The 113,457-nt window shown below is 71.0% G+C and carries 105 protein-coding genes and 1 pseudogene (2 of these 106 running past the window's edge); 47 read left to right on the top strand and 59 right to left on the bottom strand.

The genetic code is table 11. From position 1 onward, the window contains the following. Positions 1–43 carry the 3' end of a DMT family transporter gene (locus AB0C28_RS23235; protein WP_358077183.1) on the top strand. 809 nt of this gene lie to the left of the window's left edge, so 43 of the gene's 852 nt are visible here — the last part of the coding sequence; its start codon lies beyond the left edge, outside the window; its stop codon occupies positions 41–43. 83 nt (positions 44–126) lie between these two features. Here AB0C28_RS23235 and AB0C28_RS23240 read toward each other — a convergent pair whose 3' ends face one another. Next, positions 127–1,047 (bottom strand): LysR family transcriptional regulator, encoded by a 921-nt coding sequence (locus AB0C28_RS23240; protein WP_346100964.1) that lies wholly within the window; start codon positions 1,045–1,047, stop codon positions 127–129. 193 nt (positions 1,048–1,240) lie between these two features. On the opposite strand from AB0C28_RS23240, the gene AB0C28_RS23245 reads away from it, so the two are divergent. Next, a complete protein-coding gene (locus tag AB0C28_RS23245; RefSeq protein WP_358077186.1) occupies positions 1,241–2,116 on the top strand; it encodes an EamA family transporter in 876 nt (291 codons plus the stop codon). A gap of 159 nt (positions 2,117–2,275) precedes the next feature. Here AB0C28_RS23245 and hemL read toward each other — a convergent pair whose 3' ends face one another. From hemL to AB0C28_RS23280, 7 genes are all read right to left on the bottom strand, one after another. Then, the gene (gene hemL, locus AB0C28_RS23250) at positions 2,276–3,565 is read right to left on the bottom strand and encodes a glutamate-1-semialdehyde 2,1-aminomutase (protein WP_357846344.1); all 1,290 of its coding nucleotides are present in this window, start codon (positions 3,563–3,565) and stop codon (positions 2,276–2,278) included. 137 nt (positions 3,566–3,702) lie between these two features. Further along, positions 3,703–4,332, bottom strand: a complete 630-nt coding sequence (locus tag AB0C28_RS23255; protein ID WP_357846346.1) for a bifunctional DNA primase/polymerase — start codon at positions 4,330–4,332, stop codon at positions 3,703–3,705. Between the two features lie 130 nt (positions 4,333–4,462). Continuing rightward, positions 4,463–5,449 carry a porphobilinogen synthase gene (gene hemB / locus AB0C28_RS23260; protein ID WP_357846347.1) on the bottom strand — a complete coding sequence of 329 codons (987 nt, stop codon included), beginning with the start codon at positions 5,447–5,449 and terminating at the stop codon, positions 4,463–4,465. Further along, complete coding sequence (locus AB0C28_RS23265) at positions 5,446–6,990, bottom strand: bifunctional uroporphyrinogen-III C-methyltransferase/uroporphyrinogen-III synthase (protein ID WP_357846349.1); 1,545 nt, start codon at positions 6,988–6,990, stop codon at positions 5,446–5,448. The genes hemB and AB0C28_RS23265 overlap by 4 nt, the downstream gene beginning before the upstream one ends. Continuing rightward, positions 6,987–7,907, bottom strand: a complete 921-nt coding sequence (hemC, locus tag AB0C28_RS23270; RefSeq protein WP_357846351.1) for a hydroxymethylbilane synthase — start codon at positions 7,905–7,907, stop codon at positions 6,987–6,989. The genes AB0C28_RS23265 and hemC overlap by 4 nt, the downstream gene beginning before the upstream one ends. Next, positions 7,904–9,160 carry a glutamyl-tRNA reductase gene (locus tag AB0C28_RS23275; protein ID WP_357846353.1) on the bottom strand — a complete coding sequence of 419 codons (1,257 nt, stop codon included), beginning with the start codon at positions 9,158–9,160 and terminating at the stop codon, positions 7,904–7,906. The genes hemC and AB0C28_RS23275 overlap by 4 nt, the downstream gene beginning before the upstream one ends. Next, positions 9,157–9,834, bottom strand: coding sequence for a redox-sensing transcriptional repressor Rex (locus AB0C28_RS23280; protein ID WP_357846355.1), 678 nt, complete (start codon positions 9,832–9,834; stop codon positions 9,157–9,159). The genes AB0C28_RS23275 and AB0C28_RS23280 overlap by 4 nt, the downstream gene beginning before the upstream one ends. 116 nt (positions 9,835–9,950) lie before the next feature. Between AB0C28_RS23280 and AB0C28_RS23285 the strand changes: the two genes are divergently transcribed. Further along, positions 9,951–10,187 carry a glutaredoxin family protein gene (locus AB0C28_RS23285; protein WP_357846357.1) on the top strand — a complete coding sequence of 79 codons (237 nt, stop codon included), beginning with the start codon at positions 9,951–9,953 and terminating at the stop codon, positions 10,185–10,187. Positions 10,188–10,246: 59 nt separating this feature from the next. Here the strand turns inward: AB0C28_RS23285 and AB0C28_RS23290 are convergent, their stop codons facing one another. After that, positions 10,247–11,794: an antibiotic biosynthesis monooxygenase gene (locus AB0C28_RS23290; protein ID WP_358077189.1), complete on the bottom strand. Its 1,548-nt coding sequence runs from the start codon at positions 11,792–11,794 to the stop codon at positions 10,247–10,249. Between the two features lie 179 nt (positions 11,795–11,973). On the opposite strand from AB0C28_RS23290, the gene AB0C28_RS23295 reads away from it, so the two are divergent. The 3 genes from AB0C28_RS23295 to AB0C28_RS23305 are packed head-to-tail and all read left to right on the top strand — an operon-like array spanning position 11,974 to position 14,204. Then, positions 11,974–12,612 carry a sigma-70 family RNA polymerase sigma factor gene (locus AB0C28_RS23295; RefSeq protein WP_346100953.1) on the top strand — a complete coding sequence of 213 codons (639 nt, stop codon included), beginning with the start codon at positions 11,974–11,976 and terminating at the stop codon, positions 12,610–12,612. Between the two features lie 59 nt (positions 12,613–12,671). Beyond that, the gene (locus AB0C28_RS23300) at positions 12,672–13,301 is read left to right on the top strand and encodes a DUF5667 domain-containing protein (protein ID WP_357846361.1); all 630 of its coding nucleotides are present in this window, start codon (positions 12,672–12,674) and stop codon (positions 13,299–13,301) included. A 30-nt stretch (positions 13,302–13,331) separates the two neighbouring features. Next, complete coding sequence (locus tag AB0C28_RS23305) at positions 13,332–14,204, top strand: HAD-IB family hydrolase (RefSeq protein WP_358077191.1); 873 nt, start codon at positions 13,332–13,334, stop codon at positions 14,202–14,204. Between the two features lie 97 nt (positions 14,205–14,301). On the opposite strand, the gene AB0C28_RS23310 is transcribed toward AB0C28_RS23305, so the two are convergent. From AB0C28_RS23310 to AB0C28_RS23350, 9 genes are all read right to left on the bottom strand, one after another. Beyond that, positions 14,302–15,315, bottom strand: a complete 1,014-nt coding sequence (locus tag AB0C28_RS23310) for an LCP family protein (protein WP_358077194.1) — start codon at positions 15,313–15,315, stop codon at positions 14,302–14,304. A 2-nt stretch (positions 15,316–15,317) separates the two neighbouring features. Further along, on the bottom strand, positions 15,318–15,896 hold the full coding sequence (locus tag AB0C28_RS23315; RefSeq protein ID WP_346100949.1) for an RNA polymerase sigma factor: 579 nt from the start codon (positions 15,894–15,896) through the stop codon (positions 15,318–15,320). 58 nt (positions 15,897–15,954) lie between these two features. Further along, a complete protein-coding gene (locus tag AB0C28_RS23320) occupies positions 15,955–16,740 on the bottom strand; it encodes an SDR family oxidoreductase (protein ID WP_358077197.1) in 786 nt (261 codons plus the stop codon). A gap of 87 nt (positions 16,741–16,827) precedes the next feature. Beyond that, a complete protein-coding gene (locus AB0C28_RS23325) occupies positions 16,828–17,652 on the bottom strand; it encodes a lysophospholipid acyltransferase family protein (RefSeq protein ID WP_346101066.1) in 825 nt (274 codons plus the stop codon). 68 nt (positions 17,653–17,720) lie between these two features. Then, positions 17,721–18,716, bottom strand: coding sequence for an NAD-dependent epimerase/dehydratase family protein (locus AB0C28_RS23330; protein ID WP_358077200.1), 996 nt, complete (start codon positions 18,714–18,716; stop codon positions 17,721–17,723). A gap of 22 nt (positions 18,717–18,738) precedes the next feature. Next, a complete protein-coding gene (locus tag AB0C28_RS23335; RefSeq protein WP_018654693.1) occupies positions 18,739–18,837 on the bottom strand; it encodes an AURKAIP1/COX24 domain-containing protein in 99 nt (32 codons plus the stop codon). A 174-nt stretch (positions 18,838–19,011) separates the two neighbouring features. Beyond that, the gene (locus AB0C28_RS23340) at positions 19,012–19,215 is read right to left on the bottom strand and encodes a helix-turn-helix domain-containing protein (protein ID WP_043629748.1); all 204 of its coding nucleotides are present in this window, start codon (positions 19,213–19,215) and stop codon (positions 19,012–19,014) included. Between the two features lie 306 nt (positions 19,216–19,521). Continuing rightward, positions 19,522–20,310, bottom strand: a complete 789-nt coding sequence (locus AB0C28_RS23345) for a phosphatase (RefSeq protein ID WP_357846372.1) — start codon at positions 20,308–20,310, stop codon at positions 19,522–19,524. A 13-nt stretch (positions 20,311–20,323) separates the two neighbouring features. After that, on the bottom strand, positions 20,324–21,487 hold the full coding sequence (locus tag AB0C28_RS23350) for an acetoin utilization protein AcuC (RefSeq protein ID WP_358077203.1): 1,164 nt from the start codon (positions 21,485–21,487) through the stop codon (positions 20,324–20,326). Between the two features lie 144 nt (positions 21,488–21,631). On the opposite strand from AB0C28_RS23350, the gene AB0C28_RS23355 reads away from it, so the two are divergent. The 4 genes from AB0C28_RS23355 (at position 21,632) to AB0C28_RS23370 (ending at position 25,156) form a co-directional block, all read left to right on the top strand. Beyond that, positions 21,632–22,768 (top strand): histidine kinase, encoded by a 1,137-nt coding sequence (locus AB0C28_RS23355; RefSeq protein WP_357846376.1) that lies wholly within the window; start codon positions 21,632–21,634, stop codon positions 22,766–22,768. Beyond that, complete coding sequence (locus tag AB0C28_RS23360; RefSeq protein WP_357846378.1) at positions 22,765–23,445, top strand: response regulator transcription factor; 681 nt, start codon at positions 22,765–22,767, stop codon at positions 23,443–23,445. The genes AB0C28_RS23355 and AB0C28_RS23360 overlap by 4 nt, the downstream gene beginning before the upstream one ends. 80 nt (positions 23,446–23,525) lie before the next feature. Then, the gene (locus tag AB0C28_RS23365; RefSeq protein WP_357846380.1) at positions 23,526–24,416 is read left to right on the top strand and encodes an ABC transporter ATP-binding protein; all 891 of its coding nucleotides are present in this window, start codon (positions 23,526–23,528) and stop codon (positions 24,414–24,416) included. After that, positions 24,413–25,156, top strand: coding sequence for an ABC transporter permease subunit (locus AB0C28_RS23370; protein ID WP_357846382.1), 744 nt, complete (start codon positions 24,413–24,415; stop codon positions 25,154–25,156). The genes AB0C28_RS23365 and AB0C28_RS23370 overlap by 4 nt, the downstream gene beginning before the upstream one ends. 93 nt (positions 25,157–25,249) lie before the next feature. Here AB0C28_RS23370 and AB0C28_RS23375 read toward each other — a convergent pair whose 3' ends face one another. From AB0C28_RS23375 to AB0C28_RS23395, 5 genes are all read right to left on the bottom strand, one after another. Further along, positions 25,250–26,434 (bottom strand): ABC transporter permease, encoded by a 1,185-nt coding sequence (locus tag AB0C28_RS23375; RefSeq protein ID WP_357846384.1) that lies wholly within the window; start codon positions 26,432–26,434, stop codon positions 25,250–25,252. Beyond that, positions 26,431–27,189, bottom strand: coding sequence for an ABC transporter ATP-binding protein (locus AB0C28_RS23380; RefSeq protein WP_357846386.1), 759 nt, complete (start codon positions 27,187–27,189; stop codon positions 26,431–26,433). The genes AB0C28_RS23375 and AB0C28_RS23380 overlap by 4 nt, the downstream gene beginning before the upstream one ends. After that, a complete protein-coding gene (locus tag AB0C28_RS23385) occupies positions 27,186–28,520 on the bottom strand; it encodes an efflux RND transporter periplasmic adaptor subunit (protein ID WP_358077206.1) in 1,335 nt (444 codons plus the stop codon). Before AB0C28_RS23385 ends, AB0C28_RS23380 begins: the two co-directional genes overlap by 4 nt. A 134-nt stretch (positions 28,521–28,654) precedes the next feature. Next, positions 28,655–29,449, bottom strand: coding sequence for a pyrroline-5-carboxylate reductase (proC, locus tag AB0C28_RS23390; RefSeq protein ID WP_357846390.1), 795 nt, complete (start codon positions 29,447–29,449; stop codon positions 28,655–28,657). A gap of 44 nt (positions 29,450–29,493) precedes the next feature. Further along, entirely contained in the window at positions 29,494–30,375 is an 882-nt protein-coding gene (locus tag AB0C28_RS23395) for a proline dehydrogenase family protein (protein WP_357846392.1), read from the bottom strand. A 126-nt stretch (positions 30,376–30,501) separates the two neighbouring features. On the opposite strand from AB0C28_RS23395, the gene AB0C28_RS23400 reads away from it, so the two are divergent. Then, on the top strand, positions 30,502–30,945 hold the full coding sequence (locus AB0C28_RS23400) for a hypothetical protein (RefSeq protein WP_358077209.1): 444 nt from the start codon (positions 30,502–30,504) through the stop codon (positions 30,943–30,945). A gap of 291 nt (positions 30,946–31,236) precedes the next feature. On the opposite strand, the gene AB0C28_RS23405 is transcribed toward AB0C28_RS23400, so the two are convergent. Then, the gene (locus tag AB0C28_RS23405; RefSeq protein ID WP_358077212.1) at positions 31,237–32,364 is read right to left on the bottom strand and encodes a hypothetical protein; all 1,128 of its coding nucleotides are present in this window, start codon (positions 32,362–32,364) and stop codon (positions 31,237–31,239) included. Then, entirely contained in the window at positions 32,357–32,908 is a 552-nt protein-coding gene (locus AB0C28_RS23410) for an RNA polymerase sigma factor (RefSeq protein WP_357846398.1), read from the bottom strand. The genes AB0C28_RS23405 and AB0C28_RS23410 overlap by 8 nt, the downstream gene beginning before the upstream one ends. Before the next feature lie 138 nt (positions 32,909–33,046). Between AB0C28_RS23410 and dnaK the strand changes: the two genes are divergently transcribed. The 6 genes and pseudogenes from dnaK to AB0C28_RS23440 all read left to right on the top strand — a co-directional run bounded on the left by dnaK (position 33,047) and on the right by AB0C28_RS23440 (position 40,558). Next, positions 33,047–34,921 (top strand): molecular chaperone DnaK, encoded by a 1,875-nt coding sequence (dnaK, locus tag AB0C28_RS23415; RefSeq protein WP_346100934.1) that lies wholly within the window; start codon positions 33,047–33,049, stop codon positions 34,919–34,921. Then, positions 34,921–35,511: a nucleotide exchange factor GrpE gene (gene grpE / locus AB0C28_RS23420; RefSeq protein ID WP_357846400.1), complete on the top strand. Its 591-nt coding sequence runs from the start codon at positions 34,921–34,923 to the stop codon at positions 35,509–35,511. The genes dnaK and grpE overlap by 1 nt, the downstream gene beginning before the upstream one ends. Before the next feature lie 22 nt (positions 35,512–35,533). Beyond that, positions 35,534–36,715, top strand: a complete 1,182-nt coding sequence (dnaJ, locus tag AB0C28_RS23425; RefSeq protein ID WP_357846402.1) for a molecular chaperone DnaJ — start codon at positions 35,534–35,536, stop codon at positions 36,713–36,715. 4 nt (positions 36,716–36,719) lie between these two features. Then, positions 36,720–37,001 (top strand): annotated as a pseudogene (locus tag AB0C28_RS23430) (helix-turn-helix transcriptional regulator); the annotation flags it as partial. 73 nt (positions 37,002–37,074) lie between these two features. Continuing rightward, positions 37,075–39,648 (top strand): ATP-dependent chaperone ClpB, encoded by a 2,574-nt coding sequence (clpB, locus tag AB0C28_RS23435; RefSeq protein ID WP_358077215.1) that lies wholly within the window; start codon positions 37,075–37,077, stop codon positions 39,646–39,648. A gap of 199 nt (positions 39,649–39,847) precedes the next feature. Continuing rightward, positions 39,848–40,558, top strand: a complete 711-nt coding sequence (locus tag AB0C28_RS23440; RefSeq protein ID WP_357846406.1) for a hypothetical protein — start codon at positions 39,848–39,850, stop codon at positions 40,556–40,558. A 219-nt stretch (positions 40,559–40,777) separates the two neighbouring features. Here the strand turns inward: AB0C28_RS23440 and AB0C28_RS23445 are convergent, their stop codons facing one another. Then, entirely contained in the window at positions 40,778–41,308 is a 531-nt protein-coding gene (locus tag AB0C28_RS23445; protein WP_346100929.1) for a tetratricopeptide repeat protein, read from the bottom strand. A gap of 172 nt (positions 41,309–41,480) precedes the next feature. Here AB0C28_RS23445 and AB0C28_RS23450 point away from each other — a divergent pair, with 172 nt between their 5' ends. Beyond that, positions 41,481–41,801, top strand: coding sequence for a hypothetical protein (locus AB0C28_RS23450; protein WP_357846408.1), 321 nt, complete (start codon positions 41,481–41,483; stop codon positions 41,799–41,801). Between the two features lie 128 nt (positions 41,802–41,929). On the opposite strand, the gene AB0C28_RS23455 is transcribed toward AB0C28_RS23450, so the two are convergent. The 4 genes from AB0C28_RS23455 to AB0C28_RS23470 form a co-directional block, all read right to left on the bottom strand. Beyond that, entirely contained in the window at positions 41,930–42,493 is a 564-nt protein-coding gene (locus AB0C28_RS23455; protein WP_357846410.1) for a TetR family transcriptional regulator, read from the bottom strand. A 97-nt stretch (positions 42,494–42,590) separates the two neighbouring features. Further along, positions 42,591–44,348 carry an SDR family oxidoreductase gene (locus AB0C28_RS23460; protein WP_358077218.1) on the bottom strand — a complete coding sequence of 586 codons (1,758 nt, stop codon included), beginning with the start codon at positions 44,346–44,348 and terminating at the stop codon, positions 42,591–42,593. A gap of 123 nt (positions 44,349–44,471) precedes the next feature. Further along, a complete protein-coding gene (locus AB0C28_RS23465; protein WP_358077221.1) occupies positions 44,472–45,560 on the bottom strand; it encodes a CapA family protein in 1,089 nt (362 codons plus the stop codon). Between the two features lie 59 nt (positions 45,561–45,619). Further along, the gene (locus AB0C28_RS23470; protein ID WP_358077224.1) at positions 45,620–46,447 is read right to left on the bottom strand and encodes a helix-turn-helix transcriptional regulator; all 828 of its coding nucleotides are present in this window, start codon (positions 46,445–46,447) and stop codon (positions 45,620–45,622) included. A gap of 103 nt (positions 46,448–46,550) precedes the next feature. Here AB0C28_RS23470 and AB0C28_RS23475 point away from each other — a divergent pair, with 103 nt between their 5' ends. Then, positions 46,551–47,960 (top strand): MFS transporter, encoded by a 1,410-nt coding sequence (locus tag AB0C28_RS23475; protein WP_358077227.1) that lies wholly within the window; start codon positions 46,551–46,553, stop codon positions 47,958–47,960. Positions 47,961–48,105: 145 nt separating this feature from the next. Beyond that, the gene (locus AB0C28_RS23480) at positions 48,106–49,551 is read left to right on the top strand and encodes a catalase (RefSeq protein ID WP_357846420.1); all 1,446 of its coding nucleotides are present in this window, start codon (positions 48,106–48,108) and stop codon (positions 49,549–49,551) included. 369 nt (positions 49,552–49,920) lie between these two features. On the opposite strand, the gene AB0C28_RS23485 is transcribed toward AB0C28_RS23480, so the two are convergent. Then, positions 49,921–50,145: a DUF397 domain-containing protein gene (locus AB0C28_RS23485; protein WP_106246091.1), complete on the bottom strand. Its 225-nt coding sequence runs from the start codon at positions 50,143–50,145 to the stop codon at positions 49,921–49,923. Between the two features lie 52 nt (positions 50,146–50,197). Next, positions 50,198–51,061: a helix-turn-helix transcriptional regulator gene (locus AB0C28_RS23490; protein WP_346100921.1), complete on the bottom strand. Its 864-nt coding sequence runs from the start codon at positions 51,059–51,061 to the stop codon at positions 50,198–50,200. Between the two features lie 649 nt (positions 51,062–51,710). Here AB0C28_RS23490 and AB0C28_RS23495 point away from each other — a divergent pair. The 6 genes from AB0C28_RS23495 to AB0C28_RS23520 all read left to right on the top strand — a co-directional run bounded on the left by AB0C28_RS23495 (position 51,711) and on the right by AB0C28_RS23520 (position 57,296). After that, entirely contained in the window at positions 51,711–51,926 is a 216-nt protein-coding gene (locus tag AB0C28_RS23495; RefSeq protein WP_357846423.1) for a hypothetical protein, read from the top strand. 2 nt (positions 51,927–51,928) lie between these two features. Further along, positions 51,929–52,579, top strand: coding sequence for a hypothetical protein (locus AB0C28_RS23500; protein ID WP_358077230.1), 651 nt, complete (start codon positions 51,929–51,931; stop codon positions 52,577–52,579). Positions 52,580–52,712: 133 nt separating this feature from the next. Then, positions 52,713–54,893, top strand: a complete 2,181-nt coding sequence (locus tag AB0C28_RS23505; protein ID WP_357846427.1) for a molybdopterin-dependent oxidoreductase — start codon at positions 52,713–52,715, stop codon at positions 54,891–54,893. A gap of 1 nt (position 54,894) precedes the next feature. Continuing rightward, positions 54,895–55,506 (top strand): HD domain-containing protein, encoded by a 612-nt coding sequence (locus AB0C28_RS23510; protein WP_358077233.1) that lies wholly within the window; start codon positions 54,895–54,897, stop codon positions 55,504–55,506. A gap of 30 nt (positions 55,507–55,536) precedes the next feature. After that, positions 55,537–56,448, top strand: coding sequence for a Rieske 2Fe-2S domain-containing protein (locus tag AB0C28_RS23515; RefSeq protein ID WP_357846431.1), 912 nt, complete (start codon positions 55,537–55,539; stop codon positions 56,446–56,448). Positions 56,449–56,477: 29 nt separating this feature from the next. Then, on the top strand, positions 56,478–57,296 hold the full coding sequence (locus tag AB0C28_RS23520; protein ID WP_358077236.1) for an NAD(P)H-binding protein: 819 nt from the start codon (positions 56,478–56,480) through the stop codon (positions 57,294–57,296). Positions 57,297–57,309: 13 nt separating this feature from the next. Here AB0C28_RS23520 and AB0C28_RS23525 read toward each other — a convergent pair whose 3' ends face one another. The 4 genes from AB0C28_RS23525 to AB0C28_RS23540 form a co-directional block, all read right to left on the bottom strand. Next, positions 57,310–57,534: a hypothetical protein gene (locus AB0C28_RS23525; RefSeq protein ID WP_357846435.1), complete on the bottom strand. Its 225-nt coding sequence runs from the start codon at positions 57,532–57,534 to the stop codon at positions 57,310–57,312. A 23-nt stretch (positions 57,535–57,557) separates the two neighbouring features. After that, complete coding sequence (locus AB0C28_RS23530; RefSeq protein ID WP_357846437.1) at positions 57,558–58,313, bottom strand: sulfite exporter TauE/SafE family protein; 756 nt, start codon at positions 58,311–58,313, stop codon at positions 57,558–57,560. A gap of 77 nt (positions 58,314–58,390) precedes the next feature. Continuing rightward, a complete protein-coding gene (locus tag AB0C28_RS23535) occupies positions 58,391–59,314 on the bottom strand; it encodes an SPFH domain-containing protein (RefSeq protein ID WP_357846439.1) in 924 nt (307 codons plus the stop codon). Positions 59,315–59,400: 86 nt separating this feature from the next. Continuing rightward, positions 59,401–60,189, bottom strand: a complete 789-nt coding sequence (locus tag AB0C28_RS23540; protein WP_357846441.1) for an ABC transporter ATP-binding protein — start codon at positions 60,187–60,189, stop codon at positions 59,401–59,403. Between the two features lie 68 nt (positions 60,190–60,257). Here AB0C28_RS23540 and AB0C28_RS23545 point away from each other — a divergent pair, with 68 nt between their 5' ends. Then, on the top strand, positions 60,258–60,974 hold the full coding sequence (locus AB0C28_RS23545; RefSeq protein ID WP_357846443.1) for a hypothetical protein: 717 nt from the start codon (positions 60,258–60,260) through the stop codon (positions 60,972–60,974). A 120-nt stretch (positions 60,975–61,094) separates the two neighbouring features. Here the strand turns inward: AB0C28_RS23545 and AB0C28_RS23550 are convergent, their stop codons facing one another. Both AB0C28_RS23550 and AB0C28_RS23555 read right to left on the bottom strand, forming a co-directional pair. Further along, positions 61,095–61,712 carry a response regulator transcription factor gene (locus tag AB0C28_RS23550; RefSeq protein WP_357846445.1) on the bottom strand — a complete coding sequence of 206 codons (618 nt, stop codon included), beginning with the start codon at positions 61,710–61,712 and terminating at the stop codon, positions 61,095–61,097. Positions 61,713–61,839: 127 nt separating this feature from the next. Further along, positions 61,840–62,967: a GAF domain-containing sensor histidine kinase gene (locus AB0C28_RS23555; RefSeq protein ID WP_357846447.1), complete on the bottom strand. Its 1,128-nt coding sequence runs from the start codon at positions 62,965–62,967 to the stop codon at positions 61,840–61,842. Between the two features lie 123 nt (positions 62,968–63,090). Between AB0C28_RS23555 and AB0C28_RS23560 the strand changes: the two genes are divergently transcribed. From AB0C28_RS23560 to serB, 4 genes are all read left to right on the top strand, one after another. After that, positions 63,091–63,756, top strand: coding sequence for an SDR family oxidoreductase (locus AB0C28_RS23560; RefSeq protein WP_357846449.1), 666 nt, complete (start codon positions 63,091–63,093; stop codon positions 63,754–63,756). Between the two features lie 37 nt (positions 63,757–63,793). Next, entirely contained in the window at positions 63,794–64,801 is a 1,008-nt protein-coding gene (locus tag AB0C28_RS23565) for an S-adenosylmethionine:tRNA ribosyltransferase-isomerase (protein ID WP_357846451.1), read from the top strand. Positions 64,802–64,901: 100 nt separating this feature from the next. After that, positions 64,902–65,468: a hypothetical protein gene (locus AB0C28_RS23570; protein ID WP_358077239.1), complete on the top strand. Its 567-nt coding sequence runs from the start codon at positions 64,902–64,904 to the stop codon at positions 65,466–65,468. Positions 65,469–65,546: 78 nt separating this feature from the next. Next, positions 65,547–66,767 (top strand): phosphoserine phosphatase SerB, encoded by a 1,221-nt coding sequence (gene serB, locus AB0C28_RS23575; protein WP_358077241.1) that lies wholly within the window; start codon positions 65,547–65,549, stop codon positions 66,765–66,767. On the opposite strand, the gene AB0C28_RS23580 is transcribed toward serB, so the two are convergent. The 7 genes from AB0C28_RS23580 to AB0C28_RS23610 form a co-directional block, all read right to left on the bottom strand. Then, positions 66,764–67,243, bottom strand: coding sequence for a histidine phosphatase family protein (locus AB0C28_RS23580; protein WP_357846457.1), 480 nt, complete (start codon positions 67,241–67,243; stop codon positions 66,764–66,766). The two genes, serB and AB0C28_RS23580, sit on opposite strands and share 4 nt — an antisense overlap. 264 nt (positions 67,244–67,507) lie before the next feature. Then, a complete protein-coding gene (locus AB0C28_RS23585; RefSeq protein WP_358077243.1) occupies positions 67,508–69,829 on the bottom strand; it encodes a sodium-translocating pyrophosphatase in 2,322 nt (773 codons plus the stop codon). Positions 69,830–70,335: 506 nt separating this feature from the next. Then, a complete protein-coding gene (locus AB0C28_RS23590) occupies positions 70,336–71,097 on the bottom strand; it encodes an SDR family oxidoreductase (protein ID WP_358077245.1) in 762 nt (253 codons plus the stop codon). A 19-nt stretch (positions 71,098–71,116) separates the two neighbouring features. Beyond that, positions 71,117–71,695: a TetR family transcriptional regulator gene (locus AB0C28_RS23595; protein ID WP_357846463.1), complete on the bottom strand. Its 579-nt coding sequence runs from the start codon at positions 71,693–71,695 to the stop codon at positions 71,117–71,119. 89 nt (positions 71,696–71,784) lie between these two features. Beyond that, positions 71,785–72,996: a hypothetical protein gene (locus AB0C28_RS23600; protein WP_358077248.1), complete on the bottom strand. Its 1,212-nt coding sequence runs from the start codon at positions 72,994–72,996 to the stop codon at positions 71,785–71,787. Further along, positions 72,993–73,502, bottom strand: coding sequence for a SigE family RNA polymerase sigma factor (locus tag AB0C28_RS23605; protein ID WP_358077252.1), 510 nt, complete (start codon positions 73,500–73,502; stop codon positions 72,993–72,995). Before AB0C28_RS23605 ends, AB0C28_RS23600 begins: the two co-directional genes overlap by 4 nt. Before the next feature lie 148 nt (positions 73,503–73,650). Beyond that, positions 73,651–74,754, bottom strand: coding sequence for a glycosyltransferase family 9 protein (locus tag AB0C28_RS23610; protein ID WP_357846469.1), 1,104 nt, complete (start codon positions 74,752–74,754; stop codon positions 73,651–73,653). Positions 74,755–74,838: 84 nt separating this feature from the next. Between AB0C28_RS23610 and rfaE2 the strand changes: the two genes are divergently transcribed. Both rfaE2 and AB0C28_RS23620 read left to right on the top strand, forming a co-directional pair. Beyond that, a complete protein-coding gene (gene rfaE2 / locus AB0C28_RS23615) occupies positions 74,839–76,254 on the top strand; it encodes a D-glycero-beta-D-manno-heptose 1-phosphate adenylyltransferase (protein ID WP_358077255.1) in 1,416 nt (471 codons plus the stop codon). A 112-nt stretch (positions 76,255–76,366) separates the two neighbouring features. After that, positions 76,367–76,858: a hypothetical protein gene (locus tag AB0C28_RS23620; protein ID WP_358077257.1), complete on the top strand. Its 492-nt coding sequence runs from the start codon at positions 76,367–76,369 to the stop codon at positions 76,856–76,858. Between the two features lie 55 nt (positions 76,859–76,913). Here the strand turns inward: AB0C28_RS23620 and AB0C28_RS23625 are convergent, their stop codons facing one another. Together AB0C28_RS23625 and AB0C28_RS23630 are read right to left on the bottom strand one after the other, a co-directional pair. Continuing rightward, positions 76,914–77,759: an alpha/beta hydrolase gene (locus AB0C28_RS23625; protein WP_357846474.1), complete on the bottom strand. Its 846-nt coding sequence runs from the start codon at positions 77,757–77,759 to the stop codon at positions 76,914–76,916. A 52-nt stretch (positions 77,760–77,811) separates the two neighbouring features. Next, entirely contained in the window at positions 77,812–79,380 is a 1,569-nt protein-coding gene (locus AB0C28_RS23630; RefSeq protein ID WP_358077260.1) for an IucA/IucC family C-terminal-domain containing protein, read from the bottom strand. 79 nt (positions 79,381–79,459) lie between these two features. Between AB0C28_RS23630 and AB0C28_RS23635 the strand changes: the two genes are divergently transcribed. The 3 genes from AB0C28_RS23635 (at position 79,460) to AB0C28_RS23645 (ending at position 83,887) form a co-directional block, all read left to right on the top strand. After that, positions 79,460–81,016 carry an IucA/IucC family protein gene (locus AB0C28_RS23635; RefSeq protein WP_357846478.1) on the top strand — a complete coding sequence of 519 codons (1,557 nt, stop codon included), beginning with the start codon at positions 79,460–79,462 and terminating at the stop codon, positions 81,014–81,016. A 96-nt stretch (positions 81,017–81,112) separates the two neighbouring features. Further along, entirely contained in the window at positions 81,113–81,976 is an 864-nt protein-coding gene (locus AB0C28_RS23640; protein WP_358077263.1) for an STAS domain-containing protein, read from the top strand. 45 nt (positions 81,977–82,021) lie between these two features. Next, complete coding sequence (locus tag AB0C28_RS23645; RefSeq protein WP_358077266.1) at positions 82,022–83,887, top strand: CheR family methyltransferase; 1,866 nt, start codon at positions 82,022–82,024, stop codon at positions 83,885–83,887. Positions 83,888–83,914: 27 nt separating this feature from the next. On the opposite strand, the gene AB0C28_RS23650 is transcribed toward AB0C28_RS23645, so the two are convergent. Beyond that, the gene (locus AB0C28_RS23650) at positions 83,915–85,018 is read right to left on the bottom strand and encodes a sialidase family protein (RefSeq protein ID WP_358077269.1); all 1,104 of its coding nucleotides are present in this window, start codon (positions 85,016–85,018) and stop codon (positions 83,915–83,917) included. 161 nt (positions 85,019–85,179) lie between these two features. Here AB0C28_RS23650 and AB0C28_RS23655 point away from each other — a divergent pair, with 161 nt between their 5' ends. Next, positions 85,180–86,586 (top strand): NAD(P)/FAD-dependent oxidoreductase, encoded by a 1,407-nt coding sequence (locus AB0C28_RS23655; protein WP_358077272.1) that lies wholly within the window; start codon positions 85,180–85,182, stop codon positions 86,584–86,586. 60 nt (positions 86,587–86,646) lie between these two features. On the opposite strand, the gene AB0C28_RS23660 is transcribed toward AB0C28_RS23655, so the two are convergent. The 4 genes from AB0C28_RS23660 to AB0C28_RS23675 are packed head-to-tail and all read right to left on the bottom strand — an operon-like array spanning position 86,647 to position 89,851. After that, positions 86,647–87,024, bottom strand: coding sequence for an STAS domain-containing protein (locus tag AB0C28_RS23660; RefSeq protein WP_357846488.1), 378 nt, complete (start codon positions 87,022–87,024; stop codon positions 86,647–86,649). A 60-nt stretch (positions 87,025–87,084) separates the two neighbouring features. Next, positions 87,085–87,570, bottom strand: a complete 486-nt coding sequence (locus AB0C28_RS23665) for a MarR family transcriptional regulator (RefSeq protein WP_358077275.1) — start codon at positions 87,568–87,570, stop codon at positions 87,085–87,087. A gap of 35 nt (positions 87,571–87,605) precedes the next feature. Beyond that, on the bottom strand, positions 87,606–88,604 hold the full coding sequence (locus AB0C28_RS23670) for a hypothetical protein (protein WP_357846492.1): 999 nt from the start codon (positions 88,602–88,604) through the stop codon (positions 87,606–87,608). Continuing rightward, entirely contained in the window at positions 88,601–89,851 is a 1,251-nt protein-coding gene (locus AB0C28_RS23675) for a hypothetical protein (protein WP_358077278.1), read from the bottom strand. Before AB0C28_RS23675 ends, AB0C28_RS23670 begins: the two co-directional genes overlap by 4 nt. Before the next feature lie 405 nt (positions 89,852–90,256). Here AB0C28_RS23675 and AB0C28_RS23680 point away from each other — a divergent pair, with 405 nt between their 5' ends. From AB0C28_RS23680 to AB0C28_RS23700, 5 genes are all read left to right on the top strand, one after another. Further along, complete coding sequence (locus AB0C28_RS23680; RefSeq protein ID WP_357846496.1) at positions 90,257–92,413, top strand: transglycosylase domain-containing protein; 2,157 nt, start codon at positions 90,257–90,259, stop codon at positions 92,411–92,413. 224 nt (positions 92,414–92,637) lie between these two features. Then, positions 92,638–93,609, top strand: a complete 972-nt coding sequence (locus tag AB0C28_RS23685) for a LacI family DNA-binding transcriptional regulator (RefSeq protein WP_357846498.1) — start codon at positions 92,638–92,640, stop codon at positions 93,607–93,609. Then, positions 93,596–94,855 (top strand): serine/threonine-protein kinase, encoded by a 1,260-nt coding sequence (locus AB0C28_RS23690; protein ID WP_357846500.1) that lies wholly within the window; start codon positions 93,596–93,598, stop codon positions 94,853–94,855. The genes AB0C28_RS23685 and AB0C28_RS23690 overlap by 14 nt, the downstream gene beginning before the upstream one ends. A 360-nt stretch (positions 94,856–95,215) precedes the next feature. After that, positions 95,216–96,277 (top strand): lytic polysaccharide monooxygenase, encoded by a 1,062-nt coding sequence (locus AB0C28_RS23695; protein ID WP_357846502.1) that lies wholly within the window; start codon positions 95,216–95,218, stop codon positions 96,275–96,277. Then, positions 96,274–96,795, top strand: coding sequence for a hypothetical protein (locus tag AB0C28_RS23700; protein WP_357846504.1), 522 nt, complete (start codon positions 96,274–96,276; stop codon positions 96,793–96,795). Before AB0C28_RS23695 ends, AB0C28_RS23700 begins: the two co-directional genes overlap by 4 nt. A gap of 302 nt (positions 96,796–97,097) precedes the next feature. On the opposite strand, the gene AB0C28_RS23705 is transcribed toward AB0C28_RS23700, so the two are convergent. Continuing rightward, on the bottom strand, positions 97,098–99,584 hold the full coding sequence (locus AB0C28_RS23705) for a glycoside hydrolase family 9 protein (protein ID WP_358077397.1): 2,487 nt from the start codon (positions 99,582–99,584) through the stop codon (positions 97,098–97,100). 11 nt (positions 99,585–99,595) lie between these two features. Continuing rightward, entirely contained in the window at positions 99,596–102,508 is a 2,913-nt protein-coding gene (locus AB0C28_RS23710; protein ID WP_358077281.1) for a glycoside hydrolase family 48 protein, read from the bottom strand. A gap of 340 nt (positions 102,509–102,848) precedes the next feature. On the opposite strand from AB0C28_RS23710, the gene AB0C28_RS23715 reads away from it, so the two are divergent. Beyond that, complete coding sequence (locus tag AB0C28_RS23715) at positions 102,849–105,161, top strand: glycoside hydrolase family 6 protein (protein ID WP_358077284.1); 2,313 nt, start codon at positions 102,849–102,851, stop codon at positions 105,159–105,161. 47 nt (positions 105,162–105,208) lie between these two features. Here AB0C28_RS23715 and AB0C28_RS23720 read toward each other — a convergent pair whose 3' ends face one another. The 5 genes from AB0C28_RS23720 to AB0C28_RS23740 all read right to left on the bottom strand — a co-directional run bounded on the left by AB0C28_RS23720 (position 105,209) and on the right by AB0C28_RS23740 (position 109,485). Further along, positions 105,209–105,616 (bottom strand): DUF1992 domain-containing protein, encoded by a 408-nt coding sequence (locus AB0C28_RS23720; RefSeq protein ID WP_358077287.1) that lies wholly within the window; start codon positions 105,614–105,616, stop codon positions 105,209–105,211. Positions 105,617–105,629: 13 nt separating this feature from the next. Next, complete coding sequence (folP, locus tag AB0C28_RS23725; RefSeq protein ID WP_358077290.1) at positions 105,630–106,529, bottom strand: dihydropteroate synthase; 900 nt, start codon at positions 106,527–106,529, stop codon at positions 105,630–105,632. Positions 106,530–106,618: 89 nt separating this feature from the next. Next, a complete protein-coding gene (locus AB0C28_RS23730) occupies positions 106,619–107,092 on the bottom strand; it encodes an ATP-binding protein (protein WP_358077293.1) in 474 nt (157 codons plus the stop codon). A 98-nt stretch (positions 107,093–107,190) separates the two neighbouring features. Then, positions 107,191–108,240, bottom strand: a complete 1,050-nt coding sequence (locus tag AB0C28_RS23735; protein WP_358077295.1) for an NAD-dependent epimerase/dehydratase family protein — start codon at positions 108,238–108,240, stop codon at positions 107,191–107,193. Positions 108,241–108,303: 63 nt separating this feature from the next. Next, positions 108,304–109,485: a zinc-dependent alcohol dehydrogenase gene (locus AB0C28_RS23740; protein ID WP_357846519.1), complete on the bottom strand. Its 1,182-nt coding sequence runs from the start codon at positions 109,483–109,485 to the stop codon at positions 108,304–108,306. Between the two features lie 95 nt (positions 109,486–109,580). Here AB0C28_RS23740 and AB0C28_RS23745 point away from each other — a divergent pair, with 95 nt between their 5' ends. The 4 genes from AB0C28_RS23745 to AB0C28_RS23760 form a co-directional block, all read left to right on the top strand. After that, positions 109,581–109,850 (top strand): hypothetical protein, encoded by a 270-nt coding sequence (locus AB0C28_RS23745; protein WP_357846521.1) that lies wholly within the window; start codon positions 109,581–109,583, stop codon positions 109,848–109,850. 202 nt (positions 109,851–110,052) lie between these two features. Continuing rightward, complete coding sequence (locus AB0C28_RS23750; protein WP_357846659.1) at positions 110,053–111,102, top strand: polyprenyl synthetase family protein; 1,050 nt, start codon at positions 110,053–110,055, stop codon at positions 111,100–111,102. Positions 111,103–111,114: 12 nt separating this feature from the next. Next, positions 111,115–112,056, top strand: coding sequence for a 4-hydroxy-3-methylbut-2-enyl diphosphate reductase (locus AB0C28_RS23755; protein ID WP_358077298.1), 942 nt, complete (start codon positions 111,115–111,117; stop codon positions 112,054–112,056). A gap of 30 nt (positions 112,057–112,086) precedes the next feature. Next, a protein-coding gene (locus AB0C28_RS23760) for a family 2B encapsulin nanocompartment shell protein (protein ID WP_357846525.1) crosses the window boundary here: on the top strand, positions 112,087–113,457 show its 5' portion. It continues 39 nt past the right edge of the window; the window shows 1,371 of its 1,410 coding nt (coding positions 1–1,371); the start codon lies at positions 112,087–112,089; its stop codon lies off the right edge, out of view.

Here is a 113,457-nt window from a genome sequence, read left to right on the forward strand (position 1 = left end):
GGCCGTCATCCTCGGCGGCGTCGTGGCGATCGCCCTGAGCTGATCCGCGCTGCGCTTATCTGCCCCGAGCTGATCCGCCGTGACCTGGTCTGCTCGCCGCGCCCTGGGCCGACTCGCGGGTGGTCGTCAGGTGACGGCCCAGGCGTTCTCCTGCTGTTTGCTGGCCTCGACCAGGGCGTCGACCATGGCGCGGATCGCGGGGCGGCGGGCCGCGTCCTGGCGCCAGATCGCGTAGATGCGCCGGGACTGGCGCGGCAGGAGCGGGACGAGCCGGGCGCCGTCGGGCACGCAGTCACGGCCGAGCCGCGGCACGATCGCGCAGCCCAGGCCCGCCGCCACCAGCGCGAGCTGGGTCGGGTACTCGTCGGCCATGCACGAGATCTCCGGCTCCAGCGAGGCGCTGCGCAGCGTGTAGACCAGCCAGTCGTGACAGACCGTGCCGGGGGCGCCGCTGATCCACTGCTCGCCGCTCAGCGCGGCCAGCTCGACCTCGCGCCGGTCGGCCAGCGGGTGCGCGGCCGGGATGGCCACGTCGGCCACGTCGTCCAGCAGCGTCGCCTTGGACAGGCCCTCGGGGATGGCCATGGGCCGGTTGAGCCAGTCCTGGATCACGCCCAGGTCCAGCTCGCCCCTGGCCACCTCGCGCACCACCCGCTCGGGATCGCGCTCGCTGAGCTGCACCTGCAGATCGGGATGGCGGCCTCTGAGCGAGACGAGCGCGCCCGGCATGAGCCCGCGCGCGGCGGTGGGGAAGGCGGCGATGTTGAGCCGGCCGACGACCTCGCCACGCAGCGCCTCGAAGTCGGCCTCCGCGGTCTCGACCAGGGCGAGGATACGTTCGGCGTGCTCGGCGAGCAGCCCGGCCGCGTCGGTCAGGCGCACGCCGCGCCCGTTGCGCTCCATCAGCCTGGCGCCGGTCTCGCGCTCCAGCTTGGCGATCTGCTGCGACACCGCCGACGGCGTGACCATGAGCGCGTCCGCGGCGGCCCCGACAGAACCGTAGACGTGGACTGCGTGAAGTGCCTTCAACCGGTTCAAGTCCAACATGTAAGCCAGCCTAAACGGTTTAGCGTAGAAAGTCTCGCTTGTCGTTGAATGTGTAGCAGATGAAAATAGATGCATGAGAATCCTGAAGACGAAGAAGCAGCAGACCGGTTCCGTGTCCTACCTCAAGGTGCTCGCCGAGCAGGCCCGCGACCAGCGGATCCGGTACCAGAAGCCCGCTCGCTGAGCTTGCTGAGTGAGCCCCCGCCACCTCGCCCTCGCCGTCGGCCTCGCGGCCGTCTGGGGCTTCAACTTCGTGGTCATGCAGGTCGGCCTGCGGTACTTCCCGCCCCTGCTGTACGCCGGCGTCCGCTTCGCCATGGCCGCGTTCCCCGCCCTGCTCTTCGTGGGCCGGCCGGGAGTCCCGTGGCGCTGGGTCGCCGGGGTGGCGGCCACCCTGGGAGCCGGCCAGTTCGGGCTCCTGCTCGTGGGAATGCGAGCGGGCATGCCGGCCGGCTTGACCTCCCTCGTCCTGCAGATGCAGGCGCTGTTCACCGTGCTGTTCGCGGTGACGCTGCTCGGTGAGCGGCTCACCGCCCGCCGCGTGCTCGGGCTGGCCGTCGCGTTCTGCGGGCTGGCCCTGGTCGCGTTCGACTTCGGCGTCGCCGGCCCGCTGGGCGCCTTCGCCCTGTGCGTGGCCGCCGCCGCGGCTTGGGGGCTGGGGAACGTCGTCCAGCGCCGCGCCGCGCCGCCCGACTCCCTGCGTTTCATGGTCTGGGTGAGCGCCTTCTCCGCGCCGCCTCTCCTGCTCCTGTCGGTGCTGGTGGAAGGGGCGCCGGTGCTGAGCACCGCCATGGAGGGCTGGCTTTCCCTCGTCTACGTGGCCTTCGTCTCGACCCTGGGCGGCTTCGGCGTCTGGGGCTGGCTGCTGCGGCGTTACGACGCCTCGACCGTGGCGCCGTACACGCTGCTCGTGCCCGTCTTCGGCATGTCGTCGGCCGCCCTGGTGACCGGCGAGGCGCTGTCCTGGCCCGAACTGCTGGCCGCCGCGCTCATCGTCTCCGGCGTCCTCTACACCGGCACCAGACCCCGCCGCCCAGCATCCGTCGAACCCGCAGCCACGCCCTCGTAGGCCCGCCACCGCCGAACCGGCGACCACGCCCTCATAGCCCCCGCACCCACTGAGCCGACCACGCGCTCGCAGGCCCCTGCGCCCACCGGACCGGTCCCGGGCCCCACTGTCCTACCGGCCGCGACTCCCCTGGTCGCGGCCTTCCCTGTCTCGACGGGGTCAGAGGACGGCGGCGGCCGCCTTGGCGGCGGCGGGCAGGGCTTCGGCGACGCGGCCGAGCGCCTCGTCGTCGTGGGAGGCCGACAGGAACCACGCCTCGTAGGCCGACGGCGGCAGGTAGACGCCCTGGTCGAGCATCGCGTGGAAGAAGGCCGTGAACGCCGCCGTGTTCTGTGTCTTGGCCTCGGCGAAGTTCGTCACCTCCGCGTCCGTGAAGAAGATCGAGAACAGGCTGCCCGCCCGCTGCAGCCGGTGCGGCACCCCGGCGGCCGACAGCGCCTCGGAGGCGGCCTGCCCGACCTTCAGCGCCGCGTCGTCCACCCGCGCGTACGCCTCCGCGTCGAGGGCGCGCAGCGTCGCCAGGCCCGCCGCGCAGGCCAGCGGGTTGCCCGACAGCGTGCCCGCCTGGTAGACGGGGCCCTCGGGCGCGAGGTGGCCCATGACGTCGGCCCGGCCGCCGAACGCCGCCGCCGGCAGCCCGCCGCCCATGACCTTGCCGAACGTCATCAGGTCGGCGTCGACGGGGTCGAGGCCGTACCAGCCGGCCGCCGAGACGCGGAAGCCCGTCAGCACCTCGTCCACGATGAGCAGCGCGCCGCCCGCGGTGCACAGCTCGCGCAGGCGCGCGTTGAACCCGTCGCGCGGCGGGACGACGCCCATGTTGGCCGGGCACGCCTCGGTGATGACGCAGGCGATCTCGGCCGACGCGAACGCCGCCTCGACGGCCTCGATGTCGTTGTACGGCAGCACGATCGTGTCGGCCGCCGACGCCCCCGTCACGCCGGGGGTGTCGGGCAGCCCGAACGTGGCGACGCCGGAGCCGGCCGCGGCCAGCAGCGCGTCGACGTGGCCGTGGTAGCAGCCGGCGAACTTGATCACCTTGGACCGCCCGGTGAAGCCCCTGGCCAGCCGTACGGCGCTCATCGTCGCCTCGGTGCCGGAGCTGACCAGCCGCACCTTCTCGACCGGCGCGACCCGCTCGGCGATCGCCTCGGCCAGCTCGACCTCGCCCTGCGTCGCGGTGCCGTAGGAGAACCCGCCGGCCACCGCGCCGGAGACCGCCTCGACGACGGCGGGATGGCGGTGGCCGAGGATCATCGGGCCCCACGAGCAGACCAGGTCGACGTAGCGGTTGCCGTCGACGTCGGTGATGTAGGGGCCCTGCCCCGAGGCCATGAAGCGGGGCGTGCCGCCCACCGCGCCGAACGCGCGCACCGGGGAGTTGACGCCACCGGGGACGATCTGGCGGGCGCGGGCGAACAGGTCGTCGGACTTCTGTGTACGGCTCACCGATCCAGGTTAGCCGCGCCACCCCGCGCCCCCCGCACCGCAGGCAGGCGCTTCCGCTCAGCGCCGAAAGCAGCCCAGAAATCCGCCCAGAAATCAGCGCCGGATCTGCCCCGAATCGGCGCCCGGCCAGGGCCTGCTCAGTCGGCCAGCCACTCCAGCAGGAGCAGCGGGTCGGGCAGGGGCCGCCCGTCGGGGGCGCGCAGCCAGGTGACGCTCTGGCCGCCGGGCAGCGTCGATGGCGGGGCCACGACGTAGCTGTCGCGGCAGTGCCAGCGCAGCCCAGGCGTGTCGTCGATGGTCGCGGGGTCGCAGTCGAGGTGGCACGACCACCACTCGTCCTCGTCCTCCGGATTGCCCCTCGTGGCCACGTAGAACAAGACCCGGTCGCCGTTGGCGGCGACCGGGCCTGGGTGGGCGTCGGCGGCGTCGATCCGGGTGAGGGCCGACAGGCCGGCGGCGAGCGGTACGTCGAAGACGTCGAACACGCGCCCCGTGGGCAGAATCACACCGGCCTCGGGCTCGGCCTGCCACCAGCGCGTGAGCAGGGCCGGGTCGGTCGTGGCCTGCAGATGCCAGGCGGGCGACAGCGGATGGGCGCCCGGGTCGGGACAGCCGACCCGGTCACAGGAGCAGGCACGCGGCCCGGTGCGCAGCGCGTAGGCGCCGGGCACCACGGGCCAGCCCAGGGCGGCGTATTCGAGCACGGCGTCGATGCGTGTCGGCCGCGCGCGTTTTTTGGTACGCCGAGCCAGTGGTACCCCCACCATGGTGTCTCCCGTCGCCTCACAGTGCCTGAAGAGGTCCCGGATCCCGGGCTGTACGCACACGCGGGACACACCAGCACTAGTCCTTCAACTCTAACCCACGGGCCCCAGGAGTTGACGGGAAACCCCTTGGTTAGAGCCCTCGTGCCACTTCCACGGCCCAGTAGGTGAGGATCAGGTCGGCCCCGGCGCGCTTGATCGCGACCAGCGACTCGTGGATCATCCGGTCCCGGTCGACCCAGCCGTTGGCCGCCGCGGCCTCGATCATCGCGTACTCGCCGCTCACCTGGTAGGCGGCCACGGGCACGTCGACCTCGGCGCGGACGTGGGCGATGACGTCGAGGTAGGCCCCCGCCGGCTTGACCATGACGGCGTCGGCGCCTTCCGCCAGGTCGAGGCGGACCTCGCGCAGCGCCTCGTCCTGCGGGCCCGCGGGGTCCTGCTGGTGGGTGCTGCGGTCGCCGAACTGCGGCGCGCACTCGGCTGCCTCGCGGAACGGCCCGTACAAGGCGGAGGAGTATTTGATGGAATAGGCCAGGATCGGGACGCCGGCGTGACCGGCCGCGTCGAGCGCCGTGCGGATCGCGCCGACCTGCCCGTCCATCATCCCGCTCGGCGCCACCATGTGGGCCCCGGCCTCGGCCTGGGCGACCGCGACGGAGGCGTACCGCTCAAGGGTGGCGTCGTTGTCGACGTCGCCCGACGGGGTGAGGATGCCGCAGTGGCCGTGGTCGGTGAACTCGTCGAGGCAGGTGTCGGCCATCACCACGAGAGCGTCGCCGACCTCGGCGTGCACGTCGCGCAGCGCCTGCTGCAGGATCCCGTCGGGGTCGTCGCCCGCCGAGCCGCGGGCGTCCTTCACGGCGGGGATGCCGAACAGGATCAGCCCGCCCACGCCGGCCTCGGCGGCCTCGTGGGCGGCCTTGCGCAGCGAGTCGCGCGTGTGCTGGAACACGCCCGGCATCGAGGTCACGGGCTGCGGCTCGGTGAGCCCTTCCTTGACGAACATGGGCAGGATCAGGTCGGCGGCGTGCAGCCGGGTGCCCTGGACCAGGCGGCGCATGGCCGGGCCACGACGCAGCCTGCGGGGACGGGCGACGGGGAACTGCGCGGCACTCATTTGGCTCTCCTCCTGGCGCCACGGCGGTTTTGCGAGGGCCGGCGCGGGGTGTCGCCCGCGGCCAGTGCCGCCTGACGCTGCTTGGCCCCGAACTCGGCCACGGCGGCGGCCAAGGCGGAGGCGGACGGTGTGTCGGCCATGACGTCGACGCGGAGCCCGAACTCCTCGGCGGTCTTGGCCGTCTGCGGCCCGATGACCGCGATCACGGTGACGTTGTGCGGCTTGCCGGCGATGCCGACGAGGTTGCGCACGGTGGACGAGGACGTGAAGAGCACGGCGTCGAAGCCGCCGCCCTTGATGGCCTCGCGGATCGGCGCGGGCGGCGGCGCGGCCCGCACGGTGCGGTACGCGGTGACGTCGTCGCACTCCCAGCCCAGCTCGGTGAGCCCGGCCACGAGCGTGTCGGTGGAGATGTCGGCGCGCGGGAGCAGCACCCGGTTGATCGGGTCGAGCATCGAGTCGTAGGGCGGCCACTCGGCCACGAGCCCTTCCGACGACTGCTCGCCGGAGGGCAGCAGGTCGGGCTTGACCCCGAACTCGACCAGGGCGCGCGCGGTCGCGTCGCCCACGGCCGCCACCTTGAGCCCGGCGAAGGCGCGGGCGTCGAGGCCGTATTCCTCGAACTTCTCGCGTACGGCCTTGACCGCGTTGGCGCTGGTGAAGGCCACCCACTCGTAGCGGCCCGTGACCAGGCCCTTGATCGCGCGGTCCATCTGCTGCGGCGTGCGCGGCGGCTCGACCGAGATGGTCGGCACCTCCTCGGGCACCGCGCCGTAGGCGACGAGCTGCTCGGAGAGGCTGCGCGACTGCTCCTTCGTACGGGGCACCAGCACCCGCCAGCCGAACAGCGGCTTGGTCTCGAACCACGAGAGCTTGTCACGCAGCCCGACGGCCTCGCCGACCACGATCAGCGCGGGCTCGGTGAAGCCGGCGTGCTTGAGGTCGGCCTGGAGCCGGCCGAGCGTGGACACGACGGTGTACTGCTCGGTGGTGGTGCCGCCGCTGCTGACCGCGACGGGCGTGGTGTCGGGCTTGCCGCCCGCGATCAGCGCCTTGCCGATGGGCACGGCGTCGCCGATGCCGTTGTAGATGACCAGCGTGCCGCGGCAGGCGGCGTGGACGGCCCAGTCCTGGTCCTGGGCGGCGTCGACGATCCTGAACTCGGGCACGGCGCTGGCCGCCGGGATGCCGGCGTAGGTGAGCACGGCGGTCGCGGGCGGCACGCCGGGCACGATCTCGAAGTCGACCTCCGCCGCGGCGCAGGCCGCGACCTCCTCGGTGATCGAGGAGAACAGCATCGGGTCGCCCGCGCACAGGCGCACCACGAGCTGCCCGCGGGCGGCACGCTTGACGAAGTCGCGCTCGGCGATCTCGACGCCTTCACGGCAGTGGCGCAGCAGCGGGCTTTGCGTTTCGTCGTCGAGCACCACCGCGTCGGCCTTGCCGAGCAGTTCGGCGGCGCGGAGCGTGAGCAGGTTGGGATCGCCGGGACCCGCGCCCACGAACGCGACGAAACCGGAGGTCGGACTATCGGAGCTCAATGGGATTGCTCCCCCATCAATCTGTCGGCCCCTTCGGCGATCATCTCGGCCGCTAGGAGGCGGCCCAGTTTCGCAGCCTCCGAAGGAGAGCCGGCGGCGGACTTGCGGACCGCTTCGCGGCCGTCGATGGAGACGACCACAGCGGTCAGGTTCAGAGTGTGCCCGTCATCGGCCGCGAAAGCACCCACCGGGGCGGAACACCCGGCCTCCAGCGCGTTCAGCACGGCACGCTCGGCGATCACCGCGGAGCGGGTTGACGGGTCGTCGAGCACCCGCAGGAACTCGATCAGGTCGGAGCGGTCGGCGCGGCACTCGACGGCCAGCGCCCCCTGGCCGGGGGCGGGCAGCAGCTCCTCGTTCTCGAAGATCTGCGCGATCTCGTGGCTGCGGCCGATCCGCTCCAGGCCGGCCGAGGCGAGCACGACGGCGTCGAGCTCGCCCGAGGTGACCTTGCCGATGCGGGTGTCGGCGTTGCCGCGGATCGGGACGTATTCCAGGTCGGGGCGGAGCGCGCTGAGCATGGCCACCCGGCGCGGCGAGCCGGTGCCGACCCTGGCGCCCGGCGCGAGGTCGGCGAACTTGTGCGTGCCGACCAGCGCGTCGCGGTGGTCGTGGCGGGCGGGGATGGCGGCCAGCACGAAGCGCGGGTCCTGCGTGGTCGGCAGGTCCTTCAGCGAGTGGACGGCGAAGTCGATCTCGTCCTCGGCGAGCTTGTCGCGCAGCGCGTTGACGAACACACCCGTACCGCCGAGCTGGGCCAGGTGGGCCTTGGTGACGTCGCCGAACGTCGTGACGCCGACCAGCTCGATCGCGCGCCCGGTGCGCTGGACGTAGGCGTCGGCCACCATGCCGGACTGCGTGGTCGCCATGAGGCTGCGGCGGGTGCCGAGCCGCAGCGCGCGCGTTCGGGTCGTCACAGCTCCACCTCCCTCACGGCCTCGGGCATCTTCGGATCCAGGTCGAACAACTCGCGCAGGGCTTCGGCATAATGATCGCCCCCTGGGCAGGTGGCGAGCTGCTTGACACGCACAGTCGGCTCGTGGAGCAGCTTGTCCACCACCCGCTGCACGGTCATGGCGACCTCGTCGCGCGCCCGCTCGTCGAGCTCGGGCACGCGCATGAGGAGCCGGCCCAGCTCGGACTCGACCACGCCCGCGGCCTTGCTGCGCAGCGCCACCACGGTCGGGGTGACCTTGGCCGCCCGCTCGGCGTCGAGGTAGGCGCGCAGCTCGCCGGCCACGAGGTCGCGTACGGTGCGTACGGCGTCGCCCTCGGCGGAGCCGATGCCGGACTCCTGGATCGTCTCCAGGTCCACCAGCGTGACGCCGGGCACCTCGCGTACGGCGGGGTCGATGTCGTGCGGCAGCGCCAGGTCGAGCAGGAACGCGGGCCCGCTCAGCATGGCGGGGGTGACGACGTGGCGACCGGCGCCGGTGCAGGTGATGACGATGTCGGCGTCGGCCAGCTCGCCGGCCACGGCGCCGAACCCGACCGCCCGCCCGCCGACGGACTCGGCCAGCCTGGCCCCGCGCTCGAAGGTGCGGTTGGCCACGGTGATGTCGGTGACGCCCGCGCGGGCGAGCGTGACGGCGGCCAGGGAGCTCATGGAGCCGGCCCCCACCACCAGGGCGCGCCGCCCGGTCAGGTCGCCTGCCAGGGCGAGCCCGGCGGAGACGAGCGAGGCGCCGTGCTTGTCGATGCCTGTCTCGTGGTGGGCCCGCTTGCCGACCCGCAGTGCCTGCTGGACCAGCTCGTTGAGGGTGGCGCCGACGGTGCCCTGCCGCTGGGCCAGCTTGAGCGCCTGGCGGACCTGGCCGAGGATCTGGCCCTCGCCGACGACCATGGAGTCGAGCCCGCACACGACGGAGAACAGGTGCTCGACGGCCCGCTCCTCGTAGTGCACGAAGAAGTGCGGCCGCAGCTCCTCGACGGGCACGCCGGAGTGGACGCTCAGCAGGTCGGTGACGGCGGTGACGGCTGCGTGGAAGCGGTCGGCGGTGACCAGCACCTCGACCCGGTTGCAGGTCGAGATCACCATGGCCTCGGCGACGCAGGAGTCCTGTCGTACGTCGTGCAGGAGCTTGACCAGCGCCTCACCGGTCATCGAGACACGCTCCAGCAGTGCCACCGGCGCGGTCCGGTGACTGAGTCCTACAGCCAGAACACTCATTGACCGTCCATCGCCATGAGTGGCCCCCCAGCCTTGCGTTGCTCGTGGAACGCGAGAATCTGCAGTTCGATTGATAGGTCGACTTTACGGACATCGACGCTGTCCGGCACGGAAAGTACAACAGGGGCGAAGTTCAGGATGCTGGTGACGCCCGCGGCGATCACACGGTCGCAGACCGCCTGCGCCGCTGCCGCCGGTGTCGCCAGAACCACGATCGAGACTCCGCGCCGCCCGATCACGGCTTCCAGTTCGTCGATGTGCTCCACATTCAACCCCGCGATGGTGTCGCCCACCACTTCGGGGTCGGCGTCCACGAGCGCCGCGACCCGGAAGCCCCTGGAGACGAAACCGCCGTAGTTGGCCAGCGCGCGGCCGAGGTTACCGACTCCGACGATCGCTACCGCCCAGTCCTGGGTCAGTCCGAGCTCGCGGGAGATCTGATAGACGAGGTATTCGACGTCATATCCTACGCCCCGCGTGCCGTAGGAGCCCAGGTGTGACAGATCCTTGCGCAATTTGGCCGAGTTGACCCCTGCGGCGACGGCCAGGTCTTCCGAGCTGACGGTCGCGATCCCCCGCTCCGCCATCCCGTGCAGCGCCCGAAGGTACAACGGGAGCCGGGCCACCGTGGCTTCGGGGATGCCGCGGTCGCGGGGCTGGGACGGGCTCTTCACGTGCCGGTGCTCCAGGGAACGGGCGGCTTGGGGACCGCGTGATAGGAATCGAACCGTCTTTCAGGTTAATCCCTTTGTGAACCGATGCACAAAGTCGGCGGCGGTACGGTTGCTCCATGCATCGCATCACCTTGCTCGGCAAGCCCGGGTGTCACTTGTGTGACGACGCGCGCGAGGTCATCGCCAGGGTCGCGGGCGAGCTGGGCGTGCCGTGGGAGGAGGTCAGCATCGAGTCGTCGGCGGAGCTGACCGAGAAATACTGGGAGATGATCCCGGTGACGCTGATCGACGGGGTCCAGCACGACTTCTGGCGGGTAGACGAGGCCAGGCTGAGGGCCGCGCTCGAAACGTGACGGCCGGGGAGACGGGAGCCACGTTCGCAACGTGACGGCAGGCGGAACGGGAGCCGCGGTCAGTACGGGACGGTGGGCAGCGGCACCACCTTGGCGGCGTTGACGTCGAGCTCGATGACGTTGGTGGCCAGCACCATCGTCTGCCGCTCGTTGACGAACCGCTCCACGTGCGGCTGGCGCTGGTGGTCGCGGTAGGCGACCTCGTCGCGGTAGAGCTCGTAGACGATGCGCTGGAGCGGCGCCGACTTCACCGAGTGGCAGGCGTACACGAGCGTGTCGGGCTCGCCCCTGCGCACGGCCTCGACGGTCGCCTCGGCCAGCCGGTCGAACGCGTCGCCCGCGCCGTCCATGATGGTGAAGACGGTGAGCAGGCCGTAGATCGTGGGCGAGAGCCGCCCGGAGCCCGGCTGCTGCTGGGCGGGGGTGAAGACGTCGGCGCCGGGGAAGACCGCGCCGGTGCCGGGCGCCGACGGTGACAGAGTGTAGTCGGGCCGCGGGGGCGGCGCGCCGTTCATGATGTAGCCGGTCGAAGGCCCGGCGTCGGGCGGCGGCGCCATCCGGGCCGCGTAGTCGATCTCCTGGTCGCCCGCGCGGTATTCGGCCACCAGGTCCCCCAGACCCGACGCCCTGCGCGGTGGCGGGGGCGACATCTCGGCCGCCTGCATCGGCTCGGGCATGCCCCTGCGCCCGCCGCCGCCCGGCATCTCGTCGCGGAACATCGGGCGGTCGCCCGGCGGCTCGTCGCGGAACATGGGACGGTCGCCAGGTGTCATCTGGCGCTCGTCCAGCGGCATGGGGCGCTCGTCGCGCGGGGCGCGGTCGCCGCGCGGCATCCGTTCGTCACGCGGCACCCGTTCCTCGCGGCGCTGAGAGCGCTCCTCGCGGCGCGAGAGGCGCTCGTCGCCGTCGGGACCGAAGTCGTCCTCGTCGTCGTCCTCGTACGGCGCCAGCGGCCTCAGCACGGTGTACCAGACCGCCGCTCCCGCCACCGCCAGCAACGCGGTCGTGAACAGCGGCGGCACCGCGAACCGCATCGCCCCCACGAGCGCCAGCCCCGACGGCACGATGACCACGGTCGCGTGCAGGTTGTCGGTGTCGTATTCGTCGCCGTTGCGCCACTTGATCCCGGCCACCACCAGCATCGCCAGCATGAGGAGCACGGCCACGGCGTGCACGGCGATCAGCAGGTAGCCGGGAAAGAGGTTCCAGTGGTTGGACGCGGCCGGCAGCGACCTGCCCATCTCCTCGTTCTTCAGCGGGTCCCACACCATGATGACCACGCTCACGAAGCTCAGCGCGATGCCCGCCAGCCACGCCAGGAACCTCGGCGGAGCCTTCTCCGACAGCAGCTGCACCAGCCCGACCGCCAGCCACAGCGGCGCCAGCAACGATCCCGTCACCTGATAGATGCGGAAAGTGACGCCGCCGAAGCCGATGAGGTAGCCGAGGCCGATCACGCCCAACGCGAGACAGAGCGCCACGACTGCAACGGTCCAGGCGACAAGCCATCCCTCAGGGTCGTCGCGCAGCCGTTGGATCAGGGCACCGGCCGCGACGGCGGCCAGGAGCGCGCCGGCGAAAGCTATGACAGCAACGAGGATCTCCATGGTGACTCCAATGCTGCCGGACGATGCCTCCCAGCCGGTAGCCGAAGAGGGAACGGGTCGGTCCAACACGGTATCTGCCGATTACGCCTAGTCATGCCATCACGCTGTGGATTGTGGAATTTCCGGTTGATTTCTAGAGTGTTCGAGCACGCCGCACCCCTTACCCCTAGGGATACCGGATGCCTGACTCGTCGCCGTTCGCCGGGCTGCTCGCTCCAGCCGTCGCTGGACCTGCCCGGACGGGCGAGCTCGTCGTGCACGAAGATGTGCCCGACGACCTCCGCACGCTGGTGATGCACGCCAAGAACGGATGCACGCAATCCTTTGGCACGCTCTACGACCGCTACGTCGACCTCGTCTACCGCTACATCTACTTCCGGGTGGGCTCCCACCCGCTGGCGGAGGACCTCACCAGTGAGACCTTCCTGCGCGCGCTGCGCCGGATCGGCGACTTCACCTGGCAGGGCCGCGACTTCGGCGCCTGGCTCGTGACCATCGCGAGAAACCTGGTGACCGACCACTTCAAGTCGGGTCGCTACCGGCTGGAGGTCACCACGGGAGAGGTGATCGACGTCCCGCTCGACGGCTCCCACATCCCCGAGAACGCCGTGGTCACGGCCATCATCAACGACCGGGTGCTGCGTGCCGTACGCGATCTCAATCCCGAACAACAGGAGTGCGTCGTCCTGCGCTTCCTGCACGGCCTCTCGCTCGCGGAAACCGCGCTGATCATGGGGAAGAAGAGTGGAGCGATCAAAGCGCTGCAGTTCCGGGCCGTACGGTCGCTGGCCAGGGCTCTCAAGCACGACCTGGCGTAACCTACGCCGACCGCGCGTCGTTAGGCCATTGTCACGAGCGGGAAGGTCCGGGAGCCGGCATGAGTAGTGCGCGCAGGCGGCGGGAGCGCGTGCTCGATCACCTCACCGAACTCCAGGAGCTGCCGTTCGGCGCTCCCGAGCCGGCCTTCAAGGAACGCCTGCGGGCGGAGCTGCTGTCGCTCGCCCAGGAGGCGGACGAGCCCGTCACCGAGCGCCCGCGCCGCCGCCCCGCGCGGCGCAGGCCGCTGCTGTCCCAGCTCGCCGCCGTGGGGCTGGTGGCGGCGATGATGGTCTCCTCCTTCGCCACCTACCAGTCGGTGCCGGGCGACTCGCTCTACCCGCTCAAGCGCGCCGCCGAGACCACGCTCGTCCGGCTCAGCTCGGGCGCGGAACGTGGCGAGCGCGAGCTCGACTCGGCCAAGACCCGCGCCAAGGAGGTCGCCACCCTGCTCGGCTCCACCACCGCCGACGCCCCGCTGATCAACAAGACGCTGAAGGACATGGAGGACTCGACGCGCGCGGGCATCGAACGCCTCGAACGGACCGAGCCGCGCTCCCCGAAGATCAAGAAGTTCGCGCGGGATCAGCAGGAGGTCGTCGAACCCATGTTGGACCAGCTCGGAGAGGCCGACCTGGCCCGCGCGGAGGACTATCTCGACTACATCGAAGGTCTGGTCGCGCCCGAGTAGGTAAGTAAGCTGAAGCCCATGTGGCGGCTTATGCGACGACGACAGGAAGTGCAGCCCGAGGTCGCAGGCGAGGCCGCGGCGCAGGCGGCGGTCACGGTCGCGCCGATCACGCCGGTCGAGCCCAATCTGGAGGCCGCGGCCTTCTTCGACGTGGACAACACGATGATGCGCGGCGCCTCGATCTACCACTTCGCCAGAGGGCTGGCCACACGCGGGCTGTTCACGACGTCCGACCTGTTCAAGTTCGCCGTGGGGCAGGCGGTGTTCCGGCTGCGCGGCAACGAGAATCCCGAGCACATCGCGGTGGCCAGGGAGACCGCGCTGGCCTTCGTGGCCGGGGCCAAGGTGGACGACGTCGTACGCCTCGGCGAGGAGATCTACGACGAGGTGATGGCCGACCGCATCTGGGGCGGCACCCGGCTGCTCGCCCAGAGCCACCTCGACGCCGGCCAGCGGGTCTGGCTCGTCACCGCCACCCCTGTCGAGCTGGCCAGGGTCATCGCGCAGCGGCTCGGCCTGACGGGCGCGCTCGGCACCGTCGCCGAGACCAGCAACGGCGTCTACACCGGGCGGCTGGTCGGCGACCTGCTCCACGGCCCCGCCAAGGCGGAGGCGGTGCGCGCGCTGGCCCGCAGGGAGGGGCTCGACCTGACGCGCTGCACCGCCTACAGCGACTCGGCCAACGACCTGCCGATGTTGTCCCTGGTCGGCGAGGCCGTGGCGATCAACCCCGACAGCGAGCTGCGCGAGCACGCCAGGAAGCACGACTGGCCGATCAGGGACTTCCGCACCGGGCGCAAGGCCACGATGACGGCGCTGCCCATCGCGGCCGGCGTGGGGGCGCTCGCGGGCGGGGTGGCGGCGGGCATCGCCCTGCGCCGCCACTACCGCGGCCGCGCCTGAGACCGCGCCCGGGACTGGGACTGAGGCGCCCCTCCCCTGGGGGCGCCCCATGGACCTCCCCGCCCGGGGAGGCTCCGCTCCTACTTCAGCGGCGCTCCTACTTCAGCGACGCGAACAGCCTGCCCGCCTCCGGCTGCTTCCACTGCAGCCGGTTGCGGTCCTCAGGATGCTCGGCCGTGGGCACCACCGTGAGGCTGACCTTGGTCTCCGCGAGCTGGATGGCCAGCGCGTACATCTCCTCCACGGTGAGGTCCGTCTTCACCGTCCTGCGCATCACCCCGAGGAATTCCTGGAGCTTGCCCGGGTCCGCGACGGCCGCCTGCGCCTTCTTCAGCAGCGCCATGACGACCGTGCGCTGCCGTTTGATCCTGGACAGGTCGGAGCCGTCGTCCCCGTAGTAACGCAGCCGTACGTACCCGAGGGCCTTCTCGCCGTCGAGCACTTGCTCGCCCGCGGGCAGGCGCAGCTTGGCCTTCGGCTCGTTCACAGGCTTCGGCACCTTGACGGTGACGCCGCCGAGCGCGTCCACCATGTCCTCGAACCCGGCGAAGTCCACCGCCATCGTGTGGTGCAGCGGCAGGCCGGTCAGCTTCTCCAGCGTCTTCTTGAGGCACGCGGCGCCGCCCTCGTCGTACAGCGAGTTGATCATGACGGTCCTGGCCGGGCCGGACGTGCACGGCGCGGCCCGCACCAGCGAGTCGCGCGGGACGCTGACCGCGGTGGCCCGGCTCCTGTCGGCCGGCATGTGGACGACGATGATGGTGTCGGCGCGCTGGCCCCCGTCCTGGCTCCGCGGGCCGTACTTCGCGTTGCCCTCGCCCTTGCGGGTGTCCGAGCCGATCAGCAGCACATTCATGGCGCCGCTCACGTCCACCGCCTCGCCCCCGGCCGGCGGTCCCGCCAGGTTCGCCAGGTGGCGCGGCGAGACGAGCACCGTGGGCACCGCGACCGCGCAGACCGTCGCGACCGCGACGAGGCCGGCCGTCCACCACGCGTTCCAGCGGCGGCGGGGCCGGTCCTGCAGGTAGCGCGTGCGCTGGCGGACGAGCGTGGGCGGCGGCCCGTGCTCCAGCTCGGCCCCGAGGTCGCGGAGCAGCTTCAGGTCGTCCATCGTCACTCCTCCTCCATGGGGTTGGTGTCGCCGAGCGCGGCGCGTACTTTCCGCCTGCCCCGGTTGAGGCGGGAACGTACGGTCCCGACGGGGATGCCGAGCGCCCGCGCGACCTCCTCGTACGTGAGATCGCCCCAGGCGATCAGCAGCAGCACGTCGCGGTCCTTGGCGGGCAGCGCGGCCAGAGCGCCGGCCAGCTCACCGCGGACGGCCTGGGCGCTCACCCCGGCCGCCACCCGGTCCGCGGGCGACTCCACCTCGGACTCGACGGGGGCGCGCAGGAGGGCCCGGTAACGCGTCGCCTCGGAGCGATGGTGCCGGGCGATCAGCTTGGTCAGGATGCCGAACAGCCACGGCCTGGCGTCCGGGTAGGCCAGGTCGTAGCTCCTCCTCCTGGAGAAGGCGATCAGGAACGTCTCACCGACGAGGTCCTCGGCCGGCCCGGGGCCGAGGCGTTTGGAGACGTACCTGTAGAGCATGGCGGAGTAGCGGTCGAAGAGCTCGGCGAACGCCTCGGGGTCGGTCCACGAGGCGCTCACCAGCTCGGAGTCCACTCCCCTGACGGCGGGTTGCGTGATCATCTCCGCCCTTCTGTGGGGGATCGGTCACGGATGTCTCTCCACAACCCGCCCAGCGGGTTCAGATCTCCTTGAGCTGGCCCCCGTCGATGACGAACTCGGCGCCGGCCGTGCCGCCGGAGCGGGGCGAGGCCAGCAGCGCGACCGCGTCGGCGATCTCCTGCGGGTGCACGAGCCGGCCGGTGGTCAGGTTCATCATCGCAGGGGCCACATCCTTGATCACGCTGTCCCTGTCGGAGCCGACGAAGCCGGCGAACACCTCGGCGGCGCCGCCGTCCTTGGTCCACCAGTCCGTCAGCACGGGACCCGGCGAGACGGTGTTGACCCGGATCCCGCGCGGCCCGAACTCCTCGGACAGGGACTTGCCGATCGCCAGCACGGCCGCCTTGGCGGCGCCGTAGTCGACGTTCATGGCGCTCGGCTGCCTGGCCATGGTGGAGGACAGGTTGACGATCGAGCCCTCGCCCCGCTCCAGCATCACCGGGAGCGCGGCGCGGATCATCCGGACGACCGCGAACAGGTTGAACTCGAACATCTCCCGCCAATCGGCGTCGTCGGGCGTCAGGAACCCGGCGCGCGGCAGCGTCACGCCTGGCGGCGGGCCGCCGGCGTTGTTGACCAGGATGTCCACCCCGCCGAACTCCTCGACCGCGTGCGCGACGACCTGAGCGGGCGCCTGCGGGTCCATCAGGTCCACCGCGACGTGGCTCACCTTCGCGTCGGGGACGGTACGGGAGGCGGCGACCACGTGGGCACCCTCCTCAGCCAGGGTGCGGGCGACGGCCAGGCCGATGCCCTTGGACGCGCCGGTGACGACGGCGACGCGGCCGGAAAGCTGCAGATCCATGAGGGTTGTCCCTTTCGGTGTTCAGTCGATCGATCCGCAGAACACCGCCAGGGGCTGTCCGGTTGCACCCGGTCTTCGGCCGGCCTGTCAGAGGAAGGGCGGGAAGGCGTGGCCCCTGCGCAGCCGCAGCTCGTTGAGCAGCTGCTGGATGACCTCGCGTACGTGGTCGGTGAGGTTGAAGACCAGCATGGGGTCGTCGGCGGCCGACGGGTCGTACTCGTCGGTCCTGATCGGCTCGCCGAACTCGATCATCCACTTCGACGGCAGCGGCACCAGGCCGAGCGGCCCGAGCAGCGGGAAGAACGGGGTGATCGGCAGGTAGGGCAGGCCCAGCAGCCTGGCCACCGTCTTCAGATCGCCGATCTTGGGATAGATCTCCTCGGCCCCCACGATCGCGGTGGGCACGATGGGCACCCCGGCCCTGATGGCGGAGGCCACGAAGCCGCCGCGGCCGAAGCGCTGGAGCTTGTAGCGCTCGGAGAAGGGCTTGCCGACGCCCTTGAAGCCCTCGGGGAACACCCCGACCAGCTCACCCTTGCGCAGCAGCCGGTCGGCGTCCTCGGGGCAGGCCAGCGTGTGGCCGGTCTTGCGGGCCAGGTGGCTGAGGAAGGGAAGCTGGTAGACCAGGTCGGCGCCGAGCAGCCGCAGCGCCCGGCCGGCCTCGTCGTGCAGGGCGACCTGAAGCATCAGCGCGTCCATCGGCAGCGTCCCCGAGTGGTTGGCCACGATCAGGGCGCCGCTGTCGTCGGGGATGTTCTTCAGCTCGACGGGCTCGACCCTGAACCAGTGGTTGTAGAGCGGCCTGATGAGCTCCAGGACGACCTTGTCGGTCAGCTCGGGGTCGTAGCCGAACTCGTCGACCTCGTAGTCGCCGGTCACGCGCCGGCGCAGGAAGGCCAGCAGCCTGGCCATGGGGTCGGGCTCCTCGAACGAGGGCGCCGCGCTGATGGGGATCACCCGGCCCTCCTCCTGGGGAACGCTCAAGGCCGGGCACCTCCCAGCGGCCGCAGCTCGTGGGAGCGCAGGAAGTCGTCGAAGGCCGCGCCGGTGGTGTACTTGGGCTTCCAGCCCAGCTCGGCCTCCAGCCTGGCGGTGTCGACCGCGCGGCCGTGGCACAGCAGCCTGACCTGCTCGGGCGAGTATTCGACCAGCCCGATCCGGCGCACGGCTCCGCCGAGCACCTTGAAGGCGGACGAGGGCAGCGGCAGTGTCGGCCGCCCCGCCCTGCGCGCGCACTGCGACAGCAGCAGCACGCCGGCCCCGGCCACGTTGAACGTGCCGGGGTGATGCTCGGTGGCCATCCGGCGCAACACCTCGACCGCGTCATCCTCGTGGATGAACTGCAGCCGCGGGTCGAAGCCGAACACGCTCGGCAGCACCGGCTGGGTGAAGTAACGCGTCAGCGGCGAGTCGACGCCTGGGCCCATGAAGTTGGCGAAGCGCAGCAACGACACCGTCACGTCGGGACGGCGCCGCGCGAAACCCCGCACGTAGCCCTCGACCTCGGCCGCGTCCTTGGCGTAACCGTGGACGGGGCCGTCGTGGGGCTCCAGATCCTCGGTGAACACCGCCGGATCGCGGGGCGACGAGCCGTAGACGGCGGTGGTGGAACGCACCACCACACGTCGCACGGTCGCCGACCGCTGGCACGCACCGAGCAACTGCATGGTGCCGATGACGTTGTGCTCTTTCATCGCGGCCCTGCCACCACTCCGCGAGGGAGCGCTGACGAGGCTCATGTGCACAACGGTGTCGATGTCCGCGGCCGCGATCACCTGAGCGATGTCGGGGCTGCGCAGATCCACCCGGACGAACTCCGTCCGGCCGAGGGAGCTGTCACCGTCCCGCGTCAGCGAGGGGGGCGGTACGGTGTCCACTCCGATGACACGGCTGATGTCCGGGTCTGCCGCCAGGGCACTCGCCACCCGGGCGCCTATGTGGCGCGAGACCCCGGTGACAAGCACGGTGTGGGTCATCAGCGCCTCGCAGCTGCGTCGGTTACTTCTTGTTGCGCCGCTGGATGCGCGTCTTCTTGAGCAGCTTGCGGTGCTTCTTCTTAGCCATCCGCTTGCGGCGCTTTTTGATCACAGAGCCCACGGGACCCCCAGGTACTGATAGCAAGTCTGAATCGATGTGCGAGCGCACACCGGCTCACAGACTACCGGCGATCCACGGTAGATCGCCCATCGGGGGGCGAGAGCCCGGTCGCATCAGCGGCAACCGGGCCTCTCCCGCGACAGCATTCACGACACGACCGGGCGTGTCGCTACATCAACCTGCCTCGATGTAGGCCTCCCGCAGATAGTCGTGTACCGCCTGCTCAGGCACCCTGAACGAGCGGCCGACTCTGATGGCCGGCAGCTCGCCGGAGTGGACGAGCCGGTACACCGTCATCTTGGACACCCTCATGACCGTCGCCACTTCTGCGACGGTCAGGAACTTCACCTCGCTGAGAGGTCTTTCGCCTGCAGCCATCGGACGCCTCTTCCGCACGTGTTTCCGGGTTATCCCCACTGGTGCCATTGCTCACGCACGTGTACTGCCGTCAGCGTAAGTCGGGACTCCGAGTGCGCAAACCCCCTATTTTCTCAGTCGCCGGAGCCGCCTGTCAGCCGAACCAGCAAAAACGCTGGCCAGCAGCCCGGCCGAGCACCTCACTCGGACGTTGGAACTGTCCAAGTTGCCACACATAAGAGTCGCCGGAGCCCTGTCAAAAGTTGGCAAAGGGACAGCGAGCCTCTTGGAATGCAGGCGCGAAAAGACGGTATGGGGATGACCGAATTAGACGGGAAGGGCTTGTGAGACTCTTGTGACCAACCGCTCGGTCAACGGAGCGTAGTAGCGGGGTAGCACGTTGTCGTCGAGTGGTACGACCACGTCAATCTTGCCCTCCGCCTCACCGACGAAGAGCCCGGGGTCGTTGCAGTCGGCGAAGGCCACAGTCGGCACACCCGCCTCTCCGGCCGCTCCCGCCCAGCCGTGGTCGGCGATCACGAGGTCGGGAAGGTCGCCGCCGAGCTCGTCGAGCATGTGCCGCATCGGGTCGGCGTCGTGGGTGTGCACCAGCGCGCCCTTGTCGTCGAGCATGGCGACGTCCTGGAGGTAGCGGATCCGCCGCGGCCGACCGAAACCCGATCCCGCGTACGTCCATCCCTCGCCGGGCGTCAGCAGCCGCGCGCCCTTCGCCACGCAGAGGGCCGCCAGCGGCAGGTGCACGGCCAGCAGGCCGGTGGGGTGGCCGGTGGCGAACAGGATCCGCGCGCCCGGCCGGGCCAGCACCGCGGCGATGCGCTCGGCCATCGCGTCGATCGCGTCGATCGTCAGCTCGGGGTCGATGGTGTCCTGGCCCCAGCGGTGGCTCGGGTCGGCGACCACGCCGGCGGACTTCGCCATCAGCGCCAGGATGTCGCGGTAGGACCACGGCTGCTCGAACGTCAGGCCCAGCGCGTAGTAGGCGTCGCCGTTGGCCAGACTGCTGTAGTGGTCGAGGTTGTTCTCGCGGGAGGTCGCGACGTCACCCGCGATGCGGGTCTGGACAAGCTGTTCACGGAGTTCGTCGCGACTGAGCACTGCATCTTCCTCGTCAGGGCATCGGATCGAGGCCGTGCAGGGGGAACACCGCGTGCCGGGTCGCCATGACCGCACGGTCAATGGGGTCCGCAGGATCATAACCATCAGAGAAGTGATGAAATTCCGGTTTGCGCCCATCCGTCATGGTGAGCGGTGGCGTCTCCCCCGTCCGCTCGCGGACGAACCGGCGCCATTCCTCGCTCGTCGGCGTGGCCGGATCGATCGGATGACCTGCCGCCTCGGCGATGAGATGGGTCCAGATCCTCGGCACCACCTGGACCAGCTCGTAGCCGCCTCCGCCGGTCGCCAGCCACCGGCCGCCGGCCGTCTCGTGGGCCAGGCGGTGCAGGGCGGCGTACGCGGCCCGCTGGCCGTCCACGCTGAGCATCAGGTTGGCCAGGGGGTCGAGCGCGTGGCTGTCGCAGCCGTGCTGGGTCACCAGGATCTCCGGCCCGAACTCGCGCAGCAGCGGCGGCACGACCGCGTCGAAGGCACGCAGCCAGCCGGAGTCGCCACAGCCCGCCGGCAGCGCGACGTTGACGGCCGTGCCCTCGGCGCCGGTCTCCTGGGGGAAGCCCGTGCCGGGGAACAGCGTGCGCGGGCTCTCATGAAGGCTGATCGTCAGGACTCTGGGGTCGTCGTAGAACGCCGCCTGCACGCCGTCGCCGTGGTGGACGTCGACGTCCACGTACGCGATCCGGCCCACGCCCCGCTCCAGCAGCCAGGCGATGGCCAGCGCCGGATCGTTGTAGACGCAGAACCCGCTGGCCGAGGCGGCCATCGCGTGGTGCAGCCCGCCCGCGATGTTGAGCGCGTGCTCGGCCGAGCCCTCCCAGACGGCGCGGGCGGCGGCCAGCGTGGCGCCGGCGATCAGCGCGGAGGCCTCGTGGACGCCCTTGAACGCGGGGTTGTCGGTCGTGCCCAGGCCGACGCTCAAATCGGCCCGGCCCGAGGCGGACACGCGCTTGACGGCCTCGATGTAGGGGCGCTCGTGGACCAGGGCCAGCTCGTCGTCACTCGCGGGCTCACAGCCGGCCAGGTCGACCTTGTCGAGCACACCGAGCTCGCGGGCCAGGGCCATGGTCAGCTCGACGCGCACGGGGGCGAGCGGATGGCTCGGGCCGAAGTCGTAGGAGATGAGAGCGTCGTCCCAGATCACCCGCGCCGACCGGCTCATGCCCACCCCTCCACACGCTGCCCTCGCCTTGGCGCCGACGTTACCGCAGCCACGGACCTCCTGTTGTGGCACGGGTCCGGCGCCGCCGCCGACGGTGGGAAACGTCCGAGCTCCACCCAGAAGTCGTGACTTATGGTGTTTATCGTGCGCATCGCGCGGATCTTTCGGAAGATCGGGCGGATCCCCAGATTCTTCAGACGTCCGGTCGTCTTCGACCGGACGCTGGTGATCGTGCTGGCCCTGCCCGCACTCATCGGACCTCTGCTGATGATCGCCCAGGGCCAGTGGTGGTTCCAGGCCGCCACCCTGCACTACCTGCTCGGAACGGCGCTGCTGCTCATGCGCCGCCGCCGCCCGATGCCGACCGTCGCACTGGTCATCGCCGTGGACGCGGTGTTCATCCTGAGCGGGGCCGTGGACAACACCAACATCCCCACGCTCGTCGCCCTGTACAGCCTGGGCCGCTACACCAGCGGCCGGACCACCGCGATCGCCTCGGCGGCGGCGTGCCTCGCCGGCGCCACCGTCATGACGTTCGGCGTGGACGGGCAGGGGCTCTGGCTGGTGTCCCTGTTCACCGTCGGCGCCACCGTGGGCCTCGGCCAGCTCGTCCGGCTGCGGGCCGAGCTCAAGGACCGGGGCATGCGCGAGGCCGCCGACGCCGCTGTCAGGGCCGAGCGGCGGCGCATCGCCAGGGAGCTGCACGACGTGGTGGCGCACCACATCACGGTGATCAACGCCCTGGTCGGCGGCGCGCGGGCGACGCTGCCGCCGGAGCAGGAGGTCACCAGGAACGCCCTGGAGAGCGCCGAGCAGACCGCCAGGCAGGCCATGTCGGAGATGCGCCGCCTGCTCGACGTGCTGAGGGCCGACGGCCACGAGGGCCCCGACGCGGCGACCGGGGTCGGCGCGGAACGGCTGCCCGCGCTGATCAAGGAGGCGAGGTCGGCGGGGTTACCGGCCAGCCTGACCGTGACGGGCGAGCCGGTCGCGCTGCCCGCCACCGTGGACCACGCGGTCTACCGGATCGTGCAGGAGGCGCTGACGAACACGCGCAAGCACGCCGTCAGCGCCAGAGCCAGCGTCCTGCTCGCCTACCAGCCCGCCGCCGTGGAGGTCGAGGTGCTCGACGACGGCCTGACGAAGGGCCAGGGCACGCCGGGGTTCGGGCTCGGCGGCATGGCCGAGCGGGTGGCCCTGTGCGGGGGCCAGCTGTCCACCGGCCCGCGCCAGGAGGGCGGATTCCGCGTGCACGCCCGCATCCCGCTGGAGACGACATGACCGCCGCGAATCCCGCCGCGGACCCCATCGAAGTGCTCCTGGTCGACGATCACGAGCTGGTGCGCAAGGGCTTCAGGCTCATGCTCGACGCCCAGCCCGACCTGAGCGTGGTCGGCGAGGCGGGCGACGGCGAGCGGGCGGTGCACCTGAGCCGGCGGCTGCGGCCCGACGTGGTGCTGATGGACCTGCACATGCCGGGCATGGACGGCGTGCGCGCGACCGAGCTGATCACCGCGGAACTGCCCGGCGTGCGGGTGCTCGCGCTGAGCACGTTCGACCTGGACGAGAACGTGGTCGCGGCGCTGCGCGCGGGCGCGGACGGTTTCCTGCCCAAGGACGTCTCCCCCGAGGAACTGATCGAGGGCGTACGCGTGGTGCACCGGGGCGAGTCGGCCGTCGCACCGCGCCTGCTGACCCGGCTCATCGGCACCTTCGTCCGCACCTCGCCCCCGCGCCAGGCGCCCGCCGCGCTGACCGGGCTCACGGAGCGCGAGCGGGAGATCCTCGTGCTGATCGCCCGGGGCAGGTCGAACGCGGAGATCGCGGCCGGCCTGTCCGTCTCCCCCTCGACCGTGAAGAACCACGTGACGAGCCTGTTCGCCAAGATCGGCGTGCGGGACCGGGCCCAGGCCGTGATCGTCGCGTACGAGGCGGGCTTGATCCACCCAGGAGAGTAGGACCAGGGTCCTAGATCGCGGCTCCGCGAACGGTCCCGGGGCAGGAAGAAACCGGCGCCGTACGACGGCACGCTGTGACCATGACCGCTATCCGGGCAACGAACCTGAGCAAGCGCTACGGCGGCACCGTCGCCGTGGCGGATCTGTCGTTCGACGTCGAGCCGGGTCAGGTGACCGGCTTCCTCGGACCCAACGGCGCAGGGAAATCGACCACGATGCGCATGATCCTCGGCCTCGACCGGCCCTCGGGCGGTTCGGTGCTCGTAGGCGGGCGGCCGTACGCGGAACTGAGGCATCCCCTGCGCAAGGTCGGCGCGCTGCTGGACGCCAAAGCCGTGCACGGCGGGCGCAGCGCCCGCAACCACCTGCTCGCCATCGCGCAGAGCAACGGCATCCCCTCCTCCCGCGTGGGCGAGGTGCTGGAGGCCGTGGGCCTGGGCGAGGTCGCCGGGCGGCGGGTCGGCGGGTTCTCGCTGGGCATGTCGCAGCGGCTGGGCATCGCCGCGGCGCTGCTCGGCGACCCGGAGATCCTGCTGTTCGACGAGCCCGTCAACGGGCTCGACCCCGACGGCATCCTGTGGATCCGCACGTTCATGCGCAAGCTCGCGGCCGAGGGGCGGACGGTGTTCGTCTCCAGTCACCTCATGAGCGAGATGGCGCAGACCGCCGACCACCTGATCGTGATCGGCAAGGGGCGGCTCATCGCCGACACGAGCGTGGCCGAGTTCATCGGGCGCAGCTCCCAGGGCTACGTACGGGTCCGCTCGCCCCGGCTGGCCGAGGTCGCCGACCTGGTGAAAGTGGGCGAGCTGCATCCCGACCACCTGCGGGTCACCGCGATGAGCACGCTGGAGATCGGCACGCTCACCGCGCGGGCCGGCATTCCGCTGGAGGAGCTGACGTTCGTGCGTCCCTCGCTCGAAGCGGCGTACATGGAGCTGACCAAGGACAGCCTGGAGTTCTCCTCATGACCGACATCCTCAGGTCCGAATGGACCAAGATCCGCTCTGTACGCTCGACGGTCTGGACGCTGGTCGCCACCGCGATCCTGCTGATCGGCCTCGGCGCGCTCATCGTCGCCGCGCAGAAGGGCAGCACCGACGGGCCGATCACCGGCCAGGACGCGATCCAGCTGAGCCTGGTGGGCAACATGTTCGCCTCACTGGCCATGGCCACGCTGGGCGTGCTGGTGATCTCCAGCGAATATCGCACGGGAGGCATCCGCACCTCGCTCATGGCCGTGCCCAGGCGGCTGCGGCTGCTCACCGGCAAGATCGTCGTCTTCACCGCGTTGGGGCTGGTCGTCTCGGCGGCCGCGTCGGCCGTCGCGATCCTGGTGGGCGTGCTCATCGCTCAGCCGCCGTCGGTCGATCCTGGCGCGGTCGCGGGGGCGGCGCTCGGGTCAGCGCTCTACCTGACCGCCTGCGGCCTGTTCGGGCTGGGGCTCGGCGTCCTGATCCGGCACACGCCCGGGGCCATCGTGTCGGCCATCGCGCTGATGCTGGTGCTGCCGCAGCTGATGTACCAGTTGCCGGGGCAGTGGGGCAGGACCGTGGCCGACTACTTCACCACCAACGCCGGCATGCTGATCGTGATGCCCGTCCGGGGCGAGGGCGCGCTGGGGCCGTGGAGCGGGTTCGGCGTCTACCTGGTGTGGATCGCCGTCACCGTCGCCGCGGGCGCCGTGCTGCTGCAGCGCCGCGACGCCTGAGCCGTCCCCTGCCTCGGACTGCTGTGGCGCCGCGACGCCTGAGCCGCTCTCCCGCCTGAGGCTGCCGCGGCGTCTGGAAGGCGCTCCTCCGTCTCACTCGGCGCGCAGGGCGATCACCGGATCCAACCGGCCCGCCCTGCGCGCCGGCGCCACGCCGAAGAACATCCCGACCGCCGCCGACACCCCGAAGGCCAGCGCGATCGACCACCAGGTGATCGAGGCCGGTACCTCGGTGAACGCCTCGATGGCCAGCGCGCCGCCCACCCCGAGCAGGATCCCGATGAGCCCGCCGATCGTGGTCAGCAGCACCGCCTCGATGAGGAACTGGGCCAGGATGTCGCGCTGCCTGGCCCCCAGCGCCTTGCGCAGCCCGATCTCGCGGGTGCGCTCGCGCACGCTGACCAGCATGATGTTCGACACCCCGACGCCTCCGACCAGCAGCGAGATGCCGGCGATGGCCGCGAGCACGCCGGTGAGCATGCCCAGCACGCTGCCGATCGTGCCGAGCAGCGCGGTCTGCGTGACGGCGGAGAACTGCTCGCCCGGATACCGGTCGCGCAGCGCCGCCGTCACCCGGTCCGACAGCGGGTCGATCTCGTCCGGGCCCGAGGCGCCGACCGCGAGCCCGTTGATCCGCTCGATCCCGAGCAGCCGCTGCGCCGTCGTCACCGGGATGTGGATCTCCTGGTCGCGCGACAGCCCGAACGTCTGCCCCACGGTCGCGTACACGCCGACCACCCTGAACCTGGCCCCCGCCACCGTCACCTGCCGCCCGATCGGGTCCAGGTCGCCGAACAGCCGGTCGGCCACCTCCGAGCCGAGCACGGCGACCCGGCGGCGGGTGTCCACGTCCGTCTCGCTCAGCGGGCGGCCCTTGCCGACCGGCCGCTCGAAGATGTTGACCAGGTTCTGATCGGTGCCGATCACCGTGACGAACACCTCGGTCCTGCCCACGCGCACGGTCTCGCCCGACTGCAGCGAGACCGTCACCTTCGCCGGGTCGCCCACCACCCGCCGCACGTAGGCCACGTCGGCCAGGCCGAGCTTGCTCTGCGTCGGCGCCGCTCCCAGGCTGATCCGGCCGGGGACGACGAGGATGATGTTCGTGCCGAGGCCGGAGATCTGCTGCTCGATCTCGTCCTTGGCGCCCGTGCCGATCGCCACCAGGATCACCACGGCCAGCACGCCGATGATGACGCCGAGCATGGTCAGCACGCTGCGCAGCCGGTTGACCCGCAGCGCCTCCATCGCCATGACCAGCGCCTCGGTCGCGTTCATCGCCCGTCCTGTCCGTCGGCTCGCCCGGTCGATCCGTCCCGCACGCCGGTCCGCTCGATCGGCCCGTCCCGTACGTCGATCCGCTCGATCACGCCGTCCCTTACGTGGATCTGGCGCCTGGCGTGGGCCGCGACCTCGGCCTCGTGCGTGACGAGCACCACGGCGACGCCGCCGCCCGCGTTGAGCCGGTCGAGTATGGCCATCACCTCGGCCCCGTTCGCGGTGTCGAGGTTGCCGGTGGGCTCGTCGGCCAGCAGCACCTTCGGCTCGCCGACCAGCGCCCTGGCGATGGCCACCCGCTGCTGCTCCCCGCCGGACATCTGCGAGGGCCGGTGGTCCATCCGGTGCCCCAGCCCCACCGACTCCAGTGCCGCGCGGGCCCTGGCCCGCCGCTCGGCCCGTCCCAGCCCCCGGTAGACCAGCGGCAGCGCCACGTTGTCCAGCGCCGTGGTCCTGGCCAGCAGGTGGAAGGACTGGAAGACGAAGCCGATCGTCCGGTTGCGCAGCTCGGCCAGCGCGCCGTCGGACAGCTGGGAGATGTCCACCCCGTTGATCCGCAGCACGCCGGAGGAGGGCCGGTCGAGACAGCCCAGCAGGTGCATGAGCGTGGACTTGCCCGACCCCGACGGGCCCACGACGGCGGCGAACTCGCCCTGGTCGATCCGGAGCGAGACACCTCTCAGCGCCTCGACGGCCACGCCGTCGAGCTGGTAGCGGCGGGTGAGGTCCACCGCCTCGATGGCGGGAGCGCTCATGGCAGCCGCTGCCCCTCCCGTACGGAGTCCGCGCCCTTGACCACGACCCGGTCGCCCACGGACACCCCGTTCAGCACCTCCACCACGGCGTCGCCCTGGGCGCCGAGCTTGACCACGCGCCGCCGCGCCACGCCGTCCGCCACCGCCCAGACCACGCTCTCGCGCCCGCTGGAGACGATGGCCGAGGCCGGCACCGAGACGGCCGACGGCGACTCGCGCACGGTCAGCCTGGTGACGGCGCTCATGCCCGGCTTGGGGGCGGGCGCCTTGGCGCCGTCGTCGAAGGCGCCGGGGCCGAGCCTGAGGCGTACGGGGTAGCTGACGCCGCCCGTGGTGCCCTCCATGGGGTTGACGCCGATGCCGGTGACCACGGCGGTGTACGTGGCGCCGGGCACCGCGTCCAGCTCGACGGCGGCCTCGACGCCCTCGCGTACCAGCAGGACGTCCGTCTCGTCCACGTCGGCGTCCAGGGTGAGCCTGGACACGTCGGTCACGGTGACGATGGAGTCTCCGGGCGAGACCGGGACGCCGATCGCGACGGGAGCGCCGGAGGGGGATCCGCCCGAGGGCACGGACGGGAGCTGCTGCCCGCCGCCGGGCAGCCGTCCGAGCAGGCTCTCGACCCCGCCCGCCGCGCCGCCGCCCGACGCCCGGCCCAGGCTGACGACGCCGGAGAACGGCGCCTTGATCGTCAGCGACTTCACCGTGCTCTCGGCCGCCTTCACCGCGGCCTTCGCCTGGGTGCGCGAGGCGGCCTGGAGCGAGGCCATGGAGCTGGACAGGTCGCTGGTCACGCCGGTGATCGAGCGGTTGAGCTGGGCGGTGATCGAGGCCAGCGCCTTCGTCTGGGCCCGGTGCTGGGTCTGGGCCAGCTCGATCGCGGTGAGGAGTTGCCTGCGGGCCTGCCGGTCCTCGACCTTCTTCGCCTCTTTCCTGGCCTTGGCGAAGTGGGCGGCCACCTTGCGGTCGAACGCGCCGGTGTCGAGGGACGGGAGGCGGACGTTCGCGCCGAAGCTCGCCGGGGCCGGCATCCTGGACGCGCGGCGGGCCTGGCTGAGCTGGTCCTCCGCCTGGGGCGAGCGGATCCTGGCCAGGACCTGGCCCTTGCGGACGCGGTCGCCCTCACTGACGTACAGCTTGGCGATCGTGCCCTGGGCGGGAGAGCGCAGTGTCGCGGAGGCGCGCGCGCCGATGGTGGCGGGCGCCTCGACGACCTCGGTGACCGGGGCGCGCCGGACCTCGGCGAGCTGGACGGCCGGGGGTTCCTCGGACGTGCAGCCGGTCAGAGCTAACAGGACGAGCAGCGGGGCCAGCCCGCGTCGGACCGTCACCGCCCCATCGTAGGAGCCGGGCCCGCCGCCCTCACAAGCGCCCGCTCGGCCGCCGCTGCCGGGTGCTCAGCCGCAGGCCGGCCTCCGGCCGGACGCGGATGCCGGCCGGAGGCCGGGGTGGAGGCCGGGGGGGGTCAGCCGGACGCGAGCTCGCGGCCGCGGTCGCGGGCGGCCTCGATGGCGGCCAGGAAGGCGGCGCGCACGCTGTGGCGTTCGAGCTCGGCGATGGCCGCGATCGTCGTGCCGCCGGGCGACGTGACGGCCTCGCGCAGGATCACCGGATGCTCGCCGGAGTCACGCAGCATCACCGCGGCCCCCACGATGGACTGGGTGACCATGTCGAGCGCGGCGGCGCGCGGCATGCCGAGCAGGATGCCCGCGTCGACCATGGCCTCGACCAGGTAGAAGAAGTAGGCGGGGCCGCTGCCGGACAGCGCCGTCGCGGCGTCCTGCTGCGACTCGGGGATGCGCAGCACCTTGCCGACCGGCTCAAGCAGCCCCTCGGTCAGCTTGAGGTGCTCCTCGGTGGCGTGCGCCCCCGCCGAGATCACGCTCATCGCCTCGTCGAACCTGATCGGCGTGTTGGACATCACCCGCACCACCGGCACCTGGACGCCGAGCCGCTGCTCGACGAAGGAGGTGGTGATGCCGGCCGCGGCGCTGATCACCAGCCGCCCAGCGGGCACATAAGGGGCGATCTCGGCCAGCAGCGTCGCCATGTCCTGCGGTTTGACCGCGAGGACGAGGGTGTCGGCGGACTTGGCCGCCTCCGCGTTGGAGACGATGCGCACGCCGTACGCGTCACGCAGCGCCTGCGCGCGCTCGGCCCTGCGGGTGGTCGCCATGATGTCGCCCGGCTTGAGCCCGGCGCGCAGCAACCCGGACAGCAGGGCCTCGCCCATCTTGCCCGTGCCCAGAATCGCGATCATTTCGGCCCCTCGATGAATGGAACGCTGGTCTGGCAGCCTATCCGCTACCGCCGGGAGACCAGGGAACGCAGGAAGAAGGCCAGGTTGCGGGGGCGCTCCGCCAGGCGGCGCATGAGGTAGGCGTACCAGTCGGCGCCGTAGGGGACGTAGACGCGCACCCGGGAGCCGAGCCCGGCCAGGCGGGTCTGCTCCTCGGGGCGCACGCCGTACAACATCTGGTATTCGTAGCCCGTCGTGTCGCGGCCGTCGAGGACGGCCAGCGTGGAGGCGATGCGCAGCAGCCTGGGGTCGTGCGTGGCGACCATGGGGTAGCCGGGGCCGGCCATGAGGACCTTCAGGCATCGTACGAACGAGCGGTCGATGTCGGCGGCCCTGCGGTAGCCGCCGGGGGCGGTGTAGGCCCCCTTGCACAGCCGTACGCGGGCGGACCCGGCCTTCTCGCAGCGGTCGAGCGAGTCGGGCAGGTAGGCCTGCACCACCACGCCCACCTCGGGATGCTCTCTGCGCAGCATCGCGTGCACGGCGTGCAGCCCGGCGATCGTGTCGTGCTCCTCGGCGTCGAGCGTGACGGTGACGCCCTTCGCCTCGGCAGCCGCGCAGATGGCGGTGGCGTTGGCGGTCGCGAGCCGCTGGGACAGCCGCAGCCCGAGCGCGGTGAGCTTGACCGACACGTCGGCGCCGGCGGGCAGCAGGTCGAGCAGCGACACGTAGGTGGCCACGGTGGCCTCGGCCTGGGCCTCGTCCGTCACCTCCTCGCCGAGGTGGTCGACGCTGACGAGCAGCCCCTGGCGGGTCAGCCGGTCGACGACGGCGCCGATGTCGCTCGCGACGTAGCGCCTGATCACGTCCGCGGTCAACGGCGAGGTGGTGACGAGCCGCTCGGCTCGGGGGCTCTTGGAGAGGGCGAGCATGGCCTGACGGAGCACACGATCCACACTAATCAGTCGGCCTGCCGATCGTGCGCCCCCACCTCGCAACTCGTGCCCTGACCAGGATCCGGCCGGGGAGTTGAACCGGCGGCGGGCGCGGTCCGTCGTAGGGGTATGCGGACAATGACAGCGACTCTCCTGACCGGATGTCTGGTGCTCGCCGCGGGCTGCGGCACGACCCCGCCGGTCGAGCGGGCCTCGTCCTCGACCCCGGAGAAGCCTCCCGTCGTGTCGGAGCCGGTCACCACCTCTCCCACGAAGCCGCCCGAGACGGTCAAGCCGACGGGTGACGCCATCAACGTCCACAAGGTCCGCTGGACCAAGGCCAAGCCGGTCTCGAAGGGCCGCAAGATCCAGCTCACCTGGTGGTCTGGGGTGGAGCCGTGCACGGTGCTCGACCGGGTCAAGGTGAAGGAGACGTCCAAGCGGGTCACCGTCACCCTGTACGAGGGCACCGGCAGCAAGGCGAAGAACGTGTCCTGCATCATGATCGCGATCGAGAAGACCACGACGGTCACCCTGAAGAAGGCCCTCGGCAAGCGGAAGCTCGTGGACGGCGCGAAGTGACGGCGTGACAGGGGCGGCGCGAAGTGACGGCGTGACAGGGCGGCGTGACAGGGCGGTGCCCGTTGGCGGCGTCAAGTCCTGATATCCCCACTTCCTCATTTGTCCACTTACGGACAACCGTAGTGACAAATGATCGATTTGTTGCGATACATCGATCAGAACACCCCCGCCGCCGAACCCTCCGCCGGTGAGATCCCGCTCCGATGGAGGGCACGAACGCCCGGGTCACGTGAGCCATCTCCTACGCGGACCCCGGTGCGCGCCCACCGCGCCGGGGTCCGCCCACGTCGCTCAGCCCACCAGCTTCAACGCCTTGCACCCCTTCGGCGGGACGGGCGGCCCCTCGGCCCAGCCGGTGCTCACGTGGCGGGCGGCGAACATCAGCGGCGCCCCCTTGGCCACGCCGCCGATCGCGCGGCCCTGGTAGGTGACGTCGGCGAGCCACCGGCCCGTGGACAGGTCGACGATCCGCCGCTGGTAGGGGAACTTCGCCGGGGTCAGCCGGCTGTCGAAGACGTGGTCGAGCTCCCCGAAGTCCAGCGCCAGCCCCTTTCCTCCCAGGGGTCCCGTCACCTCTCCCACGACCTTGACGTGGGGCGAGGCGGCCAGCAGGCGGATGAGCGCGGCCCGCTGGGCCGGGCCGATCGGCGCCGCCAGCAGGTTGGAGGCCACGGGCAGGAACTCATCGAACGCCGGCTTGGAGCCGCGGCCGGCCCACGCCTTGTGGAAGTCGCGCAGCCAGGCCATGAGCGCGTCCCGCCCGGTGGGCAGGGCCGCCAGGTCGGCCACGGTCAGGCGGGCGAACCCGTGGCCGCTCAGCAGACCGTTGGCGCCGGTCCGGTCATAGGCGCAGTTGTGCCCCTTCTTGGTGCTCACCTGGCCGCAGGGCCCGCCGTCGCCGCACGCGACCGTGATCTTGGCCGGTGACCCCGCCGCCCGCCAGGCCCGCGCGTCCGCCGCCGTGGCCGGTTCCATGGTGTAGACCGGCTGGGACACGTTGAGCTTCTTCCCGCCGGGCTCACGCGGCAGCCAGCGATCCACGCGCATGGTCATCAGGAACGTGTAGCCGTCCGTGCGCACGTACGAGCCCCACAGCTCCTCGCCGCGCCAGTAGGCGCCCTTCTTCTCCGTCAGCCGCTCGATCCGGTCCGCCAGGTCGTAGAGCGCCTGGTTCGGCCGGGTGAGCACAGGGGTGGAGGGCGGGGCGAGGGTGGTCACGAGGGCGAAGACGAGCCCCACGACCGCCACGGTGACCGGCGCGGCCCACCACGCCCGCACCCGCCGTCTCGGCACCCTCTCACGGGCCCTTTCACGGGCCCGCACGCGGGCCCGGGCGCGGGCCCGGGCGCGGGCCACGACCTCCGGGGACGGCGGGCGCGCGCCGGGGAGGGCGCGGTTCAGCAGGTCGAGTTCATCCATCGACGTCCTCCTTCAGCGAATCCAGGTCACCCAGTGCCGCGCGCAGTTGCCTGCGGGCCCGGTTCAGCCGGGAGGCAACGGTCCCGTACGGGATGTCCAGGGCGGCCGCCACCTCGGCGTGGCTCAGCCCGGCCAGCGCGACCAGCAGCACCACGTCGCGGTCGCGCCGCTTCAGCCCGGCCAGCGCCCCCGCCAGCGGCCGGGCGAAGCGGGCGGCGGCGACCCGGTCGAGCACCTCGTCCTCGTGGCCGGCGGTGTCGCGCTCCGCCGTCCGGCTGATGGCCTTCCACCGCCTGATCTCGGTACGCCGGTGCCGTGCCACCAGGTTGGTCGCGATCCCGTACAACCATGGTCTGACCGCGCCCATCGCGGCGTCGTAACCCCCGCCCATGGCCACCAGGAAGACCTCGGCGGCGAGGTCGTCGGCGACGTCCGCGGAGAGCCTGCGCGCGATGTAGCGGTGGATCTCCGCGAAGTGGGCGTCGAAGAGATCGGGTGGAACCCCTAATCGCGCGGGTCCGTTACGTGAGTTGTGCACTGTCACGCCCGTTCTTGCCCGGAATTCGGGAATGCTTTCACGCTCACGAGGGTTGAGTCGGGTAGGCTCAAGTCGTTTGACAAAGACGACACGCATCCATAGGTTGAGTCCAACAGACTCAACTTTGACTACAAGGACGTACTCATGGCACGTGCGGTAGGTATCGACCTTGGGACGACCAACTCCGTCGTCTCGATCCTCGAGGGCGGTGAGCCCACTGTCATCGCCAACGCGCAGGGCTCGCGGACCACGCCGTCCGTGGTCGCCTTCGCGAAGAACGGCGAGGTCCTGGTCGGTGAGGTCGCCAAGCGGCAGGCCGTCACCAACGTGGACCGGACGATCCGCTCCGTCAAGCGGGAGATGGGCACCAACTGGTCCCAGGAGATCGACGGCAAGAAGTTCTCCCCGCAGCAGATCAGCGCGTTCGTGCTGCAGAAGCTGAAGCAGGACGCGGAGGCCTACCTCGGTGAGAAGATCACCGACGCGGTGGTCACCGTCCCCGCCTACTTCAACGACGCCCAGCGCCAGGCCACCAAGGAGGCCGGCACGGTCGCGGGGCTCAACGTGCTGCGCATCATCAACGAGCCGACCGCGGCGGCGCTCGCCTACGGGCTCGACAAGGAGCAGGACCAGACGATCCTGGTCTTCGACCTCGGCGGCGGCACCTTCGACGTGTCCCTGCTCGACGTCGGCCAGGAGGACGGCCACGGCTTCGTCGAGGTCAAGGCCACCTCCGGTGACAACCACCTGGGCGGCGACGACTGGGACCAGCGCGTCGTCGACGAGCTCGTCAAGCGCTTCCAGAACGCCCACGGCGTCGACCTGGCCAAGGACAAGATGGCGCTCCAGCGCCTGCGCGAGGCGGCCGAGAAGGCCAAGATCGAGCTGTCCAGCCAGTCCGAGACCAACATCAACCTGCCCTACATCACGGCCTCGTCCGAGGGCCCGCTGCACCTCGACGAGAAGCTGACCCGCTCCGAGTTCCAGCGGCTCACCGCCGACCTGCTCGAGCGCACCAAGGGCCCGTTCCACCAGGTCATCAAGGACGCCGGCATCAAGGTCTCCGACATCGCCCACGTGGTGCTCGTCGGCGGCTCGACCCGCATGCCCGCCGTCTCCGAGCTCGTCAAGGAGCTGACCGGCGGCAAGGAGCCCAACAAGGGCGTCAACCCCGACGAGGTCGTGGCCATCGGCGCCGCGCTCCAGGCCGGTGTGCTCAAGGGTGAGGTCAAGGACGTCCTGCTGCTCGACGTGACCCCGCTGTCGCTGGGCATCGAGACCAAGGGCGGCATCTTCACCAAGATCATCGAGCGCAACACGACGATCCCGACCAAGCGCTCCGAGGTCTTCACCACGGCCGAGGACAACCAGCCGTCGGTGCAGATCCAGGTCTACCAGGGCGAGCGCGAGATCGCGTCCTACAACAAGAAGCTGGCCACGTTCGAGCTGACCGGCATCGCGCCGGCGCCGCGCGGCATCCCGCAGATCGAGGTCACCTTCGACATCGACGCCAACGGCATCGTCAACGTCTCCGCCAAGGACCTGGGCACGGGCAAGGAGCAGACGATGACGATCACCGGCGGCTCCGCGCTGCCGAAGGACGACATCGAGCGGATGATGCGCGAGGCCGAGTCGTACGCCGAGGAGGACAAGAAGCGCCGCGAGGAGGCCGAGGTCCGCAACAACGCGGACGGTCTGGCCTACCAGACGGAGAAGTTCCTCCGCGAAAACGACGACAAGGTCCCCGGCGAGATCAAGACCGAGGTCAACGACGCCCTGGCTGAGCTGAAGAAGGCTCTGGAGGGCACCGACACCGACGTCATCCGCACCTCGGCCGAGAAGCTCGCCACCGTCAGCCAGAAGATGGGTTCGGCGATCTACGCTCAGAGTCAGGGTCAGCAGGCCGGTCCCGAGGGCGCTCCGCAGGACGCCACCGCCGGCCAGGGTGACCAGAAGGCCGACGACGACGTGGTCGAGGCCGAGATCGTCGACGACGACCAGCCGAAGAAGGACCAGTGATGCCAGCGCGTGAAAACGGGCACGAGGAGCCGGTGATCCGCGACAACCGCAAGATCGACCCGGAGACGGGCCAGGTTCGACAGGCGCCCGCGGCGCCACAGGAGGTGCCGGGCGACGTGCTGGAGCCGCAGGATGGCGAGCTGGCGGCCCAGCTCGCCGAGCGGACCGCCGACCTGCAGCGACTTCAGGCGGAATACACCAACTACCGCCGCAGGGTCGAGCGCGACCGGGTCGCGGTCCGCGAGCAGGCCGTCGCGGGGGCCCTGTCGGAGCTCCTTCCCGTCCTCGACGACATCGGCCGGGCCCGCGACCACGGCGAGCTGACCGGCGGCTTCGCGAAGGTGGCGGAGTCGCTGGAGTCGGCGCTCACCAAGCTGGGCCTCAGCTCCTTCGGGCAGAAGGGCGACCCGTTCGACCCGACGATCCACGAGGCGCTGATGCACAGCTACTCGACCGAGGTGAGCGAGCCGACCGCCGTCGAGGTGCTGCAGCTCGGATACCGCATCGGCGACAGGGTGCTGCGCCCGGCGCGGGTGGCCGTCGCCGAACCCGAGGACGCTCCAGCCGCGTCCAATGACGACGACAACTGATCACAAAGACGAAGGGCCGTAGATGAGCACCAAGGACTACCTGGAAAAGGACTACTACGCCGTCCTTGGTGTGCCCAAGACCGCCACCGCCGACGAGATCAAGAAGGCGTACCGCAAGCTGGCCAGGCAGTATCACCCCGACACCAACCAGGGCGACGCGACCAAGGAGACCAAGTTCAAGGAGGTCTCCGAGGCTTACGACGTCCTGTCCGACACCAAGCGGCGCAAGGAGTACGACGAGGCGCGCACGCTGTTCGGGTCAGGGGTGGGCGGCCAGCGGCCTGGCGGTGGCGGTTTCCCGTTCGACTTCGGCGACCTGTTCGGCGGCACCGCCCAGCAGGGCGGCGCCCAGGGCGGGGGTGCGGGCGAGCGGCTCGGCGACCTGTTCGGCGGGCTGTTCAACCGGGGCGGGGCGACCCGCACCACGACCACGTCCAGGCCGCGGCGTGGCCAGGACGTCGAGTCCGAGGTCACGCTGACCTTCACGGAAGCGGTCGACGGCACCACCGTGTCCCTCAGGCTGACCAGCTCCGCCGCCTGCACCTCGTGCAGCGGCACCGGCGCCAAGGCGGGCACGACCCCCAGGGTCTGCCCCACCTGTGAGGGCACCGGCGCGGCCAGCCGCAACCTGGGCAACTTCGCCTTCTCCGAGCCCTGCCGCGACTGCAAGGGGCGCGGGCTGATCGTGGACGTCCCCTGCCCCGTGTGCGAGGGCAGCGGCCGAGCCAAGAGCACCCGCACCATCCAGGCGCGCATTCCCGCAGGGGTGGCCGACGGCCAGCGGGTCAGGCTCAAGGGGAAGGGGGCGCCGGGCGAGAACGGCGGCCCGGCGGGCGACCTCTACATCCTGACGCACGTCAAGCCGCACGCCGTGTTCGGCAGGTCGGGCGACAACCTGACGATCACCGTGCCGGTGACGTTCTCGGAGGCCGCCCTGGGCGCCGAGATCAAGGTCCCGACACTCAAGGGGATGCCGGTCACGCTGCGCATTCCCGCGGGCACACCCAACGGGCGCACGTTCCGCGTGCGCGGCAGGGGCGTCACCCGCAAGGACGGAACGAAGGGCGACCTGCTCGCCAGCGTCGAGGTGGTCGTGCCGAAGACGCTCGACGACAAGTCGCGCGAGCTGCTCAACGAGTTCAACACCGCGGTCGCGAGTGAGGACCCGCGCGCTGAGCTCATTCAGCGAGCCAGAAGCGAGTAAGCCGATGGACGCCAACTACTTCGACCTTTCCGATGACACCCCTGTCTATGTGATCTCGGTGGCCGCGCAGCTCTCCGGACTGCACCCGCAGACCCTGCGCCAGTACGACCGCCTCGGGCTGGTCAGTCCCGGGCGCACCGCCGGGCGCGGCCGCCTCTACTCGACACGCGACATCATCCAGCTCCGCGAGGTGCAGCGGCTCTCCCAGGAGGAGGGCATCAACCTCGCGGGCATCAAGCGGATTCTCGAGCTCGAGAACGAAGCTCTGCGGCTGCGTGAGGAGGTCGTCCGCCTGCGCGCCGAGATGCGCATGGTCAGAGCGCTGATCCGCTACGAGCTGCCACCGGGGGCCTAGAAAGATGGACTACAAGCTCACCCAGAAGAGCCAGGAAGCTCTCTCGGGTGCCATGCGGCGCGCCGCCGCGGAGGGCAACCCGGAGATCTCCCCCGCTCACTTGCTGACCACGCTGCTCTCCCAGACGGGCGGCACCGCCGTGCCGCTGCTCGAAGCCGTGGGCGCCGACTGGCGCACGCTGCGGGCCCGCACGGAGGAGCAGCTCGCGACGCTGCCGAAGGCGCAGGGCTCGACGGTGGGGGCGCCGTCCAGCTCGCGCCAGCTGCTGACCGTGCTCAACACCGCGGCCCAGCACGCCAACCGCCTCGAAGACCTCTACGTCTCGACCGAGCACCTGCTGGTCGGCCTGGCCGCCGACGGGGGCCAGTCGGCCGAGCTGCTCAGGTCGCAGGGCGCGACGCCGCAGGCGCTGCTCGACGCGTTCGAGAAAGTACGCGGCAACGCGCGGGTCACCAGCGAGACCCCTGAGGACACCTACCAGGCGCTGGAGAAGTACGGCGTCGACCTCACCGAGCGGGCCCGCGGCGGCAAGCTCGACCCGGTCATCGGCCGCGACTCCGAGATCCGCCGCGTGGTCCAGGTCCTCAGCCGCCGCACCAAGAACAACCCGGTGCTCATCGGAGAGCCGGGCGTCGGCAAGACCGCCGTCGTCGAGGGCCTGGCCCAGCGCATCGTGGCCGGCGACGTGCCCGAGTCGCTGCGCAACAAGCGGCTGATCTCGCTCGACCTCGGCGCGATGGTCGCGGGCGCGAAATACCGCGGCGAGTTCGAAGAGCGGCTCAAGGCCGTGCTCTCGGAGATCAAGGAGAGCGACGGGCAGGTCGTCACGTTCATCGACGAGCTGCACACCGTCGTCGGAGCCGGGGCCGCCGAGGGCGCGATGGACGCCGGCAACATGCTCAAGCCCATGCTGGCCCGCGGCGAGCTGCGCATGATCGGCGCGACCACGCTCGACGAATACCGCGAGCGCATCGAGAAGGACCCCGCGCTGGAGCGCCGCTTCCAGCAGGTCTACGTCGGCGAGCCCACGGTCGAGGACACGATCGCGATCCTGCGCGGGCTCAAGGGCCGCTACGAGGCCCACCATCAGGTGCAGATCGCCGACAGCGCGCTCGTCGCCGCGGCGGCGCTGTCCGACCGCTACATCACCAGCAGGTTCCTCCCCGACAAGGCCATCGACCTGGTCGACGAGGCCGCCTCGCGGCTGCGCATGGAGATCGACTCCCGCCCGGTGGAGATCGACCAGCTCCAGCGCAACGTCGACCGGATGAAGATGGAGGAGCTGGCCCTGTCGAAGGAGACCGACGAGGCCTCCGTCCAGCGGCTTGAGCGGCTGCGCCAGGAGCTGGCCGACCGGCAGGAGGAGCTCAACGCCCTCGTCGGCCGCTGGGAACACGAGAAGGCCGGACTCAACAAGGTCGGCGAGCTGAAGAAGCAGCTCGACGAGGCGCGCGGCGAGGCCGAGCGGGCGCAGCGCGACGGCGACTTCGAGGCGGCCTCCCGGCTGATGTACGCCGAGGTGCCCCGGCTCGAACAGGCGCTCAAGGCGGCCTCCGAGGCCGCGCCGCCCGACAACGCCATGGTCAAGGAGGAGGTCGGGGCCGACGACATCGCCGAGGTGATCTCGTCGTGGACCGGCATCCCCGCAGGGCGGCTGCTTGAGGCTGAGACGAGCAAACTGCTGCGGATGGAGGAGGAGCTGGGCAAGCGCCTGATCGGGCAGCAGCGGGCCGTACAGGCCGTCTCCGACGCCGTACGCCGCAGCCGGGCCGGCATCGCCGACCCCGACCGCCCGACCGGGTCCTTCCTGTTCCTCGGCCCGACGGGCGTGGGCAAGACCGAGCTGGCCAAGGCGCTGGCGGAGTTCCTGTTCGACGACGAGCGGGCGATGACCCGCATCGACATGAGCGAATACTCCGAGAAGCACAGCGTGGCCAGGCTCGTCGGCGCGCCTCCCGGCTACGTCGGCTACGAGGAGGGCGGCCAGCTCACCGAGGCCGTCAGGCGGCGCCCGTACACCGTGGTGCTGCTCGACGAGGTCGAGAAGGCCCATCCCGAGGTGTTCGACATCCTGCTGCAGGTGCTCGACGACGGGCGGCTGACCGACGGCCAGGGGCGCACGGTCGACTTCCGCAACACGATCCTGATCCTGACCTCCAACATCGGCTCGCAGTTCCTCGTCGATCCCAAGCTGGAGAACGGCGCGAAGCGCGACGCGGTCATGGGGGCGGTGCGCGGCTCGTTCAAGCCGGAGTTCCTCAACCGGCTCGACGACGTGATCCTCTTCGACGCGCTCGGCACCGAGGAGCTGGCGCAGATCGTCGACCTGCAGGTCGAGCGGCTGGCGCAGCGCCTGGCCGACCGGAGGCTGACGCTGGAGGTCACGCCGGCGGCCCGCGAGTGGCTGGCACTGACGGGCTACGACCCGATGTACGGCGCCCGCCCGCTGCGCCGCCTCGTCCAGTCCGCCATCGGCGACAAACTGGCCAGGGCCGTGCTGTCGGGCGAGGTCTCCGACGGTGACCACGTCCAGGTCGAGCTGGGCGACGACGAGCTGCTCATCCAGCGCGGGTCCTGAACGACCGGCGCGCTGTCGGGAACGGCCGCATCCGAGCCCGGGGATCCAGCAGATCTCCGGGCTCCGGCGTGTCATGGCAAGGTCATCGGCCCCCGGCTTCGGTAAGGTTCGCCCCACTCTTCGGACAAGCCGCCGCTCCCCGGCCGCACGGGTGACTACGTTCAGCGAGATCACCGAAGTCGATCAGGGAGACGTGCAGGTGTCATTCCAGAGAACGCGGAGCATGATCGCGGTGGCCGCTCTGTCCACGGGCGTCATCTGGCTGGTCGCCGGTCCCGCCACGGCCGCGAGCTGCCAGGGCGGCGAGCCCGCGCTGCTGTCGCCTCGCTCGGTCGCCACGTACTGCGACGAGCACACGAAGCTGCGCGTGAACGACAACGGCTCGGGCAGCAGCCGGATGGTCGCGTCGGAGAGCAACAAGCTGGCCATGGCGGCCGGGGAGCTGGCCAGGCGGCTCGGCCTGACCGGCCTCGCGACGGGCCGGGCCGTGCTGGGCTCGGCCGACCTGGGCGGGACGGCCGCCACCTGGGGCATGCCGTCGCTGACCTCGGCCTCGCCGGCGATCCCCGTGATGCCGGGGCCGATGTCGATGAAGGACCTCTCGACGACGGCGGGCGTGCCCGCCCTGCCGGCGCTGCCCGAGCTGCCGTCACTGCCCGAGCTGCCCTCGCTGGCGCGCACCCCGCTGGAGGGCGACGCGCGCGCCCAGGCTCCGCACCACAACTCGGTCGGGGGCACCGGGATCCAGTCGCCGACAGACCTGCAGCAGCCGGTACGCGAGATCGGCGAGGACGTCATCGGCGTGCTGCTGCCCAAGGCCGTGCAGAGCGTCGAGGGCACCTCGATGCTGCCCGGCGGCGAGACCGCACTGACCGGCTTCACCGGCCTCAAGCAGACCCTCGGCCTGTGACCGCGCCTATGACCGGGCCTGTGAGTGGGCCCGTGACCGGTTGCTCCGGGCGATGAGCCATCCGTCCGGGCGCGGATCGTGCCTGTCGCGCCCGGACCTCCCCACAGCGGAGGGGCCGCGGTCAGCCGCCGCGGCCCCTCCCACCAACCGCACGCGCGTACGCGGGCATGGTGAAGTCAGCCGTGCCGGAGACGGATGCTCCGGCGGGGGCCTGAGCCGTCAGGAGACGAGCTCGTCGAGCTCGTCCTCGGGCAGCCCCAGGTCGACCCTGATCCGGTAGCGGGTGCGCAGCAGCGCCACCTGCTCAGGATCATTCTCCTCGCACCGCAGGGCGGCCTGGGTGGCCCATTCGAGCCCCCCTCGCAGGTCACCGTAGGCGACGAGGGTCTCGGCGATCGTATGGGCGGTCGCCGTGGAGACGTCGCCCTCCTTGCGGATGGTCTCGATGACCTCCCTGGCCTCGTCCGGCCGGTCCAGCTCGAAGAGCGTGTCGGCGATGCCGGCACGCGGATCGAACCCAGCCTCGCCGCCGTCCTCGACCGCGCGCTGGAAACACTCCATCGCGCGGGCGGGCTGGCCCGCCGCTCGCCACTCCTCGGCGGCGAGGACCAGGATGGATGCCCTCGAAACGTCTCCGGAGGAGTAGTCGAGCGCCACGTCGTACAGCCGACTGGCCAAGGAACTGTGGTCGTCGGCCAGCAGGGCCTGCTCAAGCAGACGATCAAGGTGCTCACGGGTCACATGCGCCACAACGCCGAGACTACCGACCCTGGTTGGCCTTTGCCCGGTCAATCCGCATCGCCGGTCACGTGCAAATTCGGTAACGACTTGTCCATTCCTGGTCACGGAATGCCTATCAGCGCAGGTCATCGGGCATATAGGAGTCCTCAGCCGCCATGCGAGCGGAGGGACTGTGATGGGCATGTCCAAGCAGATGACCTTCACGCTGGCCTGTGCCGTCGTTCTGTCGGCCCTCGGCCCAGGCGTCGCCGGCTATCTGTCGGCCCGCCTGGAGGCGATCGAGGCCGCGGAGAGCAACCTGCGGGCGCTGGAGGCCAGGCTGAACGTGCGCGAGGCCAGGGACGCGAGACCGGCCTCCTATCGAGCTCCGTGCGTACGCACACCGGGTGAGGAACAGACCCCCACCACCGAACAAGGCGAACGCTGGCTCCACGACGTGCCCGGCTGGCTGGCCGGCCCGTCACGGGATCTCAGCGACGCCGTCCGCAGCGGCCGCAACTGACCCGGCCTGACCCGTACGGCAGGCCGGGTCTCCAGCACGAGGCGCAAAGGCGCAGGACGCGCGACCCCGAGGACGCGCGGCTCGGCGGTGTCAGAGCGGCTCGGCGGTCCTGCTGCGGCTCGGCGGTGCTAGAGCGGTGACCAGGAGCGGAGCCGGCGGCCCAGGAAGCTCCTGATGAGCTGCTTGGCCGCCTCGACGAGCTCGGGCTCACCCCCGGGATCGTGCCGGAAGGCCAGCTTGAGCACGGCGTCCCCCGCCTCGACCGCCACCAGCACGGCCAGGTCGAGTTCGGCGCTGTCGGCCAGCCCGAACTCCTTCAGGCACAGCCCGCGCAGCCGCCCCGCGATCACCGCGTTGTTGTCGGAGTCGGAGTCGAGCAGATTGAGGTCGACGGCGTCGCCGAAGCGCAGGCTCCGGAAGCCGGGGACCGTCCTGTGCATGTCGACGTAGATGTCGATGATCGCGTCGACGGCCTCCCACCAGCCGCGGTAGTCCTCCTCCAGGAAGGTGCGATCGACTCTGCGGACGAACTCCTCGACGTTGCGCCGGGTGAGCTCCTGGGTGATGGCCCGCTTGTCGGGGAAGAACTGGTAGACGGATCCGATCGCCACGCCCGCCCGTTCGGCGATGCGGGTGGTGGACAGGGCTTCGTACCCGATCTCGTCGAGCAGTTCGGCGCAGGCGTCGAGCATGCGCTCGACACGTCGTGCGCTGCGGCGCTGTGCGGGCTGCCGCCTGAGGGCTTGGGGTTGGACGCACTCATCATCCATTTGCGGCGAAGACACGGATTCATCTTCTCCTGTATGAGCGATCGTTACCCATGATTTCCCGATTCTCCGCGACAGCGCTCAATCGGGCAACGCCCCGCATCGTACGAGGTGAAACCCGTGACAGGACATATCCGATTTTTCCCTCCAGGTTCACTGGCACCACAGCTTCATTTCTGTGCACCGCCCGGAGAATGTGCGCGGCCACCCGCTCGGGCGGATACCCGCGCCGCGCCAGCCCTCTGACGGCCGCCTCGCGCATGCTCTCCGTCGGGTACGCGGCGTTGCGCGCGATGGCCGTCGACACGAAACCGGGACAGATGGCGCTCACCCCGATGCCCTGGTCCGCCAGCTCGGCCCTGAGGCAGTCGCTGAGCATCTTCACGGCGGCCTTCGAGGCCGAGTACGCGGGCAGCAGCCTGGACGGCGCGAACGCGGCCAGGGAGGCGACGTTGACGATGTGGCCGCCCTGGCCGCGCTCGGCCATGGCGGCGCCGAAGAGCCGGCAGCCGTGGACCACGCCCCAGAGATTGACGTCGATCGTCCTGCGCCAGTCGTCCAGACTGTGATCGAAGAACCGCTTGGCGACCGCGATCCCGGCATTGTTCACCACAATGTCCGGCACTCCATATTCGGAGATGATATTTCGCGAGAAGTTCTCCATCTGATCGGCATTCGCCACATCGACCCGTACCGCGTATGCCGTTCCCCCGAGATCCCGGCCAATGGCATCGACGGCCTGTTTCGCCGCGTCAAGGTCGATATCCGCACACACCACCTCGGCTCCGTGAGCCGCGAACGCCCGCGCGGTCGCCAGCCCGATCCCGGACCCGGCGCCGGTCACGACCACCAGCCGCCCGCCGAACGCCCCGCGCGCCCGCGCCCGGCCCAGCTCCCGCCCGGCCGGCGCGCCCTCGACGTGCTCGACGAACTCGCCGATCATCCCGGCGACGGTCTCGGGGTGGCTGCGCTGCACCCAGTGCCCGGCCACGATCTTCCGCCGCCACAGCTCAGGAGCCCACCGCCCGGCCACCGCTGTCAGCGCCGGGGTGACGAACGGGTCGCGCGTGGGCTCGATCAGCTGCACCGGCACGCCGGGCAGGCGCGGATCGAGCCCGGGATCGCCGAGCGTGTCCGGCATGTTCCGCCGGTAGAGCCAGAGCCCGTTGCGCCCGTCCGCCGCCATGGTGTCCGCAGGATGCCCGGGCCGCGGCGTGACGCCCTCGCCGCGCCGCAGCGTACGGGAGACGAGCCGGGGCATGATCGAGCGCCAGGCCAGTTCGGGCAGCACCGGGAGCAGGAACGCGCCGATGTACCAGGACCGCAGCCGCTGCGCGGCGACGTCGCGGCGCCGCCCGTTCCGGAAGAAGTCCCCCGCCTGCCGCAGCCCCGGCCCGCCGAGGCTGGTGAACGAGGCCAGCCGGCCGCCGATCCCCTCCCTGCCGATCCCCTCCCTCCCGAGCGCCTCCCAGCCCTGCAGCGAGCCCCAGTCGTGCCCGACGAGGTGTACCCGGGGGACGTCCAGGGAGTCGATCACCGCGCCGAGGTCGGCGATCAGGCGGTCGAAGCCGTAGTCGCGGCGGTCGTGGGGCGGTGACGACGCGCCCGCGCCGCGCACGTCGTACCGCACCACGCGGAAGCGGTCGCGCAAGAGCGCGGCCACCTCGTCCCAGACGCGGTGCGTGTCGGGATATCCGTGCAGGAGCAGCACGACCGGTTTGCCGGGGTCGCCCTCCTCGTACACCGCCAGCCGTACGTCACCGGACTTGACCCACCGCATCGCGACCTCCTATTGGACGCCCTGTCCAGCAGGGCTGACCGCAGGATAGATCGATCACGTTCACGCGGCCAGCCCCGCACGACCGCGCCCTCAGGGTCGCACGGTCACCCCACAGCCCCCAGGTCAGGGACGTGCGGCCAGTCCCGCACAGCCGCGCAGTTCCTTCCAGTCCGCCACGGCCTCGGTCTTGGCGGAGCCCGTCATCGGGATCGGGATGCCGCCCTGGATGGTGGCCGGCGTCCACGTGTCCTTGAGGATCTTCCGACCGTTGATCGTCAGCGTCAGCACCCCGGTCCTGCCGGTGGTGGCCGGGTTGGAGTTGTAGAAGACGAAGTTGCCCATGCCGTAGCTGACGTAGGCGTCCTCGAGGTAGCCGGAGCCCAGCAGAATGTGCGCGTGCCCGCCGACCACCACGTCGGCCCCCGCCTTGACCAGCTTGGGAGCCAGCGACAGCTGCGCCTCGTTGGGGCACTTCTGCAGCTCGGTGCCCCAGTGCAGGTGGACGATCACGGTGTCGGAGCTCTTGCGCGCCTGGCGTACCGCTTTCAGCAGGGCCGTCTCGTCCTTGGCCGAGGCCAGCCCGCCCTTGTCCGCCGTGGCCGTCCACGCCTGGATGAACTCGGCGTCCATCACCTGGGTGGCGCCGATGATCGCGACGCGGTTGCCGTTCACGGTCGTCCGCCACGGCCGGTACGCCTGCGCCGCGTCCTTCCCGATCCCCACCACCGGGAACTTGCTGCGCTTGATCGCCGCCAGCGAGTCGGCCAGGCCGGTCTCCATGTAGTCCATGCCGTGGTTGTTCGCCATGGAGGCGACGTCCACCCCGGCGGCCTTGAGCGCGGTGAACGCGCTGGCCGGCGCCCTGAACGTGAACTGCTTGCCCGGCGCCGGCGTCCCTCCGGTGGCGACGGCCGTCTCCAGGTTGACCATCGATAAGTCGGCCTCGCGCAGCACACCGGCGATCGGTCCGAGCGTGGTGCGCGGGTTGCTCAGTCGTCCGCGCAGCATCCCCTCGAAGTGCACGTCCCCGCCGAACGCGATCGTGTACGGCCGGCGCTGCGGCGTCGGCTTCTTCGACTTCGTTTTCGACGGCGTGGCGGTCGCCGGCTGCTCGACCTGCTTGCGCAGCTGCTCCCGTTCCGGCACGGACGAGCACGCGGCCAGCGGCACCAGGACGGCGGCGACCACCGGGAGGACACGGGGGAGTCTCATCTGCGGCACTTCCGCTCGAATTCTGACTTTCAGGGATCGAGCATGCCATGCAGGGCGTATTACCGCGTAGCCCCCCTGAGCTTTGCCATCACCTCACGGGTGTCGTCGTCCATGGGCGTGTAGACCACCAGCCGGGTCTCGAGCGCGGCCATGAGGTTGGTCGTGCTGAAGCGCAGAATCCCGTGCTCGACGTGCTTGAACGCCTTCACCCTCGGCCCCGGCTCGGCCACCTCCTGCCTGGCCCAGAGCCGGGCGAACTCGGCGCTCTCCGAGCTGAGCCGGCGCAGGAAGTCCTGCCAGCAGGGGTCGTCGGCATGCCGGCTGTAGGCGCTTCTGAAGACGGCCACGGCACGGCCCAGCTCCTGGTCCCGGTCGAGCAGGGCCGTGGTGGGCGAGGGGTTGAGGCAGGACTGCCAGAGCGAGTTCCGCTCCCCGTCGGGGGCGTTCACGATCTCGGGGAACAGCGCCGCGTAGGCGTCGTTCCAGGCCAGGGCGTCGCACCTGCTGTTGGTCACGCACGCGGCCAGGTCGCCGAGCTGGTCGAGGATCACCCGCAGCTCGGGCGCCACCTGGGCGGAGTCGGCGGGGACCGGCTCGGCGGGCCGCCCGGCCAGCCGGTAGAGGTGGTGGCGCTCGGCGCTGTCGAGCCTGAGCGTGCGCGCGACCGCGTCGAGCACCTGGCTGCTGGCGTTGATCGGCCGACCCTGCTCCAGCCACGTGTACCAGGTCACGCCGACGCCGGCCAGCTGGGCCACCTCTTCGCGGCGCAGGCCCGGGGTGCGCCGGCGCGGGCCGGGCGCGAGGTCGACCATCTCCGGCGTGATCCGTTCCCGGCGAGAACGCAGGAACGCGGACAGGTCGGCACGTCTCTCATCTGCCACCGTCATTCCTCCACTATGGGGTGACACGGCGACACTTAGCCAGTTATCCCCAGTACCAGTATAAATGGGCTCTCGTTACTGGTACTGGATCGGCGGCAGACTCATCCGCATGTCGCAAACCGCCGCTTTCTCCGCTCCTGCGCACACAAAGGCGCAGGAGACTCCCAAGGCCAGCGGCCTGCTGCTGACGATCATCCTCGTCGGGCAGTTCCTGGCCGTGCTGAACGTCAACATCGTCAACGTGGCCACCCCGACCATCGAGTCCGACCTGCACTCGTCCGGCGCGGGGCTGCAGATGATCATCGCCGGTTACACCATTGTCTACGCCGTCCTCCTGATCACCGGCGCCAGGGTGGGAGACCTGTTCGGCTACCGCCGGGCGTTCCTCGGCGGCCTTGCGGTCTTCACGCTCACCACGCTCGCCGCGGGCCTGGCGCCCTCGACCGAGTGGCTGGTGGGCAGCCGGCTGCTGCAGGGCGCCGGGGCCGCGATGATGGTGCCGCAGGTGCTGACGCTGCTCCAGCGCAACTATCACGGCGCGGCCAGGGGCCGGGCGATGGGCCTGTGGTCTCTGATGATCAGTGGCGGCATCGTGGTGGGCCAGGCGCTGGGCGGGATCCTGCTGGGCGTCGGCCTGGGCTGGCGGCTCGTGTTCCTGGTGCTGGTGCCGGTCTCGGCGCTGCTGCTGGTGGCCGGGATCCGGGTGCTGCCCACCGACACCGGCGGCGGCAGGACCGGCCTCGACCCGTGGGGGCTGGCCACGCTGTCCGCGGCCGTGCTGCTGTTCGTGGTGCCGCTCGTGCTCGGGCGGGATCTGGGCTGGCCCGTCTGGGGCTGGATCTCGATGGCGCTGAGCGTGGCCGCCTTCTTCGCGTTCGTCCGCGTCGAGCGGTGGGTCACCGCGAGCGGCGGCCGTCCGCTGGTGGACGCCCGCGTCCTGCGCGCGCCCGGCATGCGGCCGGGGCTGGCGGTGCTGCTGTTCGGCCCGGCCACGTGGGGGGCGTTCCTGTTCACCTCGGCGCTGCACCTGCAAGGCGACCTGCACATGACGCCGCTGGCCTCCGGCATGATGCTGGTGCCGTGCGCGCTGGCGTTCGGCCTGGTCGGACTGGCCTGGCCGCGCCTGCCGCAGCGGCTGCAGCGCTCGCTCGTCCCCGTCGGCTACCTGGTGGCCGCGCCGGCCTATCTCGGGCTCGGCCTCGCCGCCGGGGGCGGGGTCCCGTACGCGGTCATGAGCGCGCTCATCGGAGCGGGCCTCGGCGTGCAGATCGCGGTGACCACCATGGTGACCGAGCAGGTGGACCGGGCGTACGCGGCCGACGCCAGCGGCGCGCTGCTCACGGTGATGCAGCTGGGCCAGGTCATCGGCGTCTCCACGGTGGGCACGCTGTTCATGGCCCTGGAGTCCGCGTCCGTGGCGGCCGCGCTGCCGACCGCGGCCGCGATGGCGGGGCTGGCCGCCCTGGCCGGGCTGAGCGCGATCTTGCTGGTGCGGCGGCGCACTCCAGCCCTGGCCTGATTTGGATCACTCACTTATTTGAATGCTTCAAGTTAAGGGGGTAGCTTGACGTGACGGAGACCGTCCCCCGCGCCGCCGGTCGTACGCGACGGTTCGCGGGAGACAGGTCGCACCAGCGGCAACGCCGACCCGGAGGAGCGTGATCATGACGAACAGGCCCATCACCACCGACGACGCGGGCATCCCCGCACCGAGCGACGAGCACTCGCTCTCCGTCGGCCCAAACGGGCCCCTGCTCATGCAGGATCACCATCTGATCCAGAAGATGGCCCACTTCAACCGGGAACGCGTCCCCGAGCGGGTCGTGCACGCCAAGGGCGGCGGCGCCCACGGCCTCCTGCAGATCACCGAGGACGTCAGCCAGTTCACCAAGGCCAAGCTCTTCCAGAAGGGCGCCCAGACCCCGCTCTTCCTGCGCTTCTCCACCGTCGCCGGCGAGCTCGGCAGCCCCGACACGGCGCGTGACCCGCGCGGCTTCGCGATCAAGTTCTACACCGAGGACGGCAACTACGACCTCGTCGGCAACAACACGCCGATCTTCTTCATCCGCGACCCGTCGAAGTTCTCCGACTTCATCCACAGCCAGAAGCGCCGCGCCGACAACCACCTGCGCGACAACAACATGCAGTGGGACTTCTGGACGCTGTCGCCCGAGTCGGCGCACCAGGTCTCGTTCCTCATGACCGACCGCGGCATCCCGGCCTCCTGGCGGCACATGCACGGCTTCGGCTCGCACACGTTCCTCTGGTACAACGCGGCCGGCGAGCGGTTCTGGGTCAAATACCACTTCAAGACCGAGCAGGGCATCAGGAACTACACGGCCGACGAGGCCGCCGCGCTGCTCGCCGACCCCGACCACCACGTCCGCGACCTGCACACGGCCATCGCCAAGGGCGACCACCCGTCGTGGACGGTCAACGTGCAGATCATGCCGTTCGAGGCCGCGGCCGACTACCGGTTCAACCCGTTCGACCTGACCAAGGTGTGGCCGCACGGCGACTACCCCGAGCTCACCATCGGCCGGCTCACGCTGACCAAGAACCCGGTGAACTACTTCGCCGAGGTCGAGCAGGCGGGCTTCGAGCCGTCGAACCTGGTGCCCGGCATCGGCGCCTCCCCCGACAAGATGCTCCAGGGCCGGCTCTTCTCCTACCCGGACGCCCACCGCTACCGGATCGGGCCCAACTACCTGCAACTGCCCATCAACCAGCCGCGCAGCCCCGTCAACTCCTACAACTTCGACGGGCCGATGACCTTCACGAACCCCCAGGACCCGGTGTACGCCCCCAACTCCGCGGGCGGCCCCACCGCCGACCCGTCCCTGTACGAGGGCGAGCGCTACCACGTCACGGGCGAGATTGTACGCTCGGCGTACCGCAGGCACGCGGAGGACGACGACTTCGTGCAGCCGCGCGCGCTCTGGGAGAACGTCCTGTCCGAAGGGGACCGCGCCAACATGGTGCGCAACATCGTCGGCCACGCCTCAGCCCCTGAGGTGACGTCCGCGATGAAACTGCGCGTCGCGGACTACTGGACCAACATCCACAAGGACCTCGGCGCCCGCGTCCGCAAGGGCCTCGGCCTGAACTGAGCCGAGAATCCGACCGTCCCGGCTTTCTTCGCCACGGCCACGTCATAAAAGATTTCCCGTGGCGGGCCTGAGAAGGGCCATTTCCGCGCCCTGATGAATCGCCGACGAAAAGGCCGTTCGCTCGATGGCCATATCGCTGGACCCGAGAACGATTGTCGAGACGAGGCATGGGGGCACCCGGATGTGGCGGACCGGGCCTGTGGCGTTCTCAAGGAAGATCACTTGAGTTGCGCGCACAGATCATCGGTGCCACGATATGCGGGTTTCTGCGGCACGCCGGACGGCGTGTCCCCAACGACAGAGGCGCACCCCAGGCCTCTTACAGGACGGCTCTGGACGGTTGTGCCAGCAACACGCCAGAGCCGTTCGTCATGCGCGCGCGACCAGTGTGGCCAGGTCGAACTCGTTGTCCATGACGCCGGCTACGAAGGCGGTCCACTCGGCGGGCGTGAACACGAGGACGGGTCCGTCCTCCTGCTTGCTGTCACGCAGCGCGACGTTGCCGTCCGCCAGCGGAGCGACCTCTACGCACGCCGTGGCGCCGTTGCAGTAGCTGGCCTTGCGCCAGGCCGCCTTCGTGATGTCGTTGTGCATTGTCTCCCCAAAGGGTGCAGAGGCTTCGTTGCCTCTTTGTTGAGGTAGCTTGTCAACGCCGCCAGAGCATGGCCTTACGCTGGATGAGAACACGCGACTCGTCCACGTCCAGGGCCTCCGACCTGATGTGGTCGAAAGCCAACTCGTAGCCGGCCACCCGCTCCAGGTCGTCGACAAAATGAGCAGTGTACAGCTGTTCCAAATACACGACATCATCGAATGCCGTGAACTTGAGATGAATAAACGCACCGGTGTTGACCGGATGTAGTGCGTCCAACGGCAGGACGTGCACGCTGACATGCGGCAGCAGGGATATCTCCAGGAGATGCTCCATCTGCTCTCGCATGACCGCAGGCTCTCCGAACCGGCGCATCAGCGCCGCCTCGTCGAGCACCACGCTCATCCGACAGGGATCGCTCCTGTGCAGGACGCGTTTCTGCCGGTCGAGTCGGGCCTCCACCCTGCTGCGGACACCGCTGTGCGTGATGCGCGCGATGCCGCGGGTGGCCAGGATGACCTCTCGCGCGTAGTCCTCGGTCTGCAGGAGGCCGGGCACAGCCTGGGGTTCCCAGTTGCGCTGATAGGTGGCCTCCGCCTCCAGCCCGAGGAATCTTGTGTACTCCTCAGGCAGGGAGTCTTCGTAATCTTCCCACCACCCCCGCTGCTCCGCATCACGCAACAGGCCAACGAGCTCGTCAAGTTTGTCACCGTCAACGCGGTAGAGCTTGGCCATGGCCTTGATGTCGTCGGCGCTGGGCATGGTCTTGGCCGCTTCGATGCGGCTGACTTTGCTGGCCGACCAGCCAAGATCCCTGGCCGCCCTGGCTCCGGTGAGCTTGCGCCGCTCGCGGAGGAAGCGGAGCTCCTGCCCCAGACGGAGTCGCCGTACTGTTGGACTGCCCTGCTGCGTTGGCACCGTCCACGCTCCTTCTCGGGAATGGAGGTGTAGCCGGAAGGGACCGTTTGGAGCCCGGCTTTCTGGGCCGTCTAGCCAATCTTACCCTGCAAGTTGCACGTACATTGCCGCACAGCCTTGCCAGAAGGCTTTCATGGGTAGAGCGTAGGAGCAAGACAAGCTCCGCTAAGTGGTCTACAACGGGCAAAGATCTCCCGAGTGGCCCCTGTGGCCGACACTTCTCCTGCAAGTTGCACGGCAAGCCGCAAGATTCTTAAATCTTCCCTTGCTCAAAGTATTGCAGCATCGACGACCTCGGGGGACGATCAGAGCCAGGAGGGAGCTCGACGTGGTGAGGAGGCCTGAGATGACGACACGGCCGCCCACACCGAGCCTTCCGCTTCCGCTGGCGAGCCCCCGCAGGGGCCGCCTCTCCGGCAACGTCGCCGTCCCGGATACGAAACTCCACCCCAGGGAGGCCACTTGCCGGAAGGATCGCGCATTCGCCTAGAAAACACCGCGCGAGTCCGCTCATTCGAGCAGCAAAAAAGCCGGGCCGAGGCTGACCACCGGTTCACCGCATATGGGCTGCCACCCTGCGGAAGAACCGGTCATCAGCCGTCGGACCGGCCAAGAAGCCACCTCTAAAATGCCGCGAAAGGGGTCTTCTATGTACTCACAAGGTACCAAGGGACTCAGCCGAATCAAGTCCTGGATCCAGGAACTCATGGCGCCGGCCGACTACCGAATCTGCGTCGAGCCCGACGAATTCGCATTCCGCAGGGGCTGGACCGTGACGAGGACCGGTTTCGGTTCCCGGCGCTACCGCGACCCGCGCTTCGACCAGCTCCGCCTCCCACGCAAGGTGACCGAGGAGGTGTCCTGACGATGCCGAGGAATCCGCGTAACCAGATCTTCCCCGCCAACGAGGACCTCCCGGCCGCCGGGGGCGGCGGGCCGCTGGTCAGGCTCTGGCGGGCCCGCGCCGAGCTGCTGCTGCTCGCCGGGCTGGCGCTGTTCACGCTGACGCTCGTGGGCGCCGCCCAGGAGGGTCGCTGGATGCCGTTCATCCTGCTGGCCGGCGCCGTCTCGGTGCCCGCCGCCACCAGGACGGGCCGCAACTGGATCACGGCCCACGTCTGGTGCGTCATCTCCCGGCACCGCCTGCACCGAGTCTGCCTGGAGACCACCATGCACACCAGGGCCGGTCGCATCCCGCTGGTGTTGTGGATCACGCCCACGGCCACCGGCGAGAAGGCCCTGGTGCTGGTCAGGGCCGGCATCAGCGCCGAGGAGTTCGAGGCCTACAGCGCCGAGATCGCCGCGGCCTGCTGGGCGCGCAGCGTCAACGTCTACCGGCACCGCACGCGGGCCCAGCTCCTGATCGTGGAGACCGTCCGGCGCGACGAGGTGCCGGGGGCGCTCTCCCCCGGCCTGGAGCGCCTGTACGGCCGCCGCGTCTGGATCTCCATGAGACCCGACCTCGAGGAGCCGCCCGATCTGCGCACCGAGCCGGCGCTTCCTCTGATGGGCCGATGAGACCCACCTGAGACCTGGGGAATCCGGGAAATTCCCCGGGGGGCGAAGCCCCGGAGACCGCGGGGGCTCCGGGGCTTCCCCATGGGCGGGGAGCGCGCGAAGATGAGTTCAGCTGGCGAACTCAGGAGTCGTGATGACCTCGACCGTCCACCGGACCTGCCCCCTGTGCGAGGCCGTCTGCGGCCTGACGCTCACTCTCGACGCGGGCGGGCACGTGACCAGCGTCAGGGGCGACAAGGACGACCCGTTCAGCAAGGGGTTCATCTGCCCCAAGGGAGCCAGTCTGGGGCGGCTGGACGAGGATCCCGACCGGTTGCGCAAGCCGCTGATCAGGGAGGGCGAGCTGTGGCGCGAGGTCGGCTGGGAGGAGGCGTTCGAGGCCGTCAGGGCGGGGCTGGACCGGGTCTCCGACCGCCGCTCCGTCGCCGTCTACCTGGGCAACCCCAGCGCCCACACCATGGCCGGCGCCCTGTACGGCGCGCCGCTGATCAAGTCGCTCGGCACCCGTAACGTCTTCTCCGCCAGCACCGCCGACCAGATGCCGAAGCACGTGGCCTGCGGGCTCATGTTCGGCCATCCGCTGGCCATCCCCGTGCCCGACCTCGACAGGACCGACTACCTGCTGATGCTGGGCGCCAACCCGCTGGAGTCCAACGGCTCCCTGTGCACCGCGCCCGACTTCCCCGGGCGGCTCAAGGCGCTGCGCGGGCGCGGGGGGCGGCTGGTCGTGGTCGATCCGCGCCGCACGCGTACGGCCGCGCTGGCCGACGAGCACCTGTTCGTCCGCCCGGGTACGGACGCCTACCTGCTGTTCGGCATCGTCCACACCCTGTTCGCCGAGGACCTGGCCAGGCCGCTCGCCGAGGTCAACGGGCTGGCCGAGGTACGCGAGGCGGCCAAGCACTTCCCGCCGGAGAGCGTGGCCCGGCGCACCGGGGTGCCCGCCGAGGTGATCGTGCGGCTGGCCAGGGAGCTGGCGGCGGCGCGTACGGCCGCCGTGTACGCCAGGATCGGCACCTGCACGACCGAGTTCGGCACGCTGGCCCAGTGGCTGGTGGACGTCGTCAACGTGCTGACCGGCAATCTGGACCGGCCGGGTGGCGCGATGTTCCCCAAGGCCGCCACCGAGATGCGCGCACGGCGCAGGCCGTACGGTGTCGGGCGGTGGAGCAGCCGGGTCAGGGAGTTGCCCGAGGCGAACGGTGAGCTGCCGGTGGCCACCCTCGCCGATGAGATCGAGACACCCGGTGAGGGGCAGATCAAGGTCCTGTTCACGGTGGCGGGCAATCCGGTGCTCTCCGCGCCCAACGGGGATCGGCTGGACGCGGCCTTCGGGCGGCTGGACTTCATGGTGAGCGTGGACCCGTACCTGAACGAGACCACGAAGCACGCGCACGTCATCCTGCCCCCGCCCCGCGTCCTGCAGTCGGGGCACTTCGACTTCGCGCTGCTCGGGTTCGCCGTGCGCAACTACGCGCGTTACTCGCCGCCGCTGCTGCCGCTGGACGAGCGGCCGTCGGAGGCGCAGATCCTGGCCAGGCTGGCCATGATCGCGTCGGGGCTGGAAGGGGACCTCGACGCGTTCGTCATCGACGACACGCTGCGAAAGGCCACGCAGACGCCCGGCTCGGGGGTCGAGGGGCGGGACGTGGCGGAGCTGCGGGAGCTGCTGGACGGCGAGTCGGGCGGCGAACGGCGGCTCGACCTCATGCTCAGGCTCGGCCCGTACGGCGAGTGGGCCGGCAAGGGTGACCTGTCGCTGCGCAAGCTGCTCGACAACCCGCACGGCGTGGACCTGGGCGCGCTGGAGCCGCGGCTCGGCGAGGTGCTCAGGACCGCCTCGGGGCTGATCGAGCTGGCCCCGCCGCAGCTCCTGGAGGACGTGGAACGGCTGCGCGGCCGGCTGGAGGAGGAGCCGCCGGAGATGGTCCTGATCGGCCGGCGCCACCTGCGCTCCAACAACAGCTGGATGCACAACGTGGGCCCGCTGGTCGGCGGCAGCAACACGTGCACGCTGCAGATCAACCCGGCCGACGCAGAACGGCTGGGACTGGCCGGGCAGGCCGTGGTGCGCTCGGCGAAGGGCCAGGTCACGGTGCCCGTGGAGCCCACCGACAGCATCATGCCCGGCGTGGTGAGCCTCCCCCACGGCTGGGGCCACGCGGGCAGCACGCAGAGCGTGGCGGCCGGGCACGCGGGCGTCAGCGCCAACGCGTTGACGGACGAAACCACCATTGACGTTCCAAGTGGTAACGCAGTGTTCAACGGAGTTCCGGTCACGATTTCACCAACCGGGGTGATCACCGCACAATAGGGTGTCGCGCGTGACTATCGCGCCAGAAGAGGACCGCCTGAACGCCCAGATCACCTTCGCCATCGAGATCGACAAGTTGAAGCGGGTCATCCGCCGCAACCATCTGATGGACGGCTCGCGGCGGGAGAACACCGCAGAGCACTCCTGGTACGTGGGCACGCTGGCGATGGTCCTCGGCGAGCATGCCCCACCCGGAACCGACCTGCAACGCGTCGTGGCCATGTTGTTGGTGCACGACCTGGTGGAGATCGACGCCGGTGACACCTTCATCTACGACTCCGTGGCGGTGGCCGCGCAGGCCGAGGCCGAGCGGGCCGCCGCCGACCGCATCTTCGGGCTGCTGCCGGCCGAGCAGGGCACGCGGATGCGTGAGCTGTGGGCCGAGTTCGAGGACAGGAAGACGCCGGAGGCGAGATTCGCCAAGGCGCTCGACCGTTTCGCCCCCATCCTGGCCAACCATCACAACGAGGGCGGCACGTGGCCACTGTTCAAGGTCACCGCCACACAGGTGAAGGAGAAGGTTCGGATCATCGAGGAGGGCTCGCCCTCGCTGGGCGCGTACGCCCTGGAGCTGGTCGAACTCTCCGTGGCCAGGGGGCACCTGCCCGAGTGACCCCCACAAGGCCGGGGTAGGGGACTTGTCGTGAAAGAGACAGTACGAGCGAGACGTCGGCAGTTGCGGGGTTTCGCCGGGCCGGTCGCCATCGCCGATCGGCTCGAGAAGTCGAAGGCCATGGACTCGCCGATCAGGGGACTCGCCAAGGCCGTGCGCCGGCGGCTGCGCCAGGGCCGGCTGCGTGACGTGCTGCACGGCGTACCCCTCGGGGAGCCCATGCACCCGCCGCTGGCGACGGTCTCCCTGGGCTGCTGGCTCTCCACGGCCGTGCTGGACCTGGCCGACGCCGATCCGCGCGCCTCGCGCCTGCTGCTGGCCACCGGTTTGATCAACGCGCTGCCCACGGCGGCGGCGGGGCTCACGGACTGGTCCTCGCTCCACCGCGAGCAGCAGCGGGTGGGTTTCGTCCACATGCTGGCGAACGCGGCCGCGCTCGGCCTGTTCTCCGCCTCCCTGCTGGCGCGCCTGCGCGGGCACGAGCGGCCTGGCCGGATGATGTCGTACGCGGGGCTCGCCGTCGGCGGGCTCGGCGCCTATCTCGGCGGGCACCTGGCCCATCGCCAGGCGGCGGGCGCCAACCACGCGCCGCAGGTGACGCACCTGGTGCCGCTGGGCTGGCACGACCTGTGCCCGCTCAAGGACCTGCCCGACGGCCGGCCCGTGGCCAGGCGGCTCGGCTACATCCAACTCTTCGTGCTGCGCCAGGGTGAGGGCGTGACCGTGCTGGCCGACCGGTGCCCGCATCTGGCGGGTCCGCTGCACCAGGGCAGGCTCGTGATGGAGGACGGCGAGGCGTGCGTGGTGTGCCCGTGGCACAGCAGCACGTTCCGGCTGTCCGACGGCTCGGTCAGGCACGGGCCCGCGACCGCGCCCGCGCCGGTGTTCGAGACGCGGATCAGGAGGGACGGCACCATCCAGGTGCGGCCGGGGTTGACCTGAAGTTTGGTTGAGGTCCTACGGTCGGGGCCATGAGCAAGATTCTGGTGACCGGCGCGACCGGCAACGTCGGCAGTCATGTGGTGTCCCAGCTCGCCGGGGCGGGGCTGGAGGTACGGGCGTTCGCCAGGCGCCCCGAGCGGGTGCGGGCGGCCGTGGAGGTCGTCCAGGGCGACCTGTACGAGCCCGAGACGCTGGAGCCCGCGCTGAAGGACGTCGAGAGCGTGTTCCTGCTCTGGCCCGGCTTCACGACCGGCAACGCCGCCGAGGTGGTCGCGGCCGTCGCGCGGCACGCGCGCCGGGTGGTGTACCTGTCCGCGCTGGGAGGCGACGGCGCTCCGTCGCACTATGCGGAGATCGAGGAGCTGATCAGGCGCTCCAGGCTCGGATGGACGTTCCTGCGGCCGGGCGGGTTCGCCGCCAACACGCTGGGCTGGGCCGGGCAGATCAGGCAGGGCGTGGTGCGCTGGCCGTACGGGGAGGCGTCCAGGGCGCTGATCCACGAGCGCGACATCGCCTCCGTGGCCGTGCACGTGCTCACCTCGGCCGGGCACAACGGGGCCGCGTACGCGCTCACCGGGCCCGAGGAGCTGACCCAGGCCGAGCAGGCGCGCGTGATCGGTGAGGCGACCGGGCGCGCGGTGCGCTGGGAGGAGCAGCCGGTCGAGGAGGCGCGCGAGCGGCTCATGGCGGCGTGGGGGGAGCCGGCGTTCGTGGAGGGCGCGCTGACGACCTGGGAGAGCTTCGTGACGCGCCCTGAACGGGCCACCGACACGGTGGAACGGCTGCTCGGCCGGCCCGCGCTCACCTTCCGCCAGTGGGCGGAAGAGCACGCCGCCGACTTCGCCTGACCCGGGGCCTGCTTCAGTCGGTGGAGTCGGCGGGGTGTTCGACGAGGGCGAGGATGCGGCTGGACATGAACCTGGCCGTGCGCACCGGTGTGCCGGTGCGGGTCACCTCGCTCACCTCCACGAGCCCCCGCCGGTTGGCCACCTCGACCCGCCGCCCGGCGCGGGTGGCCGTGATCTCGTACGTGCGGGGCGAAGAGTCTCCCGCGTCGATGACGATCTCCACCCGGTCACCTTTCATGACCGAGTTATACCCATCCCGACTTATCCGTACACCAGTACGATAATCGCCATAAGTCCCACGAAAACGATGATCGCCCGCAGCACCCGCGCCGGAATGCGTCGCCCCAGCCTGGCCCCCAGGAACCCGCCCGCGATGGCGCCCAGCGCCACCCCCGCCACGGCCGCCCAGTCCACCTCCGCCACCACCACGAACAGCAGCGCGGCCACCCCGTTGACGATCAGCGCGAGCACGTTCTTGGCCGCGTTCACCCGCTGCAGGCCGTCGTCGAGGAAGATGCCGAGCAGCCCGATCAGCAGCACGCCCTGCGCGGCCCCGAAGTAGCCGCCGTAGATCCCCGAGGCCAGCACGCCCACCCACAGCGCCGCGCCGCCGTGCGCGTGGGGCTGCTCGCGCCGCGCGGCCACCCACGCGTTCAGCCGGGGCTGCGTCATGACGAGCACGCAGGCCACCGCGATCAGCACCACCACCACGAACTCGAACACGTCGGGATCGAGGAACAGCAGCAGGATCCCGCCGATCAGCGCCCCGAGCGCCGAGGCCGCGCCCAGGCGCAGCAGGCGGTCACGCTGGCCGCGGAGCTCGGCGCGGTAGCCGTACGCGGCGGTGTAGGAGCCGGGGACCAAGCCGATCGTGTTGGAGACGTTGGCGGTGACCGGATCGACGCCGAGCGCCACCAGCGTCGGGAACGTGATCAGCGAGCCCGACCCCACCACCGCGTTGATGGCGCCCGCCACCATCCCGGCAGCGCAGATCGCGGCCAGTTCCCATCCGGTCACGCAGACCCCCCGCTCGGACCGCAGCCGCGTCGACGTGCCCGGTCAAGGCCGCGGCGGCAGTCCGTTCGGCAGGGTTCTCACCGGGTGTCCTGGTCTTTCGGGGGAGTGAAGAGGCCGCCAAGGTTCTCCAGGACCTTGCCCATCTCGGATGGGACGATCCAGATTTTATTGGCGTCGCCCTTGGCGATCTCCGGCAGGGTCTGCAGATACTGGTAGGCCAGCAGGTGCTGGTCCGGATTGCCCTCGTGAATGGCCTTGAACACCATGCCGATCGCGTCCGCCTGCCCCTTGGCCCGCATCGCCTGGGCCTCGGCCTCGGCCTGCGCGCGCAGCACGGCCGCCTCCGCCTCGCCGCGCGCCCGCAGCACCGACGCCTGCTTCTCGCCCTCGGCCGCCAGGATCGCCGCCTGACGCTGGCCTTCGGCGGTCAGCACGGCGGCGCGCTTGTCGCGGTCGGCGCGCATCTGCTTCTCCATCGAGTCCTGGATGGAGGCGGGCGGGTCGATGGCCTTGAGCTCGACCCGGTTGACCCGGATGCCCCATTTGCCGGTCGCCTCGTCCAGCACGCCGCGCAGGGCGGTGTTGATGTCCTCCCTGGAGGTCAGCGTGCGCTCCAGGTCCATGCCTCCGACCACGTTGCGCAGCGTGGTGACCGTGAGCTGCTCGACGCCGGTCAGGAAGTTCGCGATCTCGTACGTGGCCGCCTTCGGGTTGGTGACCTGGAAGTAGATGACGGTGTCGATGGAGACCACCAGGTTGTCGGAGGTGATCACCGGCTGCGGCGGGAACGACACCACCTGTTCTCGCAGGTCGATCAGGTCCTTGATCCGGTCGATGAAGGGCACCACCAGGTTGAGCCCGGGGGTCAGCGTGCGGTGGTAGCGCCCGAGGCGCTCGATGATGGCGGCCGTGGCCTGCGGGATGATGCGAATCGTCCGGGCCACTCCGAAGCCCACCGCGGCGACCACGACAATGGCGACGATGAGCTGTTCGACGGACATGGCGACGCTCCGGAGCCGAGGAAACCGACTCCGCAGATCCTATGGTGTTTCAGGTTTGGGCGTCTTTTATCGTCATAAATGGTGATCTAGTGAGCGCGCGCGTACCAGCGGCCCTCGGCGCTGCGGTCCAGCGAGAGCGGCACCCCGAACGTCTCGGAGAGCGTGTCGGAGGTCATGACGTGGTCGAGCGGCCCCTGGGCCACCACCGAGCCGTGGCGCAGCAGCAGGCCGTGGGTGAACCCGGCCGGCACCTCCTCCACGTGGTGCGTCACCAGCACCAGCGTCGGCGAGCGGTAGTCGCCGGCCAGCAGCGACAGACGGCGCACCAGGTCTTCCCTGCCGCCCAGGTCGAGCCCGGCGGCCGGCTCGTCGAGCAGGAGCATCTCGGGGTCGGGCATGAGCGCCCGCGCGATCTGCACCCGCTTGCGCTCGCCCTCCGACAGGGTGCCGAACCGCCGCCTGATCAGGTGGGCCGCGCCCAGCATGTCGATCAGCTCGACCGCCCTGGTGACGTCGTTGGAGTCGTATTCCTCGGTCCAGCGGCCCATGATCCCGTACGAGGCCGTCAGCACGAGGTCGATGACCTTCTCCTCCGGCGGGATGCGCTCGGCCAGCGCGGCGCTCGCCAGCCCGATCCTCGGCCGCAGGTCGAACACGTCGGCCTGACCCAGCCGCTCGCCCAGCACCTCGACCACGCCGTCACTCGGATAGAGCAACGTGGCCGCGACCTGCAGCAGCGTGGTCTTGCCCGCGCCGTTGGGACCGACGACGACCCACCGCTCGTCAGCGTTGACCGTCCAGTCGATGCCGCGCAGCAGGGCCGCTCCGTCGCGCCTGACGGCGACGTCCTGGAGCCGCAGCACCTGACCACCCATCCCCGATACCTCCTTAGGAGTCACCCTCGGGACAAACCTATTGCAGGGCGAGCGCTTATCGTGGATCGGTGCGCCCTGAATCGACTGTCTGCCCATCCCTGGTCGCCTGGGGCAACGCGTGGCTGTCCGGTCACGTCGGCCTCGACGAGGCGGCTGACCACGTCGAAGCCGCCGGCGGGCCCGTCGTCGCCGGCGATGTCCCCTTGCGTAAATACCTCGCAAACCTGCGCGGCGGCGGCCTGCGCGAGGTGCGGCTGGCCCTGCCCGCCCCGGGCGATCCGCTCGGGCTGTCGGGGCCGGCGTCGTTCAACTCCGCCGCCGTCGACGCCGGCCAGGCCGTCATCGCCGTGCTCGGCGACCGCAACCTCGGGCTCGTGCCGGTGCCCGACCTGCGCGGGTCGTCGTACGTCGGCGTGCGCCTGGAGATCCACGACGCCGGGCCCGTACGCCACGACCTGCCCACGCTGTCGGAGGCCGAGCGGGAGCTGTCGGACGCGATCCGGGCCGCCACCGAGGCCCTGACCTCGGTCGACGGGCCCGCCCACGACCGCCCTGAACGGACGCCGCGCGGCGGTGAGCTCGCGCCCGGCTATCCCGGCCGGGCGCATCGGGTCTCCGCCCTGGCCACCCGGCTGGCCGCCGTGCTGCGCCTGGCCGACGAGCGCGGCCTCACCTCGGGGCAGCTCGCCGCGCGGGCGGCCGCGCTGCGCGAGCTCGACCGGGCGGTGCGCCGCGCGCTCGTGGCGGCCCACCACGCGATCTTCGAGCCGGTCAGGAACCAGTAGCGGCCCGGCCGGCACCCCCGGCACCACCACCCGAGCCGCCCCCGCCGCCACCCGCGCCGCCCTCACCTGCATCCGAGCCGCCCTCTCCGGGACCTTCCGCGTCATCCCCCGGCCGCCCGCTCAGCCGAGGCCGTGACGGACGGCGTAGAGGGCGGCCTGGGTGCGGTCCTGCACCCCGAGCTTCATCAGCACGTTGGAGACGTGGGTCTTGACCGTCTTCTCCGCCACGGCCAGGCTCCGGGCGATCTCCCTGTTGGACCGCCCGGCCGCGATGAGCGCCAGCACCTCGCGCTCGCGCTCGGTCAGCGGCACCGGCGCGGGCACGGCGCCGCCCCTGGACGACAACATCGCCTCGGCCGCCTCGGGGGCGAGCAGCACCTGCCCGCCGTGCACCGCCCGCACGGCCTGGACGAGCGCGGGCGGATCGACGTCCTTGTAGAGGAACCCGGCCGCCCCCGCCCGCATCGCCGGCCCCACGTCGGACGGGTCGCTCACCGAGGTCAGCACCACGATCCTGGTCGGCGCGCCGCTCAGCCGCTCAAGCGCGCCGAGCCCGTCGAGCACCGGCATCTTCAGGTCGAGCAGCAGCACGTCGGGCGCCAGCTCCGCCACCAGCTCGACGGCCTGGGCCCCGTCGGCGGCCTCGCCGACGACCGTGATGTCGTCCTGGAGGTCGAGGAACGTGCGCAGCCCCTGCCGCACCACCGGATGGTCGTCGGCGATCAGCACCCGGATCACCCGGCCACCCCCGCCGGATGGTCGTCCGCGATCAGCACGCGAATCACCCGACCACCCCCACCGGATGGTCGTCCGCGGTCCGTACCGGCATCACCCGGCCGCCTCCGCCGAGACGGGCCGCCGGCGATCAGCGCCCGCATCCTCCGCCCACCTCCACTCGCACGGTGGTGCCGTTGCCGGGAATCGACTCCACGGTCATGACGCCGCCGATGGACTCGGCCCTGTCGCGCATCGAGGCCAGCCCGAGCCCGCGTGACTCCCCGGGTTCGAAGCCCTTGCCGTCGTCGCTCACCTCCAGCGTCAGCCCGCCGTCCGTGGCGCACAGGCGCACGGAGACCAGGTCGGCGCTGGAGTGGCGCAGCGCGTTGTGCAGCGCCTCCTGGGCCACCCGCAGCACCACCACCTCCACCTCGGGGTCGAGCGGCGGCAGCTCGGCGCACTCGAACGTGACCAGTGCCGGATGGAGCCGGTCGAGCATGCGCACGTGCTTGCGCAGCGTCTCGGACAGCCCGTGCCGGTCGAGCTCGGCCGGGCGCAGCTCGACGATCACCGCCCGCAGCTCCGCCAGCGCCTCGCCCGCCAGCCGCTGGACCCGGTCGAGCTCGGCGGCGGCCTTGTCGGGCGCCTTGGCGAGCAGGTCGCCGGCGGCCTGCGCGGAGAGCCTGAGCGAGAACAGCTTCTGGGTGACCGCGTCGTGCAGGTCTCTGGCGACCCTGTTGCGCTCCTCCATCATGGCCAGCTCGCGCCCGCGCTCGTAGAGCCTGGCGTTGATCAGCGCGATCGAGGCGTGTGCGGCGAACAGCATGAGCAGCTCCTCGTCGTCTCGCGTGAAGCCGCCGCCCGAGCGCTTGTTGGCCAGGAAGATGATGCCGAGCACCCGCTCGCGGTCGCGGATCGGCATGCCGAGGAAGTCGCGCATCACCGGATGGGCCTTCGGCCACCACTCGAACCTCGGGTCGCTGCGCAGGTCGGGCAGCCTGACCGGCGCGCCGTCGCGGAGCATCGCGCCGAGCATGCCGTGCTGCCTGGGCAGCGGGCCGATCGCCTCCCACTGCTTGTCGGTCAGGCCCTCGGCGACGAACTCGGCGAACGAACCGTCGTCGTCGGGCACGCCGAGCGCGGCGTAGCGGGCGTCGAGCAGGCGCTGCGCCGAACGTACGATGACCTGCAGCACCTCGCGGACCGACAGGTGGCGGGTGACCGCGAGCACCGCGGAGCTCACCGCCTGAAGGATCTCGTCCCGGTCTGAGGTCACGGCCCCACTCTATGGTCCGGCTCCGACAGAACCACGGGTCCCCGGACCTAGGACGATGTGCCCAGAACGGGGCGGGTCCACAGCCCGATGTGCCGTGCCCGTGGCGTTCCTAGCGTCGGTTTCATGACGAACACGACGAAGACCGCACTCATCACCGGAGCCTCCCGCGGACTCGGCCTCGCGCTGGCGCGGTCACTGGCGGCCGCGGGCTGGAATCTCGTCCTCACCGCCCGCGGGGCCGCCGAGCTGGAGCGGGCCGCCGCCGAGCTGGGCGCGACCGCGATACCGGGTGACGTCACGGACCCGGAGCACGTACGGCGGCTGGCCAGGGCGGCGCCCGAGCTGGACCTGCTCGTCAACAACGCCAGCGACCTGGGCGCGACGCCGCTGCCGCCGCTCGCCGGCTATCCGCTGGAGGCGTTCAGGGTGCTGCTGGAGACGAACGTGACCGCGCCGCTCGCCCTCGTCCAGGCCACGCTGCCCGCGCTCCGGGCGTCCGGCGGCGCGATCGTGAACGTCACCTCGGACGCCGCCACGGGCGCGTACGAGGGCTGGGGCGGCTACGGCGCCACCAAGGCCGCGCTGGAGCAGTTGTCCAACGTGCTGTCGGCCGAGGAGCCTGGCCTGCGAGTCTGGTGGGTCGATCCGGGCGAGATGAACACCCGCATGCTGGCCGACGCCGTGGGCCAGGAGGAGGCGGCGGGCGCGGCCGACCCGGCCAAGGTGGCGGCAGGGCTGGCCGACCTGGTGAGCTCCCGCCCGGCCAGCGGCAGGGTGAGCCTGCAATGACCGCCTCGCCGGACTCTCTGAGGAGGGTGAGCCTGCGATGACCGCCTCGCTGGACTTCCTGCTGCCGCCCGGCCTGTCGGCCGCGGAACCGCCCGAGGCCAGGGGCCTGGCCAGGGACGCCGTGCGCCTGATGGTCTCGCGCGGCGCCGCCGAGCCGGGCCACCACCACTTCAGCGACCTGCCGCGGCTGCTGGATCCGGGCGACCTGATCGTGGTGAACAACTCGGCTACCCTGCCGGCCGCCGTCCGGCTGGACCGCCTGGCCGTGCACTTCTCCACCGCGAGGAACGACGGGACGTGGCTGGTGGAGCTGCGCCGGCGCACCTCGAAGGCGTCGGAGCCGTACGCGGGGGGCGAGCCGGGCGAGTGGCTGCCGCTGCCGGGGCGGGCCACGCTGCGGCTGATCGAGCGGGAGACGCCGCGGCTGTGGCGGGCCGAGCTCGACCGGGACGTGCCGGCGTACCTGCGGGTGCACGGCACGCCGATCCGCTACTCGTACGTGGAGCGGGACTGGCCGATCGAGGCGTACCAGACCGTGTTCGCGACCGTGCCGGGGAGCGCGGAGATGCCGAGCGCGGCCAGGCCGTTCACCGCCGAGCTGGTGACGGCGCTGGTGGCGCACGGGGTCGGCATCGCCCCGATCACGCTGCACACGGGGGTGGCCTCGCCTGAGAAGGACGAGCCGCCTTACGCGGAGCGGTACGAGGTGCCCGCGTCCACCGCGCGGCTGGTCAACCTGACCAGGGCGAACGGCGGGCGGGTGGTGGCTGCGGGGACGACCGTCGTGCGGGCGCTGGAGACGGCCGCGGGGGCAGACGGCCTGGTCTCGGCCGCCGCGGGCTGGACCAGGCACGTGGTGACGCCCGAAGGCGGCGTACGGGCCGTCACGGGGTTGATCACGGGTCTGCACGAGCCGCGCTCCAGTCATCTGCTCATGCTGACCGCCATCGCGGGGCGGCCGGCGCTGGCCCGCGCGTACGAGGAGGCGTTGCGTGAGGGATATCTGTGGCACGAGTTCGGCGACACGCACCTGATACTGAAGTAAACGGCTTTACATAGATTTTGCATACGTGATAGGAAAAGCCGACATTCACGGGGGCTTAGTCTGTCGCGTCCCCGCATTCCTCTCACAACGGAGACGTTGAATGCATAACTCGGTTACCAAGGTCGCCTCGCTCGGCTTACTCGCGGGCGTCCTGCTCCTCCCGGCGGTTCCGGCCGCCGCGACCACGACCGCGAGCACCACCACCGCGGTCAGCGCGTCCGTCCTGGACGACCCGTTCAACGTCTTCAAGGTGACCGTCAAGGCGCCGAAGAAGGTCAAGGCCGGGGGCAAGATCACGTACCAGGTCAAGGCGCTCAACACGGGCCCGTACGAAGCGGATGTCTGGTTCCTCGGCGGTCAGTTCCCCAAGGGCGTCGACCTGAAGCGGGTCACCTACCGCAGCAGCGTCAAGAAGACCCAGTGCTTCTCCGAAGGGCGGGCGTTCCTGTGTTTCGCGCCCAAGACCGTGAAGAAGGGCGAGTCGGTCTCCTTCTCCTTCTACACGAAGCTCACGAAGAAGGCGAAGGGCACCCAGACCGCGACACTCGGCGTCATCTCCTATGACGTCCAGACCGGCATGGAGAACCTGAGCAAGGAAGAGCTGGACCGGCTCGGAATCCCGGCTCACGGCTACCTCAAGTCGGTCAAGACCAAGATCGTCCGCTAGTTCCCGCACCCTGCGCCCGTGCCCGAATGCCCAACCTGCTTCACGAGCATCGGACCGGGCGCAGTACCGTGGCTGGATGTGGACCAGCGCACCCTCCTGATCACACTGACCGGCCCTGACCGCCCGGGCGTCACTTCGCGTCTTTTCTCGGTTCTGTCGAAGTTCCCGGTGGCCGTGGCGGACATCGAGCAGGTCGTCATCCGAGGCAGACTCACCTTGGGCGTGCTCGTGGCGTACACGGGCGGCCCCTCGACCGGCACCGGCACCACCCTCGGCGCGATGTGGACCGCCGTCGAAAGGGTGGCCGAAGACCTCGGCATGGAGGTGGAGCTCTCCACCGGATCGACGGCCAAGGAGGCGCGCCGCCGCGGCCGGCTCTCGGTCAGCGTGCTCGGCGCCACCCTCCAGCCGGCCGCCATCGCCGGCATCGCCGGCCGCATCGCCGCCGCCGGCGCCAACATCGACCGCATCGAACGCCTCGCCCAGTGGCCCGTCACCTGCATCGAGCTGTCCGTCTCCGGCGCCGACCCCGACGCGCTGCGCGTGGAGCTGGCCGCCGAGGCCGCCGCGCAGGAGGTCGACGTCGCCGTGCAGCGCACCGGCCTGTCCCGCCGGGCCAAGCGCCTCATCGTCATGGACGTCGACTCGACCCTCATCCAGGGCGAGGTCATCGAGCTGCTCGCGGCGCACGCCGGCTGCCTGGAGGAGGTCGCCCGGGTCACCGAGGAGGCCATGCGTGGCGAGCTCGACTTCGCCGAGTCCCTGCGCCGCCGGGTGGCGCTGCTCGAAGGGCTGCCGGCCGAGGTGTTCGAGCACGTGCGCAAGGAGGTCGTGCTCACCCCCGGGGCGCGCACGCTCGTCCGCACGCTCAAGCGGCTCGACTACCGCTTCGCCATCGTCAGCGGCGGCTTCACCCAGATCACCGACGGGCTGGTCGAGGAGCTCGGCATCGACTACTCGGCGGCGAACGTGCTGGAGGTCGTCGACGGCCGGCTGACCGGGCGCGTCGTCGGCGAGATCGTGGACCGGCCGGGCAAGGCGCGGGCGCTGAAGCGGTTCGCGCGCGAGGCGCGGCTGCCGATCTCGCAGACGGTGGCCATCGGCGACGGCGCCAACGACCTGGACATGATCGCGGCGGCCGGGCTCGGCATCGCGTTCAACGCCAAGCCCGTCGTACGTCAGGCGGCCGACACCGCCGTCAACACGCCCTACCTCGACTCGATCCTCTACCTGCTGGGCATCTCGCGCGACGAGGTCGAGGCGGCCGACGCCGAGGACGGCGCGCTGACCGGCTCCTAGTGCTCCTTGGGGTCCCAGTGGGAGATCAGGCGGCCCTCGCCCGGGTGCAGCTCCTCCCACGGCGACTCCACCCCGATCACCGCGTACGCGCCCGGCCGGAACGTGTAGTCGCCCGTGTAGTCGACTGGGGCCAGCGCCACGGCCAGCTCGTGCACGCCCGGGTTGTGCCCGCACAGCACCACCGTGCCGAGCTCGGGGTCGGCGCGGCGGACCAGCTCCAGCAGTTCCTCCGGGTACGCCTCGTAGATGTCGCGCTCGTAGCTGATCTCCGCGCCGGGGAAGGCCAGCTCGGCGGTGCGCCTGGTCCTGAGGGCCGGCGAGCAGAGCACCACGTCGGGGTCGAGGCCGGCCGCCCTGAGCTCGTCGCCCGCCCGTCTGGCGTCCCGCTCGCCGCGGTCGGTCAGCGGGCGCTCGCGGTCGGCCAGGCCGGGCACGTGGGCGGCCTTGGCGTGACGCAGCACGATCAGAGTACGCACGAGGTCATCCCGTCTTCGAGGCCCAGACGGCCAGCCCTACGATCACGGCCAGGACGGCGAGCATCCCCAGCAGGATGAGGCCCAGGGTCTTCGCGCCGCTGGGCGGCTTGTCATCGTTCACGCGCCCAGTTTCCCATCGAGGGGGCCTGGGGCCGCGCCCGGCTCGGTTCCGAGCAAGCTCACACGCGAAAGGCACCCGCCCCCTTCGTCATCGGGGAGCGGGTGCCTCGGTGTTTCGCCGTGCCGGTTACCTCGGGTGAACGGTCACGTCGCCACCGGCTCGTGCTCGCGGTCGTTGTTGTTGTCGCTGGCCGGCTCGCTGGTCACGGACCGCCGCTTGGAGATGACGATGGCCGCGACCACCACGCCCACCGCCACCACGGTGATGCCGATGCGCAGGGCCGGGTTGCCCGCGTACAGCACCACGGCCGGCGCCACCAGCAGCGCCACCAGGTTCATCACCTTGATCAGCGGGTTGATGGCAGGACCGGCGGTGTCCTTGAACGGGTCGCCGACCGTGTCGCCGATGATCGTGGCCTCGTGCGCGGGGGAGCCCTTGCCGCCGTGGTGCCCGTCCTCGACGAGCTTCTTGGCGTTGTCCCAGGCGCCACCGGAGTTGGCCAGGAAGACGGCCATCAGGGTGCCGCAGGCGATGGCTCCGGCCAGGAACGCGCCCAGCGGCGCGTAGCCGAGCGCGAACCCGACCGCGATCGGCGTCATGACCGCGAGCAGGCCGGGCGTGGCCAGCTCGCGCAGCGAGTCGCGGGTGCAGATGTCCACGACGCGGCCGTACTCGGGCAGCTCGGTGCCGGCCATGATGCCGGGCCGGGTGCGGAACTGGTTGCGCACTTCGAAGACGACCCGCATCGCGGCCCGTCCGACGGCCGTGATCGCCAGGCCGGCGAACAGGAACACGACCGCGGCGCCGATGATGAGCCCGACGAGCACGTTGGGGTTGTCGATGCCCAGGTTGAAGTTCTGGAAGGTGCCCAGCGCGCCCTTGATCGCCGCGTCGGCCCTGGCCAGCTCCAGCTCCACGGCGGTGCGGAAGGCGCCGAACAACGCCGTGGCCGCCAGCACCGCAGTGGCGATGGCGATGCCCTTGGTGATCGCCTTGGTGGTGTTGCCGACCGCGTCGAGGCTGGTCAGGACGCGGGCGCCCTCACCCTCGACATCGCCCGACATCTCCGCGATGCCCTGGGCGTTGTCGGAGACGGGGCCGAAGGTGTCCATCGAGACGATGACGCCGACCGTGGTCAGCAGGCCGGTGCCGGCCAGGGCCACCGCGAACAGCGCGATCGTCACGTTCCCGAAGCCGAGCAGGAACGCGCCGTAGACCGCGCCGCCGATGATCAGGGCCGAGTAGACGGCCGACTCCAGGCCGACGCTGATGCCGGCCAGGATGACGGTCGCCGGGCCGGTGGCCGAGGCCTCGCCGATCTCGCGTACGGGACGGCGGTTGGTCTCGGTGAAGTAGCCGGTGAGCAGCTGGATGGCGCTGGCCAGCACGAGGCCGATGAGCACCGCGCCGATGGCGATGATCCTCGGGTCGGCGTCGGACTGCACGCCGGCGTTGGTCAGGCCGGAGAAGCTGCTCGGCAGGTACCAGAACGCGGCCGCGGCGACCAGGACGGCCGAGATGCCGGCCGAGATGAAGAAGCTGCGGTTGATCGCGGCCATGCCGTTGCGGTCGCGGTCGCGCATCCCGGTGACGAAGATGCCGATGATCGCGGTGATGACGCCGATCATCGGGACGATCAGGGGGAAGACCAGCCCCTGCTCGCCGAAGGCCACCTTGCCCAGGATGAGGCTGGCGACCAGCATGACCGCGTACGACTCGAACAGGTCGGCCGCCATGCCGGCGCAGTCGCCGACGTTGTCGCCCACGTTGTCGGCGATCGTGGCCGCGTTGCGCGGGTCGTCCTCGGGGATGCCCTGCTCGACCTTGCCGACCAGGTCGGCGCCGACGTCGGCGGCCTTGGTGAAGATGCCGCCGCCGACTCGCATGAACATCGCGAGCAGCGCCGCACCGAAGCCGAAGCCTTCGAGCACGCCCGGCGCGTCGCCCTGGTAGACGAACACGACCACGGCCGCGCCCAGCAGTCCGAGGCCCACCGTGAACATGCCGGCCACGCCGCCGGTGCGGAAGGCGATGCGCATGGCGCGCTTCTCGCCCGAGTCGTTGGCCGCAGCAGCCACGCGCACGTTTCCGCGCACGGCCAGCCACATGCCCATGAATCCGGTCAGCGCGGAGAAGACCGCCCCGACCACGAAGAAGATGGAACGTCCGATGCGGACGTCGGTTTCTCCAGGTAGCAACAGCAACAGGAAGGGAATCACGACGACGAAGATCGCCAACGTGCGGAACTGACGCGTGAGGTAGGCGGCGGCGCCTTCTTGTACGGCACGCGCGATGTTCTGCATTCGTTCGGTGCCCTGGCCGGCGGACAGCACTTCGCGCACCAGGCCGCCGGCGACGGCTAGCGCGATCAGTGCGACCGCGGCGACCACGATCACGATGGTGAGATTGTTTGCGCTCAGGGCCAGATTGGACGCTGGCTCCGCTGCCAGCATGTGCCTGCTCATCGTTCTCCTCGGCAAGACCGGTCGTCCTGCCCGGGCGGTGCTGCAGTTTTCCTCGGCGGGTGTTGCGGCACCATCCGGGTTGTGGGTGCCGCTTCCGGTTGAATCCGCGTTCCGCCGGATCACCTTGGCCGGTGCCGGGAGTCTACGCAGGCACTCCGCGGATATGAAGGCTCTCGCGCCCGCTAATTGTGGCAGTGTCTAGTAATCCCCTGCCAGTGACCCGATTTGTGATCTGACAAGGTGAATTTCCACCGCTTTACGGTCGCAGCAAGACAGGATAACGGTCAGACCCAAACTCCGTTTTGCAGGCAGGATCACGCAGTGCCCGCCTCCGTCAACCTTGGGTGCCGAACAAGGCTGGGCCCAGCCGGTTCGGCGGCGGCCGGCTCTTCCCCACGCCGATGGGGTTGCGCCCAAAAACGGAGATCGACTTGTCACGATTAGCCCTGGCCACCTGGCTGGGGGCGCTGTGCGCCGTGGTCAGGCGCCTGCTCCTGCGGCGCCGGTCAGGCCGTGGCGCCGCCGTCGATCACGTGGTCCGCGCCCACCACGAAGCTCGACTCCGCTGACGACAGCCACAGGGCCGCCGCGGCGATCTCCTCAGGGGCGCTGACGCGGCCGATCGGCAGCGCGGTCCTCATCCGCTCGTCGCGGTCGGCGCGGGTCTCCCCCGGCCGCATCGACATGGGCGAGTCGACCGGGCCCGGGCTGATGGCGTTGATCCGGACGCCGTCGGCGATGTGGTCGCGGGCGGCGGTGCGGGTCAGGTGGCTCACCGCGGCCTTCGAGGCGGCGTACGCGCTCGCCCCAGCCAGCCGCCAGTGCGCCCCCAGGTTGGAGGCCACGTTGACGATCACGCCGCCGCCGTGCGCCCGCATGTGGGCGATCTCGTGCTTCATCGACAGGAACACGCCCTTGAGGTTGACCGCGAGCACGTCGTCCCAGATGTCCTCGTCGTAGTCGGCCAGCGGCGCCACCCTCCCGAAGACGCCGGCCGCGTTGAGCGCCACGTCGAGGCCGCCGTAACGGGAGACCGCGGCCTCGACCATGGCGGCGACCTCGGCGGAGCGGGTGACGTCCACGGCGAACGCGCTCGCCCGGCCGCCCGCCTCCTCCGCCAGCTTCACCACCTCGGCCAGCCTGGCGGCGTCGCGGCCCGCGACCAGGACGGCGGCGCCCTCCCGCGCATACGCCAGCGCGGCGGCCCGGCCCACCACCCCGCTCGCCCCGGTGACGAGCGCGACCTTGCCTGCGAAACGTGTAGTCATTTTTTCATACCAATCGTTCTCAAATATGGATGGCGGCCATGGCCTGATCGACCGCGTCACGCAGCCTGCGCGGGTCGGGGTCGGCCCGGCCGAGCACCCTGACGCCCTGCAGCAGCACGAGCAGGAACCTGGCCAGCGCGTAGGGGTCCTTGCCCGCGGCCAGCTCCCCCTGGGCACGCGCCCTGACCAGCGCGCCGGACAGCGCCGTCTCCAGCTCCGTCCAGCTCCTCGACACCCGGCGGAACATCTCCGCATCGCGCCCGCCGAACTCCACGGCGGTGTTGACCACCATGCAGCCCCGCCGCGCCTCGTCGGCCAGGCATTCGGCGACGTAGCCGTCGAGGAACGCGCGGATCGCCGGCAGCGCGGGCCCCGGCTGGGACAGCGGCCCGACCACCTCGCGCTGGCGGTCGTAACGCTCCAGCGCCTTGAGGTAGAGCTCGCGCTTGCCACCGAAGGTGGCGTAGATGCTGGCCCGCGCGATCCCGAGGCGGTCGACGAGGTCGGCCATCGAGGTCGCCTCGTAGCCGCGCTCCCAGAACAGCTCCAGGGCCTGCTGCAGGGCGACCTCGGGATCGAACTCCTTGCTTCTTCCCACGCGGGAAAGTTAGCAGAATCGAGAACGTTCGGTCAAAAATCGCCGACCAGGCCGGTGCGGGCCCAGGGCCCGACCGGCGATCCGATGCCTCATCGGGGTGTCAGGACCCAGCGCCAGGAGCCGTCCAGATTGTTGTCCTGGTTCAGGGAGAGCTGCGTCATCCTGGAGCCGTCCACGCTGACCAGCACCAGACCCGAGTTGAACTCGTTCTCGCACTCGCCCGCGCAGCCCATCGCGAGGACGTTGTCGTCGTCGGCCCAGGCGTGCAGCTGCAACACCTTCTGCCTGCCCACCACCGCGCCGGTCGCGGCATCGGTGATCTTCGTCGGCAGTCCCGGCGCGCCCAGGACCAGCTTGCCGTTCGGCGAGGTGGCCGACTGGGACGAGTGGCCGACGTACCGCTGACCCTCGGGCCAGGGCCGCTCCTGCCCGTCGAGGGTGAAGAAGACGCGGTCGGGCTGGGTGGAGGTGGGCCCGTAGATCATCGTGCCGTCCAGGCTCCAGCCGAGATCCTGGCGGGAGCTGACGTTGAAGGGTCTGCCCTCGGGGTCGCCCGGCCTGCTGTCGGCCATGGGCGGCAGCTCGTGGTAGTCGGCCGTGCCCTCCCGCACGTCCACGATGTAGTAGCCGGTGCGCGAGCTCCTGCCGTCCATCGCCGGCACCGCCTGCTCTCCCCTGCCCACGAGGTCGTCGGGATAGCTGGAGTAGGCGGTGGCCAGGATCCTGGTGCCGTCCGGCGACCAGACCACGGAGCCGACGGGGTGCTCCAGGTCGATCCAGGTGAGCATGCGGCGGGTGTTCAGGTCGAGCACGCCCAGCCGCCTGCTGAGCAGGTCGCCTTCGAGCACGGCCGCGACCTGGAGCCCGGGGGCGACGTCCGCCCAGACGTACGGGGTCCGCTCGTAGCCGCCGGTGCGCGGGTCGTACAGGTGCCAGGTGCGCCGCAGGCGCTCGTTCTTCTCGTCGACCGCCTCGCGGTTGACGACGTAGTACGCCGACACGGCCATCCTGCCCGCGGCGATCAGCTTCTTCGGCGGGACGTCGGCGGTGTCGGTCCGCACGTCCGTCGGCGCGGGCGACGGGCGGGCCGGCAGCGTGACGCCGTCGGCCGGGCGGATGACGGGTTCGGGCTCCCGCTGCCCGGTGACGAACAGGGCCACGGCCGCGATCATGACCGCCACCAGGGCCGCCACGCCGACCGGCCGCCAGGCGCGCCTCCGTAGCGCCCGGTCGGCCAGGTCGTGCGGCACCCTGGCCTCGTCGGCCCAGTCCTCGAACGTGTCGCGCAGCAGCCGGGTCACGTGGCCACCTCCAGATCCTGGGCCAGCTCGGGGGCGATCTCGCGCAGCCGGGCCAGCGACCGGTGCGCGGTGCTCCTGACCGTGCCGACGGAGCAGCCCATCACCTGGGCGATCTCCTGTTCCGGCAGGTCCTCGAAATAACGCAGCACGAGCACCGCGCGCTGGCGGGCGGTGAGCCTGGCCAGCGCGGAGCGCAGCACCAGGCGCAGCTCGCTCTGATGGTGCGGGTCGCGCGCCGCCGACTCGGGCGGGCTCGCCTGCACCACCTCGCCGCGCCGCGCGCTCGTACGCCACCAGCTGACCTGCTGCCGGTACATGATCTGCCTGACGTACGCCTCCGGTGTCTCCACCCGCCGCCATCTGGTCACCAGCTTGGCCAGCGCGCTCTGCACCAGATCCTCGGCCGCGTGCTGGTCACCGCCGGTGAGCAGGAAGCCGAGCCGGATGAGGGCGGGAGATCGGGCGGCGACGAACTCGCGGAAACGCTGCTCGTCCGCGGCGTCCACGGTCACCTCCAAGGGATTGACATCACCCTCTCAGACGCCGCAGGAGCCGCCCGCTATGCGTCCACCGCCTCAACAGGCTCTCCGCCGCCTCGCGAGCGAGCCGCGCCCGACCTCACGAGCACCCCCGCCCGCGCCTCATGAGCGGGCGCTATTTCGTGCCGGACAGCAGGTCCTCGGCCTGTTCCAGGACCAGGTCAGGGTGGACGTCGCGGACCCAGGACTCGTCGTGCGGGCAGCGCTCGGCCCTGGGCTGCACGCCGGGGGCGCCGCAGCGGGGGCAGGCCGTGGTCCACGAGATCAGCGGCCGGTGCGCGGTCCTGCTGAGCGGGCCGGCGTTGATCAGGTTGCCGCACCAGTAGACGGCGACCGTGGGGGTGCCGACGGCCGCGGCCAGGTGCCGTGGTCCCGTGTCGTTGGCGATCAGCAGGTCGCACCGTTCGTACAGGGCGGCCAGCGCGCCGATGCCGAGCGTGCCGACGACGGGGATCGCCGGGCGGCGCATCGCCGCGACCACCCCCATGACCAGGTCCTTCTCCTCCGTCGTGCCGGTGACGGCGACGGGGCGGCCGAGCGCGTCGGCCACCTCGGCGAAGCGCTCGACCGGCCAGCGCCGCCTCGGGTCCCTGGCGCCCGGGTGCACGGCCACGAGCCCGCGCGGCGGCGATCCGAGCGCGCGGGCCAGCTCGGCGCGGTCGTCGCGGGTGATCGCCACCCGCGCCTCCAGCTCGCCGCCCGCCGCCCCCACCAGCGCGGCGACCTGGAGGAAGCGCAGGGTGTCGTGGTGATAGTCCGTGTACGGCACCCAGCGGTCCAGGCTCTCCGCCCCCGGCGCCCGCATCCCCGCGGTCACCCGGGCGCCGAGCCGCCGGACGAACGGGTTGGAGAAGCGCCCGCCCCCGTGGATCTGGACCACCAGGTCGAACGCGTGCTCCCGCAGCCGCTCGCACAGCCCGTCCGGCACCGGGTGCCCGGGCTCCAGCGTGGAGACGCCGGAGATGGGCGGCAGCGCCACCACGTCGTCCACAGGTCCTGGACGCCCGGTGAGGAAGGCGGCGTGCCAGGCGGCGCCCAGCAACGTCAGGCGCGCGCCGGGATAGGCCCGTTTGAGCGCTTCCAGCGCCGGTACGGCCAGGAGGTAGTCGCCGAGCGCGTTGGCCCGCAACACCGCCAGCCGCCGCACGTCACCGACCAGCGCCGCCGGGCGGCCCCGCATGGTGAGGCACGGCGTGGTGAGCACTTCGAGCTCCTGCATGACGAACCGGCTACCCCGGCACTTCGTCCCCATAACTTAGGCAATGTCTGGTTTGAGCAGGGCTTTCCCAGGTACTCGCTCATCATGGGCACAGACGAGGTCATCGAAGCCGTGGTCGTCGGCGACGTCATGCTCGACTCGTGGCTGCACGGCTCGGCCAAGCGCCTGGCCCAGGAGGCGCCGGTGCCCGTGATGAGCCTGGAGGCGACCGAGGACGCCCCCGGCGGCGCCGCCAACACCGCGGCCAACCTGGTGGCGCTCGGGGCCCGCGTCCGGCTCGTCGGCATCGTCGGCGACGACGCCTGCGGGGAGGAGCTCGTACGGGTGCTGCGCCTGGCCGGCGTCGGGATCGACCTGCTCACCGTGCCGGGGCGGCGCACGGCCCACAAGCGCCGGCTGGTGACCAGCGGCCAGCTCACCGCGCGCTACGACGAGGAGGACCACGGCGTCCTGCCGGAATGGGCCGAGCGGGAGCTGCTGGCGCGGCTGGCCAGGTGCGTGGCCGGCGCCGACGTGGTGGTGGCGTGCGACTACGGCGGCGGGGTGTTCACGCCCGCCGTGCGCCGGGCGCTGGCCGGGGTGCCGCTGCTCGTGGTGGACGCGCACGCGGTGGCGCCCTGGCGTGAGTGCGCGCCCACCGCCGTGCTGCCCAACTACGAGGAGGTCGTACGCCTGCTAGGCGGCGTGGCCGGGGAGATCGACCGGCCGTCGTACCTGATGACCCACTCGGAGCGGGTGCTGGAGCTGACCGGCGCCGCGATCGTGGTGACCACGCTGGACGGGGAGGGGACGCTGCTGCACCGGAGCGGCCGCCCGCCGTACCGGACCTACGCCAGGCGCGCGCCCCAGCACATGGCGACCGGCGCGGGCGACACCTACACCGCCGCGTTCGCGCTCTGGCTGGCCGGCGGCGCCACGCCGGAGGAGGCCGCGGAGGCCGGTCAGGCCGCGGCCGGCGTCGTCGTCCGCCGTCCAGGCACGGCCGTCTGCACCCGGCACGAGCTGCTGCGCGCCCTGCGCCGGCACGAGGGCACGGTACACCCCGCCGAGCGCCTGGCCCGGTTGCTGGACGAGCACCGGCGCAGGGGCGAGCGGGTGGTGTTCACCAACGGCTGCTTCGACCTGCTGCACCGGGGCCACGTGACGTACCTGGAGCAGGCGGGCCGGCTCGGGGACGTGCTGGTGGTGGCGGTCAACAGCGACGCCAGCGTGACCCGGCTGAAGGGGCCGGGCCGCCCGGTGAACCCGTGCGAGGACCGGATGTCCGTGCTGGCCGCCCTGTACGACGTCGACTACGTGACCGAGTTCGACGAGGACACCCCGGAACGGCTGCTGCGGATGATCCGTCCCGAGTTGTACGTCAAGGGCGGCGACTACACGGCGGAGATGCTCGCCGAGGCGCCGCTGGTCCGCTCGCTGGGCGGCGAGGTGCACGTCCTCGGCTACCTGCCCGACCGCTCGACCACCGCCATCATCGGCCGCATGCGCTCACTGCCATGACCGTTATGACCGCTATGACCGCCAAGACCACCGTGACCGCTTTGACCGCCGCGACCGCGACGGCTACCGGCTCCCACAAACGCCCGCGTTCACTTCCAGGAAGAGACCGATCATGACCCAGACCCTGAACGCCCCTCCCGAGCTGCACGAGCACGTCATGCTGGAGCACCGGCGGCGGCCGATCACCCGCTCGGCCGCGCGCGGCGCGATCGCGGCCATGGCCATGTCGGGCCTGCGGCGGCTCACCGGCTCGCTCGGCATGTTGCCGGCGACGCCGCCGGAGTCGGTGCTCGAACGGACCGCGCCCACGGCCTTCCACCGCGTGCCCGTACGGCTGCGCCCGGCGGCGGTGGAGCTCGTGCACTGGACCTACGGGGCGGTCGGCGGGGCCGCCTTCGGCCTGCTGCCCCGGGGGCTGCGCCGCAGGCAGTGGGCGGGCCCGGTGTACGGCGTCCTGGCCTGGACGGCCTTCGAGGCGGGCCTGGTACCGGCGCTCGGCCTGCACCGCGGGCACGGCGCGGCGGCCAGGCTGGCACTGCTGGCCGACCACGTGCTGTACGGCGTCGTCGTGGCCGCCTCCCCCTGGCCCCACGAGGACCGCTGACCGGGGACCTGGGCCGCGCACCGGACCCGGGCGCGCCGCGAGAACCACTGACGGGTCACTTCAGCAGTGTCTCGGTGAGCCACGGTCGCAGGACCGGCAGTGCGTTCGTCGCCTGCATGGCGCTCATGTGGTCAAGCCCGTCGAGCACCACGACGTCCCAGCCGAGTGCCTCCAGCTCCGCCCGGTGCCGCACCAGCGGTCCGGCGAGGTCGACGACCACGCCGCCCCACCGCTCCTCGTAGGTGATCTTGTCCTCGGCGCCGGCGAAGCACAGCCGGGGGCAGGAGAGCCGGACCGCCGTGTCGTCGAAGCTCCGCAGCGCCTCGTACAGCGTGACGAACTGCTTGCTCTGGTCCACGGTCGTGCTGACCTCGACCGAGGACCAGTCGAAGGCGTCGTCGGAGCTCTTCTCCTTCGGGGCGGGCGCGGGCGTGGGCGCGAGGGCCTGCTCGTACGCCGCCATGGTGACCTTCAGCATCTCGGCGTACGGCCCCTCGTACGGCGGATATCCGCCCATCACCAGCGCGGAGAGCCGGTCGGTCCTGAGCGCGAGCTGCAGCCCGCTGAGCCCGAGCCACGAGTAGCCGTAGTACGCGAACCGCTCGGCCCCGACGGCGTCGGCCACGGCCAGCAGGTCGGCGACGACGTTGGCGGGGGTGAGCGTGTCCGGTTTGGGCGCGTTCAGCACGTGCCCGGTGTAGTCGAAGGCGACGACCTGGAAGACGTCGCTGAGCCCGTCGATCAGGGAGCGGCCGAGCGCCGGGTCGTTGCCCCATTTGCGCATCTCGTCGGCCTGCTCGCCCTCCACAGGCGTGGGATCGACCGGCAGCAGCAGGGCCGGTCCCGAGCCGTGCACCTCCGCCTCGATCGTGCTGCCGTCGTGCATCGTGACCTGAACCATGGGCCCGCCCCTAACTCGATACAGCGTAAAGAATTGTTGGGACGACAATAGCTTATGCCGTAAAGAGTCTCAACGGATTGGGGACGGGCACCCAGCGCATGGCCCCTCCGTCGGCGTCCAGCCAGCGCAGCAGCAGGTTGGCCTTGGCCGGGATGTGCGGGGCCGCGAGCAGGTCGCGCAGCTCGGCCGGATCCCCGTGGTCCTTGGCGGCGGCGGCGAACACCGCCCTGGCCCGCGCCCACAACTCACCGCGCAAACGCGGATGGCGTTCGGCGACGGCGCCGGCGATCTCGCAGAGGTTGTTGGTCAGCAGGCAGTACACCAGCCGCTCCCACGCCCGCTCCGCGCCCAGCACGGGCGCGCTGAGCTCCGGATGCCGCTCGGCCACCAGCTTGACGCCCTCGGCGTCGCGGAACAGGACCTGCGCGGGCAGGCCCAGCGCGTCCACCGCGACGAGCACGTTCTGCAGGTGGGACTCCAGGACCACCCCATGACGCAGGTACGCGTGCAGCACCGGCGGCACCACGTGCTCCAGGTAGCGTTCCCACCAGACGAAGGCCGCGTCCTCGTCCAGCCCGTCGAGCGGGTTGCCGGGGAAGCCCTCGCTGACGCCCGCCGCCAGCAGCGCGGTCAGGCCGGGGCGCACGTGTCCCCGCAGCCCGTCGCGGACGATCACGGCCAGCGCCTCACCGCCGTCCCCGCCCAGCCGTACGCTGCGCCAGCCGCGGTCGCGCAGCACGGCGGGGCGCGGGAGGTGGCCGGGCAGGTCGTCGAAGACCTCGTCCAGCAGGGCCGTCACCAGCGTGAGCCGGCTCAGGTCGTGCAGCCAGAGGCGGCGTACGTCGTTCGTGATGCGCACGTCCAGGCTGAACTTGCAGAACAGGTCGGGCTCCGGCAGGTACACCGTGCGGATCGACGCCGTCGCCACCGCCGTCGCCTCCGTGAACCCGAGATGCCGCAACCGCCCCCCGCGCAGGCCGCCGAGCAGGGCCACTTGCCACGGGTGGGCGGGCAGGAGGGCGAAGCCGTCGCCGGCCGGGTCGCCGAGCAGGTCGAGAGCGCCCGCGTCCCCTTCCTCCACCAGGTCCTCGACCGGCACCCCGAGCAGCGGCAGCGCGAAGCTCGCGGCGGCCTCCGGCGCGTACGGCAGCCACGACTCCCGGCTCCCCCCGCCCCTGGCCTTGGGCGCGGGATGGTAGCGGTGCCCGGCCACCAGGGCCTGCTCCGAGCGCAGGTAGAGGTCGGCGGGCGGCACGGCGGCCCGCCTGGCCAGCAGCAGGGCGGCCGTCACGTCGCGGCTGTGCAGGATCTCGGCGGGCAGCTCGTCGTTGCCCGCCCCGGTGGCCGCCCGCAGCTCGGCGGCCGTCAGCGCGACCAGGTCCGGCAGCTCCAGCGGGCACCAGCCGTCCGGGGTGCGCAGGGAGGGAGCAGCGGGATACCGGTCGCCGCCGACGCGCAGCACGTGGCCGGTCGCGGGCAGAACGTACTCGCCGGGCACGGCGGGTCGGGCCACTTCGCGGATCAGGCAGTTGAGCAGCGCCGTCACCGCGAGGGCCGAGGCCCGGGTCGCTGCCTCCCGCTCCGGCTCAGAGGACGGGAGGAGGCCGTCGGTGGATGCCATGGCGACCGTACTCCTACCCTTTGCCTCCTCCGTGCCCACAGGGTAGCTACCAGGCAGATTGATGGGATAGATGGGATATATGAGCCTTTCGGAGGCGGAGTTCGCGGCGCAGCTCGACCTCGTCCGTCCTGATCTGTCCGCCGCGTACGCCGATGCCCTCCCGGGCGCGCGTGCCGCCGTCCTGGGCCGGCTGTGGCGGGGGCTGCTGTACGAGCCGCTGCCCGGCCTGACCGCCCGGGGCCCGTCGATCGTGCTGCTGGCCGACGGGCGCAGGCTCACGGGGCCGGAGCGCAGGCCGTACGACGTCGGGGACGAGCCGGTGCTGCACCTGGACGGCGAGCCCCACACGCATCCGGCCGCGCTGCTGGCCGCCCTCGGCCTGCCCGGCGCCGACCGGCTGATCGCCGACCTGGACAACAGCGTCGCCTCGCTGGCCCTGTCGCGGGCCGGCGCCCCACCGCACAGCCCCAAAGGGCTGGTGGAGCACGAGCAGAGCGTGGTGGACGGCCATCCCTACCACCCCGGCTGCCGCAACCGGCCGGGCGTGTCGGTCGCCGAGCAACTGGCGTACATGCCGGAGCACCGGCCCACGGTGCTGCTCGACCTGCTGGCGCTGCCCGCCGCCCGCTGCCTCGTCTCGGGCCCGTGGCCGTCCTCCCTCATGGACGGCGACCGGCTGCTGCTGCCCGTGCACCCCTGGCAGACCCGGCACGTCCTGCCCGATCTGGGGCTGCGTCCTTACGCCACGGGGGCCGTTCCCGCGCGCCCGCTCATGTCCGTACGCACCCTCGTGCCCCTCGACGGGAGCCCGCATCTGAAGACGGCGTTCAGCACGCGCATGACCTCGGACGTCAGGGACATCTCCCCCGGCTCCGTACGTGACTGCGTGCCCCTGTCCGACCTGCTCACCCGCCTGTCGGCCCGCTGCGGCGGCACGCCGGGCATCGCCCGCTACCTGGCCGGCGCGGCCGGCCCGCTCGACACGGGCGGATCGGCAGATGGGCACAGCGCCGATCTGTCGGTCATGCTGCGCGAGCCCGTGACGGCCCAGGGCACGGTGCTGCCGGTGGCGGCGCTCACCAGGACGATGGTCGGTGACCCCGCGGCCTGGCTGGACGCGTTCGCCCGCCTGGCCGTGACGGACGCGTTCGGCCTGCTCGCGCTCGGCGTGGCGCTGGAGGCGCACGGCCAGAACCTGCTGGTCGTGCTCGGCGGGGACGGGCTGCCGTACCGGCTGATCTACCGTGACCTGGCCGACGTCAGGATCAGCCCGGCCCGCCTGACCCGCAACGGCGTCGAGACGCCGCCGGTGAGCGCCAGGCTGCTCAGCGACGACCCCGCGGTCCTGCACGCCAAGCTGCTCGGCTCGCTGGTCGGGACCACGTTCGGCAGCCTTGTGGCCCTGTTCGGCCAGGGTGACCGGGCTCTGGAGGGCCGGCTCTGGCACGTGCTGGCCGCCGCCGCCCGTGCGGCGTCGGAACGGCTGCCGGGCACCCGTGACGTACGCGCGGACCGCGCCGCCCTGTTCGGCGACCGGATCGCGGCCAAGGCCCACCTGGCCGCCCGGCTGGAGGGCGCCCCGCCCGGCGGCAACTGGACGAGCCTGCCCAACCCGCTGACCGAGCACAACGCGTAAGCGCCTGGCCCTTTTCCGTGCGCGGGAGGAGAATGAGGGCCGGCCCGGTGGTTCGCGCGGGCGTCCATCGCGTGGATGGCCGGAGGGAGGAACGCGATGATGCAGCTGTCGGTACGGCTCGTCCCGATCGATGACGCCACCCTGGTGATCGCCCTGACGGGAGAGCTGGACGTCACGACGAGGCCGGTGCTGGCCGCGTTCCTCGACCCGTTGCCCAAGTCCCCCGTCAAACACGTGCTCGTGGCGGCGGCGGACCTCTGGTTCTGCGACCTCAACGGCCTCGAACAACTGGCGACCACCCATGCCGCCCTGCGGGCCAAGGGCGGCCACCTGGCCGTGGCCGAGCCCCAGCCGCCGCTGCGCCGGCTCATCTCGCTGATGAGCGAGCAGGACCAGATGTCGTTCCCCGTCTTCGCCAGCATGACGGAGGCGCTCGCGTCCGCCGGGGTGCCGGAATACCAAACGGAATACCGGTCGGAACACGGCACGGAACACGGGGCGGATCACCGGACCGGGGTCCCGCCCGGCGGGGCGTACCGCCACCTGCCGTACATGCGCCTCCAGCCGCGCCTCCAGTCCGGCGCCCGCCGCCGCTTCAGGGCGCGGCGCGAGCCGTCGCCGACGCAGCCGCTCGCCGTCCAGGCCGGTGAAGCGCGCCTGGAGGAGGAGCCGGCCGCGAGCCCGGTGGCTCCCGTCACGTCCGCCGGTTCGCTGGCGCCGCTCGTCGAGCGCTCGCGCATGCTGCGCCAGCAGGCGTTCGACCAGAAGCAGGCGCTGGCCAGGCGGCGCGCGACCGCGGTCGAGGCCCGCTCGCTGCTGCACACCACCCTCGAACGGTGCGACGACAACCTGACGGCCATGCGCAGCAACCTCGTCCGCGCCCGCGCGGTGATCAGCCTCGGCTACGTGAGCCTCGGCTCGCTCAAGCTCCCCACGTCGTTCCGGCTGAACCGAGGATGAGGCTCTCACCAGGCCGGGCGCACCCAATCGGCGTAGGCTTCGCTCGTGACGACGCAGGAAGAGCGGAAGTTCGACGAGCTCCTCCTTCTTCTCAGGGAGACTCGCGGCTTCGACTTCTCGGGCTACAAACGCACCACCCTGATCCGGCGCATCGCCCGGCGGCTCGAAGCGCTGGGTCTGCGCGACTACGACGCGTACCGCGACCTGCTCGAACTCGAACCGGGCGAGTTCACGAAGCTCTTCGACAGCCTGCTGATCAACGTCACCGAGTTCTTCAGGGACGCGACCGCCTGGCAGCGGCTGCGTGAGCTGATCGTCCCGGCGCTGCTGGACCTGGAGCCGGGGAGCCGGCCCATCCGGGTGTGGAGCGCCGGTTGCGCGACCGGCGAGGAGACCTACACGCTCGCCATGATCCTGGCCGAGGAGCTCGGCGCGGACGAGTTCCGCCGGCGGGTCAAGATCTATGGCACCGACCTCGATGAGAAGTCCGTGCGGGCGGCCAGGGCCGGCGTCTACAGCGACCGGGCGCTCGCCGACGTGCCGGCGGACCTGCGCGAGAGGTACTTCGAGCCGGCGGACGGCGGCTCCGCCTTCCGCCACGACCTGCGCGGCCGGCTCGTCTTCGGCCGCAACGACCTCACCCGGGACGCCCCCATCTCCCGCGTCGACCTGCTGGTGGCCCGTAACACGCTGATGTACTTCAACACCGAGACGCAGCTCGACGTCGTCAGGCGTTTCCACTTCGCCCTGTCCGACCCCGGCTTCCTCTTCCTCGGCAAGGCCGAGATGCTGCTCGGGCAGCAGCACGCGTTCGAGCCGCTGGACCTCGGCCTGCGGCTGTTTCGCAAGCGCAGCCCGATCACAGGCGACGTCACCAGCGGCGTCACCGGCGGCGTCACCGGTTGCCCCGCCGACCGGGTCGCCGGTCCGCCCGCGCTCGCGTCCGTGGCGCTGGACTGCGGCCCCGTGGCCCAGATCGTCGTGGACGTCCCCGGCAACCTGGCGCTGGCCAACTCCAGGGCCGCGGCCCTGTTCGGCCTCGGCCCGCGTGACGTCGGCCGCCCGTTCCAGGATCTTGAGGTCTCCTACTGGCCCGTCGAGCTGCGTTCCGTCATCGAGCAGGCGTGCGAAGGCCGGGGTCCGGTGGAGCTGCGCGAGGTGAACTGGTACCGCGCCGGCCTGCCCGCGCCCGAGGTCTTCGACGTCTCCGTCGTCCCCCTGCTGGTGTCGGGCGACCTGGCCGGGGTGAGCATCCACTTCTACGATGTCACCCGCTACCGCCGGCTCAGGGACGAACTGAAGCAGGCCAACCGCCGGCTCGAACAGGCCTACACGGAGCTGCGCTCGCTCAACGAGGCGCTGGAGGCGACCAACGAGGAGCTCCAGTCCACCAACGAGGAACTGGAGACGACCAACGAAGAACTCCAGTCCACCAACGAGGAACTGGAGACGATGAACGAGGAGCTGCAGTCCACCAACGACGAGCTGCGGCACCTCAACGACGTCCTGACGACCCGCACGATCGAGCTGGACGAGGTCAACCGGTTCGTCTCCTCGGTGGTGCGCAGCCTGGGCGACGCGGTGGTGGTGCTGGACGAGCAGTTACGTGTGGTCGTCTGGGGCCCGGGGGCGGAGGAGCTGTGGGGGGTGCGCGCCGACGAGGCGGCCGGTCTGCCGCTGGCCGAGCTCGACGCCGGCCTGCCGCTCGACGTGCTGTGCCCCCGTCTGCGCGCCGCGCTGGCCGACCGGTCCCGGCCGCCGGTCCAGGGCGAGGGACTGCTGCTCGACGCGGTCAACCGGCGCGGGCGTCCGACGCGGCTCGACGTGCGCCTGTCACACCTGCGCACGGAGGACGACGCCGTGCACGGCCTGATCATGGTGATGAAGGAGATCCGCCCCCAGGAGCCCTGACCCCTGCCGTCTCGGTGAGCAGCCGCCTCAGCGGGCGGCCATCTCGGCGACCGGGATCCGGCGGAAGGCGATGCTCTCGTACGGGCCGAAGTTCCCGGTCTCGAAGAGCAGCCCGACCGTGTCGCCGTCCACGCGGACGAGGTCGGAGTAGGCGGCGGGCAACCCCGACACCGTGTGCGTCACCCGCCAGGTGAGACCGTGGTCGTCGCTGGCGCGCACCGTCATCACCGCCCGTGCGTCGGGAGCCGCCGGTCCCGAGAACAGCAGCACCTCGGGCCCGTCGCACCACAGCAGGCTCCCCTCCACCACCGGCCCGGTCAGCCCGGCCTGCGGGCGGAAGGGCAGCTCAAGCGTCTGGCCGCCGTCGGCCGAGTAGGCGTCGGCCCTGGTGCCGGGGGCGGTGGAGTCGGTGCGGGTGTTGAGATAGAGGCGTCCGCCGGGCAGCTCGGCGGCGGTGGTCTCGTTGACGTTGACGTACCCGTCGGGGTTGTCGTCGACGTAGCCGGTGCGCCAGGTCATGCCGCCGTCGTCGCTCAGCAGCGCGTGGCCGCCGTTGTACTTGCCCTCGGTCCCGTCGTCCTTGCCGGTGGGCGGCAGCGAGTGGTTGGCGGGGACCACCAGGCGGCCGGCGTGCGGGCCGTGACGCAGCACGAGCGCGTGGCCCGGCGTGGTCGCGTACCAGCGCCAGCCGGGCCGCTTCACCTCGGCGGTGATCTCGCGCGGCGCCGGCCAGGTGACGCCGTCGTCCGTGCTGACCTGGACGAACACCCGCCGACCCGCGTCGGCCGCCACCTGACCGCGCCTGATCTTCTCCTCGGTCGCCGTCGGGCCCTGCCGGACGTGCACCAGCACGATCCGCCCGTCGCCGCGCACCGCGGGCGCGGGGTTGCCCGCGGTGCCCCGGTTCGGCTCCGTGGCCACGACCTGCAACGGGCCCCACGTACGCCCGCCGTCCTCCGACCGCTTGAGCACGAGGTCGATGTGGCCGGAGTCGGACGCCGAGCCGCGCCGCCCCTCCGCGAACGCCAGGACCGTGCCCGCCGCCGTGACCACAGTCGCCGGGATCCGGTACGTGTGATAGCCGTCCGTCGCCTGCCGGTACGGCACCGAGGTCGGGTAGCGATCAGCCATGCGGGGCACGCTAGGGCCCTTGAGTGAACGGACCCCGACGGGAGCCGTACGCGCGGGCGAAACCGACGGACGGACGACACCGGGGCCAGGCACCACGATTGCGGCGGCTCGCCGTGAAACGATGCGAGAAGAGGACGAATACCGTGCCTGGGGAGGCAGCAGTGGCTGACGAGTTCGACGTCATCGTGATCGGCGCCGGTCCGGCCGGCGAGAACGTCGTCGACCGGGCCGTGCGCGGCGGCCTGACGGCGGCCATCGTCGAGGAGCGGCTGGCCGGCGGCGAGTGCGCCTACTGGGCGTGCGTGCCGAGCAAGGCGCTGCTGCGGCCGGTCGACCTGGCCGGGGAGGTACGGCGGGTGCCGGGGCTCTCGCTCGGGCCGATCGACGTGGCCGCGGTGCTGGCCAGGCGCGACGAGACCGTGTCGAACTTCGACGACAGCGGCCAGGTGCGCTGGATCGAGAGCGTCCCGGCCGAGTTCTTCCGGGGCAAGGGCCGCCTCGACGGGCCCAGACGCGTCCGCGTCACCGCCGAGGACGGCAGCGAGCGCGTGATCACCGCCCGCCAGGCCGTCGTCCTGGCCACCGGCAGCGTCGCCGCGATCCCGCCCACGCCGGGCCTGGCAGAGGCGCGGCCGTGGACCAGCCACGAGGTGACCGCGACCACGTCGGTCCCCGAGCGCCTGGTCGTGATCGGCGGCGGCGTGGTGGCGTGTGAGATGGCGCAGGCCATGCACGGGCTGGGCGCACGCTCGACGACCGTGCTCGTCCGGGGCGACCGCCTGCTCAGCCGCATGGAGCCGTTCGCGGGAGAGCTGCTGGCCGAGTCGTTCGCCGACGCCGGGATCGAGCTGCGCACCCACACCGACGCCGTCCGCGTCGAACGCCCCGAGCCGGGCGGGAAGGTGACCGTGCACCTGCCGGAGGGCCCACCGCTGGAGGCTGACGAGCTGCTGGTGGCCACCGGCCGCCGGCCCGCGACCGGCGACCTGGGGCTTTCGGCGGTCGGCCTGCCCGACGGCGCGATCGTCGAGGTCGACGACAGCATGCGGGCCACCGGGGTCGCCGACGGCTGGCTGTACGCCGTGGGCGACGTCAACGGGCGCGCGCTCCTCACCCACATGGGCAAGTACCAGGCCAGGATCTGCGGCGACGTGATCGCGGCGCGGGCGCGCGGCGACGAGCTGCCCGCGATGCGCGACCTCGTCGGCGGCGCCCGCTCACCGCAGGTCGTCTTCACCGACCCGCAGGTCTGCGCGGTCGGCCTCAGCGAGGAGGCGGCCCGCGCGGCGGGCATCCGGGTCCGCGCGGTCGAGTACGACCTGGGCTCGGTCACGGGGGCCTACCTGATGGGCGACGGCTACCGGGGCAAGGCCAAGGCCGTGGTGGACGAGGACAGGAGGGTGCTGGTCGGGGTCACGTTCGTCGGGCCCGCGACGGCCGACCTGCTCCACTCCGCCACGATCGCGGTGACCGCCGAGGTGCCGCTCGACCTGCTCTGGCACGCGGTCCCGACCTTCCCGACGGTGAGCGAGATCTGGCTGCGGCTGCTGGAGGCGTACGGCCTGTAGGCCGACGGTGGGGCGGCGTTTCGGCGGCGTTTCGGCGGTGCTGTGCGGCGGGGCGGCGGGTTAGGGGCTGGCCTCCGACTGGAGCATCAGCTCCGCCACCGTCTCCTCGACGCTCCCGCGCAGCTCCACGCGTGACAGCAGGTCCGTCAGCCGCAGGACGGACAGCAGGTGGTCCGAGGGCCGTACCAGGATGATCCGGCCCTCGCCCTGCTCCTCCATCCGCTGCATCGCCATCGCGAGCACGCCGATGACCGAGGAGTCGAAGAAGTCGAGGTCGGCCAGGTCGAACACGAGGACGGGGCCGACCGACCAGTTCCACACCTGGTTGATGCGGTCGCTGAACCTGACCCGGCCGGCGTGGTCGAGGACGCCGCCGGCGCGCAGGACGGTGCAATGGAGGTGCCTCGTCGTCTCGATCCGCAAACCGCCATCGCCCACATCACCACACTGCCCGCTGAGCGGTGATAACACGGGGTATTTGCCATTTTTCCCGACTGCTCACTCCAAGCTGTCGGCCAGCTTGCGCAGGAGCCCGGCCAGCGTCTCCATCTCCTCGCGGCCGAGCGGCGCGGCCAGGCGGGCCAGGTTGGCGGCGTGCTCGGTGAGCGTGTCGTCGATGACCCGCAGGCCCCGCTCGGTCAGCCTGATCAGGAAGCTGCGCCGGTCGGCCGGGTCGAGGCTGCGCTCGACCAGCCCGGCCGCCTCCAGCCGGTCGATCCGGTTGGTCATCCCGGCCCGCGACATCATCAGCACCTCCGACAGCTCGGAGGGAATCAGCGTGTACGGGGGCCCGGCCCTGCGCAGCGCGGCCAGCACGTCGAACTCGCCCTGCCGCAGCCCGTGCTTGGTGAAGACCCGGTCCACCTGGGGCGCCATCAGCCGCATGGCCTGGGCGAGCCGGCCGAAGACGTCCATGGCCGACAGATCGAGGTCGGGCCGCTCGCGCCGCCACTGCTCGATGATCGTGTCGATGGCGTCGCCCATGGCTCCGCATCCTATTCGAGGCGGACCCTTCGCCCTTATCGGTGCGCGGTGCCCGACTCCAGGGTCGGGATGGCGTCCGGGCAAGGACCGAGGATCACCAGCAGGGGCGAGGCCGCCGGGTCGGACAGTTCCAGCTCCGTGACGTTCCCCCGTACCCGTTGCTCGGGCTTCCCCAGGTCGCCGTCCCGCACGCTGATCACCCGCTCGACGGACGGCGCCGCCGACTGCAGCAGCCGCCTGGTGGTGTGGCGCAGCCAGCGCAGCTCGCTGTTGACCCGGCGCCACGTGGCCGGGATCATGCTCACCGCCTCGGCCTTGGTGCCGAGCCGCAGCGTGATGCGCCCGCTCGACCCGAACCGGTCCTTGAGCACGGGGTTGACCACGAACATGCCGGAGCGCAGCACGCGCGCCCCCTGCCGGTTGGCGTTGGCCAGGCCGCCCGCGCTGATCAGCGAGTACAGCTCGCAGCGGGCCCCGTCGAGCGTGTCGGGGTCGTAGTCCACCGCCGGCGGCTCCTCGAAGACGACCTTGTCCAGCCGCACCCCGGCCACCCCGTCCTCGGCGACGCGACCGGCCACGGCCGTGCGCACCTCGTCGCAGACGCCGTCGCCCTCGGTGATGTCCAGCGCCTCGACGCAGATCAGCCCGTCGTCGGGGATCTCGTCGGGCGACAGGTCGAAGGCCACCCTGGCGTGCGCCTTCTTGCCGCGCAGCAGCACGCACTGGCGCAGCCGCCCCTGGGAGAGCACCTGAACGAGGCGGGGCCGCGGGTTCATCTCCGTACGGCCCTCGTGCCAGCCGCTCACCGACCGCTCGTCCGTGGACAGCGACACCTGCACCCGCAGCGCCCGTCCCTGGGCGGAGACCTTGAAGCCGGCCAGCCCGGACGTCTCGAACCTGCCCAGGATCTGGCTGCCGCGCCGCAGCCGGTCAGTCACCTGCAGCGCCGACAGCCGGCCGCTGGACAGGTGGACGGGCGGGATGGCGGGAAGAACCACCTGGTCGAGGTCGGTGGCGGGTCCTGAGCTGGTCATCGGGTGCTCCTCGAAGGGACGGCGGTCGTCGAAGGAATGAGTGCGGCGGCCGTCGCGGCCGGGTCGTGGAAGTCGAATCGGGTGAGTACGGGATCGCGCCATCGCCACATGCGGCCGACCGCGCTGTAGAGGGCGTCGCCGTCCGGCTCCGCGTGCCGCAGGTTGACCGTCATGGCCCTGGCGTAGTCGTCCCCGTGCTCCCAGTGGGGCAGGAGCTGGCTGGGCACGTCGGCGCCGCAGCGGCGCAGCCAGAGCCACAGCCGGGCGCGCTCGCGCTGCTCGGGCCCGAGGAAGCCGGCGCCCTTGGCGCCCCTGGCGATGGCCTCGGCCAGCAGCAGGCGGTGCTCGGACGGCGAGCCCGCGACGTGGGTGGCCCCGCAGGCGCCGCCCTCGGACCAGCCGGCCTGGATGACGGGGATCCCGAACGCCGGCAGGTCGCTGTCGCCGAACGCGACGCCCACGTCCGCCGTGCTCCACAGCAGGTTGGCCGAGATCTTCCCGCTCACGTGCCTGATCCGGGAGCTGTTTCCGGGCGTGCTCGGGGAGGCGGCATCGGCGGGTGTGTCGAGGAAGAGCCAGTTCGCGCTCTGGTCGGCCGCGGCGAACTCCGTCGTCGCCGCGAACAGCTCCGCGTCCCCGCCGGGCTCGTGGCCGAAGACCGCGACGGTGGGCCGGTCGGCGTCGATGCCCAGGCGGGAGCAGGCGTGGTGACGCAGCTGGCGGCGCTCGGTCTCCGTACGGACCTGGTAGCCGCGCCCCACCCGCCGGGCCACCCGTTCGGCGCTGGGCCTGATCGCCTCCCTGTGCGGCCAGACGTGCCGCTCGAAGAAGGCGCCGACCCTGGCGGGCAGCTCGTCCTGGATCGTGCACGTCCCCTGGTCGGGGAAGAGCGCGTACGCCCGCAGCGTCCCGGTGCCGTGCACGTGGACGACCGGCACCTCCCTGGGCACGGAGCGCCCGGCCCGGCTGGTGACCAGCGCCCGGGGCGGAACGTCCGGCCGCCCGCCCACGGTGCCGCCGAACGCCTCGGCCAGCCGCGTCCACCCGGGATCGGTCAGCACGACCAGCCGCGCGGACAGCAGCCCGCAGACCGCCTTCGCCACCAGCAGCGTGCGCGCCACGACCCGCAGGTCCTCGTCGTACGCCTCCGCGACGACGCACCCGTCGTCACCGGCGCTGTCCGCCCACCATGTCCTGGCGGCGGCCAGCAGCCGATCGACGTGCTCACGGTCCCCGACGCGACGCATACAGCCCCCTCCACCAAGGCCCGGGAAGAAATGCCCTGCCAGACGTTGCCAGACCGGCCGGCCACGACCCGGCGGACAACACGCTTCTTTGCCTTGACCTGGCGGAAACTCGGCCGCCCCAGAAGAAGACACAGAACAAGACGCGGACGAAGGCCCAGCAGAAGGCCCACATGAAGACGCGGATGAAGGCGGCGGGGAGGGCGGAGGCTACGGGCTCACGTCACGCGCGTCGCGGCGGCCCCGTACGTCCCGACCAGGTCGAACGCCGCTTCGGCGGCGAATCACCAGAAAACTCCGCACAGGAGCAACATTTCCGGGTCAGTGAGCGTCCAAGTTTTTACCTGGAGCACGTCATGCCCGGGTTTAGGATGCACCCTATTGCCACGAGGGGGAGGGTATACCGTCATGGGTTCCCGTTTGTCGAGTGTCGCACGCCTGACGGCGGCCGCGGCGGCGGCCGGCGTAGTGGCCGCCGCCATCGCGTTGCCCGCGGTCGGGGGTACCGGGGCGATCTTCGTCTCGGCTTCAGAAGACCTCGGCATCAAACCCGAGGAGCTCAAGGAGCCCCCGCTGGCCGAACGGACGACGCTGCTCGACGCCAAGGGCAACGAGATCGCCTACTTCTGGGAGGAGTACCGCGAGAGCGTCACGCTCGACCAGGTGGCCGACATCATGAAGACGGCCATCATCTCCATCGAGGACTTCCGTTTCTACGAGCACGGCGCCATCGACATCGAGGGCACGATCCGGGCCCTGGCCAAGAACGCCACCTCGGGTGGCATCGCCCAGGGCGGTTCGTCGATCACCCAGCAGTACGTCAAGCAGGTGCTGCTCAACTCCGCCGAGACCGACGAGGCGAAGGCCGCGGCCCTGGAGGCCAGCTACGCGCGCAAGCTCAAGGAGCTGCGGTACGCGATGGCGGTCGAGGAGAAGTACACCAAGGACCAGATCCTGGAGAAGTACCTCAACATCGCCTACTTCGGCGCGGGCGCCAACGGCGTGGAGGCCGCGGCCAGGCGCTTCTTCGGGGTGAGCGCGTCGGACCTGACGCTGGCCCAGGCGGCGACGCTGGCCGGAGCGGTCCAGGACCCCAACGCGACCGACCCCAACATCGGCAAGGCCCAGCAGAAGCGGCTGCTCTCGCGGCGCAACGTGGTGCTCGACCGGATGGCCGAGCTGAAGAAGATCACGCCGGAAGAGGCCGCCGCGGCCAAGGCCCAGAAGCTCGGCTTCAAGAACACCCCGATCCCGGGCGGATGCGCTGAGAGCAAATATCCGTACTTCTGCATGTACGTCCGCAACGAGGTGCTGCGCAACCCGGTCTTCGGCAAGAAGGCCAAGACCAGGAGCGCGTTCCTCAACCGGGGCGGCCTGACCATCCAGACCACGCTCGACCCGAAGATGCAGCGGGCCGCCGAGCGGGCCATCAAGAAGCACGTGTTCGCCTCGGACGCCCCGGTCGCCTCCGAGGCCCTGATCCAGCCCGGCACCGGCGCGATCAAGGCCATGGCCGCCAGCCGCAAGTACGGCACCAACAAGCGCAAGAAGGAGATGTCGTACAACGTCGTGGCCGACGCCGCGCACGGTGGCGGCACCGGCTTCCAGGCGGGCTCGACGTTCAAGACGTTCACCCTGGTCACCGCGCTCAAGAAGGGCATGAAGCTCAACGAGGGCTTCTCCGTCAGTGGCGGCTACCGGTCCCCGTACTACTCCTCGTTCAAGAACTGCAAGGGCGAGAACATCGGCGACCCGACGCACACCGTCACCAACGACGAGGGCGGCGGCGGCTTCATGACGCTGCAGACCGGCACCTGGAAGTCGGTGAACACCTTCTTCGTGCAGCTTGAGCAGAAGGTGGGCCTGTGTGACACGATCAAGACGGCCAAGGACCTGGGCATCAAGCGCTCCGACGGCCTGCCGCTGACCGAGTACGAGACGTTCACGCTGGGCACGAACGAGATGGACCCGGTGACCGTGGCCAACGCCTACGCCACCCTCGGCGCTCGCGGCAAGCGCTGCACGCCCATGGTCATCACCAAGATCACCGACCGCTACGGCAAGGTGAAGAACTACAAGCCCGACTGCGAGCAGAAGCTCGACCCCGAGGTCGCGGACGCGGCGGCGAGCATCCTGTCCGGCGTGTTCACCAAGGGCACGATGAGCGGCGTCGGCGGCATCGGCCGCCCGGCGGCCGGCAAGACGGGCACCACGGACAACCAGGCCACCGCCTGGTTCGCCGGCTTCACCCCGGATCTGGCGGGCGCGGTCAGCATCGGCAACCCGGACGGCGCCCAGGACCACAAGCTCAACGGCATCACCATCGGCGGCCGGTACTACGCCAACGTCTTCGGCGCCTCGATCCCCGGGCCGATCTGGAAGGACACCATGCTGTCCGCCCTCAAGGGCACGCCGGCCACCGCCTTCACCCCGGTCAACAGCGAGCGGTTCGGCGGCTGCGGCTCGGGCTGCGCGCCGAGGCGCGAGACGCCCGACGAGGACGACGACGTCACCGACGGCGACGAGGACTACACGGGAGTGGACACGGGCCTGGGCGGGGAGTGACCTCAGCGGTTTTCAGAGTGCCGGATGTGGATGAATAGGGCGTCCAGAAAGAGGCCCTGATGCACATCCGGCACCGAAACCCCCACCGGCTACCAGCACTTCCCGGCTGAGCGGATGCGGAGTGCGTCCGTACAACGGGACGCACTCCTTGCAAAGGCCCTATTAACAACGGCGAAACATTGGTAACGTGGGAGCGCTCCCAGGATCTTCCCGCGAGGTGCTCCATGTCCGAGCAGCCCACACTGGCACAGGTGGCGGCCGCTGCCGGGGTTTCCCCCGCGACCGCATCTCGAGTCCTCACGGGCTCGGTGCGGGTCAGTACCTCGACCCGCCGCCAAGTCTACGACGCCGTGTCCCGCATGGGATACGTCAGGCAACGCGCACCCCGGGGGACGGCCGCGAAGACCATGGCCGACGGCGTCACGGCGGTGATCTGTGACCATCTCCCCCGGCTCTTCAACGAGCCCTACTACGCCAGGCTCCTGTCCGCCGCCGGCGCGGTGATCGCCGAACACGGCACCCACCTGATGGTGACCACCGTCGCCCCCACCTCCTCCACGCTGCCCGCCCTCTCCGGCGCGGTGCTCATCGTGGGCGCCAGGGAACGCCATCCCCTGGCGATCAAGCTGTCCACCTCGGGCGTCCCGGTCCGCAACATCGGCCGGCCGCCCCACGACCTCAGGCTCCCGTACGCCGACGTCGACAACCTCGACGGCGGCCGGCAGGCGGCCGAGCACTTCCTGCTGTCCGGCCGCAGAAACGTGGCGGCCATCGGCGGGCCGCCGTCCTTACCCGGCGCCCGAGACCGGCTGGAGGGCCTCGTCCGCACCCTCCAGGCCGCAGGCGCCCCCGATGTCCCCGTCGCGTACGGCGACTTCACCGCGGCCTCGGGCACCCACGCCATGCAGTGGCTGTTACGCCACGCCCCCGGCCTGGACGCCGTGTTCGTGGCCTCCGACCTGATGGCGGCCGGCGCCATCCAGGCCCTGCGCAGGGCGGGCCGCAAGATCCCCGCCGACGTCGCGGTGATCGGATTCGACGACGCCCCCGTCGCCAGGCACACCGTGCCCGCCCTGACCACCGTCCGCCAGCCCGTCGAGGAGCTCGCCACCGTCGCCACCCGGCTGCTCCTGACGGGGGCCGCGGGCATCGACCCCGTCCTCCCCACGGAACTGGTCGTCCGTGAGTCGGCTTGAGCCCGGGGACGTACTGGCCCGCCGGTACCTGCTGCTGGACCCGCTGGCCAGAGGGGGCATGTCGGTCATCTGGCGGGCTTTCGACCAGTCCCTGCACCGGATGATCGCGGTCAAGGTGCTCACCGCCTCCCTGCACACCGACTCGGGAGCGCGGGTCAGCGTACGCAGCGAGGCGCGCGCCGCGGCCAGGTTCATCCACCCCGACTCGATCGAGATCTACGACTACGGCGAGACCGTCACCACCAGCGGCGGCGTCGCGGCGTACGTGGTGATGCCGCTGCTCGACGGCACGCCGCTGGCCGAGCGGATCGAGCGGGGCCCGCTGCCGTGGCAGGAGGCCGCCTCCATCGCGCTGCGGCTGGCGCGGGTGCTGATGGCCGGGCACGCCCGCGGCCTGGTGCACAGGGACGTGACGGCGGAGAACGTGCTGCTCACGGCGGCCGGTCCCAAGCTGCTCGACTTCGGCATCGCGGCCTGGGCCGGCGACCCCGAGGACGATCGTGGCACCCCTCCCTACGTCGCCCCAGAACGGCTGCTCGGCGCGCCGACCGATCCCGCGGTCGACGTCTACGCCCTGGGCGTGCTGCTGCACACGATGCTCACCGGGCGCACGCCGTACCCGGAGACCACGTGGGAGGAGATCGAGGCGGCCCGCAGGACCGAGCCACCGCCCCGGGTGCCCGGCGTGCCGAACGCCGTGGCCACGCTCTGCCAGCGCTGCCTGGCGCGCCTGCCCGAGGAGCGGCCGACGGCGGCGCAGATCGTCTCGGCCCTGACCTCCGCGCTCGGCACGGCGACGCTGGGCCGGCACGTGCGGCGCGGGCTCACGGTGGCGGGCTCGGCGGCCATCGCGCTGTCGGTCCTGCTCTGGTTCCAGCAGACGCGGCCTCCCGAACACCCGCCCGAGCAGCCGCAGCGGGCGGCCCAGCCGCCGCCGTCGCCCACGGCCAACCTGATCGAGCGCTCGCCGGCCACGGCGATCACCGTCGAGCAGGCCGCGGCCGGCTTCAGAACGGTGCTGGAGGCGCGGACGCCGTGCGGCGCGACCGACGATGACGTGGTGCTGGACCTGCGGCAGGTCCTCGACGACACGGTGGCGCCGCGGCACGGCCCGTCGGAGGTCGAGACGGCGAGCCTGCGCGCCAAGCTCTCCACCCGGTTGCAGGAGGGCCGCCTCACACCGGCCTGCCTGAGCGAGCTGCAGGCCAGGCTGGACGACATCGACGCCGCCGTACAGCGGGACTGAACCGGCGGGACTGAACCGGCGGGACCAGGGCCAGCGGGACCAGGGCCGGTGCGGCGTGAGCGAGTGCGGCGGTTCGGGAGCGGCGGATTGACGAGGGGTACGGCCGCACCAGCCGTACCCCTCCATCGCGCGGGCCAGACCCCTCACAATGCGTGGCCCCGCGCGAGCCCGCTCCCCTGCCTCCGCGAGAGGGAGCGTAGTGGGAGCGCTCCCATATGGGTAGCCCCAAATTCGCCATGACCATGATCGCGTGAAAGTTTCACTGAAGATTGTCGAATCAAGAAATGTCGTGATTCAATGCGCTGGCCGGGCGGGCAGGTCGTGGGCAGTTTCCTCTGTCGTCAGCGCAAGGGAATCCCCATGAAGTTATTCAAGTCGGCGGCACTCACCGCCGTCCTGGTCCTGATCACCAGTGTCCTGATGGCCCCCACGCAGGCACAGGCGCACGGAGTGTCGATGTTCCCCGGCGCCCGTACGTTCCTGTGCTGGCAGGACGGCCTGCGGGACAACGGGCAGATCCTCCCCTACAACCCCGCGTGCGCCGCCGCCGTCAACCAGAGCGGCACGACCCCCCTCTACAACTGGTTCGCCGTGCTGCGCTCCGACGGCGCCGGCCGGACCTCCGGATTCATCCCCGACGGGCAGCTCTGCAGCGGCGGCACCGGCGGGCCCTACGACTTCTCGGCCTACAACGCGGTCCGCTCCGACTGGCCGCTGACCCACTTGACCTCCGGGGCCTCCATCACGATGCGGCACAGCAACTGGGCCGAGCACCCCGGGTCGTTCAACTACTACATCACCAAGAACGGCTGGAACCCCAACGGGCCGCTCAAGTGGTCCGACCTTGAGCCGTTCGGCAGCGTCACGAATCCGCCCAAGTCCGGCGGCGCCGGCGGGCTCAACTACTACTACTGGAACGCCCAGTTGCCCTCAGGCAAGAGCGGGCGGCACATCATCTACACGCACTGGATCCGTTCCGACAGCAACGAGAACTTCTACAGCTGCTCGGACGTCGTCTTCGACGGCGGCAACGGCGAGGTGACCGGCGTCGGACCCGGCGGCAGCACTCCTGACCCCGACCCCGACCCCGATCCGACCGACCCTCCTCCCACCGGCGGCTGCACCGCCACGTGGAAGGCCACCGACACCGGCTGGGCCGGCCACTTCCAGGGTGAGGTGACCGTGAAGAACACGGGCACCAGCGCGCTGAACGGCTGGACGGTCAAGTGGACCTACACCGGCGGCCAGGGCTTCGACGGCCAGCCGTGGAACGGGGTGCTGTCCGCACAGGCGCCGAACGTGGCGGTCAAGAACGCCACGTACAACGGACAGCTCGCACCGAACGCGTCGACCTCGTTCGGGTTCAACGCCACCGGCTCGGTCCCGAGCCCCGCACCCAGCCTGACCTGCACCAGCCCGTGATCTCAACCCGTCGCGGGCTCGTCGCGGCACTCGTCACCCTGGCCGGCCTGACCCTGGCCGGGGTGACGTTCTTCGTGGCCAGGCAGCCGTCCTCGCAGCTCAACGAGGAGCTCGCCGCCCAGGTGACCCTGATACTCGAACAGGCCTCGCCAGGCGAGCACCACTCCCACGGGCACAGCTTCGACGCGGGCGTCGTGTGCGCCGTGGAGCCCTTCGGCACCGAACCCCCGAACGCCGCCTCCCTGGTCGAGGTGCGCTGGGTCTACGCCCGTCACATGTGCGCCATCACCGGCCAGAGCCGGGACTGGGCGTCGTCCGTGCGCGCCTCGGGCCCGATCGCCGTGAAGATCGACATCCCGCCCCAGGTCAGGGTGCCCGAGGCGGGCGCCGGCTACCCGGAGCGGGTCCGGCGGCTCATCCCCGAGCGTTACCACGAGCAGGCGTTCGCCGAGTTCAGCGACGACGCGGCGATCGACGCGGCGCGGGAGAGATTCGCGCTGGCGACGGCCGAGAAGTGACCACCCACAGGTTCGCGCCGGCGCGAGGCTGAGAACAGATCACCTACAGGTTCACGCCGGCGCAAGGGTGAGAACAGACCACCCACAGCTACGCGCCGACGCAAGGGTGAGAACGGACCACACACGAACGGACGCGGTCGAGTGGAGGTTCGACCGCGTCCGTCCCATCCGGGCGGGATGGTGTGTTGGGCAGGGATTGTTGCTGGCCCTCACCTCCTCATACGCAGCCGATGGCCGGGGGGTTCAGTCCGTCTTCGTTGGTGCCGCCCCCGCCGCTGCTGCGGCGGGGGCGGGCTCTCGGATCAGCCGGGAGTGCAGCTGATCGGGTCGGGGGTCGTGGCGGCGCCGTTGGCGACGAAGCCGAACGTGGTGCTCGCGCCGGGCGCGAGAGCGCCGTTCCACGCCTCGTTCCTGACCGTGACCGTGGTGCCGGACACGGTGTGCCGGCCGCCCCAGAGCTGGGTGATCGTGCTCGGGGTGGTCCAGGCGACCGTCCAGGCGCCGGTGGGCGACGTGCCGGCGTTCCTGACCGTCACCTCGGCCTGGTACGCGCCGCCCCACGAGTTGACCACCTGGTACGTGGCCGTGCACCCGCCGGCGGGAGCGTCGGTGGTGGTGAAGGAGACGCTGTCCGAGGCGGCCGAGGTGTTGCCCGCCGCGTCCCTGGCCACCACGTGGGCGGTGTAGGACGTGGCGGGGGTGAGCCCGCTCAGGTCGGACGACGTGCTCGTGGCGGTCGCTACCTTGGTGGACCCCAGGTAGACGTCATAACCGGTCACGCCCACGTCGTCGGTGGCGGCCGCCCAGCTCAGCCTGGCCGAGGAGCCCGTGATCGCGGAGACCGCGGGCCTGCCCGGCCGGCCGGGGGCGGTGGTGTCCTCTTCCACCGGACCAGGGGGCTCACCCCAGATCGTGGTGCCGCCGCTGTGGAGGGTGATGTTCGGGGTGCGCACCGGCGTCGCCCCGGGCGTGGTCGGGATGTTCCGGTACGACCAGTCGTTCGCCGGATCCCACGTGCCCGCGCTGGTGATCCTGAACTGCACCTCCCTACGGTGCTGCGACTGCCCGGCGGGCGCGATGGCCTGTCCTGAGCAGTCGACGTTCACGTAGTACGTGCTGCCGCTCGCCTGGCGCACGGTCGGCGCCGCGCACTGCGTGTAGGCCGACGAGACGCTGATCTGCGCCGGGGTCGTCGAGCCGTCGAGGGTGAAGTAGTAGCGGAACGAGCCGTCGGACAGGACCCGGGCAGGCCAGGCCGACTGGTTGCGGACGATGGCCTTGATCTCGGTGAAGCCGTTGCCCGAGGCGTTCACGCCCGCCTCGACGAAGATCTCCGGGCCGTCCGGGGTCTCGGCCACGGGGAAGTTCGCCGCCGGCGCGCCGCCGTACTCCTGGTAGAGCCGGGCCAGGGCGCTGGTGAAGCCGGCGTTGTAGTCGGTGGCGACCTCGTTCATGACGTAGTCGTCGCGTTTGTCGGTGTAGGCGTCGTTCGGGTCGGGCGGGCCGCCGACGAGCGCGCCGTACAGGGTGTGGCGGGTCTGCTCGGGGTTGGTGATCTGGTCGGTCCACGAGCCGTGCGCCGTACGGTGGTGCGGGTTCCTCGGCGGGTTGGCGCCGAACCCGACCACGTACGACGAGTTACGCGGGTTGTCCCCGAGCGCGTAGTCGATCTGCCGGACCGCGAAGTCGTGGTAGCGGGCCTTGCGCGTGGCATCGGTGATCGCGTCACTGTGCACGAGCGCGGCGAAGGCGGTGTTGGCCGCGTACCGCAGCGAGCCCCACCGGTCGAGCACGGCCTGGCCGCCCGGCGAGTAGGCCACCTTCGAGCCGTTCACGCCGACCGTCCACCAGTCGAGCCAGCGGTTGGCGTCGTCGAGGTACTGCTGCTTGCCGGTCAGCTTGTGCAGCAGCACGTACGCGCCGTACGACTTGTCGTCCCAGGCCAGGGTCCACTTGTACGACTTCGTGGTGCTCTGCGGTTCGGTGCCCAGGCCGGCGTAACCGCTCTCGGCCTTGGCCAGGTAGGCGGCGTCGTTCGTGGCCCGGTAGAGCCAGATCGCGCCCCACACCAGCTCGTCCTGGTAGCCGCTCCACGAGTTGTAGTAGCTGGATGCGTCGGTGACGCACTCGCTGTACTTCTTCCTGACGGTGTCGGCGAAGGAGTAGAGCTGCTTGGCGTGCGTCACCAGCGTGTCGGCATAAGACGGATTTGTCGGGCGGAAGACGATCGAGGAGGCCGCCATCGCCGCCGCCGTCTCCCCCGCCAGATCCGACCCGCCGCACGACGCGTCGATCTTGTACGCCGGCCGGTTCATCGCCATCGCCTCGGCCGGCCCCCACCAGGCGTGGTCCGTGCCGCCGTTGCCGACCTGCCCGTAGAGCACGTTCGGCGACGGGTGCGCCTTGACGAAGTAGTCGTTGACGAACTTGAGGTTGTTCAGCAGGTGGGAGAGCTGGCCGGAGGAGGCGTAGGCGTCGCGGTACTCGACCGCGCCCCAGGCCAGCATCGTGGCGGAGAAGGCCATCGGGAAGCCGAACTTGACGTGGTCGCCCGCGTCGTACCAGCCGCCCGTGAGATCGACTCCGGCGTCCGCGCCGTCGTCCAGGCCGGAGTCCCCGCGCCAGGAGACCCGGTTCCAGCCGGGCAGCTCGCCCGACTGCTGGGCCTCGTAGAAGAACAGCGACTTCTGCAGCGCCTCGCCGTAGGCGAAGGCGGGCGCCGCCGCGTCGGCCGGGGCCGCCGGCCCCGCCCCCATCAGGGACAGGACCAGCGAAGCCACGGCGATCATGGTTGCCTTGCTCACGGGAAGAGCCGCCCGTACTCGGCCAAGGCGACGGCGACGTCCACCTGCGCCCAGAAGCGGTGGTAGTTGAAGACCGGCGCCGGGCCGTTGCCGTTCAGGAACGCCTGCACCCGCGGCCAGTCCGGGTCGTCCTCGTAGAACGACCTGATCGACAGGAACGTGGAGTTCGAGTTGATCGGGTCGCCGTTGGGCATCTCGCCGCTCCAGCCGGCCGGGACGTACACGGGGTCGTCCACGCGCTGGTAGTCGGTCTTGGTCTCCGGCACCGACACGCCCTCGGCGTCACGGTTGTCCCAGATGCCGTCGAGCAGCGCCTTGGCCGTGTCACGGGCCTCGGCGTGGTCGGCCCTGGCCGCGTAGTACATCAGCACCTTGGCGTACGCGCCCGCGACGCCCACGTCCTGCGTGTGGTCCACGACGGTCACGTGCAGGCCCGGGTTGGCCGGCGGCATGCCGGACGTGGCGCTGAAGTTGCCCGCGGGCTGGCCGGTCCAGCGCAGCGTGGACGGGATCTGGTAGCTGCCGTCGGCGTTGATCGTGGTGTTGTCCAGCGCCCACGACACCCACTTGTCCAGCAGCGCCTTGGCGTCGGCGTTGCCGGTGGCGTAGTAGAGCTGCGCCACCCGGTCCATCGTCCACGCCTGGAAGCCGAACCACTGGTTCGACGGCGGATCGTGGTAGACCGGCTGCCAGTCGTAGGTCATGCCGTGGAACTTCGGCAGCCCGGACGGCGGCGTGGCGTAGTGGCCCTCCCAGCTGTTGGTGGCGCCGCCGGCGATGGCGCCCTCGGCCGACTGCAGCCACGTGTAGAACTGCAGCTGCCTGGTCAGGCTGGTGCTCCAGTCGGCCGCGCCGGTCGAGCTCTTCGGCCGCAGCTCGGTCACGTTGGACAGTGCCCAGGCCGCGAACGGGTTCTGGTAGCCGGCGTGGTTGTGGCTGGAGCCGATGCGCCAGGCCCAGCCGGCATTGGAGTCGGTCGCGCCGCCCCAGGCGTAGTACCAGGACAGCAGGTAGTTGGAGGCGTTCTTGCCGGTGCCCGCCGGGCACGACGGGCTCGTGCACCCGGGCTGCTTGAAGTACTTGTCGTACATCGCGTAGCGCAGGTAGTCGCCCATCTTGGCGGCCTTGGCCACGGTGGCGGAGATGTCGCCGGCCTTGTTCTGCTCCTTGGCCCAGGTCAGCGCCCAGTAGGCGGCCTGGACCGCCCGGGCGTCGGCGTCGGGGGCGTTGGTGTACTTCCACTGCTTGGCGTACGAGGCGTCCTTGATGAACAGGTCCAGGTAGCCGTTGGTGCCGCCGTGGGCGAAGGTGTCGCAGGACGGCTGCGGGATCGTCTCGAAGACCGACTCCTCGGGGCCGCGCTGGTAGGTGTTGATGTAGGCGGGCCTGGTCGTGCCGTCGCCGCAGCGGCCGAAGCCGTAGGTGTTGTCGACGTCGAGCAACCAGTGCATGCCGTAGACGTCGCGGGTGCCGTACGCGCTCTGCAGCTCGCCGGCGATCGGGTCGGTGCCGACGCTGACACTGGAGTCGATCTGCGTCGGGTAACTGTTGATCGTGTTGTACTCGGCCGCGTACGTCGCCGGCTTCGAGGGGTCGTAGAAGGAGTTCGTCGGCTGGTCGGCGGTGGCCGGGATGATGTACTTCTCCATCGAGGCCCACGCGGCGTTGAACTTCGACCAGTCGCCGGTCACCTGCCCGTACGTCGCCTCCAGCCACAGGTAGTAGCTGTAGGCCTCGGACGTGGTCTCGTGCCCGTGGTCCGGCGCCTCGACCATGAACGTCTCGATCGAGTGGTACGGCACGCCCTCGGGCGAGAAGTAGCCGTTGGCCGGGTCGTGCAGCTCGTTGTAGAGCTCGACGAAGCGGGCCACGTACTCGTTGTCGCCGCCGACGTCGTCGTCCGCCTCGTTCGCCGTCACGTCCACCGCGGTGTAGCCGGTGGCGCTGACCCGGAAGACGGCCGAGCCGGCCGTGGTGTCGGCGTCGTCGGCCGCGGCCAGCGTGACGTTCTGCACGGTGTTCCAGTTCGACGGCGTGAACGTCCTGGTCGCGGAGCCGGAGACGGTGAGGTCCGCGTCACCGCTGACGCGGGCGACCGAGACGCTCACGTTCGCCGAGGGCGCCTGCGACAGCCGCACACCGAAGGAGGCGGTGCCGTCCTCCGGCACGGAGATGGTCGTCGGGCTCACCACGAGCGCCGGGCCCGAGTCCGGCGAGACCGTGATGCCGACCGGGGCGGAGGTCGTGACCAGGCCGCTGTTGTCGGTGGCCCTGGCCGTGATCGAGTAGCTGCCGGCGGCCACGTTCGACCAGGTGTAGGCGTAGGGGGAGGAGGTGTCGGTGCCCAGCAGCGTGGAGCCCTGGTAGAAGTCGACCTTGGCGACGGTGCCGTCGGAGTCGGCGGCGGTGGCCGTGATCGGCACGGTGGCGGGGGCGGTGAACGTCTGGCCCGCGGCGGGCGAGGTCAGCGCCACGGTGGGCGCGTTGCCTGTGGCGCCGCAGGTGACCCCGTTGACGCTGAACGTGGCCGGGCTCGGGTTGCTGCCCGTCCAGGTGCCGTTGAAGCCGATGTTGGTGGAGGCGCCGGTGGCCAAGCTGCCGTTCCAGGGCATGTTGGTGCCGGTCACGCGGGTGCCCGACTGGCTCCAGTTGGCGCCCCAGCCGGTCGGGGTGTAGCGCTGGCCCGTGGTCGGGAAGTCGAAGGCCAAGGACCAGGACGTGATGGGGTCGCCGGTGTTCTTCAGCGTGATGTTCGCGGTGAAACCGCCCTGGTTCTGGCCGCTCGTCCACTGGTTGGCCGCGTACGTCACATCGCAGGCCACCGCGGCCTGGGCGGGAGCGGCCGTGACGGCCGCGGTCGCGCCCGCGACGAGGACGAGCGTCGTGGCCACGGCGAGCCGTCTCGCCAACCGGGTCAAGAGAATCGGAGGTCTGTGCTTCACGGGGTCTCCATGGGAGTAGGGGGTTGGGAGCGCTCCCAAACGGGATTGTGGATGCCCTCCGGCGTATGTCAACGGAATGGCGTGTCGGTGACCCCCGTGTTTCCTCTCACCAGGCTGGCCGGGATGAAAGTTTCATCTGTGTCGGAGGGCATTCGGCGAGCATGCGGGGCGGTCGAAACCCCGCGATCAAGCGGGCTCTCGACACGGATCCGGCCGCGACAGACCATGGGAGCGCTCCCAGCCACCTAAGCACTGGAGATGATCGCAAGTGAGACTCCACCGCGGCCTCCGCAAATGGGCCGTGACCATGACCGCCGCGAGTGTCGCGGCCTTAGGGCTCGTCGCCGGCCAGAGCACGGCCGCGAACGCCGCCGTCGCCTGCGACGTGACCTACACAGCCAACTCGTGGACGAGCAGCCCTGGTCAGGGCGGTTTCACCGCGAACATCACGCTGAAGAACACCGGCGACCCCATCTCGTCGTGGTCGCTGGCCTTCGACTACCCGACGACCACGCAGCGCTACACCCCCACCGGCTGGGGGGCCAACTGGAGTCAGTCGGGCTCCCGGGTGACCGGGACCAACATGCCGTACAACGGGAGCCTGGCCACGGGCGCCTCGGTCTCGGTGGGCTTCAACGGCACCTGGTCCGGCACCAACCCGAACCCGACCTCGTTCAGCGTCAACGGCACCACCTGCGGCGGCACGACCCCCACCACCCCGTCGGTGGTCACCTCCGCCAGCGCGGTCGCGGTCAACGAGGGCGGCACGGCGACGTTCACCGCCAGGCTCTCCTCGGCGCCGAGCTCGAACGTGACCGTCACCACCGCGCGGACCAGCGGTGACACGGACCTGACCGTCAGCTCGGGCGCCTCACTCACCTTCACGCCGTCGAACTGGAGCACCGCGCAGACGGTCACCCTGGCCGCCGCCCAGGACTCCGACACCACGGCGGGCACCGCCTCCTTCAGCGTCAGCGGCACCGGCGTCACCGGCGCCACGGTGAGCGCCACCGAGGTCGACGACGACGCCACCGTGGAGCAGTCGCTCGTCGTCACGCCGACCGCGGTGACCGTGCCCGAGGGCTCGACCGGCACCTTCACCGTGCGGCTGGCCGCCCAGCCCGCCTCCGGCGTGACCGTCACGACCACGGCGGGCAGCGGCGACGCCGACCTCACCGTCTCCTCCGGCGGCAGCCTCGCCTTCACCACGTCGAACTGGAACACCCCGCAGACGGTCACCCTGGCCGCCGCGCAGGACTCCGACACCGCCGCCGGCAGCCGGACCTTCACCGTCGCCTCCACCGGCCTGACCTCGCGGACGGTCACCGCCACCGAGGCCGACGACGACGGCGGGCCCACCCCGACCCACGTGGAGAACCCGTACGCGGGAGCCACCGGCTACGTGAACCCGAACTGGAGCGCCAGGGCCGCGGCCGAGCCCGGCGGCTCGGCGGTCGCCAACGTCTCCACGGCCGTGTGGATGGACCGCATCGCGGCCATCGCCGGCGCGTCCGGCGCCATGGGCCTGCGCGCCCACCTGGACGAGGCCGTCAGGCAGGACGCCGCCAACGGCTCCGCGCCGCTGACCATCCAGGTCGTCATCTACAACCTGCCCAACCGCGACTGCTCGGCGCTGGCCTCCAACGGCGAGCTGCGCATCTCCGAGGACGGCTTCAACCGCTACAAGACGGAGTACATCGACCCGATCGCGGCCATCCTCCGCGAGTCCGCCTACGCGAACCTGCGCATCGTCACCATCATCGAGCCCGACTCGCTGCCGAATCTCGTCACCAACCTGGACAGGTTCGCCGACTGCCGCGAGGCCAACGGCGCCGGCGGCTATCGTGACGGCGTCCGGTACGCGCTCAACCAGTTGCACGCCATCACCAACGTCTACACCTACATCGACGCCGCCCACCACGCGTGGCTCGGCTGGGACTCGAACTTCCAGCCCTCCGTCAACCTCTTCTACGAGACGGTGGCCGGCACCACCGCTGGCGTGGACAGCGTGGACGGCTTCATCGTCAACACCGCCAACTACTCGGCGACGACCGAGCCGCACTTCACCATCAACACCACGGTGAACGGCACCTCGGTGCGCCAGTCCAAGTGGGTCGACTGGAACTACTACGTGGACGAGCAGTCCTTCGCCGTCGCCCTGCGCACCGCCCTGATCGCCAAGGGCTTCCGCTCCGGCCTCGGCATGCTGATCGACACCTCGCGCAACGGCTGGGGCGGCAGCGCCCGCCCGAGCGGCCCGAGCACGTCGACCAACGTGGACGAGTTCGTCAACCAGTCGCGCACCGACCGCCGCATCCACGCCGGCAACTGGTGCAACCAGAGCGGCGCGGGCCTGGGCGCGCGGCCGACCGCTGCTCCGGCCGGCGGCCTCGACGCCTACGTCTGGATCAAGCCGCCCGGCGAGTCCGACGGCGCCAGTGAGGACATCCCGAACGACGAGGGCAAGAAGTTCGACCGGATGTGCGACCCGACCTACCCCGGCAACGACCTCAACGGCAACAACATGTCGGGGGCGCTGGCCGACGCGCCGCTGTCAGGGCAGTGGTTCGCCGCCCAGTTCAGGCAGCTGCTGCAGAACGCCTACCCGCCCGTCAACTGAGATGACCCGGCCGGCCGGCGACCCGCCTGACCCGGGTCGCCGGCCGGTCACCTCTTTCTGTGGGCCCGGCGCCACTCCGCGACGATCTCGTCCGCGTCGAAGGGCATCAGGTTGAGCGGCGGCCCGGACAGCCCCGTCCTGATCGCCTCGCGGATCCGTTCGTTGATCTCCGTCACGATCCGCCTGGCCTCGGTCTCCGAGCGGGCCCCGTGTGCCTCGGCCAGGGCCCGTTCGGCGTCCTTGCGCAGTGCCAGCGTGGGCGGCAGGGGCATGGACAGCCCCTCGCTCTCGACCTTCTGCTTGATCCACCACATGTCGTCGAGGTACCGGTCGAGGTTCGGCAGCGGTTTGCCCTTGCCGGGCAGGTCGTCGAACTCGCCGCGCTCCTCGGCCTCGCGGATCTGCCGGTCGATCCAGCTCTCGAAGGGCATGCCGACGGGCTTGCGGTCGCTCACGGATGTGCTCTCCTCACGCCAGGTTGTGACTGGGGGCGGCGGGGCCGCGCCAGCCGAGCACGGCCTCGGTCATGCGTACGGACGCGACGGTCGCCGCGACGTCGTGGACGCGCAGGATGCGGGCGCCCTTGAGGATGGAGACCACGTTGGCGGCGATCGTGCCCTCCTTCCGCTCGCCCTGGGGACGGTCGAGCGTCTCGCCGATGAAGTCCTTGTTGGACAGCGCCACCAGCGTGGGGTAGCCGATCGAGGTGATCTCCTCCAGCCGGCGCGTCAGCTCCAGGGAGTGGAAGGTGTTCTTGTTGAGGTCGTGGCCGGGATCGATGATGATCTTCTCCGGCAGGATGCCGGCCTTGAGCGCGGCCGAGACCCGTTCGCGCAGGAAGTCGGCCACCTCGGACACGACGTCGGCGTAGCTCGGCCGGAAGACCCGGCGGCCGGGGCCGCCCAGGCTGTGGGTGACGATGACGCCGGCGCCGGTCTCGGCGGCGACCTCGGCCAGGCCGGGCTCGCGCAGGCCGTTGGTGTCGTTGATGACGTCGGCGCCCGCCTCAAGGGCGGCCCTGGCCACCTCGGGGCGGTGGGTGTCGACCGAGATCACCGCGTCGGTGGCGGCCCTGACCCTGGCGATGACCGGGGCCACCCGGTCGATCTCCTCCGCCACGTCGATGTGGGCCTGGGCCGCGGAGAAGGCGAAGCCGCCGATGTCGACCCAGTCGGCCCCCTCGTCCACGGCCCGCGTCGCCGCCTCGACCGCGCGGTCGAGCTCGAACGTGCTGCCCTGGTCGTGGAAGGAGTTGGGCGTCCTGTTGACGATGGCCATGATGGCGACCTGGCGCTTGAAATCGAACTCGCGCCGTCCGATGCGCCGGACAGGAGAGATGATCCCGGGGGAAAGCTCTTCGCCGCTCACGTAGTGATCCCTTTCCGTCGCCTTGAGCCTACCCGGCGCCCGGCCAGGTCAGACGGCCCGGGATCCGGGCGCGGCGATCACGCGGAGGCTCACGCGGTGAAGCGGCCGAACGGGCGCCCGCCCGGCGCCGTGACCCGGATGCGCCGCATGCTCCTCGACGCCCTCGGACCGCTCTCCCGTGGTAACCGCATGGTCAGCAGGACCGTGGTGCCGCCGGGCCCGGTGCGGAAGTCGGCGGCGTCGCACAGCCGCCTGATCAGGTAGATCCCCCGCCCGGTGTGGGACTCGTCGGAAGGCCGCTTGGCGCCGTTCATGTACGCCTTGGGAATGCCCGCGCCCCGGTCACTGGTCTCGGAGCGGATGACCCCGTCGACCGTCCACAGCTTGAACCGCCCGCGCCCGCCCGCGTGCTCGATGGCGTTGACCACGCTCTCGTGCACCGCCAGCACGAAGTCGTCGAGCCTCGGGCCGTGCAGCCCGCAGCTTCTGGCCTGCTCGGACACGGCGTGGCGCAGCTTCGTCAGGTCTTGGAGAGTGAAGTCCTGGGCGATCAGGGTACGCATGCGCTCCTCCGTGCCGTTTCGACACACCGGCCACGCTTCAGGACCCCGCGTGATCTGACATCTTCCCCTGCGGCCGGATCTTACACACAGTCATGTGGTTACGGGCGTCCGCCGATGCCGGTGGCGAGCTCGCGAACGCGGGCCATCGGCCCCCCGTCGGGCGCCAGCGGCGCGGTCTCCATCCCCGCGCCGTCGTGCATGCCTTCGAACAGCTCCCGCATGGCCTCGAACGAGGAGTACCGCGGGGTCCAGCCCAGCACCTCCCGCGCGCGGTCGGTCCGCATGACCGGGATGCGCAGGAACAGTTCGAGCAGCCCTGGCGCGGCGGGCACGAGCCGCAGGTGCCAGCCCGCCGCCACCGCCGCCCTGGCCAGGCCGCGCGGCACCGGGACCGTGCGGGCGCCGAGCAGCTCGGCCAGGTCGTGCGGGTCGAGCACGGGCTCGGCGGCGATGTTGAACGCGCCCCGCACCTCCTTGGTGACGGCCAGCCGATAAGCCTCGGCCGCGTCGGCGGCGTGCAGCACCTGCAGCCGCAGTCCTGGGATGTCCGGCACGAACGGGATCCGCCCCGCCCTGACGAGCCGCCTGGGCACGAAGGGCCCGCCGAACAGCCTGCGCTGCTCGGTCGCGGCGACGCGCTGGAAGATGAAACCGGGGCGCATGCGTACGACCCGGACGTGAGGATGGTCGTGCTCGAACACGTCGAGCACCCGTTCCACGTACGCCTTCTCCCGCCCGTACGCCGCCCCCGGCCAGCCGTGCGTGGGCCAGCTCTCGTCGACCGGCCGATCCTTCGGCCCCGGCGAGTACGCCCCGACGGACGAGGCGTGGACCAGCGCCGGTACCCCCGCCTCCGCCACGGCGCGGAAGACCCGCATGCTGCCCAGCACGTTGGCCCGCCAGGTGACCTCGGGATGCCGGGTCGGCTGGAACAGCCAGGCCAGGTGCACCACGGCGTCCGCGCCGTCGAAGATCCTGGTCAGGTCGTCGGTGGCCACGTCGGCCCGCCGCCAGTCGGTGCGGTCGATCCGCCAGCCGGGCAGCCGGCGGGCGACCCCGACGATCGAGCTCACGTCCTCGTCCGCGGCCAGCGCGCGTACGACGCTGGTGCCGACGTTCCCGGTAGCACCCACCACGACGACTCTCATGGGTGCTCCGCTGCCCGCCCCCCGGGCCACGAAACGTCGATCCACCACCGGTGACCTGCGACGTTACGGCTGCAGCAGGATCTTCACCGCGCCGTCGGACTTCTTCTGGAACATCTCGTACGCCTGCGGCGCCCGCTCCAGCGGCAGCCGGTGCGTGGTCAGGTCCATCACGCCCAGCGGGTCGGAGTCGTCGGTCACCAGGGGCATGAGCGCGCCGATCCATCTCCTGACGTGCGCCTGGCCCATGCGCAGCGTGATGCCCTTGTCGAACATGCGCAGCATGGGCATCGGGTCGGTCATGCCGCCGTAGACGCCGATGACCGAGATGACCCCGCCGCGCCTGACGGCGTCGATGGCCTGGTTGAGCGCCGCCAGCCGGTCGACGCCCGCGTTCGTCATGAGCGGCGCGGCCACCGCGCCGGGCAGCAGCCCGGTGAGCGTCTGGGCGAGCTTGGCCGCGGTCGAGCCGTGGGCCTCCATGCCGACCGCGTCGATGACGGAGTCCGTGCCGCGCCCGCCGGTGCGTGCGCGGATCTCGCCGGGGACGTCGGTGACCTCACTGGCGTCGATCACCTCGATGCCGTGGCGGCGGGCCATCTCCAGGCGGGCGGTGACGCCGTCCACGCCGATCACGCGGTGGCCGAGGTGGCGGGCGATGCGGGCGCACATCTGGCCGATCGGCCCGAGCCCGAAGACGGTGACGCTGCCGCCCTCGGGGAGCTCCGCGTACGCGACGGCCTGCCAGGCGGTCGGCAGCACGTCGGAGAGGTACAGGAAGCGCTCGTCCGGCGGCCCCTCGGGGACCTTGATCGGGCCGAACTGGGCCTCGGGCACCCGCAGGTACTCGGCCTGCCCGCCGGGCACCTGGCCGTAGAGCCTGGTGTAGCCGAACAGGGCGGCGCCCATGCCGTGCTCGCGCACCTGGGTGGTCTCGCACTGGGCGTACAGCTCCAGCCCGCACATGTGGCAGTGGCCGCAGGCGATGTTGAACGGGACGACCACGCGGTCGCCCGGCCGGATGCCGGAGACGGCCGACCCGACCTCCTCGACGACGCCCATGGGCTCGTGCCCGAGGATGTCGCCCTCGGCCATGAAGGGCCCGAGCACCTCGTACAGGTGCAGGTCGGAGCCGCAGATCCCGGTGCTGGTCACTCTGATGACAGCGTCGGTGGGCTCCTTGATCGACGGGTCGGGGACGTCCTCGACCCGCACGTCACGCTTACCGTGCCAAGTGACTGCCTTCATCCTCGTTCTCCTCAGCCAGAGGCGACAAAAGCCGCATACCCCCACGCAGCTCTCCAAACGGCTCCGGCCTTGAGGCGAGCGCCTAGACTGCCCTCATGGCACCGACCCCCCTCACCCCGGACGAGGCCGCCCGCTTCCGGGGGAACATGTCCGAATGGCTCGCCAAGGAGCTCGCGGAGAAGGGCTCGCTCCGCCTGTCCGCCGTGGACGACCCGGAGCTCCAGCGCCACTTCCAGGAGGCGGTGCACCGGGCGAGCGAACTGCTCGGACGCCCGGTGATCAGCATGGCCGGCCCGCGCGGCATGACGTTCGAGCTCGGCGGTCAGCCGCTCACGGACCGGCAGCAGCCTCCCCTCACCCCGTAACCAGCCCGCTCTGACCTTCTTCGGGCCCCCCACGAGTGACGACACCCGTGGGGGGCCGTTTTGTCGTGCCCTCGAAATGACGCCGGCGACCTGGCGTTCTTCCGGGCTGCCCATGGTCAAGCGGTGGCAGAAGCTTTACACTCTCCGTATTCGATGAGTAACTAGGGGTAGTGACCGACTGGAGAGAGAAGGAGCCGTGCGTATGCCGGTGGGCTTCACCCAGCATTCCCTTGGTTCACGCATTGATCAGCGGCTGAGCGGATTCCTGGAAACCTGGCGCACCCAGGTCTCCGACCCGGGCGTGGAGGCCGCCTACGGCCTGCTGTCCTCGTTCATCCTCGGCGGCGGCAAGCGCGTCCGGCCGCAGCTGTGTTACTGGGGCTGGCGCGGCGCCGGCGGCGACGACTGTGAGGAGATCATCAGCGCCGCCGCCGCCCTTGAGCTGTGTCATGCGGGCCTGTTGATCCACGACGACATCATGGACGGCAGCGAGCTGCGCCGGGGCCGCTCGACCGTCCACATGAGCCTGGCCGGGCTGCACGACGGGCCGGGCGCGGAGGCGTTCGGCCGGGCGGGCGGCATCCTGCTCGGCACCCTCAGCCTGGCCTGGTCCGACGCGCTGCTGTCCTCGTGCGGCGTGGAGGGCGCGCGGCTGCGTTCCGCGCACCACGTGTTCGACACCATGCGCACCGAGGTCATCAGCGGCCAGTACCTCGACGTGCTCGCGCAGCTCCGCTCGGGCGCCACCGAGGAGGAGGCGCTGACGGTGATCCGCTACAAGAGCGCGAAATACACCGTCGAGCGGCCGCTGCAGATCGGGGGCGCGCTGGCCGGCGCCCCGCTGGAGCTGCTGGACGAGTACTCCCGCTTCGGCGTGCCCCTGGGCGAGGCGTTCCAGCTGCGCGACGACGTGCTCGGCACGTTCGGCTCGTCGGCGCAGACCGGCAAGTCGGCGCTGGACGACCTGCGGGAGGGCAAGCAGACGGTGATGTTCGCGCACGCCGTGCAGCACGCCTCCGCCGCCCAGCTCGTCCAGCTGCGGGCCTGGCACGGCAATCCGGCGCTGGACGAGGAGCACGCCGCGCAGGTGCGGCAGATCCTGATCGACACGGGCGCGCTGGCCAGGGTCGAGCAGATGATCGATGAACGGGTCGGCCAGGCCATGACCGCTCTGGGCCGGGCGCAGATCAAGCCGGAGGCCGCCGGCGTGCTGGCCCTCATGGCCGACCAGCTCGCCCACCGCACCAAGTAAGGGGACCCCCGGATGGGACGGGTACTTCTCGCTGCCCCGCGCGGCTACTGCGCGGGCGTGGAACGCGCGATCATGACGGTGGAAGAGGCGCTGAGACGCTTCGGACCCCCCGTCTACGTGCGTAAACAGATCGTCCACAACACCTTCGTGGTCGAGGACCTGACCAGGCGCGGCGCGGTCTTCGTCGAGGAGCTCGACGAGGTCCCCGACGGCGCGCTGGTCGTCTTCTCCGCCCACGGCGTCGCGCCCGCGGTGAAGGACGAGGCCGGGCGGCGCGGCCTGCGCTCGATCGACGCCACCTGCCCCCTGGTCACGAAGGTGCACAAGGAGGCCGTGCGGATGGCGGACGAGGGCTTCGAGATCGTCCTCATCGGCCACGCCGAGCACGAGGAGGTCGAGGGCACGCTCGGCGAGGCTCCCGACCGCATCCACGTCGTGGACCCGGCCAGGCCCGGCGAGCTGGCGACGGCCGGCTCCGGCCGGATGAGCTGGCTGTCGCAGACCACGCTGGCCGTGGACGAGACCATGCGGGCCGTCACGGCGCTGCGCGAGCGCTTCCCCGGCCTGGTCGATCCGCCGAGCGACGACATCTGTTACGCCAGCCAGAACCGCCAGCAGGCGATCACCAGGATCGCGCCGGAGTGCGAGCTCGTCATCGTGGTCGGCTCGCCGAACTCCTCCAACAGCCGGCGCCTGGTCGAGGTCGCGCTCAACGCGGGCGCGCACGCCGCCCACCTGGTCGACCGGGCCTGCGACGCCGACGAACGCTGGCTCGACGGCGTCGCGACCGTCGGGGTGAGCTCCGGCGCGTCCGTGCCGGAGAGCCTGGTCGGCGAATTACTGGCCTGGCTCTCGGCCCGCGGATACGCCGACGTGGAGCAGGTGACGCTGACGGAGGAGACCCTCACGTTCTCGCTGCCGCTCGAACTCCGATCCTCCCGCAACCCTCGCTAGGTCCCATCCACAGATTGGCGGTGCACCACGATGACGGAAACCACGCACACCACGGCGCCCGAGAACGGCAACGGGCAGCTCAGCCTCAGTACCGACGCGGCCAAACAGCTCGCGACGACCACCAAGACGCCGCCGCAGATGCAGGAGATCACCAGCCGGTGGCTGCTGCGGCTGCTGCCGTGGGTGCAGTGCTCGGGCGGCGTGTTCCGGGTCAACCGGCGGCTGACGTACACGCTGGGCGACGGCCGGATCACCTTCACCACCACGGGCGCGGAGGTGCGGGTGATCCCGGCGGAGCTGACCGAGCTGCCCATGCTGCGCGGCTTCGACGACATGGACGTGCTCGGCGCGCTGGCCGACCGGTTCAGCCAGCGAGAGGTGGAGGCGGGCGAGGAGATCGTCTCCGAGGGCGGCGAGGTGGACCGGCTCGTGCTGATCGCGCACGGCCGCGTGGCCAAGGTCGGGCACGGCTCGTACGGAGACGAGCAGAACCTCGGCGTGCTGGCCGACGGCGACCACTTCGGCGAGCTGACCCTGGCCGGGGGCGGCCGGCACGAGTTCTCGGCCCGCGCGAAGACGGCCACCACCGTGCTCACGCTCTCCCGCCAGGACTTCGAGCAGATCGCCGAGCAGGCCCCGGCGCTGCGCGAGCACGTCGAGCGCTGGCGCACCAGCGGCGACCGCGAGCAGAACGACTACGGCGAGGCCGCGATCAACATGTCGGCCGGCCACGTCGGCGAGGCCGTCCTGCCCGGCACGTTCGTGGACTATGAGCAGACCCCGCGCGAATACGAGCTGAGCGTGGCCCAGACGGTCCTGCGCGTGCACAGCCGCGTCTCCGACCTGTACAACCAGCCGATGAGCCAGCTCGACCAGCAGCTGCGTCTGACGATCGAGGCCCTGCGCGAGCGCCAGGAGCACGAGCTGATCAACAACAGGGAGTTCGGCCTGCTCCACAACGCCGACTTCGGCCAGCGCATCCGCACCCGCTCCGGCCCGCCCACCCCCGACGACCTCGACGACCTGCTGTCGACCGTGTGGAAGGAGCCGTCGTTCTTCCTGGCCCACCCGCAGGCCATCGCCGCGTTCGGCCGCGAGTGCAGCAAGCGCGGCGTCTACCCGCAGTCGAGTGAGGTCAGCGGCCACCGGGTGCCGGCCTGGCGGGGTGTGCCGATCTTCCCGTGCAACAAGATCCCGGTCTCTGGCACCCGTACGACGTCCTTCCTGCTCATGCGCACCGGGCAGGAGAACCAGGGTGTCGTGGGCCTGCACCAGACCGGCATCCCCGACGAGTACCAGCCGAGCCTGTCGGTCCGCTTCATGAACATCAACGAGAAGGCCGTCATCTCCTACCTGGTCAGCGCCTACTACTCGGCCGCCGTGCTGGTGCCGGACGCGCTC

Origin of the sequence: Nonomuraea sp. NPDC048892 (assembly GCF_040649735.1) — a bacterium.
Lineage (GTDB): Bacteria > Actinomycetota > Actinomycetes > Streptosporangiales > Streptosporangiaceae > Nonomuraea > Nonomuraea maheshkhaliensis.

Coding starts and splice junctions, on each gene's coding strand:
- AB0C28_RS23240 (WP_346100964.1), bottom strand. CDS start 1,047: ATGTTGGACTTGAACCGGTTGAAGGCACTTCACGCAGTCCACGTCTAC.
- AB0C28_RS23255 (WP_357846346.1), bottom strand. CDS start 4,332: ATGGTGGGGGTACCACTGGCTCGGCGTACCAAAAAACGCGCGCGGCCG.
- hemB (WP_357846347.1), bottom strand. CDS start 5,449: ATGAGTGCCGCGCAGTTCCCCGTCGCCCGTCCCCGCAGGCTGCGTCGT.
- AB0C28_RS23275 (WP_357846353.1), bottom strand. CDS start 9,160: ATGAGTGTTCTGGCTGTAGGACTCAGTCACCGGACCGCGCCGGTGGCA.
- AB0C28_RS23285 (WP_357846357.1), top strand. CDS start 9,951: ATGCATCGCATCACCTTGCTCGGCAAGCCCGGGTGTCACTTGTGTGAC.
- AB0C28_RS23290 (WP_358077189.1), bottom strand. CDS start 11,794: ATGGAGATCCTCGTTGCTGTCATAGCTTTCGCCGGCGCGCTCCTGGCC.
- AB0C28_RS23295 (WP_346100953.1), top strand. CDS start 11,974: ATGCCTGACTCGTCGCCGTTCGCCGGGCTGCTCGCTCCAGCCGTCGCT.
- AB0C28_RS23300 (WP_357846361.1), top strand. CDS start 12,672: ATGAGTAGTGCGCGCAGGCGGCGGGAGCGCGTGCTCGATCACCTCACC.
- AB0C28_RS23305 (WP_358077191.1), top strand. CDS start 13,332: ATGCGACGACGACAGGAAGTGCAGCCCGAGGTCGCAGGCGAGGCCGCG.
- AB0C28_RS23310 (WP_358077194.1), bottom strand. CDS start 15,315: ATGGACGACCTGAAGCTGCTCCGCGACCTCGGGGCCGAGCTGGAGCAC.
- AB0C28_RS23315 (WP_346100949.1), bottom strand. CDS start 15,896: ATGATCACGCAACCCGCCGTCAGGGGAGTGGACTCCGAGCTGGTGAGC.
- AB0C28_RS23320 (WP_358077197.1), bottom strand. CDS start 16,740: ATGGATCTGCAGCTTTCCGGCCGCGTCGCCGTCGTCACCGGCGCGTCC.
- AB0C28_RS23325 (WP_346101066.1), bottom strand. CDS start 17,652: ATGGCCAGGCTGCTGGCCTTCCTGCGCCGGCGCGTGACCGGCGACTAC.
- AB0C28_RS23330 (WP_358077200.1), bottom strand. CDS start 18,716: ATGACCCACACCGTGCTTGTCACCGGGGTCTCGCGCCACATAGGCGCC.
- AB0C28_RS23340 (WP_043629748.1), bottom strand. CDS start 19,215: ATGGCTGCAGGCGAAAGACCTCTCAGCGAGGTGAAGTTCCTGACCGTC.
- AB0C28_RS23350 (WP_358077203.1), bottom strand. CDS start 21,487: ATGAGCCGGTCGGCGCGGGTGATCTGGGACGACGCTCTCATCTCCTAC.
- AB0C28_RS23360 (WP_357846378.1), top strand. CDS start 22,765: ATGACCGCCGCGAATCCCGCCGCGGACCCCATCGAAGTGCTCCTGGTC.
- AB0C28_RS23365 (WP_357846380.1), top strand. CDS start 23,526: ATGACCGCTATCCGGGCAACGAACCTGAGCAAGCGCTACGGCGGCACC.
- AB0C28_RS23370 (WP_357846382.1), top strand. CDS start 24,413: ATGACCGACATCCTCAGGTCCGAATGGACCAAGATCCGCTCTGTACGC.
- AB0C28_RS23375 (WP_357846384.1), bottom strand. CDS start 26,434: ATGAACGCGACCGAGGCGCTGGTCATGGCGATGGAGGCGCTGCGGGTC.
- AB0C28_RS23380 (WP_357846386.1), bottom strand. CDS start 27,189: ATGAGCGCTCCCGCCATCGAGGCGGTGGACCTCACCCGCCGCTACCAG.
- proC (WP_357846390.1), bottom strand. CDS start 29,449: ATGATCGCGATTCTGGGCACGGGCAAGATGGGCGAGGCCCTGCTGTCC.
- AB0C28_RS23400 (WP_358077209.1), top strand. CDS start 30,502: ATGACAGCGACTCTCCTGACCGGATGTCTGGTGCTCGCCGCGGGCTGC.
- AB0C28_RS23405 (WP_358077212.1), bottom strand. CDS start 32,364: ATGGATGAACTCGACCTGCTGAACCGCGCCCTCCCCGGCGCGCGCCCG.
- dnaK (WP_346100934.1), top strand. CDS start 33,047: ATGGCACGTGCGGTAGGTATCGACCTTGGGACGACCAACTCCGTCGTC.
- grpE (WP_357846400.1), top strand. CDS start 34,921: ATGCCAGCGCGTGAAAACGGGCACGAGGAGCCGGTGATCCGCGACAAC.
- dnaJ (WP_357846402.1), top strand. CDS start 35,534: ATGAGCACCAAGGACTACCTGGAAAAGGACTACTACGCCGTCCTTGGT.
- clpB (WP_358077215.1), top strand. CDS start 37,075: ATGGACTACAAGCTCACCCAGAAGAGCCAGGAAGCTCTCTCGGGTGCC.
- AB0C28_RS23450 (WP_357846408.1), top strand. CDS start 41,481: ATGTCCAAGCAGATGACCTTCACGCTGGCCTGTGCCGTCGTTCTGTCG.
- AB0C28_RS23455 (WP_357846410.1), bottom strand. CDS start 42,493: ATGCTCGACGCCTGCGCCGAACTGCTCGACGAGATCGGGTACGAAGCC.
- AB0C28_RS23460 (WP_358077218.1), bottom strand. CDS start 44,348: ATGCGGTGGGTCAAGTCCGGTGACGTACGGCTGGCGGTGTACGAGGAG.
- AB0C28_RS23465 (WP_358077221.1), bottom strand. CDS start 45,560: ATGAGACTCCCCCGTGTCCTCCCGGTGGTCGCCGCCGTCCTGGTGCCG.
- AB0C28_RS23470 (WP_358077224.1), bottom strand. CDS start 46,447: ATGACGGTGGCAGATGAGAGACGTGCCGACCTGTCCGCGTTCCTGCGT.
- AB0C28_RS23475 (WP_358077227.1), top strand. CDS start 46,551: ATGTCGCAAACCGCCGCTTTCTCCGCTCCTGCGCACACAAAGGCGCAG.
- AB0C28_RS23480 (WP_357846420.1), top strand. CDS start 48,106: ATGACGAACAGGCCCATCACCACCGACGACGCGGGCATCCCCGCACCG.
- AB0C28_RS23485 (WP_106246091.1), bottom strand. CDS start 50,145: ATGCACAACGACATCACGAAGGCGGCCTGGCGCAAGGCCAGCTACTGC.
- AB0C28_RS23495 (WP_357846423.1), top strand. CDS start 51,711: ATGTACTCACAAGGTACCAAGGGACTCAGCCGAATCAAGTCCTGGATC.
- AB0C28_RS23500 (WP_358077230.1), top strand. CDS start 51,929: ATGCCGAGGAATCCGCGTAACCAGATCTTCCCCGCCAACGAGGACCTC.
- AB0C28_RS23505 (WP_357846427.1), top strand. CDS start 52,713: ATGACCTCGACCGTCCACCGGACCTGCCCCCTGTGCGAGGCCGTCTGC.
- AB0C28_RS23520 (WP_358077236.1), top strand. CDS start 56,478: ATGAGCAAGATTCTGGTGACCGGCGCGACCGGCAACGTCGGCAGTCAT.
- AB0C28_RS23525 (WP_357846435.1), bottom strand. CDS start 57,534: ATGAAAGGTGACCGGGTGGAGATCGTCATCGACGCGGGAGACTCTTCG.
- AB0C28_RS23535 (WP_357846439.1), bottom strand. CDS start 59,314: ATGTCCGTCGAACAGCTCATCGTCGCCATTGTCGTGGTCGCCGCGGTG.
- AB0C28_RS23540 (WP_357846441.1), bottom strand. CDS start 60,189: ATGGGTGGTCAGGTGCTGCGGCTCCAGGACGTCGCCGTCAGGCGCGAC.
- AB0C28_RS23560 (WP_357846449.1), top strand. CDS start 63,091: ATGACGAACACGACGAAGACCGCACTCATCACCGGAGCCTCCCGCGGA.
- AB0C28_RS23565 (WP_357846451.1), top strand. CDS start 63,794: ATGACCGCCTCGCTGGACTTCCTGCTGCCGCCCGGCCTGTCGGCCGCG.
- AB0C28_RS23570 (WP_358077239.1), top strand. CDS start 64,902: ATGCATAACTCGGTTACCAAGGTCGCCTCGCTCGGCTTACTCGCGGGC.
- AB0C28_RS23585 (WP_358077243.1), bottom strand. CDS start 69,829: ATGAGCAGGCACATGCTGGCAGCGGAGCCAGCGTCCAATCTGGCCCTG.
- AB0C28_RS23590 (WP_358077245.1), bottom strand. CDS start 71,097: ATGACTACACGTTTCGCAGGCAAGGTCGCGCTCGTCACCGGGGCGAGC.
- AB0C28_RS23610 (WP_357846469.1), bottom strand. CDS start 74,754: ATGCAGGAGCTCGAAGTGCTCACCACGCCGTGCCTCACCATGCGGGGC.
- rfaE2 (WP_358077255.1), top strand. CDS start 74,839: ATGGGCACAGACGAGGTCATCGAAGCCGTGGTCGTCGGCGACGTCATG.
- AB0C28_RS23620 (WP_358077257.1), top strand. CDS start 76,367: ATGACCCAGACCCTGAACGCCCCTCCCGAGCTGCACGAGCACGTCATG.
- AB0C28_RS23625 (WP_357846474.1), bottom strand. CDS start 77,759: ATGGTTCAGGTCACGATGCACGACGGCAGCACGATCGAGGCGGAGGTG.
- AB0C28_RS23630 (WP_358077260.1), bottom strand. CDS start 79,380: ATGGCATCCACCGACGGCCTCCTCCCGTCCTCTGAGCCGGAGCGGGAG.
- AB0C28_RS23635 (WP_357846478.1), top strand. CDS start 79,460: ATGAGCCTTTCGGAGGCGGAGTTCGCGGCGCAGCTCGACCTCGTCCGT.
- AB0C28_RS23640 (WP_358077263.1), top strand. CDS start 81,113: ATGATGCAGCTGTCGGTACGGCTCGTCCCGATCGATGACGCCACCCTG.
- AB0C28_RS23650 (WP_358077269.1), bottom strand. CDS start 85,018: ATGGCTGATCGCTACCCGACCTCGGTGCCGTACCGGCAGGCGACGGAC.
- AB0C28_RS23665 (WP_358077275.1), bottom strand. CDS start 87,570: ATGGGCGACGCCATCGACACGATCATCGAGCAGTGGCGGCGCGAGCGG.
- AB0C28_RS23670 (WP_357846492.1), bottom strand. CDS start 88,604: ATGACCAGCTCAGGACCCGCCACCGACCTCGACCAGGTGGTTCTTCCC.
- AB0C28_RS23675 (WP_358077278.1), bottom strand. CDS start 89,851: ATGCGTCGCGTCGGGGACCGTGAGCACGTCGATCGGCTGCTGGCCGCC.
- AB0C28_RS23680 (WP_357846496.1), top strand. CDS start 90,257: ATGGGTTCCCGTTTGTCGAGTGTCGCACGCCTGACGGCGGCCGCGGCG.
- AB0C28_RS23685 (WP_357846498.1), top strand. CDS start 92,638: ATGTCCGAGCAGCCCACACTGGCACAGGTGGCGGCCGCTGCCGGGGTT.
- AB0C28_RS23695 (WP_357846502.1), top strand. CDS start 95,216: ATGAAGTTATTCAAGTCGGCGGCACTCACCGCCGTCCTGGTCCTGATC.
- AB0C28_RS23705 (WP_358077397.1), bottom strand. CDS start 99,584: ATGATCGCCGTGGCTTCGCTGGTCCTGTCCCTGATGGGGGCGGGGCCG.
- AB0C28_RS23715 (WP_358077284.1), top strand. CDS start 102,849: ATGACCGCCGCGAGTGTCGCGGCCTTAGGGCTCGTCGCCGGCCAGAGC.
- AB0C28_RS23730 (WP_358077293.1), bottom strand. CDS start 107,092: ATGCGTACCCTGATCGCCCAGGACTTCACTCTCCAAGACCTGACGAAG.
- AB0C28_RS23735 (WP_358077295.1), bottom strand. CDS start 108,240: ATGAGAGTCGTCGTGGTGGGTGCTACCGGGAACGTCGGCACCAGCGTC.
- AB0C28_RS23740 (WP_357846519.1), bottom strand. CDS start 109,485: ATGAAGGCAGTCACTTGGCACGGTAAGCGTGACGTGCGGGTCGAGGAC.
- AB0C28_RS23745 (WP_357846521.1), top strand. CDS start 109,581: ATGGCACCGACCCCCCTCACCCCGGACGAGGCCGCCCGCTTCCGGGGG.
- AB0C28_RS23750 (WP_357846659.1), top strand. CDS start 110,053: ATGCCGGTGGGCTTCACCCAGCATTCCCTTGGTTCACGCATTGATCAG.
- AB0C28_RS23755 (WP_358077298.1), top strand. CDS start 111,115: ATGGGACGGGTACTTCTCGCTGCCCCGCGCGGCTACTGCGCGGGCGTG.